100 protein-coding genes and 1 riboswitch (1 of these 101 cut by a window edge) are annotated in these 115,343 nt (G+C 72.3%); of the genes, 37 read left to right on the forward strand and 63 right to left on the reverse strand.

Annotated elements, in window-relative coordinates; translation table 11 throughout:
• Positions 1–32 precede the first annotated feature (32 nt).
• Positions 33–1,073 (reverse strand): LLM class flavin-dependent oxidoreductase, encoded by a 1,041-nt coding sequence (locus tag C6361_RS22565; RefSeq protein WP_107264044.1) that lies wholly within the window; start codon positions 1,071–1,073, stop codon positions 33–35.
• 220 nt (positions 1,074–1,293) lie between these two features.
• Between C6361_RS22565 and C6361_RS22570 the strand changes: the two genes are divergently transcribed.
• The 4 genes from C6361_RS22570 (at position 1,294) to C6361_RS22585 (ending at position 6,137) form a co-directional block, all read left to right on the forward strand.
• Positions 1,294–1,737 (forward strand): cellulose binding domain-containing protein, encoded by a 444-nt coding sequence (locus tag C6361_RS22570; RefSeq protein ID WP_107268919.1) that lies wholly within the window; start codon positions 1,294–1,296, stop codon positions 1,735–1,737.
• A gap of 230 nt (positions 1,738–1,967) precedes the next feature.
• Entirely contained in the window at positions 1,968–3,440 is a 1,473-nt protein-coding gene (locus tag C6361_RS22575) for a hypothetical protein (RefSeq protein WP_199853050.1), read from the forward strand.
• Positions 3,437–4,669 (forward strand): hypothetical protein, encoded by a 1,233-nt coding sequence (locus C6361_RS22580; RefSeq protein ID WP_107268920.1) that lies wholly within the window; start codon positions 3,437–3,439, stop codon positions 4,667–4,669. Before C6361_RS22575 ends, C6361_RS22580 begins: the two co-directional genes overlap by 4 nt.
• A 202-nt stretch (positions 4,670–4,871) precedes the next feature.
• Positions 4,872–6,137 carry a hypothetical protein gene (locus C6361_RS22585; protein WP_107268921.1) on the forward strand — a complete coding sequence of 422 codons (1,266 nt, stop codon included), beginning with the start codon at positions 4,872–4,874 and terminating at the stop codon, positions 6,135–6,137.
• Between the two features lie 92 nt (positions 6,138–6,229).
• Here C6361_RS22585 and C6361_RS22590 read toward each other — a convergent pair whose 3' ends face one another.
• From C6361_RS22590 to C6361_RS22630, 9 genes are all read right to left on the reverse strand, one after another.
• Entirely contained in the window at positions 6,230–8,740 is a 2,511-nt protein-coding gene (locus C6361_RS22590; RefSeq protein WP_199853051.1) for an NPCBM/NEW2 domain-containing protein, read from the reverse strand.
• 230 nt (positions 8,741–8,970) lie between these two features.
• A complete protein-coding gene (locus C6361_RS22595; protein WP_107268922.1) occupies positions 8,971–10,095 on the reverse strand; it encodes a DUF5685 family protein in 1,125 nt (374 codons plus the stop codon).
• A gap of 62 nt (positions 10,096–10,157) precedes the next feature.
• Positions 10,158–11,336, reverse strand: coding sequence for a low temperature requirement protein A (locus C6361_RS22600; protein WP_107268923.1), 1,179 nt, complete (start codon positions 11,334–11,336; stop codon positions 10,158–10,160).
• 154 nt (positions 11,337–11,490) lie between these two features.
• Positions 11,491–12,078, reverse strand: coding sequence for a gluconokinase (locus tag C6361_RS22605; protein WP_107268924.1), 588 nt, complete (start codon positions 12,076–12,078; stop codon positions 11,491–11,493).
• On the reverse strand, positions 12,068–13,297 hold the full coding sequence (gene manD, locus C6361_RS22610) for a D-mannonate dehydratase ManD (protein ID WP_107259001.1): 1,230 nt from the start codon (positions 13,295–13,297) through the stop codon (positions 12,068–12,070). The genes C6361_RS22605 and manD overlap by 11 nt, the downstream gene beginning before the upstream one ends.
• 55 nt (positions 13,298–13,352) lie before the next feature.
• Positions 13,353–14,501, reverse strand: coding sequence for a galactonate dehydratase (gene dgoD / locus C6361_RS22615; RefSeq protein WP_107268925.1), 1,149 nt, complete (start codon positions 14,499–14,501; stop codon positions 13,353–13,355).
• An 11-nt stretch (positions 14,502–14,512) separates the two neighbouring features.
• On the reverse strand, positions 14,513–15,337 hold the full coding sequence (locus C6361_RS22620; RefSeq protein WP_107259003.1) for a carbohydrate ABC transporter permease: 825 nt from the start codon (positions 15,335–15,337) through the stop codon (positions 14,513–14,515).
• Positions 15,337–16,263 (reverse strand): carbohydrate ABC transporter permease, encoded by a 927-nt coding sequence (locus tag C6361_RS22625; protein ID WP_199853052.1) that lies wholly within the window; start codon positions 16,261–16,263, stop codon positions 15,337–15,339. Before C6361_RS22625 ends, C6361_RS22620 begins: the two co-directional genes overlap by 1 nt.
• 70 nt (positions 16,264–16,333) lie before the next feature.
• A complete protein-coding gene (locus C6361_RS22630) occupies positions 16,334–17,584 on the reverse strand; it encodes a sugar ABC transporter substrate-binding protein (RefSeq protein ID WP_199853053.1) in 1,251 nt (416 codons plus the stop codon).
• A 177-nt stretch (positions 17,585–17,761) separates the two neighbouring features.
• Between C6361_RS22630 and C6361_RS22635 the strand changes: the two genes are divergently transcribed.
• Positions 17,762–18,517, forward strand: a complete 756-nt coding sequence (locus tag C6361_RS22635) for a FadR/GntR family transcriptional regulator (protein WP_234358960.1) — start codon at positions 17,762–17,764, stop codon at positions 18,515–18,517.
• A gap of 159 nt (positions 18,518–18,676) precedes the next feature.
• Entirely contained in the window at positions 18,677–19,801 is a 1,125-nt protein-coding gene (locus C6361_RS22640; RefSeq protein ID WP_107268926.1) for a 5-methyltetrahydropteroyltriglutamate--homocysteine S-methyltransferase, read from the forward strand.
• Between the two features lie 34 nt (positions 19,802–19,835).
• Here the strand turns inward: C6361_RS22640 and C6361_RS22645 are convergent, their stop codons facing one another.
• On the reverse strand, positions 19,836–20,348 hold the full coding sequence (locus tag C6361_RS22645) for a VOC family protein (protein ID WP_159079428.1): 513 nt from the start codon (positions 20,346–20,348) through the stop codon (positions 19,836–19,838).
• Between the two features lie 197 nt (positions 20,349–20,545).
• Positions 20,546–20,614, forward strand: a riboswitch (guanidine-III (ykkC-III) riboswitch).
• Between the two features lie 15 nt (positions 20,615–20,629).
• On the opposite strand from C6361_RS22645, the gene C6361_RS22650 reads away from it, so the two are divergent.
• Together C6361_RS22650 and C6361_RS22655 are read left to right on the forward strand one after the other, a co-directional pair.
• Positions 20,630–20,944, forward strand: coding sequence for a multidrug efflux SMR transporter (locus C6361_RS22650; protein WP_107268928.1), 315 nt, complete (start codon positions 20,630–20,632; stop codon positions 20,942–20,944).
• A 115-nt stretch (positions 20,945–21,059) separates the two neighbouring features.
• Entirely contained in the window at positions 21,060–22,190 is a 1,131-nt protein-coding gene (locus C6361_RS22655; RefSeq protein WP_107268929.1) for a magnesium and cobalt transport protein CorA, read from the forward strand.
• A gap of 52 nt (positions 22,191–22,242) precedes the next feature.
• Here C6361_RS22655 and corA read toward each other — a convergent pair whose 3' ends face one another.
• The 4 genes from corA to C6361_RS22675 all read right to left on the reverse strand — a co-directional run bounded on the left by corA (position 22,243) and on the right by C6361_RS22675 (position 26,000).
• Positions 22,243–23,403, reverse strand: coding sequence for a magnesium/cobalt transporter CorA (corA, locus tag C6361_RS22660; RefSeq protein WP_107268930.1), 1,161 nt, complete (start codon positions 23,401–23,403; stop codon positions 22,243–22,245).
• 296 nt (positions 23,404–23,699) lie between these two features.
• Complete coding sequence (locus C6361_RS22665; protein WP_107264048.1) at positions 23,700–23,975, reverse strand: ubiquitin-like small modifier protein 1; 276 nt, start codon at positions 23,973–23,975, stop codon at positions 23,700–23,702.
• Between the two features lie 5 nt (positions 23,976–23,980).
• Positions 23,981–25,066, reverse strand: coding sequence for a glycosyl hydrolase (locus tag C6361_RS22670; RefSeq protein ID WP_107268931.1), 1,086 nt, complete (start codon positions 25,064–25,066; stop codon positions 23,981–23,983).
• A 106-nt stretch (positions 25,067–25,172) separates the two neighbouring features.
• Positions 25,173–26,000, reverse strand: a complete 828-nt coding sequence (locus C6361_RS22675; protein WP_107268932.1) for an isocitrate lyase/phosphoenolpyruvate mutase family protein — start codon at positions 25,998–26,000, stop codon at positions 25,173–25,175.
• A gap of 133 nt (positions 26,001–26,133) precedes the next feature.
• Here C6361_RS22675 and C6361_RS22680 point away from each other — a divergent pair, with 133 nt between their 5' ends.
• The 3 genes from C6361_RS22680 (at position 26,134) to C6361_RS22690 (ending at position 30,178) form a co-directional block, all read left to right on the forward strand.
• Positions 26,134–27,726: a glycosyltransferase 87 family protein gene (locus tag C6361_RS22680; RefSeq protein ID WP_107268933.1), complete on the forward strand. Its 1,593-nt coding sequence runs from the start codon at positions 26,134–26,136 to the stop codon at positions 27,724–27,726.
• A 244-nt stretch (positions 27,727–27,970) separates the two neighbouring features.
• Positions 27,971–29,746, forward strand: coding sequence for a sulfatase (locus tag C6361_RS22685; protein WP_107268934.1), 1,776 nt, complete (start codon positions 27,971–27,973; stop codon positions 29,744–29,746).
• Between the two features lie 57 nt (positions 29,747–29,803).
• Positions 29,804–30,178, forward strand: coding sequence for a VOC family protein (locus C6361_RS22690; protein WP_107259015.1), 375 nt, complete (start codon positions 29,804–29,806; stop codon positions 30,176–30,178).
• 812 nt (positions 30,179–30,990) lie between these two features.
• Here the strand turns inward: C6361_RS22690 and tyrS are convergent.
• The gene (gene tyrS, locus C6361_RS22695; RefSeq protein ID WP_107268935.1) at positions 30,991–32,292 is read right to left on the reverse strand and encodes a tyrosine--tRNA ligase; all 1,302 of its coding nucleotides are present in this window, start codon (positions 32,290–32,292) and stop codon (positions 30,991–30,993) included.
• A 162-nt stretch (positions 32,293–32,454) separates the two neighbouring features.
• Between tyrS and C6361_RS22700 the strand changes: the two genes are divergently transcribed.
• Positions 32,455–34,659, forward strand: a complete 2,205-nt coding sequence (locus C6361_RS22700; protein ID WP_369930339.1) for an alpha-galactosidase — start codon at positions 32,455–32,457, stop codon at positions 34,657–34,659.
• 48 nt (positions 34,660–34,707) lie between these two features.
• Here C6361_RS22700 and C6361_RS22705 read toward each other — a convergent pair whose 3' ends face one another.
• Positions 34,708–35,385 (reverse strand): response regulator transcription factor, encoded by a 678-nt coding sequence (locus tag C6361_RS22705; RefSeq protein WP_107262725.1) that lies wholly within the window; start codon positions 35,383–35,385, stop codon positions 34,708–34,710.
• Positions 35,382–36,674 carry a sensor histidine kinase gene (locus C6361_RS22710; protein WP_107268936.1) on the reverse strand — a complete coding sequence of 431 codons (1,293 nt, stop codon included), beginning with the start codon at positions 36,672–36,674 and terminating at the stop codon, positions 35,382–35,384. The genes C6361_RS22705 and C6361_RS22710 overlap by 4 nt, the downstream gene beginning before the upstream one ends.
• A 167-nt stretch (positions 36,675–36,841) precedes the next feature.
• Between C6361_RS22710 and C6361_RS22715 the strand changes: the two genes are divergently transcribed.
• The 3 genes from C6361_RS22715 (at position 36,842) to C6361_RS22725 (ending at position 41,339) form a co-directional block, all read left to right on the forward strand.
• On the forward strand, positions 36,842–37,603 hold the full coding sequence (locus C6361_RS22715; RefSeq protein ID WP_107271121.1) for an ABC transporter ATP-binding protein: 762 nt from the start codon (positions 36,842–36,844) through the stop codon (positions 37,601–37,603).
• Positions 37,597–40,080: an ABC transporter permease gene (locus C6361_RS22720; RefSeq protein ID WP_107268937.1), complete on the forward strand. Its 2,484-nt coding sequence runs from the start codon at positions 37,597–37,599 to the stop codon at positions 40,078–40,080. The genes C6361_RS22715 and C6361_RS22720 overlap by 7 nt, the downstream gene beginning before the upstream one ends.
• Positions 40,081–40,385: 305 nt before the next feature.
• Positions 40,386–41,339: a sulfite exporter TauE/SafE family protein gene (locus C6361_RS22725; protein ID WP_107268938.1), complete on the forward strand. Its 954-nt coding sequence runs from the start codon at positions 40,386–40,388 to the stop codon at positions 41,337–41,339.
• Between the two features lie 81 nt (positions 41,340–41,420).
• On the opposite strand, the gene C6361_RS22730 is transcribed toward C6361_RS22725, so the two are convergent.
• From C6361_RS22730 to C6361_RS22750, 5 genes are all read right to left on the reverse strand, one after another.
• The gene (locus C6361_RS22730; RefSeq protein WP_107262729.1) at positions 41,421–42,128 is read right to left on the reverse strand and encodes an FKBP-type peptidyl-prolyl cis-trans isomerase; all 708 of its coding nucleotides are present in this window, start codon (positions 42,126–42,128) and stop codon (positions 41,421–41,423) included.
• 234 nt (positions 42,129–42,362) lie between these two features.
• Positions 42,363–43,745, reverse strand: a complete 1,383-nt coding sequence (locus C6361_RS22735) for a GH1 family beta-glucosidase (protein WP_107268939.1) — start codon at positions 43,743–43,745, stop codon at positions 42,363–42,365.
• Between the two features lie 95 nt (positions 43,746–43,840).
• Complete coding sequence (locus tag C6361_RS22740) at positions 43,841–44,680, reverse strand: carbohydrate ABC transporter permease (protein ID WP_107262731.1); 840 nt, start codon at positions 44,678–44,680, stop codon at positions 43,841–43,843.
• Positions 44,673–45,662 carry a carbohydrate ABC transporter permease gene (locus C6361_RS22745; RefSeq protein ID WP_107268940.1) on the reverse strand — a complete coding sequence of 330 codons (990 nt, stop codon included), beginning with the start codon at positions 45,660–45,662 and terminating at the stop codon, positions 44,673–44,675. Before C6361_RS22745 ends, C6361_RS22740 begins: the two co-directional genes overlap by 8 nt.
• A 70-nt stretch (positions 45,663–45,732) precedes the next feature.
• Positions 45,733–47,034 (reverse strand): ABC transporter substrate-binding protein, encoded by a 1,302-nt coding sequence (locus C6361_RS22750; RefSeq protein WP_199853054.1) that lies wholly within the window; start codon positions 47,032–47,034, stop codon positions 45,733–45,735.
• 249 nt (positions 47,035–47,283) lie between these two features.
• Between C6361_RS22750 and C6361_RS22755 the strand changes: the two genes are divergently transcribed.
• On the forward strand, positions 47,284–48,486 hold the full coding sequence (locus C6361_RS22755; RefSeq protein ID WP_107262734.1) for an ROK family transcriptional regulator: 1,203 nt from the start codon (positions 47,284–47,286) through the stop codon (positions 48,484–48,486).
• 352 nt (positions 48,487–48,838) lie between these two features.
• Positions 48,839–51,079 (forward strand): discoidin domain-containing protein, encoded by a 2,241-nt coding sequence (locus C6361_RS22760; RefSeq protein WP_107262735.1) that lies wholly within the window; start codon positions 48,839–48,841, stop codon positions 51,077–51,079.
• Positions 51,080–51,223: 144 nt separating this feature from the next.
• On the opposite strand, the gene C6361_RS22765 is transcribed toward C6361_RS22760, so the two are convergent.
• From C6361_RS22765 to C6361_RS22775, 3 genes are read right to left on the reverse strand one after another with little or no spacing between them, the layout of a single operon-like run.
• Entirely contained in the window at positions 51,224–51,862 is a 639-nt protein-coding gene (locus tag C6361_RS22765; RefSeq protein WP_107262736.1) for a DNA-3-methyladenine glycosylase, read from the reverse strand.
• A gap of 12 nt (positions 51,863–51,874) precedes the next feature.
• Positions 51,875–52,639, reverse strand: a complete 765-nt coding sequence (locus tag C6361_RS22770; RefSeq protein ID WP_107268942.1) for a hypothetical protein — start codon at positions 52,637–52,639, stop codon at positions 51,875–51,877.
• On the reverse strand, positions 52,636–53,100 hold the full coding sequence (locus C6361_RS22775; protein WP_107262738.1) for a MarR family winged helix-turn-helix transcriptional regulator: 465 nt from the start codon (positions 53,098–53,100) through the stop codon (positions 52,636–52,638). The genes C6361_RS22770 and C6361_RS22775 overlap by 4 nt, the downstream gene beginning before the upstream one ends.
• A gap of 285 nt (positions 53,101–53,385) precedes the next feature.
• On the opposite strand from C6361_RS22775, the gene C6361_RS22780 reads away from it, so the two are divergent.
• A complete protein-coding gene (locus C6361_RS22780; protein WP_159079429.1) occupies positions 53,386–53,913 on the forward strand; it encodes a hypothetical protein in 528 nt (175 codons plus the stop codon).
• Positions 53,914–54,082: 169 nt separating this feature from the next.
• Here C6361_RS22780 and C6361_RS22785 read toward each other — a convergent pair whose 3' ends face one another.
• The 23 genes from C6361_RS22785 to C6361_RS22895 all read right to left on the reverse strand — a co-directional run bounded on the left by C6361_RS22785 (position 54,083) and on the right by C6361_RS22895 (position 78,478).
• Positions 54,083–54,820: a hypothetical protein gene (locus C6361_RS22785; RefSeq protein ID WP_107268944.1), complete on the reverse strand. Its 738-nt coding sequence runs from the start codon at positions 54,818–54,820 to the stop codon at positions 54,083–54,085.
• Positions 54,821–54,932: 112 nt separating this feature from the next.
• Positions 54,933–56,084 carry an epoxide hydrolase family protein gene (locus C6361_RS22790; protein WP_234358961.1) on the reverse strand — a complete coding sequence of 384 codons (1,152 nt, stop codon included), beginning with the start codon at positions 56,082–56,084 and terminating at the stop codon, positions 54,933–54,935.
• 230 nt (positions 56,085–56,314) lie between these two features.
• Positions 56,315–56,809, reverse strand: a complete 495-nt coding sequence (locus tag C6361_RS22795) for a PH domain-containing protein (protein WP_107262742.1) — start codon at positions 56,807–56,809, stop codon at positions 56,315–56,317.
• A gap of 132 nt (positions 56,810–56,941) precedes the next feature.
• Positions 56,942–58,408, reverse strand: a complete 1,467-nt coding sequence (gene argH / locus C6361_RS22800; protein ID WP_107264437.1) for an argininosuccinate lyase — start codon at positions 58,406–58,408, stop codon at positions 56,942–56,944.
• Positions 58,409–58,484: 76 nt separating this feature from the next.
• Positions 58,485–59,696, reverse strand: coding sequence for an argininosuccinate synthase (locus tag C6361_RS22805; protein ID WP_107268946.1), 1,212 nt, complete (start codon positions 59,694–59,696; stop codon positions 58,485–58,487).
• Positions 59,693–60,208: an arginine repressor gene (locus C6361_RS22810; RefSeq protein WP_107262744.1), complete on the reverse strand. Its 516-nt coding sequence runs from the start codon at positions 60,206–60,208 to the stop codon at positions 59,693–59,695. Before C6361_RS22810 ends, C6361_RS22805 begins: the two co-directional genes overlap by 4 nt.
• Complete coding sequence (gene argF, locus C6361_RS22815; protein WP_107268947.1) at positions 60,205–61,224, reverse strand: ornithine carbamoyltransferase; 1,020 nt, start codon at positions 61,222–61,224, stop codon at positions 60,205–60,207. Before argF ends, C6361_RS22810 begins: the two co-directional genes overlap by 4 nt.
• Positions 61,224–62,450: an acetylornithine transaminase gene (locus C6361_RS22820; protein ID WP_107268948.1), complete on the reverse strand. Its 1,227-nt coding sequence runs from the start codon at positions 62,448–62,450 to the stop codon at positions 61,224–61,226. The genes argF and C6361_RS22820 overlap by 1 nt, the downstream gene beginning before the upstream one ends.
• Positions 62,447–63,352: an acetylglutamate kinase gene (gene argB, locus C6361_RS22825; protein WP_107271123.1), complete on the reverse strand. Its 906-nt coding sequence runs from the start codon at positions 63,350–63,352 to the stop codon at positions 62,447–62,449. The genes C6361_RS22820 and argB overlap by 4 nt, the downstream gene beginning before the upstream one ends.
• Positions 63,353–63,375: 23 nt before the next feature.
• Complete coding sequence (argJ, locus tag C6361_RS22830; protein WP_107268949.1) at positions 63,376–64,566, reverse strand: bifunctional glutamate N-acetyltransferase/amino-acid acetyltransferase ArgJ; 1,191 nt, start codon at positions 64,564–64,566, stop codon at positions 63,376–63,378.
• Positions 64,567–64,618: 52 nt separating this feature from the next.
• Positions 64,619–65,626, reverse strand: coding sequence for an N-acetyl-gamma-glutamyl-phosphate reductase (gene argC, locus C6361_RS22835; protein WP_107268950.1), 1,008 nt, complete (start codon positions 65,624–65,626; stop codon positions 64,619–64,621).
• A gap of 186 nt (positions 65,627–65,812) precedes the next feature.
• Positions 65,813–66,193, reverse strand: coding sequence for a hypothetical protein (locus tag C6361_RS22840; RefSeq protein ID WP_159079430.1), 381 nt, complete (start codon positions 66,191–66,193; stop codon positions 65,813–65,815).
• 69 nt (positions 66,194–66,262) lie between these two features.
• A complete protein-coding gene (locus tag C6361_RS22845) occupies positions 66,263–67,474 on the reverse strand; it encodes an MFS transporter (RefSeq protein WP_107268952.1) in 1,212 nt (403 codons plus the stop codon).
• A 70-nt stretch (positions 67,475–67,544) separates the two neighbouring features.
• Positions 67,545–68,966, reverse strand: a complete 1,422-nt coding sequence (locus C6361_RS22850; protein ID WP_107268953.1) for a hypothetical protein — start codon at positions 68,964–68,966, stop codon at positions 67,545–67,547.
• The gene (locus C6361_RS39035; RefSeq protein ID WP_159079431.1) at positions 68,963–70,045 is read right to left on the reverse strand and encodes an ABC transporter substrate-binding protein; all 1,083 of its coding nucleotides are present in this window, start codon (positions 70,043–70,045) and stop codon (positions 68,963–68,965) included. Before C6361_RS39035 ends, C6361_RS22850 begins: the two co-directional genes overlap by 4 nt.
• A 216-nt stretch (positions 70,046–70,261) precedes the next feature.
• Positions 70,262–72,838: a phenylalanine--tRNA ligase subunit beta gene (gene pheT, locus C6361_RS22860; RefSeq protein ID WP_107268955.1), complete on the reverse strand. Its 2,577-nt coding sequence runs from the start codon at positions 72,836–72,838 to the stop codon at positions 70,262–70,264.
• 59 nt (positions 72,839–72,897) lie between these two features.
• A complete protein-coding gene (locus C6361_RS22865; RefSeq protein ID WP_107268956.1) occupies positions 72,898–73,959 on the reverse strand; it encodes a phenylalanine--tRNA ligase subunit alpha in 1,062 nt (353 codons plus the stop codon).
• 426 nt (positions 73,960–74,385) lie between these two features.
• On the reverse strand, positions 74,386–75,270 hold the full coding sequence (locus C6361_RS22870) for an RNA methyltransferase (RefSeq protein WP_107268957.1): 885 nt from the start codon (positions 75,268–75,270) through the stop codon (positions 74,386–74,388).
• A gap of 31 nt (positions 75,271–75,301) precedes the next feature.
• Positions 75,302–75,694 (reverse strand): 50S ribosomal protein L20, encoded by a 393-nt coding sequence (gene rplT, locus C6361_RS22875; RefSeq protein WP_107262757.1) that lies wholly within the window; start codon positions 75,692–75,694, stop codon positions 75,302–75,304.
• A gap of 32 nt (positions 75,695–75,726) precedes the next feature.
• Positions 75,727–75,921, reverse strand: a complete 195-nt coding sequence (gene rpmI / locus C6361_RS22880) for a 50S ribosomal protein L35 (RefSeq protein ID WP_101366674.1) — start codon at positions 75,919–75,921, stop codon at positions 75,727–75,729.
• Positions 75,922–75,941: 20 nt separating this feature from the next.
• The gene (gene infC / locus C6361_RS22885) at positions 75,942–76,574 is read right to left on the reverse strand and encodes a translation initiation factor IF-3 (RefSeq protein ID WP_107262758.1); all 633 of its coding nucleotides are present in this window, start codon (positions 76,572–76,574) and stop codon (positions 75,942–75,944) included.
• A 342-nt stretch (positions 76,575–76,916) separates the two neighbouring features.
• Complete coding sequence (locus C6361_RS22890; protein ID WP_234359647.1) at positions 76,917–77,465, reverse strand: PH domain-containing protein; 549 nt, start codon at positions 77,463–77,465, stop codon at positions 76,917–76,919.
• A gap of 86 nt (positions 77,466–77,551) precedes the next feature.
• The gene (locus C6361_RS22895; protein ID WP_107264439.1) at positions 77,552–78,478 is read right to left on the reverse strand and encodes a DMT family transporter; all 927 of its coding nucleotides are present in this window, start codon (positions 78,476–78,478) and stop codon (positions 77,552–77,554) included.
• Between the two features lie 221 nt (positions 78,479–78,699).
• On the opposite strand from C6361_RS22895, the gene C6361_RS22900 reads away from it, so the two are divergent.
• The gene (locus C6361_RS22900) at positions 78,700–79,113 is read left to right on the forward strand and encodes a YchJ family protein (RefSeq protein ID WP_107268958.1); all 414 of its coding nucleotides are present in this window, start codon (positions 78,700–78,702) and stop codon (positions 79,111–79,113) included.
• Between the two features lie 30 nt (positions 79,114–79,143).
• Here C6361_RS22900 and C6361_RS22905 read toward each other — a convergent pair whose 3' ends face one another.
• Positions 79,144–79,599, reverse strand: a complete 456-nt coding sequence (locus C6361_RS22905) for a MerR family transcriptional regulator (RefSeq protein ID WP_107268959.1) — start codon at positions 79,597–79,599, stop codon at positions 79,144–79,146.
• On the reverse strand, positions 79,592–79,963 hold the full coding sequence (locus tag C6361_RS22910; RefSeq protein ID WP_107268960.1) for a hypothetical protein: 372 nt from the start codon (positions 79,961–79,963) through the stop codon (positions 79,592–79,594). The genes C6361_RS22905 and C6361_RS22910 overlap by 8 nt, the downstream gene beginning before the upstream one ends.
• A 96-nt stretch (positions 79,964–80,059) precedes the next feature.
• Between C6361_RS22910 and C6361_RS22915 the strand changes: the two genes are divergently transcribed.
• The 12 genes from C6361_RS22915 to C6361_RS22970 all read left to right on the forward strand — a co-directional run bounded on the left by C6361_RS22915 (position 80,060) and on the right by C6361_RS22970 (position 93,389).
• Entirely contained in the window at positions 80,060–81,151 is a 1,092-nt protein-coding gene (locus C6361_RS22915; RefSeq protein WP_107268961.1) for a DUF4037 domain-containing protein, read from the forward strand.
• 7 nt (positions 81,152–81,158) lie between these two features.
• A complete protein-coding gene (locus tag C6361_RS39270) occupies positions 81,159–81,302 on the forward strand; it encodes a pentapeptide repeat-containing protein (RefSeq protein WP_107268962.1) in 144 nt (47 codons plus the stop codon).
• A 97-nt stretch (positions 81,303–81,399) separates the two neighbouring features.
• The gene (locus C6361_RS22925; protein WP_107268963.1) at positions 81,400–81,897 is read left to right on the forward strand and encodes a hypothetical protein; all 498 of its coding nucleotides are present in this window, start codon (positions 81,400–81,402) and stop codon (positions 81,895–81,897) included.
• 210 nt (positions 81,898–82,107) lie between these two features.
• Entirely contained in the window at positions 82,108–85,194 is a 3,087-nt protein-coding gene (locus C6361_RS22930; protein ID WP_159079432.1) for an EAL domain-containing protein, read from the forward strand.
• A 169-nt stretch (positions 85,195–85,363) separates the two neighbouring features.
• Complete coding sequence (locus tag C6361_RS22935) at positions 85,364–86,440, forward strand: polysaccharide deacetylase family protein (protein ID WP_107268965.1); 1,077 nt, start codon at positions 85,364–85,366, stop codon at positions 86,438–86,440.
• Between the two features lie 372 nt (positions 86,441–86,812).
• Positions 86,813–87,262 carry a helix-turn-helix domain-containing protein gene (locus tag C6361_RS22940; protein ID WP_107262766.1) on the forward strand — a complete coding sequence of 150 codons (450 nt, stop codon included), beginning with the start codon at positions 86,813–86,815 and terminating at the stop codon, positions 87,260–87,262.
• 51 nt (positions 87,263–87,313) lie between these two features.
• Positions 87,314–87,817 carry a hypothetical protein gene (locus C6361_RS22945; RefSeq protein WP_159079433.1) on the forward strand — a complete coding sequence of 168 codons (504 nt, stop codon included), beginning with the start codon at positions 87,314–87,316 and terminating at the stop codon, positions 87,815–87,817.
• Positions 87,818–87,828: 11 nt separating this feature from the next.
• Positions 87,829–89,076, forward strand: a complete 1,248-nt coding sequence (locus C6361_RS22950) for an MAB_1171c family putative transporter (protein WP_107268967.1) — start codon at positions 87,829–87,831, stop codon at positions 89,074–89,076.
• Between the two features lie 8 nt (positions 89,077–89,084).
• Positions 89,085–89,954 (forward strand): oxygenase MpaB family protein, encoded by an 870-nt coding sequence (locus C6361_RS22955; RefSeq protein WP_107268968.1) that lies wholly within the window; start codon positions 89,085–89,087, stop codon positions 89,952–89,954.
• A 63-nt stretch (positions 89,955–90,017) separates the two neighbouring features.
• Positions 90,018–90,785: a glyoxalase gene (locus tag C6361_RS22960; RefSeq protein ID WP_107268969.1), complete on the forward strand. Its 768-nt coding sequence runs from the start codon at positions 90,018–90,020 to the stop codon at positions 90,783–90,785.
• Between the two features lie 60 nt (positions 90,786–90,845).
• A complete protein-coding gene (locus C6361_RS22965) occupies positions 90,846–92,426 on the forward strand; it encodes a PQQ-binding-like beta-propeller repeat protein (protein WP_107268970.1) in 1,581 nt (526 codons plus the stop codon).
• 150 nt (positions 92,427–92,576) lie between these two features.
• A complete protein-coding gene (locus C6361_RS22970) occupies positions 92,577–93,389 on the forward strand; it encodes an SAM-dependent methyltransferase (RefSeq protein ID WP_304598501.1) in 813 nt (270 codons plus the stop codon).
• Positions 93,390–93,575: 186 nt separating this feature from the next.
• On the opposite strand, the gene C6361_RS22975 is transcribed toward C6361_RS22970, so the two are convergent.
• The 5 genes from C6361_RS22975 to C6361_RS37130 form a co-directional block, all read right to left on the reverse strand.
• Positions 93,576–94,775: a hypothetical protein gene (locus C6361_RS22975; RefSeq protein WP_159079434.1), complete on the reverse strand. Its 1,200-nt coding sequence runs from the start codon at positions 94,773–94,775 to the stop codon at positions 93,576–93,578.
• A gap of 297 nt (positions 94,776–95,072) precedes the next feature.
• Positions 95,073–96,773 (reverse strand): ABC-F family ATP-binding cassette domain-containing protein, encoded by a 1,701-nt coding sequence (locus tag C6361_RS22980; protein WP_234358962.1) that lies wholly within the window; start codon positions 96,771–96,773, stop codon positions 95,073–95,075.
• A 553-nt stretch (positions 96,774–97,326) separates the two neighbouring features.
• Positions 97,327–97,581, reverse strand: a complete 255-nt coding sequence (locus C6361_RS37120) for a hypothetical protein (RefSeq protein ID WP_159079435.1) — start codon at positions 97,579–97,581, stop codon at positions 97,327–97,329.
• A gap of 246 nt (positions 97,582–97,827) precedes the next feature.
• Positions 97,828–97,983 (reverse strand): hypothetical protein, encoded by a 156-nt coding sequence (locus C6361_RS37125; RefSeq protein WP_159079436.1) that lies wholly within the window; start codon positions 97,981–97,983, stop codon positions 97,828–97,830.
• Positions 97,980–98,219 (reverse strand): hypothetical protein, encoded by a 240-nt coding sequence (locus C6361_RS37130; protein WP_159079437.1) that lies wholly within the window; start codon positions 98,217–98,219, stop codon positions 97,980–97,982. Before C6361_RS37130 ends, C6361_RS37125 begins: the two co-directional genes overlap by 4 nt.
• 195 nt (positions 98,220–98,414) lie before the next feature.
• On the opposite strand from C6361_RS37130, the gene C6361_RS22985 reads away from it, so the two are divergent.
• The 3 genes from C6361_RS22985 (at position 98,415) to C6361_RS22995 (ending at position 103,373) form a co-directional block, all read left to right on the forward strand.
• Positions 98,415–99,209 carry a hypothetical protein gene (locus tag C6361_RS22985; RefSeq protein WP_107268973.1) on the forward strand — a complete coding sequence of 265 codons (795 nt, stop codon included), beginning with the start codon at positions 98,415–98,417 and terminating at the stop codon, positions 99,207–99,209.
• On the forward strand, positions 99,206–99,571 hold the full coding sequence (locus tag C6361_RS22990) for a GntR family transcriptional regulator (protein ID WP_107262783.1): 366 nt from the start codon (positions 99,206–99,208) through the stop codon (positions 99,569–99,571). Before C6361_RS22985 ends, C6361_RS22990 begins: the two co-directional genes overlap by 4 nt.
• 319 nt (positions 99,572–99,890) lie before the next feature.
• Positions 99,891–103,373: a phosphatidylinositol-specific phospholipase C domain-containing protein gene (locus C6361_RS22995; RefSeq protein ID WP_107268974.1), complete on the forward strand. Its 3,483-nt coding sequence runs from the start codon at positions 99,891–99,893 to the stop codon at positions 103,371–103,373.
• Positions 103,374–103,464: 91 nt separating this feature from the next.
• Here C6361_RS22995 and C6361_RS23000 read toward each other — a convergent pair whose 3' ends face one another.
• Positions 103,465–106,344 carry an AAA family ATPase gene (locus tag C6361_RS23000; protein ID WP_107268975.1) on the reverse strand — a complete coding sequence of 960 codons (2,880 nt, stop codon included), beginning with the start codon at positions 106,342–106,344 and terminating at the stop codon, positions 103,465–103,467.
• A gap of 742 nt (positions 106,345–107,086) precedes the next feature.
• Between C6361_RS23000 and C6361_RS23005 the strand changes: the two genes are divergently transcribed.
• A complete protein-coding gene (locus tag C6361_RS23005; protein WP_159079438.1) occupies positions 107,087–108,325 on the forward strand; it encodes a hypothetical protein in 1,239 nt (412 codons plus the stop codon).
• A gap of 50 nt (positions 108,326–108,375) precedes the next feature.
• Positions 108,376–108,552 carry a hypothetical protein gene (locus C6361_RS37135; RefSeq protein WP_159079439.1) on the forward strand — a complete coding sequence of 59 codons (177 nt, stop codon included), beginning with the start codon at positions 108,376–108,378 and terminating at the stop codon, positions 108,550–108,552.
• A 517-nt stretch (positions 108,553–109,069) separates the two neighbouring features.
• Here C6361_RS37135 and C6361_RS23010 read toward each other — a convergent pair.
• The 3 genes from C6361_RS23010 to C6361_RS23020 all read right to left on the reverse strand — a co-directional run bounded on the left by C6361_RS23010 (position 109,070) and on the right by C6361_RS23020 (position 111,322).
• Complete coding sequence (locus tag C6361_RS23010; RefSeq protein WP_107268977.1) at positions 109,070–109,804, reverse strand: class I SAM-dependent methyltransferase; 735 nt, start codon at positions 109,802–109,804, stop codon at positions 109,070–109,072.
• A 287-nt stretch (positions 109,805–110,091) separates the two neighbouring features.
• Positions 110,092–110,511, reverse strand: coding sequence for a VOC family protein (locus C6361_RS23015; protein ID WP_107268978.1), 420 nt, complete (start codon positions 110,509–110,511; stop codon positions 110,092–110,094).
• Between the two features lie 19 nt (positions 110,512–110,530).
• On the reverse strand, positions 110,531–111,322 hold the full coding sequence (locus C6361_RS23020; protein WP_107268979.1) for a MerR family transcriptional regulator: 792 nt from the start codon (positions 111,320–111,322) through the stop codon (positions 110,531–110,533).
• Between the two features lie 303 nt (positions 111,323–111,625).
• Here C6361_RS23020 and C6361_RS23025 point away from each other — a divergent pair, with 303 nt between their 5' ends.
• Positions 111,626–113,266 carry a helix-turn-helix domain-containing protein gene (locus tag C6361_RS23025; RefSeq protein WP_107268980.1) on the forward strand — a complete coding sequence of 547 codons (1,641 nt, stop codon included), beginning with the start codon at positions 111,626–111,628 and terminating at the stop codon, positions 113,264–113,266.
• A 370-nt stretch (positions 113,267–113,636) separates the two neighbouring features.
• On the opposite strand, the gene hisG is transcribed toward C6361_RS23025, so the two are convergent.
• The 3 genes from hisG to C6361_RS23040 form a co-directional block, all read right to left on the reverse strand.
• Complete coding sequence (gene hisG / locus C6361_RS23030; protein ID WP_107268981.1) at positions 113,637–114,482, reverse strand: ATP phosphoribosyltransferase; 846 nt, start codon at positions 114,480–114,482, stop codon at positions 113,637–113,639.
• An 84-nt stretch (positions 114,483–114,566) separates the two neighbouring features.
• Complete coding sequence (locus C6361_RS23035; protein ID WP_234359648.1) at positions 114,567–114,848, reverse strand: phosphoribosyl-ATP diphosphatase; 282 nt, start codon at positions 114,846–114,848, stop codon at positions 114,567–114,569.
• Positions 114,849–114,911: 63 nt separating this feature from the next.
• On the reverse strand, positions 114,912–115,343 hold the end of the coding sequence (locus C6361_RS23040; protein ID WP_107268982.1) for a GerMN domain-containing protein. It continues 714 nt past the right edge of the window; the window shows 432 of its 1,146 coding nt (coding positions 715–1,146); its start codon lies beyond the right edge, outside the window; its stop codon occupies positions 114,912–114,914.

Raw genomic sequence — 115,343 nt, forward strand, 5'->3', positions numbered from 1 at the left:
GTCGCCAAGAATCATGCTGACCGTTCCGCCGGCTAGCTCTGCTCGGCGAGGAGTTGCCGGACCCGGGGGATCACCCCGGTGGCGTACCGCTCGATGGTCTCCATCATCCGCTCGTGCGGCAGCGTGCCGGCCGAGTACTTCAGGTCGAAACGCTGCACGCCGAGGACCCGTACCGTCCGGGCGATCTTGCGGGCCACGGTCTCGACCGAGCCGACGTGCCAGGCACCGTTGGCGATGTCGGCGTCGAAGCGGCTCCGGGTCATCGGCGGCCAGCCGCGCTCGGCGCCGATCCGGTTGAACAGCACCCGGACGTGCGGCCAGAGCAGGTCGGCCGCCTCCTGGTCGGTCTCGCCGACGAAGCCGGGCGCGTGCACCGCCACCGGCAGCGGCTCCCTGCCGAACTCGGCGAGCGCCCGGTGGTAGAGCTGCACGTACGGGGCGAACCGGGCCGGCTCGCCGCCGATCACGGCCAGCACCAGCGGAAAGCCGTACCGGGCGGCGCGGACCACCGACTCCGGGCTGCCGCCGACACCGATCCTGGTGCGGATCCGACCCGACTCCGTCTTCGGATAGACGTGCTGCTTCGTCAGCGACGCCCGTACCGTTCCCTCCCAGGTGACCGCGTCCTCGGTGAGCAGCTGCGACATCAGCTCGGTCTTCTCCTCGAAGAGCCGGTCGTAGTCGGTCAGGTCGTAACCGAAGAGCGGGAACGACTCGATGAACGAGCCACGGCCCAGGGTGATCTCCGCCCGGCCCCGGGCCAGCGCGTCGAGGGTGGCGAAGCGCTCGTAGACGCGTACCGGGTCGTCGGAACTGAGCACGGTGACCGCGGTGCCGAGCCGGATCCGCTCGGTCCGGGCGGCGATCGCCGCGAGCACGATCTCGGGCGCCGAGACCGCGTAGTCGTCCCGGTGGTGCTCGCCGAGTCCGAAGCCGTCGACGCCGAGCCGGTCGGCCAGCACGGCCTCCTCGACCACGTTCCGGATCACCTGGGCGTACGGCACCGGGTTGCCCTCGGCGTCGGCGGTCACGTCGCCGAAGCTGTCCAGACCGAATTCCACGGCCGTCGCCATCTCGTCCTCCAACGCCTCACGCCGGTCGTACCCCTGGGCCCGGCTCTTCGGGCGGTGTAACGGCGCTGCCCAGGGCGGCATTCCCGCCCGGGCGGGTGCGAAACGCCGCCGGACGGCGGGTCGAATGCCCTCGTCACGCGCTGTACCCGATTGGTTGCTCGAACCTGTCGATGTCGCTAACGTACCCTGAGCGTTCTTCGCCTTTTCCCGAAGGAGAGCCATGCAGCCGTGGCGCAGGTTCGTCGGTACCCTCCTGGCCGCGACTGGGACGGTCGCTCTCGCCTTCGCCGGTCCAGCCGCCGCGGCGCCGCGCGCGTCGGCCGATCTCGCCGCCATCGCCTGCCGCTCCGAATACCAGCTCAGCAACGTGTGGCAGGGCGGCTTCACCGGGTCGGTGAAGGTCACGAACACCGGCACCCAGCCGATCGAGGACTGGCGGCTCTCGTTCGACCTGGCGCCCACCACCGCCCGCATCACCCAGGCCTGGAACGGCCTGCTCATCTCGTTCTACGCTCCGGTCCGGATCAACGCCCCGCGTTGGGCCGAGGATCTGGCTCCCGGTCAGGCCCACGAGATCGGGTTCTCCGGAGAGTTCGTCGGAGAACAGTCCGCCGTCTGGATCTCCAACGTCAAACTGAACGACACCCCCTGTAGTTACACCTGAACCGGCGCCCGTCCCGGCCGACCGAGGCCCGTCCCCGGCCGACCGCGCCCGGGGCCGGCGGATCGCCGTCGGCGGGTAATGGTGTCGCCCACGCGTCGTCGATCCGGGTACGGTGACCCGGCCGGCCGCGGGACTCAGGTACGACTTCCGGAACCCGCCTCTGCAGCGATGATTCGCAGTTCGTGCCCTCATTCCCCGGCCGGCTTCCGCCACCCCCGACGGAGGTCGCCGTGCTGTCGCTGCCGGACCGGGTCGCGTGCGAGGACGTGGTCATGTTCGTCAACGCGGCGGTCACCTCGACCGGGCAGCACGAGTTCCGCTCCGGCGCCGCCGAGCAGCGGATGTCGCTGGCGTTCCTGCACGACTACGTGCTCGGCAACTACCGCGACCTCTACGCCGCGACCCTGGCGCTGGACGTCAACGACTTCAACGCCGCGCTGGTGGTGACGAACCTGCTCCGCACCGCCCGGGACGCCGACCCGGCCCGGCGGGCCGTGGAGGGACGGCTGATCGCCGCCCGGCTGCGGCTGCTGCCGCCGCAGCGGGCGTACCGGGTCTTCCGGGAGCTGCGCCGGCTGGGCGTGAACAACCGGCGTACCCGGGCCATCGTCCGGGACTGGCTGGCGGCCCGGCCCGATCCGGCGTTCGACGCCGTCAAGTACCGGCGTGGACTCGCCGTCGCCGCCCGGCACGCGCACCTGGCGCTGCCGGGGGAGCTGGGTACGGTGCTCTTCGACTGGCGCCGCCCGAAGCGGTACGACACGCCGCTGCTGGAGACCTGGCGCCGGGCGCACTACGAGCAGCGGGCCCTGTACGGGCTGCCCTACACCGCCGCCGAGGGGCTGGCCGCGCTGCACGGCATCGACCGGGCCCGGTTCCTGACCAACATCGCCCCGAAGCTGACCGGTGCCGAGCGGCTCCGGTTGCAGTCCTCGGCCCGCCGGCTCGGCGTGGCGGCGGTCGGGATGGAGCTGTCCCGGGCCCCGCTGACCCGGCTCGCCGGGTACGTCCTGTCGCTGCCCCTGGCCGAGCGGGTCGAGCGGCGCACCGAGCTGACCGACGCGCTGCGGGCCGCCGCCCGCCGGGCCGCGGGCCGGCAGGCCGGTAGCTGGGGCCGGGTGGTGGCGGTGCTGGACGACAGCTACTCGTCGTCCGGCTCGCGGGTCAAGCGCCGCCGTCCGCTGGCGGTGGCGCTGGCCACCCACTTCCTGCTCGGCGCGCTCGCCGCCGACTACACCGGGCTCTGGCTGCACCACCGGGACGACCCGCTGCTGGTCCGGGCGGTCGGGCCGACCGGGCTGGGGGAGCGGCTGCTGGACGGGTTGGCGCACCGGCCGGACCGGCTGGTGGTGGTCTCGGACGGCTGGGACAACGCGCCCCCCGGGCTGGCGGCGGAGGTGCTGCGGGTCTGGCGCATCCGGCTCGACCCGGAGCGGCGGACCTCCGTCGTGCACCTGAACCCGGTGTACGACAGCGACACCTTCGACGTGCGCCGGCTCGCGCCCGGGGTGGCGACCGTCGGGGTACGCGACGCCGAGGACGCCGCCGCGCTGGTCGAGCTCGCCCGCTTCGCCACCGGTACGGCGAGCTTCGCCGAGCTGCGCCGGCATCTCGACGACCGGGTCGACCGGTTCCTCGCCGGGTCGCCGCCGCACCCGGAGAGCCGCGACGACCACAGTGGACCGGAAGGGGGCGACGGATGAGCCCGGCGCGGCACGCCGGTGGTGGTGCCGGGGTGGACCCGTCGGGTGCGCACGAGCTGCGGCTGACCGGCCTGTACGCCGGCCCGGACCAGGTCTGGGGTGCCGTCCGGCTGCAACCGCTGCTGCGTACCGAGCCCCTCACCGACCTGCGGCTGCACCCCCGGCTCTACGACCCGGACGAGTTGTCGGTCGTCGGCGTGGGCCCGCGCACCGGGTACGTCGCCTACATCCCGCACGCCTTCGTGGCGACCTGGACCGGGGACGGCAGCCCGGCCGCCGCGTACGGCACCCAGTTGGTCGACCCGGCGACCGGTGGTCCGCCCCGGGGCATCGGGTTGCACTTCCACCGCCGGATGGCCCGCCGGGAGGAGAAGCGCCGGCTGCGCTTCCTGCCGCTGCACCTGGCCCTGGAGGGCTTCCTCGGGTTGCAGTTCGGCGGGCCGCCGATCGCCTGGCAGGAGTGGACCCGTCGGGCCGTCAGCCGTGGTCTCTCGCCCCGGGCCGAGGCCGCGTACGCCGGCACCGAGATCCCCGGCCTCGCCGACGCGCTGCGGATCTTCGAGATCCACCCGGGCCAGTGCGGCATGCTGCTGCACGTCGCGGACGCGCTCGCCGCCGCCCTGGTGGTGCCGCACCCCGAGGACTACCGCGCGCTGCACCCGACGCTGCTGGGCGACCTCTACGGCGAGCTGGTGCACCAGTACGCCCAGCTCTACCCGGCGGTACCCGAGTTCCCGGCCCGGATCGACGAGTCCCGGGTGTACGGCCTGGCCGACCTCCGCGCCGAGGTGGCGCGGGGCCGGGCCGGTTGGGCGGAACCGCAGCACCTGACGGTCGACGGGCTCTTCGGCGGGGAGCAGCGCACGGTCGAGTCGGTGTACCGGCTGGGTCGGTTCACGCTGTCCCGCTTCCTGCCGCCGTTCCACCCGGACCGGGAGAACCATGTCGGCGAGACCATCACCGACGCCGACGGGCGGCTGGCGTACCTGAAGACCTTCCGGCTCTCCGCCGCGCAGGCCCGCCGGGGGCACCTGCTCGGCCGGCTCGCCGCGCACGACTGGGAGCTGGACGCCACCGCCGCCGCGCTCGGCACCGACCGGGCCGGCCTGACCCTCCGCCTCGACCGGGCCGGCTTCGGCCACCTGCTGCGTCCGGAGATCCTGGACGCCTGCCGTGCCCAGGCGCGGACCTCCGCCGGCCGCGCCGGCCGAACCCGGCCCCGGCCCTGACGACCACGCCGGACACGTCGCCCCGGCCCTGACGGCCGCGCCCGGCACGTCGCCCCGGCGCGGACGGTGGCCGCCGGAGACGTCGCCCGGGCGGTGACGGCCGGGATCGGTGCCATTCGTTGATTCCCGTCCGGGTGCGTGATCTGATGCCCGGACGCGAAGAAGCTTCGATATTTCGATCAGACGTTCTTGGGGGTCGGAGATGTTCGGGTTCCGTCGACCCGCTGCCGCCGCGGCGCTGGCGTTCACCCTCGCCGCCACCGGCACGCTGTCGGGCATCGTCACCGCACCGGGTACGGCCGGCGCGGCGCTGCCGACGGCCGCCGTCGCGATCGGGGACAGTTTCGTCAGCGGCGAGGGCGCCGGCGGCTACCAGCCGGTGGTGGACGCCAACGGCAGCCCGCAGGGCTTCCCCGGCTGGTCCGCGCCGAACAGCAACGCCTTCTTCTGCCACCGGTCGGCGAACGCCTCGCTGCACCAGGCGAACCTGCCCGGCATCTCGGCCCGGTTCAACCTCGCCTGCTCCGGCGGCCAGCCGTACGACATCGTCAACGCCTCCGCCGGGCGGGCCAAGGGGCGTACGGTGGCGGCCCAGCTCGACCAGCTCCGGGCGGTGGCGCAGACCCACGACATCGACCTGGTGCTGCTCGGGCTCGGCTCCAACAACAGCTCCTTCACCTTCGGCGACGTCGCCTCCGACTGCGCCAACCGGTTCATCGCGGACGCCTGGACCGGCTGGTGGGAGTTCTGGGCGTACCTCGGCGGTCCGGTCGAGCAGGCGCCGTGTGCCGGCGAGGACCTCGGCACCCCGGCCGAGTTCGCGGCGGCGACCGCCGAGACCACCAACGCGGTCCGGCAACTGCTGGCCACCCTGGACCAGGTCGACGCCGACGGGCAGCACCGGATCGTCTTCCAGGACTACACCAACCCGCTGCCGTTCGAGCTGGAGTCGCGCTTCCACGAGGAGGACAACCGCGACGACACCCGGGACAAGTTCCGGGCGCTCGGCGCCGAGCGGTACGCGGCCGGCTGCCCGGTGCACCGGGCGAGTCTGGCCGCCGGGCACCTCTTCTCCACCGGCCTCGGCACGCTGGTCCAGTCGGTGCACGGCACCATGCGGGCCGAGTTCCCCGGCGACGACCTGGTCTACCTGAACGTGCAGCGGGCCTTCGACGGCGCCCGGCTCTGCGAGACCGGGTCCAGCCCGACCGGCGCGCTCGCCACCCCGATCCGGTTGCAGGACGGCCCGACCGGGATCCCGGTGACCAGCCTCTCCGGCCACGACAAGATCGCCATCCAGCGGATCGCGAACGCCTGCGTCACGTACTTCCAGACCTGTCAGGAGTCCTGGCACCCGAACGCGGCCGGACACGCGGTGCTCGGGCAGTGCCTCGCCGGTGCGGCGGCCACCCCGAACCGGGCCGTCGCCTGCGTCCGCTCCGGCAGCGGTGCGATCACCGTGAGCTGAGGCGCCGGCCGCCCGTCCAGCGGGTCGAGTCCGCACCGGTGCCGGGACCCCGGTGCGGACTCGACCTCCGGACAACTACTCCGGGTACTCCGCTACTCCGGGTACTCCGCCCGGACGTTGTCCACGTGCACCTGACCGCCACCGTTGAGGAAGATCCAGACCGCCCGTACCTGGGAGAGGTCCAGGCTCGCCCCGGCCGGGCAGCTCAGGTCGTCGATCTCCTCGGTGATCGTCCGACTGGCGAACGGATTGGTCCAGCTCCACAGTCCACCCTGGCACCAGGCCCAGTCCGGGCCGACCTGTACGGCGAACTCGCCGACCGTCCCGACCTCGTCGGCCCGTACGTCGAAGCGCAGCCGCGCCGCCCCGGTCAGGTCCAGCGGCTCGGCGAAGGTACGCCCGAACCAGTTCCCGTCCTTCGGCGTCGCGACGGTCAGCCCGTGTTCGCCCTCGGTACGGAAGGTACGGGTCTGCGCGACGGTGCCCCCGGAGCCCGGGTTGGCGACGGTGAAGTCCTCGGTGCCGGACTCGAACGAGAAGATGGTCCGCTCGGTCGGCAGCACCGGGTCGTCCGGCCCGGCGGAGCCGCAGGTCAGGATCGGCGCGGCCCAGTCGGCGTGTGCCTGGCCGGTGGCGTCGCCGGTGGCGACCAGACGCAGCCCGGAGGCGCCGGTCAGGTCGGCGGTCAGGGTGACCGGGGCGGCCCCCGGACTGACCGGTCCACTGCTGGCCACCACCCGGTCGTCGGCGTGGACGGTGAAGGTGACCGGCGCGGTGGCGGGTGCCTCGTCGTCGATTCCGACGTCGGTGACCAGGTGGGTGCAACCGGCGACCAGATAGAAGAGTTCGCTGGGGGCGGTGGTGCCGATGCCCCGGTTGTAGACCCGTCCGCCGATGGTGATCAGGTTGCCGTCGCCGCCGGCACCTCCGCCGTTGCTCTGGTCGGCCTCGACCGGACCGAGGGCGTTGCCGGAGTGCAGCGGCGCGATGGTGCTCAGGTGGCGCCGGCCGTCCCCGGGTGGGGTGAAGACCACCCCGATGATCTCGCTGGTGGTGCTGGCCGGCCGCTGCCGTGCGCCCCACCGGTACGTGGTGGTGACGGTGATCGGATATCGCCCCGCGGGCGTCTCCTCGGGGATCTGGAGTGCCCAGGTGGTCTCGAAGGAGGCGTCGGTGCCCAGTCGCCGTCGTGCGGGGTCGCTCATCTCGGCGGCCCGCCAGCCCTCGGGGGTGGAGACCGTGACGCGCACGTCGCGCAGCGCGCCCACGCCCCGGTTGGTGACCGTACTGACCAGGAGGTTCTCGCCGAGCGCGCCGGGGAGCAGGTTGTCGACCGTCGCCCCGAGGGCGACCTGGGGCGGGACCGCCGCCGGGTCGGCCAGCGGTCGGACCCGGTAGACCACGGTGCCGTGCGCCGGTACGCCGGCCGAGATGGTGGACCTCGCCTGGCTGACCCGGCCGGTCCAGACGTCCTGCAACCGGTACGCGCCCGCCCGGCGCAGCCCGGTCTCCCGGACCGGCACGCTCACCGTGGCCAGCGAGTCCGTCGAGTTGTAGAGCGCGATCGCCCGGTCGCCGTTCGCCAGCGGCTTGTCCAGGACCATCAGCCCGTCCCGGTCGGAGACGACGGCGCCCTGCACCCCGAGCCGGTCCTGGTCGATCGCGATGATCTCCCGGTTGCCGAGGATCGCCAGCGTCTCCGGGGTGGCCTTGCGCAGGTCGGTGCCGATCAGCAGCGGTGCGGCCATCATCGCCCACATGCTCATGTGGGTGCGGTACTCGGTGCCGGTCATCCCGCCGTTGCCGATCTCCAGCATGTCCGGGTCGTTCCAGTTGCCCGGCCCGGCGTACGGCGCCAGTGGCGCGTTCTGCGCGATGATCGAGCGGACGCTGGACCAGTTGTCGCTGATGTCCCCGGTGGTCCGCCACAGGTCGCCGACCTCGGCCGCCCAGGTCCACGGCTGGGACTGGCCCCATTCGCAGATCGCGTAGACGATCGGACGGCCGGTGGCGTCCAGCGCGTCGCGCATCGCGGTGTACCGCCGGACGAAGTCCTGCTGCGACCCGTCGGACTGGTTGTTGCAGTTGTCGTACTTCAGGTAGTCGACGCCCCAGTCGGCCCAGGTCCGGGCGTCGATCTCCTCGTGCCCGAGGCTGCCCGGGTAGCCGGCGCAGGTGGCGGTGCCGGCGTCGCCGTAGATGCCCAGTTTGAGGCCCTTGCCGTGCACGTAGTCGGCGACTCCGGAGATCCCGCTCGGGAACTTGACCGGGTCCGGCACCAGCCGGCCGTCCGGGCCACGTTCGCGCAGCGACCAGCAGTCGTCGATGTTGACGTACTCGTAGCCGGCGGCGGCGAGCCCGGAGGAGACGAGTACGTCCGCGGTCTCCTTGATCAGGGTCTCGCTGACGTCGCAGCCGAAGGCGTTCCAGTTGTTGAAGCCCATCGGCGGGGTGGGGGCGAGCGTCTCCGGCTGGGGGGCCGGGGCGGCGACCGGGCGTTCCGGTGCCGGCGCGGCGGGTGCGGCCACGGCCGGCGTCGCGCTGAGCAGGGACGGGATCAGGACCAGGACGGCCAGGGTCCGGGACTTGGCTGTGTGCGTCACCGACACCTCCTTCGGCGGCGACCGCGGTCGTCCGCGATCGGGTCGGCACAGTGGTGTGGACTCCACGGCTCGCCCGGCGGCGGTGTCGACCGGGCCGACGGCCGTCGGTACGCGCGACTCATCGGGGCCACGCACCGTGATGGATCCACAACGCGGCAAACGGTAAGCGCTTTCCTTGACATCCGTCAATATCTGGCCGAGCGGCCCGGTGGATGCCCGAGGCGCCGGCGTCAGGAGCAGTCGCAGCAACTACAGCAGTCGCAGTCGCAGTGCCGGGTGCACCAGCAGCGGTCGTCCCACGATTTGCGCCGGCGCTTGCCCCAGCGCGGCTGCCACAGCCCGCAGGTGCAGGTGGTCAGGATGCAGGCGCCGCCGACCACCAGCGGGGCGCCGCAGCCGTCCGGTCGCGGCTGCGCGGCCCCGTCCGGATGGCCCGCCGGCTGACCGGACCGGCCGTGCCCGGCGAGCGGCACCGCCGGACCGTCGTCCGCCGCACCGGCCAGCGCGAACGTCCGGTCGATCGCGTCGGAGACCTCGCGGTCGAGCAGCGCCCGGACCAGCCTCGGGTCCCGCAGCTCCAGGTCGGCCAGGGCCAGCCGCAGGCCGTGGTGCGCGTCCTCGCAGAGCCGGCGAGCCTGGGCCAGGTCGGTGCCGCTGGCCCGCAACGGGTTGAACGCGCCCCGGACGGCGTCGTCGGCGTGGTCCTCGACGGCGTCCAGCAGGTGGGCGATCCGGCCGAAGTACCGGCCGATCTCGGCCAGCCCGGCGGCGTTGCCCGGCCGGCCGGCCAGCGTCGCCGTGTGCGCGAAGGCGGCCGCCACGGCGGTCTCCGTCGGCTCGGTGGCGACCAGCACCGACATGCCCGGGACGACCGTCGACTCCAACTCGGACTGCCGGGCCACCGCGGCGAGCAGCACGCCGGTGTCGAAGCCGACCGCGTCGCCGGTCCGGGCGCCGGCCTCGGCCCACCGGTCGGCCAGCCGGCCGGCGACCCCGGCGAGGGCGGGGACCCGCAGCGCGCCGTCCCGGTCGGCGACGTGGTCCCGGGTCTTGCCGGCGGCGAGGACCAGCGAGACGGCGGCGGCCAGCCGGGCGCCGGGGTCGGTCGAGGGGAGCACCTGGGCGGGCTGGAAGCCGCGCAGTGCGCAGGGCGCCGCCGGACGGTACCGGGCCGGGGCGGCGCGCTGTGCCTCCAGGAGTACGGAGATCAGCAGGCCGTCGTAGTTCGTGGCCAGCCGGGCCCGGTGTCCGTGCTCGTCCCGGAGGGTCAGGCAGAGCCCGCAGAGGTGGCCGAGCCAGGCGGCGTGCAGCTTCCCGCACATCCGGTGCCGGCACGGCCGTACGATCCCGAACACGGCGCCTCCCACGATCGTTCGACTGCTGCGGCAGCGTAGCGACCCGGCGCACCCCCGCCGGCTCAGGACCGGGTGCGGCGGCGACCCGGCCAGTGCCAGTCGGTCGACCGGGCGGCGTCGGAGAGGGCCACCCCGAGCAGGACCGTGCCGGTGAAGGCGGCCACCGCGACCGGGGTCAGCGGCAGGAACGCCGGTGCCGTGCCGACCAGCACCACCAGCCAGACCAGCCGGGACCAGGAGAACTTGCCGAACAGCTCGTACTCGAAGACGGTGCGGCCGATCAGGAAGAGGGCGGGTCCGCCGACGATGACGCCGACCAGGCCGAGCCCGGCCCGGGTGCGGGACTGGCTGACGAGCTGTTCGAAGCCGGCTGCGGTGCAGACGATGCCGGCCACCATCAGCAGGTGGGTGTACGGCGCCCACCGGGTGGCCCGGCGCGGCCCACTGTCGATCGCCGTCTGCAGGAGCGCTCCGGCCCGGTGGACGTAGATCTGCCAGAGCAGCAGCATGGTGACGAACGCCAGCAGCAGCATCCCCATCCGTTGCGGGTTGAGCCCGTGCTGGCCACTGATCAGCAGCGGCACCAGGATGATGTCGCCGAGCGTCAGGATGACGAACTGCTGGTACCGCTCGCCGAGGTGCTCGCTCGCCTTGTCGTACTGGGACAGCGGGACCCGGCCCAGCCACGGTGTCGGGTACCGCAGCGCGGCGCTGACGTAGTCGATCACCAGGGCGATGCCCCAGAGCAGCAGGCGGGTCGAGGCGGGTAGGAAGGCGCCGGCCAGCCAGAGCGCACCGGAGAGCACGAACCAGCAGAGGAACCGGGCCGCCCGGATCTGGGCCTGGTGGCCGCGGAGCACGGCTATCAGCACGAATCCGCGTACCACGTGGATGGCGACGTACATCCCGGCGAAGAGCCAGCCGAGCCCCGCGAACGCCTGCGGGAGGCTCGCCGTCATCACGATGCTGCCCAGCATCGCCCAGGCGACGATGACCTGGATCTTGGGCTCGTCCGGGTTGTAGAAGTCGGTGAGCAGCGCGGTGATCGACCAGACCCACCAGACCGCCATCAGCAGTACCAGTACCTGTGCGGCGGCGAGCCAGGTCACCTCCTCGGCCAACCGCATCGAGAGCAGGGCGAGCGCCGCGACGTAGACCACGTCGAGCAGCAGTTCCAGCAGGGTCGCCCGCTTCGGTGCCGCGGGGTGGCGCAGCAGCCTGCGCGTCTCGTCGCTCGCCATTGAGCCGCCGTCCCACTCCCTGCCGTCCTCGACCGCCGCCTTCTCCTGTCACTAGGCGAACGATCGAGGGGCGGGTAGGACGTAACCCGGCCGGCGCGGGAAGCGGTCACCCGGCCGGCCGGTCACGGCGGACCGGGCGCGGTGTCCCGGTTGCTCAGCGGCCCGGCTGGGCGGCCCGGCGACGGGGCAGGTCGAGACCCTCGACCGCGGCCTCGACCAGCTCCTGCGGGGTCGCGGCGACGTCGAGGGTGAGGATCCGCTCGTCCGGCCCGGGGCGTTCCAGCGTGGCGATCTGCGAGTCGAGCAGGCTGGCCGGCATGTAGTGCCCGGCCCGCCGCGATATCCGCTCCCGGATCACCTCCGCCGACCCGTCGAGGAAGACGAAGTCGACGCTCGGCGGCCCCTGCCGGAGTACGTCCCGGTAGGAGCGTCGCAGCGCCGAGCAGGCCAGCACCGTGGAGACCCCCTCGGCGGCGCGTTCGGCCATCCAGCCGGCGAGCTCGCGCAGCCAGGGCCAGCGGTGCGCGTCGGCGAGCGGCACCCCGGCGCGCATCAGCTCCACGTTGGACTCCGGATGGAACTCGTCCGCCTCGGCGAAGGTCAGCCCGGTGACCGTGCTGATTCCCACGGCCACGGTGGTCTTGCCCGACCCGGAGACCCCCATCACCACCACGTGCCGGGTGGTGGACCGGTCCGGCCCGTCGCCGCCGAGCGACGGGCCGGGGCGGCCGTCACCAGTCATGGACGGTGCCGTCCTTGAGCCGGTTGAACGGCAGGTACGCCGGCTGGTACGGGAAGCGGGCCGCCGCCTCCTCGTCGAGTTCCACCCCCAGGCCGGGCTGCTCGCCGGGGTGCAGGTAGCCGTCGGTGAAGGTGAACGACTGCCGGAACACCTCGTCGGTCAGCGGGCCGTGCCGCATGTACTCCTGGATCCCGAAGTTGTGGATCGCCAGGTCCAGGTGGAGCGCGGCGGCCATCCCGACCGGGGAGATGTCGGTCGGCCCGTGGATCCCGGACTTGATCTGGTACTGCGCGGCGAAGTCGAGCAGCTTGCGCATCGCGGTGATCCCGCCGGTGTGCGTGACGGCGGAGCGGACGTAGTCGATGAGCTGCTCGCGGATCAGCGTCTGGTAGTCCCAGACCGTGTTGAAGACCTCGCCGATCGCCAGCGGGGTGGTGGTGTGCTGCCGGACCAGCCGCAGCGCCTCCTGGTTCTCCGCCGGGGTGCAGTCCTCCAGCCAGAACAGGTCGTACGGCTCCAGCGCCTTGCCCAGCTTGGCGGCCTGGATCGGGGTCATCCGGTGGTGGCCGTCGTGCAGCAGCGGCAGCTCCGGGCCGAACTCGGCCCGGACCGCCTCGAAGACCGTCGGCAGGTGCCGCAGGTAGGCCCGGGTGTCCCAGTCCTCCTCGACCGGCAGCGCGGTGCGCTGCGCCGGCTCGTAGTCGTAGCGCTTGCCGTCCACACTGGTCTGGGCGGCGACGCCGTAGACCGCCTCGATGCCGGGGACCGAGGTCTGCACCCGGATCGACCGGAAGCCGAGTTCCAGGTGGTGCCGGATCGAGTCGAACAGCTCCGGGATGTCCCGCCCGGAGGCGTGCCCGTACGCCATGATCCCGGTCCGGGACGCCCCGCCGAGGAGCTGGTAGAGCGGCATCCCGGCGGCCTTCGCCTTGATGTCCCAGAGCGCCACGTCGACGGCGGCGATCGCGGCCATCGTCACCGGCCCGCGCCGCCAGTACGCCGACCGGTAGAGGAACTGCCAGGTGTCCTCGATCCGGTGCGGGTCCCGCCCGATCAGCAGCGGTACGACGTGGTCGGCCAGGTAGGAGGCGACGGAGAGTTCCCGGCCGTTGAGGGTGCCGTCGCCGAGCCCGGTGATCCCCTCGTCAGTGGTGATCTTGAGTGTGACGAAGTTGCGGTCCGGGCTGGAGACGATCACGTCCGCGGCGACGATCTTCACGACATGCCTTTCTGCGCTGGGGTGGTGGGGCGGAGCGGCGCGCCGAGGGGTCGGCTCACCACTCCGCGAAGGAGCCGTCGGGATGCCGCCAGACGGGACCGCGCCAGCTGTGCCCGCGCTGGTCCGCCCGGCGTACCGCATTCTCGTCGATCTGGATGCCGAGGCCGGGACCGGTCAGCCGGGCGATGTACCCGTCGGCGAAGCCGAACGGCGCCCGGTCCACCAGGTAGTCGAGCACCTCGGCGTCGGCGTTGTAGTGGATCCCGATGCTCTGCTCCTGGATCAGGTAGTTCGGGGTCGCGAAGCCGACCTGGAGGCAGGCGGCCAGCGCGATCGGTCCGAGCGGGCAGTGCGGCGCGAGCTGTACGTCGTACACCTCGGCCAGTGCCGCGATCTTACGGACCTCGGTGATCCCGCCCGCGTGCGACAGGTCCGGCTGGGCGACCGCGATGCCGGCCTGGAGCGCCGGCAGGAACTCCTGCCGGCTGTAGAGCCGCTCACCGGTGGAGACCGGCGTACTGGTCGACCGGACGAACTCGCCGAGCAGGTGCGAGTTCTCCGGTACGACCGGCTCCTCCAGGAAGAACGGCCGGAACGGCTCCAGCAGCGGGGCGACCCGACGGGCGTTGGCCAGGGTGAACCGGCCGTGGAAGTCGACGGCGACGTCCCGGTGCTCGCCGAGCACCTCCCGGGCGGCGGCGACCCGCCGGACCACCCCGTCGAGTTCGGCCACCGAGGCGACCGGGCTCATCCGACCGGAGGCGTTCATCTTCACCGCGGTCAGCCCCGCCGCCACCTGCGCGGCGATGTGCTCGGCGACCTCGCCGGGGTCGTCGCCGCCGACCCAGCCGTACACCCGGATCTTTTCCCGGACCGGGCCGCCGAGCAACTGGTGCACCGGGGCGTCGAAGTGCTTGCCGGCGATGTCCCAGAGCGCCTGGTCGAGCCCGGAGACGGCGCTGGCCAGGATCGGCCCGCCCCGGTAGAACGACCCCTTCGTCATCACCTGCCAGTGGTCCTCGATCCGCAGCGCGTCCTGGCCGACGAGCAGCTCGCTGAGCTGCGCAACGGCGGTGCGTACCGTCTCGGACCGGCCCTCGCAGGTCGCCTCGCCCCAGCCGACGGTGCCGTCCGAGGTCTCGATCCGGACGAACAGCCACCGGGGTGGGACGAGGAAGCTCTCCACCCGTTCGATCTTTGTCACGGTCTCCGCCCTCAGCCCTTGGTGGCCCCGGCGGTGAGGCCGGAGACGACGTACTTCTGCACGAAGAGCGCGATCAGCATGATCGGCAGGGTGACCACCGTGGACGCGGCCATCAGGCCGCCCCAGTCGATGCTCGCGTAGCCGACGAAGTCGAAGATCGCCACCGGCAGGGTCTTGGTGTCGGCGCCGGAGAGCACCAGGGCGAACATGAAGTTGTTCCAGGAGAAGATGAAGGACAGGATGCCGGCGGTCGCGATGCCCGGCGCGGAGAGCGGCAGGGTGATCCGCCGGAACGCACCGATCGGGGTGAGTCCGTCCACCTGCGCCGACTCCTCCAACTCCAGCGGCAGGCCGTCGAAGAAGCCCATCAGGATGTAGACGACCAGCGGCAGCGACACGAACATGTGGCTGAGGATCAGCACGGTGAAGCCGCCGACCAGCTTCAGGTTGGAGAAGACGTAATACCAGGGCACCAGCAGCGAGACGCCGGGGATCACCCGGGCCATCAGCACCACCAGCGCCGACTTCTTCATGTTGAACCGGCTCATCGAATAGGCCGCCGGCACGCCGAGGATCAGCGACAGCACGGTGGCGGCGAAGGCCACCCAGAGGCTGTTGCCGATGAACTGGAGGTAGTTCGCCTGGTCGAGGACCTTGGTGTAGTTGTCCAGCACCGGCGTGAACGCGAACGCCTTGCCGGAGTCGTAGATGTCGACGTTGGTCTTGAACGAGGCGGCGACCATCCAGAGCAGCGGGGCGATCAGCGAGACCACCACCACGGCCAGGGCGACCGCCCGGAAGACCTGGTACGGGGTACGACGCTTGCGGCGGGCCATCACTGTGCGCCCTTCTTGCGGCGGGACGTCAACGCCCACATCGAACCGATGATGATCAGGAAGAAGATGATGAGTACGGTCGACGAGATGCCGTACTCGTTGTAGTCGAAGCTCAGCCCGTACGCGTACACGTTCAGCGTCTCGACCTCGTGGAACGAGCCGCCGCCGCGCCCCTTGGTGGCGTACAGGATGTCGAAGGTCTTCAGCGCGTCGATGCCGCGCAGCAGGATCGCCACGATCACCGTCGGCATCAGCAGCGGCAGCGTGACGTGCCGGAACCGCTGCCAGGCGCTCGCCCCGTCCACCCGGGCGGCCTCGTCCGGCTCGTTCGACAGCGAGGTGAGCCCGGCCAGCAGGATCAGCACCACCATCGGGGTCCACTGCCAGATGTCGATGAAGATGGTCGTCGGCAGCGCGCTGTGCTGGCCGGCCAGCCAGGGTTGCGGGCCGATCCCGACCCAGCCGAGGATCTGGTTGGCCATCCCGATGTTCGGGTCGAAGATGAGCCGCCACATCATGCCGACCGCGACCGGGGTGGCGACCAGCGGCAGCAGGATCGCGACCCGGACCCACCGCTCGCCCCGGAACGGCCGCCACAACAGCAGCGCGACCGCCATGCCGAGGACGATCTCGAAGAGCAGCGCCACCCCGGTGAAGCCGACCGTACGCAGCACGGCGGGCCAGAACCGGTCGGTGTCGGAGAGCACCTCGAGGTAGTTCGCGAAGCCGATGAACTCGGACTCGGCCCGGACCGAGCCCTCGGCGTCGGTCAGGCTGAGATAGATCGTCCAGGCCAGCGGAAAGATGATCAACGCACCGACGAACGTCATGGCCGGTGCCGCGAAGAGCCACTTGCGGTTGTTGTTCGCCCAGCGGGTCCAGCCGGTCAGTTCGCCGGACGGCTGGGGGGATGCCAGAGATGCCATGGGGTGGTCTTTCCGGGTCGGCGGATCCAGCGGCGGGGTGACGGATCGCTCCGTCACCCCGCGCGATGGCCTACTTCTCGTCGTCGAGGAGCTTCTGGAACGCCTCGTTCGCCGTCGCGGCCGAGCCGGCCACGTCCTTGCCGGTGATCGCGTCGACGATCGGCTGGCCGACGATCTCGCGGGACTCGGCGACCTTCACGACCAGCGGGCGGTCGTGGCCGACGCCGTTCTCGGTGCTGACCTTGATGGCCTCGGCGAGGTCCTGCGGGTAGGTGGCGATGCCCTCCGGGTTGGCCCAGACCGAGGTACGGGCCCCGGGCACGCCGCCCTTCTGCTGCGCCAGCGTCTGGTCCTTGCCGGCCGCCCACTGGATGAACTTCCAGGCGTTGGCCTGGTTCTCCGAGCCCTCGTTGACGCCGAGCGCCCAGGACGGGATGTTGTACGGCTTCGAGCCGGCCGGGCCGGCCGGGAACGGCGCGAACCCGACGCTGTCGGAGACCTTGGACTTGGCCGGGTCGGTGGCGTTCTTGTAGAGCGAGTTCGCCTCGGTGTAGAAGGCCGCCTTGCCCTGGGTGAAGATCGCCATCGCCTCGGACCAGCTCATGTCGGTGCTGATGTTCTCCGGGCCGTGCTCACGGAGCAGCCCGCCGTAGTACGCGTACGCCTGCTTGGCCTGCTCGGTGTTGACGCTGGCCTTGCCGCTGCCGTCGACGAAGTCGCCGCCGAAGCTGAACAGGAAGCTGGAGAACTGGGTGACCGCGGCGGCCTTGCCGGTCCGGGCCACGAAGCCGGCGGTGCCGGGGTTGTCGGCCTCGACCTTGGCGGCCATGGTCTTCAGCTCGTCGAGGGTCTTCGGCGGTGCGCTGAAGCCCGACTTCTGGAGCAGGTCCTTGCGGTAGTAGAGGACCTCCTGCTCGGTGATGATCGGGATGCCGACCAGCTTCTCCTCGTAGGTGGTGGCCTGCACCGGCGGGCCCTGGAAGTCGGCGAAGTCGAACGCCGAGTCCTCCTTGGCCCGGTCGGTCAGGTCGGTCAGGTAGCCGTTCTTGGCGAAGAGCTTCCCCTCCTGGAGGGGCCGGTACATCATCACGTCGATGTCGCTGGAGCCGGCGTTCAACTTGACGTTGTACTGGTCGGAGAGCTGGTCCTCGCCGAGCTGCGTGACCTCGACCTTCAGGCCGCTCTGCTGCTCGAACTCCGGCAGTGCCTTCTTTATGTTTTCTGTCCAGACGTGGTTCACCAGGGTGACGCGCAGCGTGTCCGACCCGCCGCTGTCATCGCCGCCGCCTCCGCAGGCGGACAGGCCGAGGGCAGCCACCACGGCCAGAGATGTTCCGATTACCGAGCGACGTAACACGTCCATCTCCCCTTCCCTCGCGACGCCCCGCCGTTGGGACGCCGCCCGCGGACTCCTACGTCCGCCTAATGCCGGATGCTAGGCCGATAAACCTGACTTAAGCAAGACCAGGTCACTCACTGATAGGCTTTATTTATGGCCATGCCGTCACCTGAGGTCGCGTCTGTCCGGCTCGACCCCGGCGAATCCGGGCTGCACGCCCGGCTGCTCGACCAGTTGGGCACGGCCGTCTGCGCCGGCCAGCTCCCGCCGGGCTCCGTGCTCTACATCGACGACCTCGTCGAGCAGTACGCCGTCTCCCGCTCGGTGGTCCGGGAGGTGCTGCGGGTGCTCTCCTCGATGGGGCTGGTCGAGTCCCGCCGCCGGGTCGGCACCCTGATCCGGGCCGCCGGCGACTGGAACGTCTTCGACCCCCAGGTGATCCGCTGGCGACTCGCCTCCACCGGCCGGATCGCCCAGCTCCGCTCGATCACCGAGCTGCGTACCGCCGTCGAGCCGCAGGCCGCCTCGCTCGCCGCGCTGCGGGCCACCCCGCAGGAGGCGAGCGAGCTGGTCGGGCTCGCCGCGAAGATGTGGGCGGCGGGCAAGGCCGGCGACGAGGCGGAGTTCCTCCGGCTCGACATCGAGTTCCACCGGCAGGTGCTGGTCGACTCCGGCAACGAGATGTTCGTCAAGCTGCACGAGCTGGTCGCCGAGGTGCTGGCCGGCCGCCACCACTACGACCTGATGCCGCACTATCCGCACGAGGAGGCGCTGCAACTGCACGCCGACGTCGCCCAGGCGATCCAGCGGCACGACGGCGAGCGGGCCAAGACCGCGATGGTGCGGATCATGGAGCAGGCCATGAAGGAGATGAGCGCCATCTGGGCGCAGACCGGTCCCGAACCGGCCTCCTGACGTCGTTTCCGGCCGGCGGAGAGACCCGGCCGGCGGTACGGTCTCTAGATCATCAATGCCGGCGCGGCGGACTATGGTTGGCCGGATCGCGCCGTCGCGGTACGTGGCGCCGGCGTGTGCCGACCGAGCGCCCGCGTACCAGGAACAGAGGGGACCACCATGGACACACCATCCCGCCCGCCGTTCCGCGCCGACCACGTCGGCAGCCTGCTGCGACCCGCGCGGCTGCTGACCGCCCGGGCCGACCGGGCCGCCGGGCGGATCTCCGCCGAGGAGCTGCGCGCCGTCGAGGACGACGCGATCCGCGAGGTGGTACGCCTACAGGAGAGCATCGGGCTGCGTACCGCCACCGACGGCGAATTCCGGCGTACCTCCTGGCACATGGACTTCATCTACCAGCTCGGCGGGATCGACCCGGCCGACGAGAAACTGACCGTCGAGTTCTTCAACGCCGCCGGAAAGCTGGAGTTCCAGTCGGCGGCGCTGCGGGTGCACGACCGGGTGAAGCTGACCGACACCATCTTCGGCGACGCCTTCACCTTCCTCAAGCAGCAGGTCACGACGGGTACGCCGAAGCTGACCATCCCGTCGCCGAGCATGGTGCACTACCGGGGTGGCCGGGCCGCCATCGACACCGCCGTCTATCCCGACCTGGACCAGTTCTGGGCCGACCTCAGCGCCGCCTACGCCGAGCAGGTGCGCCGGCTCGCCGACCTCGGCTGCAGCTACCTCCAGTTCGACGACACCAGCCTGGCCTACCTGAACGACCCCCGGCAGCGGGAGATGGTGGCCGCGCAGGGCGGCGACCCGGAGCACCAGCACGAGCGCTACATCCGGCAGATCAACGCCTCGCTGGCCGGCCGGCCGGCGGGCCTCTCGGTCACCACCCACATGTGCCGGGGCAACTTCCGGTCCTCCTGGGCCGCCGAGGGCGGCTACGACTTCGTCGCCGAGGCGCTCTTCAGCCAGCTCGACGTCGACGGCTTCTTCCTGGAGTACGACGACGAGCGCTCCGGCGACTTCGCGCCGCTGCGGTTCGTCCCGCCGGGCAAGAAGGTGGTGCTCGGCCTGGTCACCACCAAGCGGGGTGAGCTGGAGAGCAAGGACGCGCTCAAGCGCCGGATCGACGAGGCGGCCCGCTATGTGCCGCTGGAGCAGCTCTGCCTCTCGCCGCAGTGCGGCTTCTCCTCCACTGTGGAGGGGAACGCGCTGACCCAGGAGGAGCAGGTGGCGAAGCTGCGGCTGATCGTGGAGACCGCCCAGGAGGTCTGGGGCGACAACTGAGCCCCGGCTCAGCACCGCCCGGCCGGGCCGCTGGTCAGTCCGGCCGGGCGAACCCGCCCCTCGGGGCGATGATCTCCAGGTTGGTGCCGTCCGGGTCGTTGAAGTACGCCACCTCGGTGCCGGCCGCGTCGGGCGGCGACACCTCCTCGGTGGTGAACGTGTAGGCCGGGCCGAGGAAGTCGAGCCCGGCCGCCCGCATCCGGTCGTAGACCGCCGGCAGGTCGTCCACCTCGAAACAGAGGTGCATCGAGCCGGGGCGGTTCGCCGCCACCTCGGCCGGTACGCCCGCCGGCTCCTCGAACTGGATCAGGTCGATGCCGAGGTTGCGCAGCCGGAAGGTGGCGTACCGCAGTCTGGTCCGGAGCAGTCCCTGGGAGCGGGCGAACCCGGCGCCGTGCATGCCCTCGTCCCGGACCACCGGATCGAGCCCGGTGAGCGCCCGGTAGAACGCGACCGAGCGGTCCAGGTCGGAGACGGATATCCCGACGTGCGCGGCGGTGTCGAGCCCGATCGACACGGCCGACGGATCGGGTACGGCGTTGGCCATCGTGCCTCCTCCCGACGTACCGGTGGGCCGGGCTAGCTCTTCCCGGCCCTCGCAGACACAAACCGGGCCGGGCTCGGGGGGCCCGGCCGGTACGCCGAGCGCCCGCGCACGCCGGCCGGCGCCCACCTGAGCAGTTCCGACCCCCGGTGACATCCCGCACAAACGGGGCTGCCGGCGCTCTAGATCGTTATCCTTGGGGTGACGCCGCACCGCGGCGATCCCGGACGAGTTGCGCGTCGTACCCGGCCTGCCAAGACGACCGCCATCGAGGTGAGTTCGTCTTGGCCTGGATCGTGTTGATCATCTCTGGAATGCTGGAAACGGTCTGGGCGATCGCGCTGGAGCGCAGCGCCGGCTTCAGCCGTCCGCTCCCCACCGGCATCTTCGCCGCCGCCCTCGTGCTGAGCATGGTCGGCCTCGGCTACGCGCTGCGCAGCATTCCGGTCGGCACCGGCTACGTGGTCTGGGTGGGCATCGGCGCCGTCGGCACCGCGCTGGTCGGCATGATCGCGCTCGGCGAGTCGGCGAGCCTGCCCCGGCTGCTCTGCCTACTGCTCGTCGTGGCCGGCGTGGTGGGGCTGAAGGTCTTCCACTGAGCCGGCGGGCCGGTTGACCCACGACGGCACCGGCCGGGGGAGACCCGGGACCGGCCGGGTGGTCGGCGGGTGGTTCGATGCACCCCAGCGACCGCGCGGGAAGGGGCATCCGGGGATGACGGGGTACGAACGGGATGCGGCCTCGGCCGGTACCCGGACCAGGTGGGTGGCGCCGGTCCGCCGGGCGATCGCCCGGATGCTCAACCCCGAGGGCCTCTCCTCCGGGTACGTCCCCGCGCAGCGCGGCCCGGAGACCGACCGGATCGTGGACTGCGCGGCGTACCTCGACGGTCGCCGGCTGCCGGGCCCGCCCGACTACCGCGCGGCCCTGGCGGCGGCGCGCAAGGGGCGCGGGTTCGTCTGGCTGGGGCTGCACGATCCGGACGAGGCGGACTTCGCGCCGATCGCCCGGACGTTCGGCCTCGACGACCTGGTCGCCGGGCACGCGCTCAACCGGGAGCACCGGCCGGCGGTGGAGCGCTACGACCAGGTGACGGTGATCGTGCTGCGCACCAGCCGGTACGTCGAGCACACCGAACTGACCGAGACCTCCGAGGTGGTCGAGACCGGCGCGGTGACCGTGTTCGTCGGCCCCCGCTTCGTGCTCACCGTCCGGCACGGCGCACCCGGGGCGCTCCGCCCGGTCCGGGCCGACCTGGAGGCCCGGCCCACCCTGCTGGCCCTCGGCCCCTGGGCGGTCGCGTACGCGGTCTGCGACCATCTCGTCGACTCGTACGTCCAGGTGGCCACCGCCGTGGAGGCCGACATCGACGCGGTGGAGGAGCAGGTCTTCGCCTCCCGCACCGCCCGGGACCGGATCGCGCACATCTACCAGCTCAAGCGGGAGCTGATGGAGTTCAAGCGGGCGGTGGCGCCGTTGCAGCGACCGTTCGCCGCGCTGCTCGACGACCGGGAGCTGCCCCGGCCCGTGGTGCGCTACTTCCGGGACGTGCACGGCGTGCTGTCCCGGACGGTGGAGCGGGTGACCGCCTACGACGACCTGCTGAACTCGATCCTCCAGGCCCGGCTGGCCCAGGTCTCGGTGGACCAGAACAACGACATGCGCAAGATCGCCGCGTGGGCGGCGATCTTCGCGGTGCAGACCTTCATCGCCGGCATCTACGGGATGAACTTCGAGTTCATCCCCGGGGTGAAGGCGGCGCAGGGCTTCTGGGTGGTGCTGCTGGTGATGCTGGTCCTGGCGGTGTTGATGCACCGCGGCTTCCGGCGCAACAACTGGCTCTGAGCGCGGGACCGGGGCGGCCGGTGGCGGGCCGCCCGGGGACGGTCGCGGCGGGTCAGAGCCAGTCGCGGCGCTTGAAGATCACGTAGAGCGTGCTGCAGACCACCAGCATCAGGAAGATCGCGAACGGGTAGCCGAAGACCCAGTGCAGCTCGGGCATGTAGTCGAAGTTCATCCCGTACACCGTGCCGATCAGGGTCGGCGCGAAGAGGATCGCGGCCCAGGCGGAGATCTTCTTGATCTCCTCGTTCTGCGTGTAGCTGGCCACGGTCAGGTTCTTGACCTCCTCGTTCTGCGACTGCGACACCAGGGTGGCGTTCAGCGCCAGGATGTCCGCCAGGATCTGCCGGAACTCGTTCACCCGCTCCGAGGCGGTGGTGGCGTGGTCGGCGACGTCACCCAGAAGGCGCCGCAGCTCCTCGTCGGTGCCGTACTTCTCGAAGCCGGCGGTGAGCCCCTGGAGGATGTCCAGCAGCGGCCGGGTGGCCCGCTGGAACTCGATCACCTCACGGGAGAGTTCGTAGATCCGCCGGCTCACCCGGGGATCGCCCCGGAAGACCTCGGTCTCGATCTCGTCGATGTCGTTCTGCAAGCCGCCGACCACCGGGGCGTACCCGTCGACGACGCTGTCCAGGATCGCGTACAGCACCGCCTCCGGGCCGCGCCGCAGCAGGTCGGGGTCGTCCTCCATCCGGCGACGTACGGCGTTCAGGTCGGGTGCCTGGCCGTGCCGTACGGTCAGCACGAAGTTGGCCCCGACGAAGACGTGCACCTCGCCGAAGTCGACCTCCTCGACCTCGTCGAGATAGCGGGCGGCCCGGAGCACCACGAAGAGCGTGTCGCCGTACCGTTCGAGCTTGGGCCGCTGGTGCGCGACGATGGCGTCCTCGACGGCCAGCTCGTGCAGCCCGAACTCCTCCGCCACGGTGAGCAGTTGCCCCTCGGTCGGCCGGTACAGGCCGATCCACGCCATCGTCCCGGGATGTTCCCGCAGCCGCCGGCAGGTCTCGGCGAGGTTGGGCGGACCCTCGATCCGCTGACCGTCCCGGTAGATCGCGGAGGTGACCACACTCTCCTCCGCCGGAGGCGCCTCGTTGCCCTCCTCGGCCGCCCGCGGATCCATCGACAGCTCCGGTGGCGACTGCGGATACCGGTCCTGCGAGCGGCGCAGGGCCCGCTTCGCGGGTCGGAGGGCGCGCGAACGCCAGTCGGACATGGGCAGCCTCCAGAACGAAGACGTCGAGCGACACGTGCGGGGACCCCGCGAGCAGTGGATCGCACAACCGGTCGACGGCCCGCCCCGGGCCGCCGTCCCATCCCACGCCTGCCCCCGGCCGAGGACGACAAATCGCCGGCCAACAGCACGGAAACGTTGACCAACCCCCACGGTAGGCGGCGCCGCGACCCTTCGCACCCCGAGTCGCGGACAACGCCGGCCGGGCCCGGGACGGCCGCCGGCCGCGAGGCGTCTCCTGAGTTGCCCGGCCGCAGGGCGTCTGCGGCGCTGCCGGGTCAGCCTCCGGCGACGGAGGGGATGACCCGGATCTCCGCGTCGTCGGGTACCGCCGTGTCGAGGCCACCGGTCTGCCGGCAGTCCTCGCCGTCGACGTAGACGTTGACGTATCGACGCAACTGGCCCTGCTCGTCCCGGATCCGCCGGATCAGCCGGGGCCACTGCGCGGCCACCTCGTCGAGCACGGCTCGGAGGGTGCCCGCCGTGGCGACGTCGAGCCGGCCGGCGCCGGCCGTCTCGCCGCGCAGGGCGGCGGGCACGATGACGGTGACCATCCGGCTCACACCTCCGCGGCCCGGACGCAGAGCACGTCGGGCAGGTGCGCGGCGACCAGCGACCACGAGTCCCCCTCGTCGCGGCTGGCGTAGACCTCGCCGGAGCGGGTGCCGAAATAGACGCCGGCCGGGTCGGCGTCGTCGACACACATCGCGTCGCGCAGCACGGCCGGATAGAAGGGGCCGGTCGGCAGCCCGTCGGTCAGCGGCTGCCAGGTGTCACCGGCGTCGGTGGAGCGGAAGACCCGGCAGCGCCGGTCGACCGGGAAACGCTCCCGGTCCGCGACCAGCGGGAAGGTGTAGATGGTGCCGCCCCGGCGCGGATGGGCGACGATCGGGAACCCGAAGTCGCCGGGCAGCCCGTCGGCGATCGACTGCCAGCTCAGCCCACCGTCGGTGGAGCGGTAGACGCCGTGGTGGTTCTGCGCGTAGAGCCGCTCGGGGTCGGCCGCGTCCCGGGCGACCTTGTGCACGCACTGCCCGAACTCGGGCCACTCGTCCGGCATGAAGTAGGCCCGGATGCCGGTGTTCTGCGGACGCCAGCTCGCACCCGCGTCGGCGGTGCGGTAGACGCCGCCGGTCGACATGGCGACCAGGATCTGCGCCGGGTCGGCCGGGTGCGGCAGCACCGTGTGGATCGCCTGACCCCCGAACCCGGCATCCCACTGGGTGCGGTGCGGGTGGTCCCAGAGCGGGCGCACCAGCTCGTAGGAGATGCCGCCGTCGACCGACCGGAACAGCGCCGAGGGCTGGGTGCCGGCGTAGACCACGCCCGGCTCGTCGGCCGCACCGGGGGTGAGCTGCCAGACCCGCTCCAGGCTGGACCCGGTGCCGTCCGGGAAGGCGACGGGTGGCTCCGCCGGCTCCTGCCAGGACGCGCCCAGGTCGTCGCTGGTCGCGACGCTCGGGCCGAAGTGCGAACTCGTCACCCCGGCGAGCAGCCGGGGGGTGGGCCGCCGTTTGTCGACCGCGACCGAGTAGACCCCGGTCATCGGGAAGTGCGCCCCGCTGACCTGCCAACTCCTGCGGCCGTCGTCGCTGGTGGCCAGGAAGAGGCCCTTGGCGGTGCCGATTGCCAGCAAGGTTGTCATGGTCAGCTCTCCGATCGGACGTACGCCGTTGGGGTCCGCACGGGAGTATGCCGAGCAGCACCGACAGAACAGCAGTCCAGACGGCGTGGCGCGGGTCGGCGGGCGGCTACGGCATCAGCCTGTTCACCTCGGAGTAGCTGAGCACCTCCGTGCCGAAGTCGAAGCTGCCGACCGCACGGATCTCGCGGGCTGCCGCCACGAGGGCGGTCATCGCCACCCGGGCCAGGGTCGAGCCGACGCTGACCCGGCGTACGCCGCAGTCGGCGAGCATCGCGACCGTCACCCCGGACGACCCGGCCAGCGCGTTGACCGGCTTCTCCACCGCCGTGCAGACCGACCGGACGGCGTCCAGATCCGGCAGCCCCGGTGCGTAGAGCACGTCCGCGCCGGCAGCGGCGTAGGCCCGGAGCCGGCGGACGGTGTCGGGCAGGTCGGCCCGGCCGTAGAGGAAGTTCTCCGCCCGGGCGGTCAGGGTGAACGGGAACGGCAGGCTCCGGGCCGCCGCCACCGCCGCCTCGACCCGACGGACCGCCTCGTCCAGCGGGCGGATCGGCTCGGCGGGGTCGCCGGTGGCGTCCTCGATCGACCCGCCGACCGCGCCCGCCTCGGCGGCGAGCCGGATCGTCTCGGCCACCTCGGCCGGACTGTCGCCGAATCCGCTCTCCAGATCCGCCGCCACCGGCAGCGCAGTGGCCGCCGCGATCACCCGGACGTTCTGCAACGTCTCCGCCCGGCTGACCAGGTTGGCGCCGTCGGGCCGGCCGAGCGCGAAGGCCAGCCCGGCGCTGGTGGTGGCGAGCGCGGGGAAACCGAGCTGGGCGAGTACCCGGGCACTGCCCGCGTCCCACGGATTGGGGAGTACGAAGGTCGGCCCCTCGTGCAGCCGGCGGAAGGTGACCGCCCGGCGGTGCTGGTCGGCGACGTCCAGAGTCATCCGATCATCCTCCCCGGCGGCAGCCCACGTACGCCACCGCCGCCGCCCGACTGCCGTACCGGCTCGGTCACCGCAAGGTCTCCGTACGGCATCGGTCGATCTCCCGCCGGCCCCGGCTGTCTAGACTCCTGCAATGGGCAGTCGCCGGGGGACGATCACGCTCTGGGGAGTCTTCGCCGTCATCGCGGCGGTCTCGTCGGTCCTGGTGCTCCGCCGACCCGAGTGGGAACGCCTCTCGGACCTGCACATCTACTACGGCGCCATCCGGCACCTGCACGCCGGCCAGCCGCTCTACGAATTCGTCGCCGCCAACGGCGGACCGTTCACGTACCCGCCCTTCGCCGCCCTGGTCCTCTCGCCGATCGGCGTGCTGCCCGAGGGTGTCCTGCAACTGTCCTGGCTGGTCCTGACCTGCGCCGCGATCGCCGCCATCGCGATCGCGGCGGGTGGCGCCGTCGCCTCGGAACGGCAGCGGCGCCCGCTGGTGGTCGCGGCCGTCGCCTGCGCGCTGATGCTCTCCGCCCCGGCCCAGAGCAACCTGCGGTTCGGCCAGGTCAGTGTCTTCATCGTGCTGCTGGCCCTGGTCGACGGGATGGGGCTGACCCCGGCCCGGTACCGGGGCGTACTCGTCGGGATCGCCGCCGCCGTCAAGCTGACCCCGCTGCTGTTCGTGGTCTTCTTCCTGGTCTCCCGCCGCTGGCGCGACGCCGGCCGGGCGGTCGTCGCCTTCCTGGCCTGCGGCCTGGTCGGCGCGGTCGTGCTGCCGGCCGACAGCTGGACCTTCTGGACCGGCACCTTCCTCAACACCTCCCGGGTCGGCAACCTCGCCTCGCTCGGCAACCAGTCCGTGCACGGCATGCTGCTGCGGGTCGGCGTCGAGGGCGGGACCTTTCCGCTGCTCTGGGCCGGCCTGGTCCTGGTGGTCTGCGGCACGGCGCTGCTGCGGGCGCGCCAGCTCGAACTCTCCGGCCGGTCGGCACACGCGGCCGTACTGGTCGGCTGCGCCACCGTGGCGGCCTCGCCGGTCTCCTGGACCCACCACCAGATCTGGCCGGTGCTGGCCGCGATGTTCCTGGTCGGGACGTACGGGGTGGCCCGCCGGGTGGCCGGGGTCGCGGTGCTGGGCGTGATGGTGCTGTCGCTGGGCGCGCTGCTCAGTCCGGTCTCGATGACCCCGGGACTCCAGTTCCTCCTGGAGAACTCCCGATCCCTGGCCACCGTCACGCTCTGCCTGGCCGGGTTCGGCGGGGTCACGGTCGCCGCCGTCGCCGCCGGTCGGCGTACCGGCACGGCGCGCGGCTGGTTGCGGGTGGGCACCGCCGCGGTGGCCACGGTCGCCTTCTTCGCCGTACAGCCGCTGCCGGCGGGGGCCGATCCGACGTTCAAGGCGTACTCGATGTCGGACGTGCACAACCCGCGGTACTTCTTCGTCTGCCGCAGCGCCGCCGAGTGCGCCGCGTTCGGTGCGGGTGTGCCGATCACCTTCGGGGTCACCGCCGAGAAGACCAAGGTACGCGTCAACGGGGTCGTCGACGCCACCGTGGCCCGGCTGGAATACCAGTCCGCGCCCGGCGGTGCTCCCCGGACGATTCCGCTGCTGGAGGTCTATCCGGGGCAGCGGCTCTTCTCGTTCCGTTCGGCCAACCTCTCGCACGGCCGGTTGACCGCCTATGGCGCGGACGGCAGCCCGATCGCCGCGTACAGCGAGGAACTCGCCGTCGGGTGACCGCACGGTCCCGGCCGGTGAGTGCGGCACCGACCCGACAACCGGCGGCCGGGCCGGGGTAGCCCGGGATGTTAACGTGGCGCCCGGATCACGACGGCGGCACGGGGACCTGGCCGGTCACCGCCTCGACCGTCGCCGGCCGGCCAGACGGTGCCGGCGCCACCGACCACGTGCGGGTGCGCGCGGATCGGTTACCCCAGTGGCGGGCGGGCGTCACCAGGCTTCACGGGAAAGGGCCTCTGGATTGTCGGTCTTCACGCGCCGTCGTCGAACCCCGACCGACGCACCGCCGGAACCGCCGGACGGTGCCGCCTCGAACGGTGCGACCCCGGACGGTGACGCCGTCGGCACGGACGGCGGGACCGACGTGCCGGACACCTCCGACGGCGGGACCGACGCCGGCACACCCGCCCGGAAGCGTGGCTGGCCGCGGACCGTGGCGGCTCGGCTGGCCAGCATCCTGGCCCTGCTGCTGGTCGTCTTCGCCATGCTCGCGCCGAACCAGCTCACCCTCTACACGCCGGGGGCGTTCCTGCGGCTGCCGCTGGAAGCCCTGGTGGTGGTGGCGCTGGTGCTGCTCCTGCCGGGCTGGGGACGCCGGATCGTGGCGGTACCGGTCGGGATCGCCCTCGGGCTGCTGGCCATCGTGAAGGTCATCGACATGGGTTTCTTCGCGGTGCTGGCCCGGCCGTTCAACCCGGTCTTCGACTGGATCTCGTTCGAGGCCGGCACGGACTACGTCGAGGAGTCGTACGGCCGGACCGGCGCCGTCGTCGCGGTGGTCGCCGCCGGGTTGCTCGCGGTCGGCCTGCTCGTGCTGATGACGCTGTCGGTGCTCCGGCTGACCCGGCTGGCGGTCCGGCACCGCCGCGCGACGACGCACATCGTCGCGGCCCTGGGGGCCACCTGTGTCGTCGGTGCGGTGCTCGGCGTGCAGATCGTCCCGGAGGTACCGGTCAGCACGCTCAGCTACGACCGGGCACTCCAGGTACGGGCGGCCCTGCGCGACCAGGAGGTCTTCGCGGCCGAGGCCCGGGTCGACGCGTTCGGTGACACCCCCGGTGACCAGCTGCTGACCGGGTTGCGGGGCAAGGACGTGGTCGTCGCCTTCGTCGAGAGCTACGGTCGCTCGGCGGTCGAGGATCCGGCCTTCGCCCCGGAGATCGGTGCCACCCTCGACACCGGCTACACCCGACTGCGGACCGCCGGGTACGCGGCGCGCAGCGGCTGGCTCACCTCGCCGACCGCCGGCGGCGGAAGCTGGCTGGCCCACGCCACGCTGCTCTCCGGGCTCTGGATCGACAACCAGCAGCGCTACACCCATCTCGTCGCCACCGACCGGATGACCCTGAACCGGGCCTTCCAGCGGGCCGACTGGCGGACCGTCGGAGTGATGCCGGGGATCACCCAGACCTGGCCGGAGGGAACGTTCTTCGGCTACGACGAGGTGCACGCCTCGAAGGAACTCGGCTACCGGGGCCCGCAGTTCAGTTGGGCCCAGATGCCGGACCAGTACACGCTCTCCGTTTTCGAGCAGCGCGAACACTCCACGCCGGACCATCCGCCGGTGATGGCGACGATCCCGCTGGTGTCCAGCCACGCGCCGTGGGCACCGATCCCGGAACTGATCGGCTGGGACCAGCTCGGCGACGGATCGATCTTCGGGCCGATGGCGGAGGCGGGCGAGTCGCCGGACGACGTCTGGCGGGACACCGGCAAGGTACGCACCCAGTACCGCCGGGCCGTCGAGTACTCGCTGAACACCGTCGTCTCCTACCTGGAGCGGTACGGCGACGAGGACCTGGTCTTCGTCTTCCTCGGCGACCACCAGCCGACCCCGCTGGTGACCGGCGAGAACGCCAGTCACGACGTTCCGATCACCATCGTCGCCAAGGACCCGGCGACGTTGGAGAGGATCGCCGGCTGGAACTGGCAGGAGGGGCTGAAGCCCGGTCCGGAGACTCCGGTCTGGCGGATGAGCGACTTCCGGGACCGGTTCCTCGCCGCGTTCGGGTCGTAGTCCCGGCAGCGCGGCAGCGACCCCAAGACCCTGACCAACGTTCGGAGGTTCCACACCATGATCGAGGGCACCGGTCTGACCGTGACCACCGTCAACCTGAGCGCACCGGATCCGAGGGCTCTGGCCCGTTTCTACCAGCGCCTCCTCGGCTGGGAGATCACCGAGGAGGCGCCGGACTGGGTGCTGATGCGTGACCCGGCCGGGGGAGTGGGGCTGGCCTTCCAGACCGAGGCGGCGTACCGCCGGCCGAGCTGGCCGGCCCGTCCCGGCGACCAGCAGATGATGATGCACCTGGAGATCCGGGTCGACGACCTGGAACGCGCCGCCGCACACGCCGTGGCCTGTGGCGCCACCCGGGCCGACTTCCAGCCCCAGGAGGACGTCCTCGTGCACCTCGACCCGGCCGGCCACCCCTTCTGCCTCTACCTCTGACAGTGAGGATGTAGGAGCGGGTCACCCGGCCGGTCTGACTCAGCCTCTGACTGACCTTGGGTGTCTTCTAGGGGATTCGTCGGTCTGCCCGGGTGACCCGTTCCTGCACTCACCGACCGGGCGCGAGTACCCCGAAGGGCCTTTCCGCTCGACTTGCATGTGTTAAGCACGCCGCCAGCGTTCGTCCTGAGCCAGGATCAAACTCTCCAACAAAAACCATCGAAAAATTTGCAACCCGGCAACAATAAAAACACTTGCTGCCAAACAAACAAACCATTTGGCACTGGCTTATCAAGCACCCTGTTGAGTTCTCAAAGAACAACCACACACCAGACAACCAGCCACAAAGACCAGCCACCCGGGGCTATCCGCACCCGCCGTTTCCGCCAGGCACTCGTAATACGTTAGCTGACCGCTTTCGCACCGTCAAACCGAATGAATTCGGTTCGACAACCGCTTCATGTCGATCTAGCTGTCCCTCGATCAGGGCACGAACCTCTCGGCTGTGCTGATCGAGGAGTCCGGCAGTCCGGCCGCTCGCGGAGTCACCCACACGCTCGCCCGGCTCACTGCCCGATCGTTCACTCTACCCGGTCAGGTCCGCAACTCCAAATCGCCCGTTCCGGCGCATCGGTGTCGCCCCGCCCGCCAGGTCGTCGGGGTGGTGAACCACCCGCTGACCTGGTCTCACACCCCCCGGGTCCGGCCTGCTGCGCGTTTCGCGCCGTTCGTCCGTTCCCCCGGTGGGCAGAGAGAAAATTACGCGTCTGGAGGGTGCAACGTCAAATCCGCGGAGGGCATTCCCGGTCACATCATCGACCGGACACCAACTCCACCCCGGCGAAGGTCCGCTTGCCCCGGCGCAGCACCAGGAAGCGGCCGTGCAGCAGCGCCTCCGCCGGCACCGTGGCCTCGACGTCGGTCACCCGCTCGTTGTTGACGTAGGCGCCGCCCTCGGTGATCGCCCGCCGGGCCTCGTTGAGGCTGCCCACCAGTCCCGTCTCGCGGAGCAGCACCGCCACCGACGGCAGACTCTGCACCGCTACCAGGCCGGTCTCGGCCAGCGCCGCCCGGAGGGTCTCGGCGGAAAGCTCGTCAAGGGTACCCCGGCCGAAGAGCGCCTGGCTGGCCGCGACCGCCTGCCGGGCCTCCTCGGCCCCGTGCACCAACGCGGTCAGCTCCTCGGCGAGCGCCCGCTGGGCGACCCGGGCCGCCGGCCGCTCCGCCGTCGCCTTCTCCAACTCCTCGATCTCGGAATGCGAGCGGAAGCTGAAGTACCGGAGGTACTGCGCCACGTCCCGGTCGTCGGTGTTGACCCAGAACTGGTAGAAGGCGTACGGGCTGGTCATCGTCGGGTCGAGCCAGATCGCCCCGCCCTCGGTCTTGCCGAACTTCGTACCGTCGGCCTTGGTGACCAGCGGGGTGACGAAGGCGTGCACCGGCCCGGCACCACGGCGCCGCACGTAGTCGACACCCGCGGTGATGTTGCCCCACTGGTCGGAACCGCCGAACTGCAACGTGCAGCCGTACCGCCGGTGCAGCTCGAAGAAGTCGTTGGCCTGGAGGAGCTGGTAGCTGAACTCGGTGTAGCTGATCCCGCTCTCCAGCCGGGCCTTGACCACCTCGCGGGCCAGCATCCGGTTGATCGGGAAGTGCTTGCCGACGTCACGGAGGAACTCCGCCACCGACATCTCGCCGGTCCAGTCCAGGTTGTTGACCGGATGGGCGGCGTTGTCGCCCACGTACGACATGAAGGGCGCGAGCTGCCTGCGGATCCGCTCCACCCAGCTCGCCACCACCTCCGGGCTGTTCAGCGTCCGCTCGCCCCGCTCGTTGGGGTCGCCGATCAGGCCGGTCGCCCCGCCGACCAGCAGCAGCGGGCGGTGCCCGGCGAGTTGCAGCCGGCGGGCCGTCAGCACCTGCAACAGGTTGCCGATGTGCAGGCTCGGCGCCGTGGGGTCGAACCCGACATAGAACGTCACCGGAGCGGAGCCGAAGTGCTCCGCCAGCTCGGCGGGATCGGTCGAGTCGAAGAGGAGTCCCCGCCACCGCAGGTCGTCGAGCGGAGACTCCCAGCCGGCAGGCGCGGCGGGGGGAAGGCTGCTATCGGTCACGGTGCAGATTGTCCACCATGCCGGCCGCCGGCCCGTACCCGGTTTGCGGTCCGGCGGCGGCGCCCGGCGGGACGGGAGGCCGTTGACGGGACGGGACGGCCGAAGGGACGCTACCCGGGCCAGGGCGTGACAAATCCTTCGATCCCGCGGAGGCGTACCCCCGTGACCGTGCCGAGTCAGACCCGCCAGCCGGCGTCGAGCCCCGCCACCGACGGCCGCCTGGTGCACCTGCGCCGGGCCGGAGTCAGCCTGCTGCTGGACGCCACCGACCCGGGGGTGCCGGCGGTGCTGCACTGGGGCGCCGACCTCGGGCCGCTCACCGAGCCGGAACTCGCCGGCCTCGGCACCGCGCTCCGCCGGCCGGCCCGGCCCGGGACCCCGGAGGGCCGGCCGGTGGGCATCCTGCCCGAGCACACGTACGCCTGGTTCGGGCTGCCCGGGCTCTCCGGGCACCGCGCCGGCCGCGACTGGTCGCCACGGTTCCGCCGCACCGACCTGCGGGTGCGCGACGAGCCGGGCGGAACCGGCGGAGAGCCGGCCGGGACGACCGCGGCGATCGTGGTGAGCGCCACCGACGACGCCGCGCGCCTCGACCTGGTCATCGAGGTCGAACTCGACCCGGCCGGACTGCTCCGGCTCCGCGCCGAGCTGACGAACCCGGCCGACGCCGACACCTACCAGCTGGCCGGGCTGCTGCTCGGACTGCCGGTGCCGCCGCAGGCGGACGAGCTGCTCGACCTGACCGGGCGGTGGTGCCGGGAACGCAGCCCGCAGCGGAGCCCGTTCACCGTCGGCACCCGGTCCCGGGAGAGCCGCCGGGGCAAGCCGGGCCTGGACGCCTCGCTGCTGATGGTGGCCGGTACGGCCGGCTTCGGCTTCCGGACCGGCGAGGTCTGGGGGGTACACCTCGGCTGGAGCGGCAACCACCGGCTGCACGCCGAACGGACCCCGGACGGCGAGGCGCTGCTCGCCGCCGGTGAGCTGCTGCTGCCCGGCGAGATCGCGCTGGCGCCGGGCGAGCGCTACCGGACGCCCTGGCTCTACGCCTCGTACGGGCGAGGGCTGGACGAGATGTCCGCCCGGTACCACGCACACCTGCGCCGAACGGGCCGGGCGGGGCGGCGACCGCGCCCCGTGGTGGTGAACACCTGGGAGGCGGTCTACTTCGACCACGACCTCGACCGGCTCACCGCGCTGGCCGACGCCGCCGCCGAGGTCGGCGCGGAGCGGTTCGTCCTGGACGACGGCTGGTTCCTGGGCCGGCGCGACGACCGGGCCGGGCTCGGCGACTGGTACGTCGACCCGGCCGTCTGGCCCGACGGCCTGCATCCGCTGGTCGCACACGTACGCGGGCTGGGGCTGGAGTTCGGGCTCTGGGTCGAGCCGGAGATGGTCAACCCCGACTCGGAACTGGCCCGGGCCCACCCCGAGTGGATCCTCGGCACCGGCGGGCGGCTGCCCCGGTCGGCCCGCTGGCAGCAGGTGCTCGACCTGACCCACCCGGAGGCGTACGAGTACCTGCTCGGGCGGCTCGACGCGCTGGTCCGGGAGTACGACATCGACTATCTGAAATGGGACCACAACCGGGACCTGCTCGACGCCGGCCACCAGCCGTCGGGGCGGCCCGGGGTGCACGGGCAGACCCTGGCGACCTACCGGCTCCTCGACACGCTGCGGGAACGGCATCGCCGGCTGGAGATCGAGTCGTGTTCCTCCGGCGGCGGCCGGGTCGACCTGGGCATCCTGGAACGGACCGACCGGATCTGGGGCAGCGACTGCATCGACGCCCTGGAACGGCAGTCGATCCAGCGCTGGACCCAGCTCCTGCTGCCGCCGGAACTGATCGGCTCGCACGTCGGCTCCGGCCGGGCGCACACCACCGGCCGTACCCACGATCTCGGCTTCCGGGCCGGTACCGCCTTCTTCGGCAGCTTCGGCATCGAGTGGGACCTGACCGCCGCCACCGGCGAGCAGCGGCAGGAACTGGCCTGGTGGGTGACGCTCTACAAGCGGCACCGCGCGCTGGTGCACGGCGGGGCGGTGGTCCGGGTCGACCATCCCGACCCGGCGCTCTGGGTGCACGGGGTGGTGGCACCGGACCGGTTCGAGGCGATCATGGCGATCGTCGCCGTGGCGACCGGGACCACGGTGAATCCCGGACCGGTACGCCTGCCCGGCCTCGATCCGGACCGCCGCTACCTGGTCCGGGCCGTCGCGCCGCCCGAGGCCGCGCGGAGCCTGCCGGCGCCGCCGGCCTGGACCACCGACGGGGTACGGCTGACCGGGCGCAGCCTCGGCAACGCCGGCCTACAGGCTCCGCCGCTGCACCCGGAGCAGCTCCTGCTGCTGCACCTGGACGGCCGGTGACCCGCTTCGCCCGACGGCCGGCTGCGGTGCAGGGGCGGCCCGGGGCGGTCAGCGATCGGGGACCGTGACCAGGCCCGTCTGGTAGGCGACGATGACGAGTTGGGCGCGGTCCCGGGCGTGCAGCTTGCCGAGCAGCCGGCCGACGTGCGTCTTCACCGTGGCCGGACTGAGCCGCAGATGACCCGCGATCTCCGGATTGGACAGGCCGCGTCCGATCAGGGTCAACACCTCCCGCTCCCGGTCGGTCACCCCGGTCAGCTCCCGGGCCACCGGCCGGTCCGGTTCGGGCAACCGGGCGAACTCGGCGATCAGTCGACGGGTCACGCTCGGGGCGAGCAGCCCCTCACCGGCGGCGACCACCCGGATCGCCGTCAGCAGGTCCTCCGGCGGGGCGTCCTTGAGCAGGAAGCCGCTCGCGCCGGCCCGGATCGCCGCGTAGACGTACTCGTCGAGGTCGAAGGTGGTGAGGATCAGCACCCGGACCTGACCGGCGGCGGGTGAGGCACTGATCCGCCGGGTCGCCTCGATGCCGTCCAGCTCCGGCATCCGGACGTCCATCAGCACCACGTCCGGGCGCTCCCGCTCGGCCAGCTCGACCGCGGCGGCGCCGGTGCCGGCCTCGCCGACCACGGTCAGCCCCGGCGTCGTCTCGATCAGCACCCGGAAGCTGCCCCGGAGCAGCGCCTGGTCGTCGGCGATCAGCACCCGGATCGGCTCGCCGGTCACCGCTCCCCTCCGGCCGACCCACCCACCGGACCCGCCTCGACCGCCGCGGGCGGCGCGTCGGCCAGCGGGGGCACGTCGGCCGGCGGGGTCGGGCGCTCGGCGGGTCGGTACGGCAGCCGCGCCGAAACCCGGAAACCGCCCTCGGCGGTCGGCCCGGCCTCGAAGGTACCGACGTAGAGGTGGACCCGCTCACGCATGCCGATCAGACCCTGCCCCTTCGGATCCGCCGCCCGGACCGGTCGACCCGGCTCGTTGGTCACGTCGACCCGCAACTCGCCGTCGGCACCGGTCACCTCGATCCGGCACCGTACCGGCCCCGCGTGCTTGACCACGTTGGTCAGCGCCTCCTGCACGATCCGGTATCCCGAGCGGCCGACGTCCTCCGGCGGCTCCGCCCCGGCGGGCAGCTCCAGCACCAGCTCCGCGACGATCCCGGCCGCCGTCGCCCGGTCCAGCAGGCCCGGCAGGTCGGCCAGGCCCGGCGCGGGAGCGAACTCGACCGCGGCACCCGGTGCGCCGCTGCGCAGCACGCCGAGGGTACGGCGCAGCTCCGCCAGCGCACTGCGGCTGGTCGCCTCGATGTCCCGCAGCGCGTCCCGAACCTCCTGCGGCCGGGACTCCGCCACATGGTTGGCGATCGCCGCCTTCACCGTGATCACGCTCATGCTGTGCGCCACGATGTCGTGCAGCTCGCGGCTGATCCGCAGCCGCTCGTCGACCGTCGCCTGCCGGGCCAGCTCCGCCGCCGACCGGGAGGTGTACGCGCGCCGCTCGCGTACCGCCCGGCCGAGGATCCAGGTCGCGATCAGGAGCAGCGCCATGAAGCCGAGCCCGGTGATCGCCTCGTCCCAGTCCGAGGTCTTCGGAAGGACCGCGATCACGGCACCGGCCAGCACCAGCAGCAGGGCCGGCACCGAGCGGCGCAGCTCGGTGACCAGCGCCACCTGGTAGAGCGCGAAGGCGACCGCGATGACGACGGAGATCGAGGCGTAGATCGGCACCACCTCGACCAGTACCGCACTGAACGCGCTGATCGTCACCACCGCCAGCACCGGTACGGGCCAGCGGCGGCGTACCGCGATCGGCGCCGTGATGACGACCATGAAGAGCAGGGAGAGCCAGACCGGCTCCCGGACCAGCGGATCGGGGTACCCGGTCGCCGCGGGCGGGTCGGCGGCGGCGTACCCGCAGATCACCGCCAGGCCGAGCGCCGCCAGCACGTCCAGGGCGATCAGGTCGACCCGGCGCAACCGGCGGGTCAGCAGCGGACGCGGCTGGACGGCACTCATCCGTCGACGGTAGCGGCCCGGCCACCCGGCCGCGTCCACCCGGAGCGGGTCATCCTCCGGGCTGACCCGACCGGCGTCGCCCCGGCCGGGATAGCCCGCAGGGCCGGGCCGGAAGTGACGGCTCCGCTCCGATGTGCCGGGGCCGCCGATGGCCGATCTTCGAGGGCATGACGCGACGACAGGAAACACCGGAGCTGACCGCCGCCGTACGGCTGCGGGAGGTCGTCCGGGCGTACGGCAGCGGAGTCCGGCGGGTGGCCGCGCTGGACGGGGTGACGGTCGACTTCGACCGGGGCACCTTCACCGCCGTGATGGGTCCGTCCGGCTCCGGCAAGTCGACCCTGCTGCACTGCGCCGCCGGGCTCGACCGGCCGACCGGCGGCACGGTCACCATCGACGGCACCGACCTCGGCACCCTCGGCGAGACCGCGCTGACCCTGCTGCGCCGGGCCCGGGTCGGGTTCGTCTTCCAGTCGTACAACCTGGTGCCGGCGCTGACCGCGGCGCAGAACGTGGCGCTGCCGCTGCGACTGGCCGGCCGCCGGCCCGACCCGGCCGAACTGGACGCGACGCTGGCCGAGGTCGGCCTGGCCGGACGGGGCCGGCACACCCCGGACGAACTCTCCGGCGGCGAGCAGCAGCGGGTGGCGATCGCCCGGGCCCTGATCAGCCGGCCGGCGGTGCTCTTCGCCGACGAGCCGACCGGGGCGCTGGACACCCGGACCTCCCGGGACATCCTGCGGCTGCTGCGCGGCCTCGTCGACCAGCACCGGCAGACGGTGGTGATGGTGACGCACGACCCGGTGGCCGCCGCCTACGCCGACCGGGTCGTGCTGCTCGCCGACGGCCGGGTGGTGGACGAACTCGGCGGCGACCTGGCGGCGGAGACCATCGCGGCCCGGATGACCAGGTTGGAGCCGGCATGCTGAGCTTCGCCGCGCTGCGCGCCCGGTGGACCGGGCTGCTCGGCCCGTTCGTCGCACTCTGCCTCGGCGTGGCGCTGATGTCGGCGACCGCGCTGATCCTGGTCTCCGCGCAACCCCGGGTGCCCGACCGGTACGCCGGGGCGGAGGTGCTGGTCGCGGCGCCTCCCGTCGAGGCGGTGTCGGGCACCTTTCCGGAGCGCCGCCCGTGGTCGCCGGAGCGGACCGCCGAACTGACCGGGCGGCTCGCCGCGCTGCACGGGGTCACGGCGGCGGTACCGGACCGGTCGTTCTACGCCCAGGCGGTGCTCGACGGCCGGCCGGTCGGTGAGCCCGCGCTCGGCGACCCGCAGGGGCACGGCTGGTCGAGTGCCGCGCTGGCGCCGTACCGGCTGGTGGCGGGGAGCCCGCCCGGCCGGCCGGACGAGGTGGTGCTGGACCGCGCGCTCGGGCTCGCCCCGGGCAGCCCGGTCACCCTGCTGACCGCGACCGGGCCGGCCGGGTACACCGTCGCGGGCACCGTGGACGGGCCCGGCTTCTACCTCGCCGACCCGGTCGCCGCACCGCTGTCCCGGGGCGTCCGGCTGATCGGCCTGGTACTCGCGGACGACGCCGACCCGGCGGCGATACGGGCGGCGGCCGAGGCGGTCGTCGGCCGGGACGGCACCGTGCTGACCGGCGCCGACCGGGCGCAGGTCGAACCGCCCCGGGACGCGCGGACCCGCTGGATCGGCATGCAGGTGCTGACCGCGATGACGGCGCTGGCCGGATTCGTCTCGATCTTCGTCGTCGCCTCCACCTTCGCCTTCGGGGTCGCCCAGCGGCGTCGGGAGTTCGGGCTGCTGCGTACCGTCGGCGCCACCCCGGGGCAGCTCCGCCGGCTGATGTACGCCGAGGCGCTGGCGGTCGGTGCCGTCGGGGCGGCCGTGGGGGCGGTGCTGGGTACCGCCTGCGCGCCGGCCTTCGGCGCCCTGCTGGTCGACGCCGGTTTCCAGCCCGCCGGGTTCCGGGTGCGGATCGAGCCCTGGCCGCCGGCCGCCGCCTACCTGGTGGGGCTGGTCGTCGCCCTGCTCGGGGTCTGGTCGGCGTCCCGCCGGGCCGGTCGGGTACGGCCGCTGGAGGCGCTGCGGGAGGCGGTGGTGGACCGGCGACCGATGTCCCGGTCCCGGTGGATCGGCGGGATCGTCGTCACCGCGCTGGGGCTGCTGCTGACCGTACTGCTGGCCGGGGCGGGCCCGGACGAGATCGTGAACTACGCCCTGTACGCCTCGATGGCGCTGACCGGTGGGCTGACCCTGCTCGCCCCGGTACTGGTGCCGCCGCTGACGTACGCGCTCACCTGGCCGCTGGGACGGCTGCGGGGTGCGACCGGGATGCTGGTGCGGCGCAACGCGCTGACGGCGGTGCGGCGTACCGCGTCGACGTCGGCGCCGATGCTGCTCACGGTCGGGTTCACGGTGCTGATCGCCGGTTCGGTGGCGACCTCGACCGGCGCGTACGCCAGCCGGGACGCGGGGGCGATCCGGGCCGGTTCGGTGCTCGTCCCGGACGGCACGCCCGGACTGTCGGACGCGGCGGTGGCCACCGTTGCCGGCACGGCGCTGCTGCCCAGCACCGTCTACGCCGACCCGCCCGGCGGTACGGCGACCGGTGCCGGTGAGCCGTTGGCCGCCGCCGGGGTGGACCCGGTCGGGTTCGCCCGGGTGAACGGGCGGCTCAGCGTCGTCTCCGGGGACTTCGCGGCCTTCCGGGGGCCGGAGACCGCGGTGGTGACCGCCGGGCTCGCCGAGCGGTTCGGCTGGTCGGCGGGGGGCGGCGCGACGCTCGGCTATCCGGACGGCAGCAGCGGGCCGGTCCGGGTGGCGGCGGTGGTCGCCGACGGCTCCATTCCGGCGCAGTTGCTGCTGGCCCGGGAGGTGGTCCGGGCGCACGATCCGTCGGCGCTCACCGAGGCGGTCTTCACCACGGCGGCGACCGGCCCCGACGACGGCGGAGCGGACCGTCGGGCCGTACTCGGGGCCCGGCTGGTCGGTGTCGCGGAGTACGCGGCGGAGCGGGACGCGGCCGAGGACCGGCTGGTCTGGCTGGCCACGCTGATCCTGATCGGGGTCTCGGCCGGCTACACCGCGATCGCGCTGGCGAACACGCTGCTGATGGCGACCGCGCACCGGGCCCGGGAGCTGCTGCTGTTGCTCCGGGCCGGCGCCACCGTCCGGCAGGTGCTCGGCACGGTGGCCGCCGAGTCGGGGTTGGTGCTGGCGATCGGCACCGCGCTCGGCCTGCTGGTGCCGGCGGTCGCGTTGCTGGCGATCCGCTCGGCGCTGAGCGAGCAGCTCGGGGTACCGGTCGGACTGGTCGTGCCCGGGTGGACGATCGGGTCGGTGGTGGCCGGGTGTGTGGTGCTGGCGCTGGCCGCCAGCGTGCTGCCGGCCCGGCTGATCCTGCGGGCCGGTCCGGGCGGCGCCGGGCCCCGGGTGGAGTGACTGGGGGAACCGGTCGGACGACCGTGGCCGCGCCGCTCGGTGCCGCCACGGTCGTCCGGCACGGCGAAGGTCGGGCTGGAGTGCGAGCCGAGCCGGGTATCGGGGTTGACTAGCCGGACCACCGGGTCAACAATCCCTATGGGTTAGATGGGGAATAAGCGCAACGCCGCGTGGTCCGCCCCAGCCCGTACCCGCTCCTGGTACGGACCCGTCGTCCGAACTGTCGGCGCTGGCTCCGGCCGGAACGCCCCGGCCGTCAGCTCGGTCAGGCATCCCCTCGACCACCTTTCCGGGAAGGAACGCCCGTGCGAAAACTTCTGCTCCTCGCCCTGGTAGGGCTCGGTGCGCAGCTCGTCGACGGCAGTCTCGGCATGGCGTACGGCGTCACCTCCACCACCCTGCTGCTGGCGATCGGCACCAACCCGGCGGCCGCGTCCGCCACCGTGCACCTGGCCGAGATCGGCACCACCCTCGCCTCCGGCGCCGCGCACTGGCGGTTCGGCAACGTCGACTGGAAGGTGGTCGCCAAGATCGGCATACCGGGTGCGGTCGGCGCCTTCGCCGGCGCCACCTTCCTGTCCAGCCTCTCCACCGAGGTCGCCGCGCCGATCATGGCGCTGCTGCTGCTCACCCTCGGGATCTACATCCTGGTCCGGTTCACCGCGGCCGGCATCCCCCGGGACCGCCTCGGCCAGCCGCTGCGCAAGCGGTTCCTCGCCCCGCTCGGCCTGCTCGCCGGCTTCGTCGACTCGACCGGTGGCGGCGGCTGGGGACCGGTCGGCACCCCGGCGATCCTGGCCAGCGGCCGGATGGCGCCCCGCAAGGTGATCGGCTCGATCGACACCAGCGAGTTCCTGGTCGCGGTCGCCGCGAGCCTCGGTTTCCTGGTCGGCCTGGGCAGCGAGAACGTCAACTTCGCCTGGGTCCTCGCGCTGCTGCTCGGCGGCGTGGTCGCCGCGCCGATCGCCGCCTGGCTGGTCCGGCACATCCCGCCCCGGATCCTCGGCTCGGCGGTGGGTGGCGTGATCATCGTGACCAATGCCCGGACCCTGCTGCGCAGCGACTGGATCGACGCGCCGGACGGCGTGCGGTACTCCGTCTACGCGGCGATCTACCTGATCTGGGCGCTCGCGCTGGCGTACTCGATCCGGCAGTACCGGGCGCACCGGGACGAGGAGACCGTCGAGGCGATCGACACCGTGGCGCCGGCCGCCGAGGCCGAGCCCAGCGAGAAGAGTTCCACGCCCACTCCGGCCTGAGCCGCGGGGCGCACCCGACGGACACGGCGGCCGTGACCTTCCTGGTCACGGCCGCCGTCGTAGGTCTGCTGCCCGGACGGGCTACTGCGCCGCCAGGACGTCCACCACGAACCGGAGCGGGCCGGCCGGGGCACCGCCGGTCGGGTTGTCGCCGTAGGCGAGGTCCGTCGGAATGTCGATCTGCACCCGGCTGCCGACCTTGACCCCCACCAGCCCCTGGTCCATGCCGGGAATCATGCCGCCGACCTGGAGCGGGACCGGCTGGCCCTGCCTCCACGAGGAGTCGAACTCCTGACCCGTGGCGTAGTAGACACCGACGTAGTTGGCCGTGATCGTCTGCCCGTTCTGCACCGCAGGGCCGGTGCCCTCGATCAGCGGAGTGACGGTGAGCTTGGTCAACTCGCCCTTGCCGGCCTCGACGGTGGGTCGCTCCGCCAGCCGGGGATCCAGGTCGGCCGGCGGCCGGGACGGCGCCCCGGGGCTCTCCGGCGGGGCGGTCGGCTCCGGCGGGGCGGTCGGCTCGGCGGCCGGCGGGGTGGTCGCACTCGCCACCGGTGCGGCCGACGAGCGGGGCGCGTCCTCCATCACCTGCGGCAGCACGACGACGGCGGCGACGCCCAGCCCGGCCAGGAGGATTCCGACGGTCCCGCCGGCCACCCGCTGCACACGGGCCCGGTTCGCGGCGGCCTGGGCCGCGGCCGCCTCCGCGGCGGCCCGGCGCTCCTGCTTGGTCGGACGCCGCTGGCTCGTCGGCCCCGGCTGCTCGGGGGTCTGGACCGGATCGCTCATCTGATCTTGCACTCCTCGGGGGGAAATGGAGCAGGGCGGGACGCCGTCGGCCCGTCGAACGGCTCCGCACACCGTACCCGCGTCGATGCTGCCGACGTCGGCTCGGTCCCGCGGGACCGGCCGGTACCCACGGAGACAGCCGACCACCTCGGGTCAGATGTCTTGGATGTCCGTTCTGGCAGTGGCGGTGCCGGAGCTGGCCGTGCCGTCACCGCCGTTCGGCGTCGGCCAAGGTCAGCCCACCGGGGAGGGGTTCTCCGGCTGCGCGCGCCCGTCCAGCCGCTGGTGGTCCCGGATGATGTCGGCGTAGCGCAGCCCGCTCGCCTTCATCGTCCGGCGCTGGGTGGCGTAGTCGACGTGCACCAGGCCGAACCGCTTGTCGTAGCCGTACGCCCACTCGAAGTTGTCCAGCAGCGACCAGTAGAAGTAGCCCTCCACCGGTACCCCCCGGGCGACCGCCGCCGCGACGGCCTGGACGTGCTCCTCCAGGTACGCCGTCCGCTCCTTGTCCTCGATGCCACCCTCGGCGGTGACGCTGTCCGGCCAGGCCGAACCGCTCTCGGTGACCAGGATCCGGGCCGGGGCGTACCGCTCGGTCACCGAGACCAGCAGCTCCTCCAGCCCGGTCGGGTACGCCTCCCAGCCCATCGCGGTCTGCGTCGAGCCGGGTACCGGGATCTGCCGGGCGTGCGGCACCGGGCCGTCCGGGTCGTCGACGATGACCTGCCGGAAGTAGTAGTTCAACCCGAGGAACTCGGTCGGGGTGGCGATGCACTCCAGGTCGCCGGGGCGGACCGGCGGCTCGACGCCGTAGACCTCCAGCATGTCGGTCGGGTAGCCCCGCCCGTAAAGCGGGTCCAGCCACCACCGGTTGACGTGCCCGTCGGCCCGGACCGCCGCCGCCACGTCCTCCGGCCGGTCGCTGCCCGGCTCGCACGGGCTCGGGTTGAGCACGATGCCGACCGAGGCCGGCCGGCTCGCCGCCGCCCGCACCGCCGCCGTGGCGAGGCCGTGCCCGAGCAGCGTGTGGTGCGAGGCGGCGACCGCCCGGGTGAGGTCCTGCTCGCCCGGGGCCATCCGGCCCTCCAGGTGCCCGATCCAGGAGACGCAGAGCGGCTCGTTCACCGTCACCCAGTCGGTGACCCGGTCGCCGAGCGCGCCGGCCACCACCGAGGCGTAGTCGGCGAACGCCTCGGCGGTGGCCCGCGCCGGCCAGCCACCCCGGTCCTGGAGCGCCTGCGGCAGGTCCCAGTGGTAGAGCGTGACCAGCGGCCGGATCTCGGCCGCCAGCAGCGCGTCGACCAGCCGGTCGTAGAAGGCCAGCCCGGCCGGGTTGACCCGGCCGGTGCCGTCCGGCATCACCCGGGGCCAGGCCACCGAGAAGCGGTACGCGTCGACGCCGAGCCGCCGCATCAGGGCCACGTCCTCCGGCCAGCGGTGGTAGTGGTCGCACGCCTCGTCGCCGGTGTCGCCGTTGTCGACGTTGCCGGGCACCCGGCTCCAGGTGTCCCAGATGGACGGGCTGCGGCCGTCCACACCGACAGCCCCCTCGATCTGGTACGCCGCGGTGGCGACGCCCCAGGTGAAGTTCGGTGGCAGCTTGGACAGATCCGGCATCGGTCGACTCTCCTTTGGATGGTTCAGAGCCTGCTGACCGCGCGGGTCTCGGTCCGGGTCGGACGGTGGCTCGACGGGCAGGACGGACAGGCGGGCTACTTGACCGCTCCGGCGGTCAGCCCGGCGACGAAGTAGCGTTGCAGGGCGAGGAAGCCGATCACCACCGGGATGCTCACCACCACCGAGGCGGCCATCGCCTGGTTCCAGTAGACGTTGTACTGGGTGGCGTAGCCCTGGAGCCCGACGGCGAGGGTACGACTGTTCTCGTCGGTCATCACCGAGGCGAAGAGCACCTCCCCCCAGGCGGTCATGAAGGCGTAGACGGTGACCGCGACGATCCCGGGCACCGCCGTCGGGAGGATCACCTGGAAGAGCGTGCGCAGCGGTCCGGCCCCGTCGACCTGGGCCGCCTCGTCGAGCCCGCGCGGGATCGAGTCGAAGTAGCCGACCAGCATCCAGATGGAGAACGGCAGCGAGAAGGTGAGATAGGTGATGGTCAGCCCGAGCCGGCTGGCGTACAGCTCGATCCCGGTGACGTTGCCCAGGTTGACGTAGATGAGGAAGAGCGGCAGCAGGAAGAGGATGCCGGGGAACATCTGCGTCGAGAGGACCGTGACCGAGAAGAGCTGCCGGCCGCGGAACCGGTAGCGGCTGATCGCGAAGGCGGCGAAGATGGCGATCGCCACCGAGATCACCGCGGCCGAGCTGGCCACCAGCAGGCTGTTCACCAGATAGCGGCCGAGCGGCACCGTCTGCCACATGTCCACGAAGGGCTGGAAGGTGACCCGGCTGGGCAGCCAGGTGAAGGCGCCCTGCACGTCGCGCAGCGGCTTGAGCCCGGAGCTGACCATCACGTACAGCGGGGCGAGGACGAAGAGGGTCAGCAGGCTGAGCACGATGCGGCGGGCCCAGCGTTCGCCGGTTGACTCACGCATGCTCTCTCCTGCGGTTGGTGACGAGCAGGTAGACGGCGGTGACGACGAGCAGGAAGAGCAGCAGCGCCACCGACATCGCCGACCCGAGGCCGAAGTTCCAGGTGACGAAGGAACTCTGGTAGATGTGGATCGAGATCAGGTCGGCCTGCCTCGGCGCGGAGCCGCCGAAGAGCACGTACGGGGTGTTGAAGTCGTTGAAGGTCCAGAGGAAGAGGACCAGCAGCAGCACCTGGTTGACCGGCCGGAGCATCGGCAGGGTGACGTCGCGCAGCCGCCGCCAGAAGTTCGCGCCGTCGATCGCGGACGCCTCGTAGAGTTCCGGCGGCACGTTCTGCAACCCGGCCATCAGGCAGAGGAAGGCGAACGGCCAGGACTTCCAGACCGAGACGATCAGCAGGGCGACGAAGCTGTTCTCCCCGATCAGCCAGAACGGCGGGTTCGCCCCGTCGATCAGGCCGAGCTGGTCGAGGGCGTGGTTCACCAGGCCGGTGTCCCGCTGGAACATGAAGGTCCAGGTGATCACGGCGGTGTAGACCGGCAGCGCGTACGGGGTGAGGAAGAGGGTGCGCAACAGCGCCCGGCCCTTGAACGGCCGTTGCAGGAAGACCGCGGCGGCCAGCCCGAGCATCCAGGAGAAGCCCACCGAGAGCGTGGTGTAGAGCGCGGTGACCCAGAACGAGTGCAGCAGGTCCTTACCGGTCGCGGAGCCGAAGTCGAAGGTGACCCGGTAGTTCTCGAAGCCGGTGAAGGGTGCGGTGGACCAGTCCCGGATGTGGAACTGGGTCAGTTCGAGCAGGCTCATCCAGACCCCGACGAGCATCGGGACCACGTGGATGCCGAGTTCGAGCAGGGCGGCCGGGACGAGCAGCAGGTACGGCAGGTACGTCCGCCGTACGGTGCGGCGCCCGCGCGGGCGCGGCGGGCCGTCCTGCGCTGGTCGCCCGGCGGGCCGTACGGGGCCGGGCGCGGTGGTGGTGGCCATCGGATCCTCTCAGGGTGGACCGTGGAGGGGGCGGCGGTCCCCCTCCACGGTCAACCGTCGGCGTCGCGGCTCAGCTGCCCATCTTCTGTTGCGCTACGCCGAGCTTCTCCTTCACCTGCGCCTCGGTGACGGCCTTGCCGCCCGCCGCGTCGGCGAAGAGTTCCTTCATGGCGGTACCGACCAGGGTCTCGAACTGGCTCTCCTCCGGCACCTGCGGCAGCGGTGCGGCGGTGGAGCCGAGCACCTCGCCCAGCACCTTCTGCTCCGGCGCCTGGAACGCCGGGTCGGCGCTGGCCGGCTTGACCGACGGCAGCGAGCCGTAGGTCTTGTTGAGGATCACCTGCTCCGCGTCGCTGGTCATGAACTTGACGAACTGGAGCGCACCCTCGCGGTTCTCGGTGTGCTTGAAGACCGCGATGTTGATGCCGGCCACCATGCTGTTGACCTTCTTGCCGCCGGGCGGCGGGGTGGCCGGGAACGGCACCGGGGCGATCCCCCACTCGTCCGGGCTCATCCCCTGTGCCTTGAGGTTCGACCCCGCGGCCTGCCAGAGCAGCATCGCCGCCTTGCGGTTGGCGAAGTCGGCGACGGACTGGTTCTGGGCGTACTCGGCGTTGCTCGGGTTGACGATCTTGTCAACCGCCATCAGGTCGATGTACCGCTTGACCGCCGCGACGTTCTGCGGGGTGTCGAAGGTCGGCTTGCCGGCGGAGTCGAACCACTCGCCGCCCCACTGCTGGCCGAAGGTGAAGGCGTGGTGGGAGTTCTCCGACGGGTTGGCGCCCTCCACGGCCAGGCCCCACTGGCCGGACTTGGTGAGCTTCTTGCCGGTCTCGACCAGCTCCTCCCAGGTGGCGGGCGGGGTGGTGATGCCGGCGTCGGTGAACATCTTCTTGTTGTAGTAGAGCGCGTACGCCAGGCTGTAGAGCGGCACGGCGGCCGGCGGCTTGCCGGGGGCGCCGGCGGCGGCCAGCGCGGCCGGCACGAAGCGGTCCTTGCCGCCCACCTCGCCCAGGGTCGCGTCGTCGAACGGGATCAGCGCGTTGGTGGCCTGCAACGAGGCCGACCAGGTGTTGCCGATGTTCACCACGTCCGGGCCCTTGCCCGAGGTGGCGGCGGCGAGCAGTCGGTTGAGCAGGTCCGACCAGGGCACGACCTCGAGGTTGACCTTGATGCCGGTCTGCTGCTCGAACTTGTCCAGCTCCGGCTGGAGGGTCTGCTTGTCGAACTCGATGCTGGCGCCCTGGTTGCTGGCCCAGTAGGTGAGCGTCTTCGCGGCGCCCTCGGACGAGCCGCCGGAGTCGCCGCAGGCGGCGAGGGAGGCGGTCGTCAGCAGCGCCGCGACGGCCATAGCGAGGTGTCGTCTGGACACGACTTGCCCTTCTACGTCGGCCGGCGGCCTCGTCGGCCCGTCGGCGGGTGGCGCCGGAGCGGGGGCCGTGGGCGGCCGGGGTGGTGGGGCGGTACGGGCACGATCACCGTCGGCGGGGGGATGGAGCGAGCCACCGAAGGGGGTTCCATCAAGGCTTAATTTACGCGGTTATTAAAGTGTCTGGTGGCTCGCCCGTCAAGGACGAGCCGTACAGTGACTCCCGGTGACCCGGGTTTATCGAGGTGGTGGGTGGACCTGGAACGGACGACGAACCGGATCGTGCGACAGCGCAACCGGTCCGCCCTGCTGTCGAAGTTGTTCCTCGAGGGTCCGCTGACCCGGCAGGATCTCGCCCGCTCCACCGGGTTGAGCCAGCCCGCCGTCAGCAACGTGGTCGGCGACCTGATCGGGGCCGGTTTGGTGGTCGAGGCCGGCGCCGTGGAGTCCGACGGCGGCCGCCCCAGCATGATGCTCCGGGTCGCCCCCCGGTACGCCCTGGTCGCCGGGGTCGACGTCGGCGAGACCCGGATCCGGGTCGAACTCTTCGACCTGGCGATGACGATGCTGGCCAGCGCCGACTACCCGCTCGACGCGGCCGGGCCCGAACCGGCCGCCGTGGTCCGGCACATCCTGGCCGGGCTGGACGCCGTCACCACGCAGGCCGGGGCGACCCGCTCGGAGATCCTCGGCGTCGGCATCGGCGTCTCCGGCGTGGTGGTGCAGGGCGGCGAGGCGATCGTGCACGCCCAGACCCTCGGCTGGCACGGCGTACCGCTGGAGCGGCTGATCCGCGCCGAGGTCGACCTGCCGGTGCACGTCGACAACGGCGCGAAGACGCTGGGCCAGGCCGAGATGTGGTTCGGGGCCGGCCGGGGCAGCCGGCACGCCGTCTTCGCGCTGGTCGGCTCCGGGGTCGGCGCGGCGGTGGTGACCAACGGGGTGATGTACCGGGGCGTCTCCAGCAGCGCCGGCGAGTGGGGGCACACCACCCTGGTCTACGACGGCCGCGCCTGCCGGTGCGGCGCCCGGGGCTGCCTGGAGGCGTACGTCGGGGCGGAGGGGATCATCGACCGTTACCGGGAGGCCCGGCGCGGCCACGCCGTACCCGGTGCCGACGAGGAGTCCCAGTTGGGTGCCCTGATCGAGGCGGCGGACCGGTCCGCGACCGCCCGCCGGGTGCTGACCGAGACGGCCGGCTACCTCGGCGCCGGGGTGGCGAACCTGATCAACCTGTTCAACCCGGAACGGGTGGTGCTGGGCGGCTGGGCCGGGGTGGCGCTCGGCGCCCACCTGCTGCCGGCGATCCGCGAGGCGGCGGCGGGGCAGGCGCTGCACCAGCCGTACGAGCAGGCCACCATCGAGCTGGGTCAGCTCGGGATCGACGCGGTGGCGCTCGGCGCCGCCACCCTGCCGGTCGCCCGGCTGCTCGCCGCAGGTGGCCTGCGCAACTGACCGGCGCGTTCGGCACCGCCTCCGTTCCATCGATCAACCCTTGATGCGTGTTCCGGCATTCGGGATAAATTACGTTGTAATAAATTGATGTCTTGACGGCGGCGGAACCCGAGCGCAACACTCGTGATCCTGCGAGAGCGCTCTCTACCGTCCACACCCGACCGGTCGACGCCGCCCGCCGTCGGTCGTTTCCGCAGGTCGGCACCGACCTCTCGGGCTACCCCACCGCACCCCCGCGCAGCAGGCCGACCGCAGCACACCCGCGGTCGGCACCACACACCGCCACTGGCCCGCCGCTCCGGACCCCGAGGAGCGGCCGGCGCCAGACACCTCCGCACGGACAGGCAGGGTCATGATTTTTCATCGTTTTCCTCCCCGAGGGCATCCCGGCGGCCGCCGCCGACCGCGCCGGCTGGCCGGCGTACTCGCGGCCACGCTGCTGCTCGCCCTGACCCCGTTCGCCGGCCCCGCCCCGGCGGCGAGCGCCGCACCGGCGCTGATCTCGCAGGGCAGGCCGGCGACGGCCTCGTCCAGCGAGGGCGGCGCCTTCACCGCGTCGGCCGCCGTGGACGGGAACACCGGCACCCGCTGGTCCAGCGCGTTCAGCGATCCACAGTGGATCCAGGTCGACCTCGGCGCGAGCGCCACGATCAGCCAGGTCGTGCTGCGCTGGGAGGCGGCCTACGGCCGGGCGTTCCAGATCCAGGTCTCCGAGAACGCCAGTAGCTGGAACACCGTCTACACGACCAGCACCGGCACCGGCGGCACCCAGACGCTGAACGTCACCGGCACCGGCAGGTACGTCCGGATGTACGGCACCGCCCGGGCCACCGGATACGGGTACTCGCTCTGGGAGTTCCAGGTCATCGGCGAGTTCGGCGGCGGTGGCCCCGGCCCCGGCGATCCCCCGGTCGAACCGACCGACCCGCGCAACCCGAACCTCGGGCCGAACACCTTCGTCTTCGACCCGTCGACGCCGACCTCCACCATCCAGGGCCGGCTGAACTCGCTCTTCACCGAGCAGGAGACGGCGCAGTTCGCCCCCCGGCGGTACGCGGTGCTGTTCAAGCCCGGCACCTACACCGCCGACGTCAACCTCGGCTTCTTCACCCAGGTCGCCGGGCTCGGCATGTCACCGGACGACGTCAACCTGAACGGGCACGTCCGGGTCGAGGCGTTCTGGATGGGCGGCAACGCCACCCAGAACTTCTGGCGGTCGGCCGAGAACCTCTCGGTCACCCTGCCCGCCGGCACCATCGTCGAACGCTGGGCGGTCTCCCAGGCGGCGCCGTACCGGCGGATGCACCTGCGCGGCGCCGGCAACCAGATCCAGTTGTGGAACGGCGGCGACGGCTGGTCCAGCGGCGGGCTGATGGCCGACACCAAGATCGACGGTACGGTCGTCTCCGGCTCGCAGCAGCAGTGGTACTCCCGCAACAGCGAGTTCGGCAGCTGGAACGGCTCGGTCTGGAACATGGTCTTCACCGGGGTCGCCGGTGCGCCGGCACCGCACTTCCCGAACCCGTCGCACACGGTGGTCGCGCAGACCCCGGTGGTCCGGGAGAAGCCGTTCCTCTACGTCGACGGCACCGGCGAGTACCGGGTCTTCGTGCCGGCGCTGCGCAGCAACAGCCAGGGCACGAGCTGGTACAACAAGACCCCGGCCGGCTCGTCGATCTCGCTGAGCCAGTTCTTCGTCGTCCGGCCCGGCACCAGCGCGGCGACCATCAACGCCGCACTCGCCCAGGGCAAGAACCTGCTCTTCACCCCGGGCCTCTACCGGACCACCGAGACGATCCGGGTGACCCGGCCGGACACCGTGGTGCTCGGGCTCGGCCTGGCCACCATCGAGCCGCAGAACGGCGTCACCGCGATGACCGTGGCCGACGTTGACGGCGTCAAGGTCGCCGGCATCATGTTCGAGGCCGGCGCGACGAACTCGTCGGTGCTGATGGAGGTCGGCCCGGCCGGCTCCTCGGCCAGCCACGCCGGCAACCCGACCTCGCTGCACGACGTCTTCTTCCGGATCGGCGGCGCGGTACCCGGCAAGGCCACCACCAGCCTGCGGATCAACAGCCACAACGTGATCGGCGACCACATGTGGCTGTGGCGGGCCGACCACGGTGACCCCGGCACGTACGGCTGGAACATCAACACCGCCGACACCGGGCTGGTGGTGAACGGCAACAACGTCACCATGTACGGCCTCTTCGTCGAGCACTACCAGAAGACCGAGGTGATCTGGAACGGCAACGGCGGCCGGACGTACTTCTTCCAGAACGAGAAGCCGTACGACCCGCCGAACCAGGCGGCGTTCATGAACGGGTCCACCCGGGGCTATCCGGCGTACAAGGTGGCCGACTCGGTGACCAGTCACGAGGCGTGGGGCCTGGGCAGCTACTGCTACTTCAACGTGAACCCGGCGGTGGTCAACGAGCGCTCCTTCGAGGTGCCGGTCACCTCGGGGGTCCGGTTCCACAACATGGTGACGGTCTCGCTCGGCGGGGTCGGCACGATCAACCGGATCATCAACAACTCCGGCGGTACCGCCAACACCGCCAACCAGGTGCAGTACCTGAACAACTTCCCGTAGGCCGGCACCCGGCACAACGGCACCGGGCACCACGGCACCCGGCACCACGGCACCTGGCACCACGGCGGCTGGCTCCGGCGGACGCGTCCGGCGGGGCCAGCCGTCGGCCGGTACCCGCCGCAGCTCCGGGCTTGCGGGGGACGGCTACGGTCGACGGCCGGCCGGTCGGTCGGGGCTACGCCGGCGTGGCACGTGCCGGCGGTAGTCGCTGACCGTCGGGTCGCCGTCGATCCAGAACCGCCACGGGACGTCGTGCGCCCCGGTGACGCCGACCCGGGGACCGGCGGCGATCGCCTCCGGCGGCAGCGGCGCGGCCGGCGGGCGGAGGCGTACCGGACCGTCGCCGAGCAGGTAGCGGCCGTAGACGGCCCGGTCCAGGCCGAGCGCCGCGCAGAGCCGGGCGGGTCCGCGGGCCAGGTCCACGTCCCGGCGTACGGCGGTGCGCCGGCTCCGGGCGATCTCCAGCCCGTCGACCACCTCGCCGGCCCGGAGCAGTACCGCCGACGCCTCTCCGTCCGGCCCGGTCACCACGTTCACGCACCAGTGCATCCCGTAGGTGAAGTACGCGTAGGCGTGCCCGGCCGGCCCGAACATCACCGCGTTACGCGGGGTACGCCCACGGTGCGCGTGCGACGCCGGGTCTCCGCCGCTGCCGGCGTACGCCTCCACCTCGGTGAGCCGGACGGTGACGCCGCCCGCCGAGAGGGTGGCACCGAGCAGCCCGCGCGCCGCCGGCACCACCGGTCCGGCCAGCAGTGCGGCGAAGTCGTCGACCGACGTCATCCGGCAAGGACATCACGGGCGACCGGTCGGGCTCCGGGCGGGGTCCCCGGCTCCGGCGCGGCTCCCCGGGCGTACCACCCCGGAACGGCTCTCCGAAGCCGGTGCGCCGGCATTGCCGGGCGGCTCGGCGCTGAGGTGTCGGCGGGACAGCGCGACGAAGCCGTCGGCGTCGTCGACGTAGACCCGCAGCTCGTGTACGGGTTCACCGGTGCCCTTCGGCACCGGGAGTACGGTCGGCTCGCGCAGCAGGATGTCGACGGTGGTCTGGCTGGAGACCCCGATGTTGAGCACGGTCCGGGTGTCGGTCCGCTCCACCTGCACGGTGCGGCCGGATGACAGCGAGCGGTGCCGCTTGCGTACCGTCTCGATCGCCGTCCAGGGCAGCGCGAGGTCGATCGAGATGCCGTTGCGGAGCCGAATCCCCTCCGCAGCCACCAGGTGCGGGTGGACCCGCAGGCTGGCCAGCAGCCCGATCATCCAGAACACCCCGTAGACGCCGAGGGTGGCGGCGATGATCCGGGCGACCTTCCAGGGCAGGATCAGGTCGAGCACGGGGATCTCGATCGCGGAGACCACGATGAAGACGATCAGCAGCGGTGTGACGACGCCGGCGTACCCGAAGGAGACCGTGCCCGCCGGGCCGGTCGGCCGGCGCAGGATCCAGCGGAACAGGCTGCGCCACATGCCCAGCTCGTAGACGGTGGCCCGGCGCAGCAGCGACCAGACCGTCGTCAGTGCCTTCGGGAACTCCCTCCGGGTCGTGCGTCGCTGGGTCATCCGTCGCCTCCTGGGGATTGCTGCGCCAGGCCGATCCCGCGCAGCCGGGTGAGGATCTCGCCCAGCCCGGCGGTGAAGCAGTCGAACCGCTCCGCCGGCATCTCCCCGAACAGCAGGTGGGCGAACTCCTGCTGGCCGTGCTCCATCGCCTCGACCGTCTGCCGACCCCGCTCGGTGAAGGTGACCAGGGTGGCCCGCCGGTCGGTCGGGTGCGGCTGCCGGCTGACGAACCCGGTCGCCTCCAGGCCGTCGACCAGGCCGGTGACGGTGCGGGCGCTCACCCTGAGCGCGGCGGCAAGGTCGCGCTGGGTCATCGGGCCGTGCCGGCGCAGCTCCCAGAGCAGGTGCGTACGCGAGACGGTCAGCCCCTCCCGGGCCAGGCTCCGGGTCATGTCGTCGTTGATCAACACAACCAGTTCGAGGACCTGGTCCAGCGCCGCAATGTGTTTGTCGCCAATCATGTGCCTACCACACCGTGAGTCATGCTCACTAGTTTGCCACAGCGCCGGTACGAGCGTCACCCCCGGTCCGGCCGCCCGGCTGATGATTCATGACGCTCAATTGCTCACTCGCTCGGGATCTCGACGCACGGCCTTGCAGGTTGCGAAAGGCGACGCAAAGGTAACTTTCAGTCGCCGAATTGGAGGACCCATCATGTATGTCACCGCGGCAGGGCTCGCCGGGATGGCGTTGGGTTTCATCGCCGGCCTGTGTACCTACCGAACCTCCCGCCGCTGGTGCGCGGGGTGCGGCGGGAGCCTGAGCTGCCCGGCCTGTGCCAGTGCCGGCGTACGCCGCAACACCCCGGCCCGGCGGTTCCGGTGAACGCCATCCCGTCCGCGTCACCGAACGTGCCTCCCGGCACCGTGCTCGACATCGCCACGGAGGACTGGCGGTACGGCAGTCACCCGCTCCGCCTCATGGTCGAGTTCGTCCGCCTCGACCTGTCGACGTACTACGACAACCAGTGGGTCTGGATCAGCGGCCAGCGGCTGGCCAGCGACGGCACTCCGCTCGGTCACCTGGACGCCCTGGTCAGGGTCTCGGCGCTGCCCTGCCCGGACAACGGCCACGGTGGCTCGGACCTCCCCGGCGGCGCCGACGGCCGTGCCGCCGCCCGGAACGGCTCGACGGGCCGGACCGCACCCCGGCAACGGACCGGAGCGGAGCGCGACCGGCGATCGAGCCGCGCCGGCCGCCCCTCGGCGCAGCGCGGCGAGCCGCGCTGGGATCAGACCGAGGGCGGGCCCCGCGACAGCCCCGGCGGTCCCTAGCCGCGCCGGCACGACCCGGAACGATCAACGACGGACCCGGTGCGATCAACGACGGACCCGGTGTGATTGACAGCGGATTCGGGGTGATCGACGACGGATTCGGGGTGATTCGGGAGGTCCGGCCACGCTACGTCGTAGTGCACGGGCCGGCGCCGACTCCCGGACCGGTTCAACCCTCTGCGGCGAGCACCACCGAGTCGTGGTGCGCCAGGACGCCCCGGGCGGCGGCGAGCGCCGTCTCCGCCTCCGGCGTCGTCGCACCGGCCAGCTCGACCAGGGTACGAAGGTGCTGGTCGACCGCGTCGGCGAGCCGGCGCCACCGGACCGGACGGCCGGTACCGGGGTCCAGCACCGAGCCCGAGTCACGAGAGCGCAGCGTCTCGTCGAGCGCGGCGTGCAGCGCGCGTACCGCCCGGTCGAGGGTCTCGACCGCACCCTCCGGGGCGGTGTACCGGGGCGCTTGGTCGAGGACCATCCGGAGCACCGTCACCAGGTCGTCGGCGTGCCCCGACACCCAGCGCCGGACCCGGTGGATCCGGCCCAGCTCGGGCCAGCGCTTCCGGGCCGCCTGCCGGCTGCTGCCGGTCGCCTCGCCCAGGTCGGCGAGGCTGGCACCGAGCCAGACCGCGTCCGAGGCGTCCTCGGCGGCACAGCCGGCGGCCACCTCGGCGAGCAGCGCCTGCGCGGCCTGTCCGGCCCGGACCCGGCGCAGGTACACCGCCCGGCGGATCCGCTCGTCGTCGACGTCACCCGGCTTCGTCCCCGCCTCGACGGCGGCGAACGACGGATGTTCGGCCAGCAGCCCGGTGAGTCGGCGACTGAACTCCTCGACAAGGCCGACGAACTGGTCGTACTCCCCCTCGGAGAGCTGGTCGAACCGCCCTGCCGGCCGGTGTACCCGGTACATCGCACCACTCCTGACAACCTGAGGTTTACAGCGGTGACGGTATCACTGTAAACCTCAGGTTCACAACGTCAGACCTGCCTCACGTCCGGTGCCGCCCGACCGGCGGAGGTCCTCAGCGCTCGTCCAGCGCCCCCAGGAAGAACCGGCGCAACTCGTCGGCGAGCAGGTCCGGCTCCTCGTGCGGCATGAAATGGCCCCCGACACCCGGCTCGGTCCACTGCCGCAGATCCGGGCAGGCCCGCTCGGCGAGTTGGCGGGGAAACCCGGCCAGCGCCGGTTCCGCGCTCAGGGTGACCGCGACCGGCACCGTGATGTCCGGCCGGGGCGGGTTGCGCGGATAGTCGAGGTACTGCCGGAACGACGAACCGATCGCCTCGGTCACCCAGTACAACGTGATCACCGTGAGCAGGGTGTCCCGGTCGAACCGGCTGGCCAGGTCGCCGTGGCAGTCGCTCCAGTCCCGGTACTTGTCGACCAGCCAGGCCGCCAGCCCGGCCGGCGAATCGACCAGCGCCGCCGCCACGGTGTCCGGCCGGGTGGCCATGATGGCGCTGTAGCCGCCGTCGGTCTCGTCGTAGCGCTCCTCTGCCTCGATGAAGGCCCGCTCGGCGGGATCGAGGGGTCGGGCGTCGAAACTGGCCGGAAAGGGTGGATGGATCAGGTGTACCCCGACGACCTGGTCGGGGTACGTCGCGCCGAGCCAGCCGGCCACCGCCCCGCCGATGTCACCGCCGAAGACGCCGTACCGGTGGTGGCCGAGCACCTCGGTCATCAGCCGGTGCAGGATCCCGGCCATCGCCGGCCGGGTGAGCGGCTCCGCCGGCAGCTCGGAGTAGAGGAAGCCGGGCATCGACGGCACCACCACGTCGAAGGCGGTGGCCGGATCACCGCCGTACCGGCCGGGGTCGGTCAGCCGGTCCGCCAGTGGCAGCAGCTCCACGAAGCTGCTCGGCCAGCCGTGGTTCAGCAGCAGCGGCGGCGGCACCGGGGCACCGGCCGGGCGGCGACCGGGGATCCGCAGGAAATGCAGCCGCCGACCGTCGATTTCGGTCAGAAACTGCGGGTACGCGTTCAGCGCGGCCTCCCGGGCCCGCCAGTCGTACCCGTCGGCCCAGTGGCCGACCAGGTCACGCAGGTAGTCGGGATCGGTGCCGGCCTGCCAGGGCCGCTCGCCGCTGCGCCCGGTGAACCGGGTACGGCGCAGCCGGGTGCGCAGGTCGTCGAGGACCGGATCGGGAATCTCGATCCGGAAAGGGGAGATCATCAGAAGTCCTCCGGGCGGAGGGCGTCGGCTCCCCGACCGGTGTGGCGCGGAACGCGCCGAGGTCAGCGGAGACGGATGGCCGGAGAGGACGCCCGAACGGAACGGTCGCACTGCATCGGGCCCACCTCCTCTCGGCGCTGACCGGGAGATCGTTCCAGCCACCCGGCGGGCTCGCAACCCGATTGCCGCGCCCAACCCGATTGCCGCGCCGCCGTCCCGCGCCCGCGCGCTCAGGCGCTGGACCGGGTCCGCCCGCGACGCTGCTGCCAGAGCTGGACGATCTCCTCAAACTCCTCGAAGAACCTGCCCGGTCCGGAGAAGGCCCGCTCGTCGAGGAAGAAGAGCGTCCAGCGCCGCCGCTGGTGCTGGTGGTCGTAGACCGCCACCACGTAGCGGGAGGTGACGTCGAACGGGCCGACCCGGGTCACTCCCCGGTTGTCGTGCAGGTGGAAGTCGCGGATGTCGGACCAGCCGTACCGCCGGTCGCCGAGGAATCCCCGCCGGAGTATCCCGTCCCGGTCGACCACCGTCCCCATCCGGGACACCCGCAGGCTCACCCCGAGCAGCAGGCCCAGGGTCCCGAGCAGGATCACCGCCGACAGCCAGCCGGGCAGGCCGGTGAAGAGCGCGGCGTACCCGACCGGCAGCATGACGGCGACGGTCAGGACGACGAAGTAGCCGACCATGGCTCTCGGCATGCCGTAGGTCGCCGGCAGCGGCCTCAAGCCACTCACCACCCATACAACGTCCGTAGTCCCGACGAGCTGTCCGGAACGAAGGTTATCGACGTTCGAGGTGCCGCGCCATGCGCCGGACGGAGATAATCGCCCGCCGGGCGGAGCGGCGGGCGATCTCGGTCAGCTGTTCGGGATGACCTGCTCCGTCGACCACTGCCGCCAGCCGTCGAGCTGGTCGGAGGCGGCGACGAGCTGGTCGGAGACCGGTCCCGGGCCGGTCGAACCGGGCGTGGTCCGGGCGGCCAGCGCGGACCGGACCGAGAGCACGTCCCGAACCCCGGGGTCGAGATGCTCGCTGACCAGCCGCAGGTCGTCGTCGGAGACCTCGTCCAGCTCACAGTCGCGGGCCACGCAGAGCGCCACCAGCCGGCCGGTCACCTCGTGCGCCTCCCGGAACGGTACGCCCTTGCGGACCAGCCAGTCGGCGACCTCGGTGGCCAGCGAGAAGCCGACCGGGGCGGCGGCGGCGAGCCGGTCCACCCGGACGGTCATCGTGGAGACCATCCCGGCCAGCGCCGGCAGCACCAGGTCGAGGGTGTCGATCGCGTCGAACGCCGGCTCCTTGTCCTCCTGCATGTCCCGGTCGTACGCCATCGGCAGCCCCTTGAGCATGGTCAGTACGGTGACCAGCCCACCGATCAGCCGGCCGGACTTGCCCCGGGCCAGCTCGGCGACGTCGGCGTTCTTCTTCTGCGGCATGATCGACGAACCGGTGGCGAAGGAGTCGTCCAGCTCCACCCAGCCGAACTCCTGCGAGGTCCACATCACCACCTCCTCGCCGAGCCGGGACAGGTGCACCCCGAGCAGCGCGGTGACGAAGAGGAACTCGGCCACGAAGTCCCGGTCGGCGACCGCGTCCATCGAGTTGGCGAACGAGGTCCGGAAGCCCAACTCCTTCGAGACCGCCACCGGGTCGAGCGGCAGCCCGGAGCCGGCCAGCGCGCCCGCGCCGAGCGGACTGACCGCCGCCCGGTGGTCCCAGTCACGCAGCCGCGCCAGGTCGCGCAGCAGCGGCTGGACGTGCGCGAGCAGCCAGTGCCCGAAGGTGACCGGCTGCGCGTGCTGCACGTGGGTCATCCCCGGCGCCGGGGTCTCCAGGTTGCGGGCCGCCTGCTCCACCAGCGCGTCGGCCAGCCCGACGATCCGGGCGGCCAGCCCCCGGGCATGATCGCGCAGATAGAGCCGCAGGTCGGTGGCGACCTGGTCGTTGCGGGACCGGCCGGCCCGGAGCTTGCCGCCGAGCGTGCCGAGGCGTTCCAGCAGGCCGCGTTCGAGTGCGGTGTGCACGTCCTCGTCCTCGACGGTGGGCCGGAAGGTGCCGGTGCGCACCGCCGCCTCCAGGTCGTCCAGCGCGGCCAGCATCCGGCCCAGCTCGTCCGGGTCGAGCAGGCCGGCGGCGGCCAGCACCCGGGCGTGCGCCCGGGAGCCGGCCAGGTCGTACGGGGCGAGCCGCCAGTCGAACTGGACGCTGACCGAGAGCCGGGCCAACGCCTCGGCCGGGCCACCGGCGAACCGGCCACCCCAGAGGCTCGTACGGTTGGTTCCGGCGCTGTTCTCAGTCAGGCTCTTGTCGTCCACGCCGACCATCATTGCTGAGCTTGCCTTTCGCTCGCGACTGCGGGGCTCACTCGCTTCGCTCCCTCACTCCTCGCGCTCGCAGCCGTCACTTCCCGGAGCCGCCCAGCCGGGCGTCCCGGGCCGCCGCCATCTTGCTCGGCAGGCCCCACAGCTGCACGAAGCCCTTGGCCAGGGACTGGTCGAAGGTGTCACCGGTGTCGTAGGTGGCCAGACCGAAGTCGTAGAGGCTCGCCTCAGAGCGCCGGCCGGTCACCACGGCCCGCCCGCCGTGCAGGGCCAACCGGACCTCGCCGGAGACGTGCTTCTGGGTGTCGTCGATGAAGGCGTCCAGCGCGTTCTTCAGCGGCGAGAACCAGAGACCGTCGTAGACCAGCTCGCCCCAGCGCTGGTCCACGCCCTTCTTGAACCGGGCCACGTCCCGCTCCACGGTGACGTTCTCCAGCTCCTGGTGGGCGGTGATCAGCGCGATCGCGCCCGGCGCCTCGTACACCTCGCGGCTCTTGATGCCGACCAGCCGGTCCTCGACCATGTCGAGCCGGCCCACCCCCTGGGCGCCGGCCCGCCGGTTCAGCTCCAGGATCGCCTGGTACGGGGTGACCGTCTCGCCGTCGATCGCCACCGGTACCCCGGCGTCGAAGGTGATCACGACGTGGTCGGGGTCGCGCGGCTCCGCCGGGTTGGCGGTGTAGGAATAGACGTCCTCGATCGGGGCGTTCCAGATGTCCTCCAGGAACCCGGTCTCCACCGCCCGGCCCCACAGGTTCTGGTCGATCGAGTACGGCGACTTGCGGGTCACGTCGATCGGCAGCCCCTTCTCCTCGGCGTACGCGATCGCCTTGTCCCGGGTCCAGGCGTAGTCCCGGGCCGGCGCGATCACCTTGAGGTCGGGGGCGAGGGCGCCGAGGCCGGCCTCGAAGCGGACCTGGTCGTTGCCCTTGCCGGTGCAGCCGTGCGACACGATCGTGCCGCCGTAGTGCTTCGCCGCCTCGACCAGGTGCTTGACGATCAGCGGCCGGGAGAGCGCGGAGACCAGCGGATAGCGGTCCATGTAGAGCGCGTTGGCCCGCATCGCCGGGATGCAGTAGTCGGCCGCGAACTCCTCGCGGGCGTCGACCACCACCGACTCGGCGGCGCCGCAGTCCAGGGCCCGCTGGCGGATCGCCGCCATGTCCTCGCCGCCCTGCCCGACGTCGATCGCCACCGCGATCACCTCGGCGCCGGTCTGCTCGGCCAGATACGGGATGGCGACCGAGGTGTCCAGGCCCCCGGAGTACGCCAGTACGACGCGCTCGCTCATGGTGTGGTGCTCCCTTCAGCATGTTCTTCCCGGGCCGCCCAGGCGGAGAGCTTCTCCCCCAGTGCCGCGCCACCGGTGGCCTCCCGGGCCACGACGAGAATGGTGTCGTCGCCGGCGATGGTGCCGACGACCTCCGGCAGCCCCGCCCGGTCCAGCGCGCTGGCCAGGTACTGGGCGGCACCGGGTGGGGTGCGCAGCACGGCGATGTTGCCGCTCGAGTCGACCCCGTTGAGCAGTTCGCGGAGCAGCCGGACCAGCCGGGCCGGCGCCTGCTCGGCGTCCCGCAGCGGCCGCTTGCCGTCCTCCGGGATGAGGTAGACGGCCGGTCCGTCGCCACCGCGCACCTTGACCGCGCCCAGCTCGTCCAGGTCGCGGGAGAGGGTGGCCTGGGTGACCTGCACCCCGCCCGCGGCGAGCAGGTCGGCCAGCTCGGTCTGCGAGCGGATCTCCCGCTCGCGGATCAGGTCGACGATCCGGGCGTGCCGGGCGGCCCGGGTCAGCGGTCCGGTCATGCCGACTCGCCGACCACGGACGCGATGATCGAGGCCGGAGATGGTTCACCCTCCGGCTGCGCCGCCGCCGCGTCGGCGGCGGCCCGCTCCTCGGCGTGCCGGTCCAGCAGCCAGGCGAGCAGCGCCTTCTGGGCGTGCAGCCGGTTCTCCGCCTGGTCGAAGACCGCGCTGCGGGGCCCGTCGAGCACCTCGTCGGTGATCTCCTCGCCCCGGTGCGCCGGCAGGCAGTGCAGCACCACGGCCTCCGGCGCGGCGCCGGCCAGCAGGGCCTGGTCGACCTGGTACGGCTGGAAGGCGGTGAACCGGTCCCGGCCGTCGTCCTCCTGCCCCATCGAGGTCCAGGTGTCGGTGGCGACCACGTCGGCTCCGGCCACCGCCTCGACCGGGTCGCGGAGCACGAGTACCGAACCGCCGGTGCCGGCGGCGATCTCGGCGGCCCGCTCCAGCACGGCCGGGTCGGGTTCGTGGCCGGCCGGGCCGGCGACCCGGACGTGCATCCCGGCGGTCGCACCGCCGAGCAGGTACGAGTGCGCCATGTTGTTCGCCGCGTCCCCGAGGTACGCCAGGGTCCGGCCGGCGGTGCCGCCACAGTGCTCCCGGACGGTGAGCAGGTCGGCCAGGAGCTGGCAGGGGTGGAAGCCGTCGGTCAGCCCGTTCACCACCGGCACCGTCGCGCCCTCGGCGAGCTGGGCGATCCGGTCGTCACCGAAGGTACGCAGCACGATGGCGGCGACGTACCGGGACAGCACCCGGGCCGCGTCGGCCACCGACTCGCCCCGGCCGAAGTGCGTGACCTGGGTGTCCACCACGATCGGGTGGCCGCCCAGCTCGGCGATGCCGACGTCGAAGGAGAGCCGGGTACGCAGGCTGGGCTTGTCGAAGAGCACCGCCACCGCCCGGGGGCCGGCGAGCGGGCGCACGCCGTAGCGATCCGCCTTCATCTGGGCGGCGAGGTCCAGCACCGCCGACTGCTCGGCCGGGGAGAGGTCGTCGTCGCGCAGGAAGTGCCGGGGCATCAGTGTCCACCCCCGGTCCCGTCGGCGGCGGTCGGGACCGCCGTCTCCTGCGGCGCCGGGGTCGCCGCGTCCAGGGCCGCCGGCAGGGCGGCCAGGAAGGCGTCGGCCTGGTCCAGGCCGAGGATCAGCGGCGGGGCCAGCCGGATCGTCGCCGGCTGCACCGGGTTGGTGAGGAAGCCGGCGTCCCGCAGCACCCCGGCGGTCGCGGCGGCGGCCGGCGCCCGTAGCACGATCCCGAGCAGCAGCCCGGCGCCGCGCACCTGCGCCACCAGTGGATGGTTCAGCGCCTCCACCCCGCGCCGGAGCCGCTCGCCGACCCGCTTCACGTGGTCGAGCAGCCCCTCGTTGGCGATGGTGGAGATGACGGCGAGCGCGGCGGCGCAGCTCACCGGGTTGCCGCCGAAGGTGGTGCCGTGCAGGCCCGGCCGGAGCAGCTCGGCGGCCCTGCCGAAGGCCAGGCAGGCGCCGATCGGCAGTCCGCCGCCGAGCCCCTTGGCCAGGGTCACCAGGTCCGGCTCGATGCCGTCGGCCTGGTGCGCGAACCAGTGCCCGGTACGCCCGATGCCGGTCTGCACCTCGTCCAGCGCCAGCAACGTACCGTGCTCGGCGGTGATCCGCCGAGCCTCGGCGATGTAGCCGGGCGGCGGTACGACGACGCCGTTCTCGCCCTGGATCGGTTCCAGGATCACCATCGCGGTCCCGTCGCTGACCGCCGCGGCCAGCGCCTCGACGTCGCCGTACGGGACGTGGGTCACCTCGCCGGGCAGCGGGCGGAACGGGTCGGCCTTGGCCGGCTGGCCGGTGAGCGCCAGCGCGCCCATGGTGCGGCCGTGGAAGCCGCCCTCGGTGGCGACCACGTGGGTCCGCCCGGTGAGCCGGGACAGCTTGAACGCGGCCTCGTTCGCCTCCGCGCCGGAGTTGGCGAAGAAGACCCGACCGGCCCGGCCGGCGAGCGCCAGCAGCAGTTCGGCGAGCGCCACCGGCGGCTCGGCGACGAAGAGGTTGGAGACGTGCCCGAGGGTGGCGACCTGCCGGGAGACCGCCTCGACCACCGCCGGGTGGGCGTGCCCGAGCGCGTTCACCGCGATGCCGCCGACCAGGTCGACGTACTCCCGGCCGGCCTCGTCGACCACGACCGCGCCGCTGCCGCGGACCAGCGCGAGCTGCGGGGTGCCGTAGTTGTCCATCATGGACTGCGTCCAGCGGTCGACCAGCGTCGTCGTCATGGCGTGACCGCCCCGGGCTCGGGTACCACCATCGTGCCGAATCCTTCCGACGTGAAAACTTCCAGCAGGGTCGAGTGCGCCACCCGCCCGTCCACCACGTGCGCCGCCGGCACCCCGCCGCTGACCGCCCGCAGGCAGGCCTCCATCTTCGGCACCATCCCCGACTCCAGCCTCGGCAGCAGCTCGGCGAGCTGACCGGTGGTGATCTCCGAGACCAGGCTGTCGGTGTCCGGCCAGTCGGCGTAGAGCCCGGGTACGTCGGTGAGCACCACCAGCTTGCGGGCCTTCAGCGCGACGGCCAGCGCGGCGGCGGCGGTGTCGGCGTTGAGGTTGTGCAGCACGCCGTCGGCGTCCGGCGCGACGGTGGAGATCACCGGGATCCGGCCGGCCGAGATCAGGTCGGCGACCGCCGAGGCGTTCACCTCGTCCACGTCACCGACCTGGCCGATGTCGACCGGTTCGCCGTCCACGTACGCCGGTCGGCGTACCGCGGTGAAGAGCTGGGCGTCCTCGCCGGAGAGGCCGACCGCGTACGGCCCGTACTCGTTGATCAGCCCGACCAGTTCCCGGCCGACCTGGCCGACCAGCACCATCCGGACCACGTCCATCGCCTCGGGCGTGGTCACCCGCAGCCCGCCCTTGAACTCGCTGGTGATGCCGAGCCGGCGCAGCATGGCGGAGATCTGCGGCCCACCGCCGTGCACCACCACCGGCTTCAGCCCGGCGTAGCGCAGGAAGACCATGTCGGCGGCGAACGCCCGCTGCAACTCCGGCTCGATCATGGCGTTGCCGCCGTACTTGACCACCACGGTCGAGCCGGAGAAGCGGGCCAGCCAGGGCAGCGCCTCGATGAGGGTGGCGGCCTTCCGCTGCGCCTCGGTCAGGTCGCGGGTCAGCATCATGGCCGCACCCGCGTTCCGCGCGCTCACGTCGAGTACGCCGAGTTCTCGTGCACGTATGCGTGCGACAGGTCGTTGGTCCAGATGGTCGCCTCGGCCGGGCCGGCGTGCAGGTCGATCCGGATGGTCACCTGCCGGCCGGAGAGGTCGACCTTGCTCCGGTCCTCGGCGGCGGCGCCGGACCGGCAGACCCAGATGCCATTGACTGCCACGTCGATACCGTCCGGTTCGAAGGCGGCGGCCGTGGTGCCGACGGCGGCGAGGATCCGGCCCCAGTTCGGGTCGTTGCCGAAGAGCGCGGTCTTGACCAGGTTGTTCCGGGCGACCGCGCGGCCGACCTCGACCGCGTCGTCCTCGCTGGCCGCTCCGACCACCTCGATCGCGACCTCCTTGCTGGCCCCCTCGGCGTCGGCCACCAGTTGCCGGGCCAGGTCGTGACAGGCCGCGGTGACCGCAGCGGTCAGCTCGGCCTGGCTCGGCGCGATCCCGGAGGCGCCGCTGGCCAGCAGCAGTACGGTGTCGTTGGTGGAGAGGCAGCCGTCCGAGTCGACCCGCTCGAAGCTGACCCGGCAGGCTTCCCGGAGCGCCTCGTCGAGCACGGCCGGCCCGGCGATGGCGTCGGTGGTGACCACGCAGAGCATGGTGGCCATGGCGGGCGCGAGCATGCCGGCGCCCTTGGCCATCCCGCCGACCGTCCAGCCGGCACCGGCGACCACGGTCGTCTTCGGCCGGGTGTCGGTGGTCATGATCGCCTCGGCCGCCGCCGCCCCGCCGTCGGCGGCCAGCCCGGCCACCGCCGCGTCCACGGCGGGCAGCAGGCGCTGCATCGGCAGCCGCTCGCCGATCAGCCCGGTCGAGCAGACCGCGATCTCGCCGGCGCCGACCGCCGTTGCGCCGTCGGTGGCTCCGGAGAGCGCGGCGGCGGAGAGCGCGGCAGCGGCGTGTTCGGCGGTGGCGTGGGTGTCCTGGAAGCCGGGTGCCCCGGTGCAGGCGTTGGCGCCGCCGGAGTTGAGCACCACGGCCCGGAGCAGTCCGGTCGTGAGGACCTGCTGGCTCCAGAGCACCGGTGCCGCCTTGATCCGGTTGGCGGTGAAGACCCCGGCCGCCGCCGCGTCCGGCCCGTCGTTGACCACCAGCGCGACGTCCCGGGCGTCGGTGGACTTGAGTCCGGCCGCCACGCCGGCCGCCCGGAATCCCCGGGGCGCGGTGACGCTCATGCCAACCCTCCCTCGTTGTCGCGTGCTTCCCCGACCTCTGATCTCCGGTGTCTCACGGCGCGACCCCGTGCGTGGAGAGGCCGGTGGTCTCCGGCAACCCGAGCATCAGGTTGGCGCACTGCACCGCCTGGCCGGCGGCGCCCTTGCCGAGGTTGTCGATGGCGCTGACCACGATCAGCCGACCGGAGTCGACGTCGACGGTCGCCTGGAGGTGGCAGGAGTTGCCGCCCAGCGTGGCGGCGGTGTGCGGCCACTGCCCCTCGGGCAGGAGGTGCACGAACGGCGCGTCCGCGTACGCCTGCGCCAGCACCTCGCGCGGGTCGGCCGGGGTGTCGCCGACGGGCAGCGCGGTGACGGTGGCCAGGATGCCGCGCGGCATCGGGGCCAGTACCGGGGTGAAGGAGAGTCCGGTCGCCCCGCTGGCCTGCTTGATCTCCGGCACGTGCTGGTGCGCGCCGACCTTGTAGGGCGAGAGGTCGCCCATCACCTCGCTGCCGAGCAGGTGCGCCTTGGCGGACCGGCCGGCTCCGGAGGTGCCGGAGGCGGCGACCACCACCACGTCGTGCGGGGCGGCCACCCCGGCGGCGAGCAGCGGAGCGAGGGCGAGGATGGTGGCCACCGCGTAGCAGCCGGTGGCGGCGACCCGGGTGGCGGCGGCGATCGCCGCCCGCTGGCCGGGCAACTCCGGCAGGCCGTAGGTCCAGGCGCCGGCGTGGGCGCCGCCGTAGTAGCGGGTCCAGGCGGCGGCGTCGGTGAGCCGGTGGTCGGCACCGAGGTCGACCAGGCGGACGTCGTCGGGCAGGGCCGCGGCCAGCGCCGCCGACTCGCCGTGCGGCAGGGCCAGGAAGACCAGGTCCGCGTCGGCGAGCACCGCCGGTTCGGTCCGGCCGAACATCAGGTCGAGGCCGGTGAGTTGCGGGTGTACGGCGGCGACCGGCTGGCCGGCCTGGCTGTGCGCGGTGGCGGCGACGAGGTCGAGTTCGGGGTGCCCGGCGATCAGCCGGAGCAGTTCGCCGCCCGCGTAGCCACTGGCACCGGCGACCGCGACTCGAATTCCCATGCCCACCTCCGCATTTCTATGCAGAAGTACGCTAACAGCCTCCCCGCCAGACTGCAAGTCTATGCGAAGGACTGAATGATCTTTCGAGCGTTGGGGTAAGGCTCGGCGACGACCCGACCGCATCCCCATCGACGAGCGTCAGCACACCGCCCGCCAGCCTCGGCGCCGGCCGGGCCGGGCCGGACCTCAGTCGCAGATCTCGTCGAACTCCTGCCGGACCTTCTCGAACGCGGTGTCGAACTCGGCGAGCTTCGGCCCGAGCGTGGCGGCCGGCTCCCTGGAGTCGATCTTGGCGGCCTCGATGGTGTCGGCCAGGCGCTGGATCGCGCCTCGGACGTCACCGTCCGCCGACTCCGCCACCTTCGCCAACTCGGGCCGCATGGCTTCGATCTGGGCGGCCCGGACCTCCGCCGCCGAGCCGCGCAGGCCGTGGAACTGACCGAGCACGCCCCGGGCGTCGTCACAGGCCTGCGGCGAGGTGTTCACCCCCGCCCCGCGACAGCCACCGGCAAGCAACAGAACCAGCAGCACGCCGTACCCGAGCGCGCGCCGTCGACGACTCTCCACCCCGTACCTCCGAAGTCGTGTGCGAGGCAGATCCTTCAGCATCCTTCGCGCAATGTCCATTCGTCGATGTCACGGGCGGTGGTCGGCGGAACGCAGCACGCCCATCCGGTCCGTCGGCTCCGGCCGCAGCCCTCGGAGCTGCCAGATCGCCAGCAGCACCAGCCCGACGCCGACCCCGGCCCACACCCCCGCCGCGAAGGGGGTGGAGCGCCACTCGGTCAGGATTCCGAGCGCGGGGCGGGCGACCGCGATGCCGATCCCGGCCAGGCTGGCCACCACCCCGAAGACCAGGGCGCGGACCCGGCGCGAGGTGACCTCGTTGGTGAGTACCTCCAGCACGGTCATGCCGAGCGCGTAGCCGAAGCCCATCACCGGCAGGAACAGGAACGGGCCGAGCCACTCCGCCTGGCTGACCGCGACCAGGGTGGCGAGGACGAGCAGGAACGACACGGTCAGCGCGAGCCGGCGACGGGACACCGGGACGTATCCGGCCAGCAGGCCGCCGAGCACCGAGGCGGCGGCGAAGGCCGCGTACATCCAGCCGGTGACCTGGGCGGAGAGCCCCAGTTCCAGGGCCAGCGGCTGAAACAGGATCCGGGCGCTCCAGCCGAAGAGCAACAGCAACACCCCCAACCACACGGCCCGGCGCAGCCGGGCGTCGGCCGCCGCGGCCCGGATGTCGGCGAAGACCCCGGACAGCGAGCTGGCGACCCGGGATCCGGAGATCTCCGGCAGGGTCAGTGCGAGCAGGAACGCCAGCGCGGCCAGGCCGGCGGTGACGGTGAACGGCAGCGTCGGCTCCGTCTGGTAGAGGTAGCCGGCGGCGAGCAGCGAGAGGAGTACCGAGCCGCTGCCGACCGCCCGGATCAACCCGAAGGCCCGGGCCGGGCTGATCTCCAACTCGTCCTGGAGGCAGAGTTCGTAGAGGTAGGCGCTGGCCGCCCCGGAGGTGAGCGCCCAGAGTACGGCCCAGAGCACCCAGGCGGCGAAGAGCATCTGCACGGTACGGACCTGCGAGATCGCCGCGAACGTCAGCACCGCGCCCCCGGCCAGGGTCAGGTACGCCCGGCGGCGCCCGATCCGGTCCGCGAGGACACCCACCGGGAACTCGCAGGCGACCGAGACGATCCGGAACACCCCGTCGGCCAGTACCGCGGTCGCCAGCGGAAAGCCGCGGTCGAGCAGGTAGATCAGCCAGATCGGGAACCAGAACTGGACCTCCAGCAGGAAGTGGGTGACCGTGAAGGTCCGGATCGCCCGGCTGCGCAGCGCCTGCCTCATCCGACCGGCGCGCCTTCCCAAGTGAAGGCCCCGGCGGCGAGTGCCCCGGCGGCGGGTGCTCCGGTGGAACTCATGCGCCGCGGTCCCGCCGGAAGAAGAGGTACACGATCACCAGCAGCGCGGAGACCACCCCCGAGGTGACCAGGATCGCGTCCGCCGGTTGCGAGGCGACCCAGGCGACCAGGGAGGAGCGGCCGAGGTCGTAGACGGCCATCTCCGGGTCGCTGGCGATCGACCGGCCGAACTCGGTCACCGCGAGCGCCGTACCGAGGATCGAGGTCATCGCGATGCCGAGCAGGATCAGGTCGGTGAACATCGCGGACCGGGCCGTACGCCGGGCGGCGAGTTCGGCCAGCCGCCGGCCACAAAGATCGATCTTGAAGAGTACGGGCTGCTCCAGGAGTTTCTCGTAGTCCCAGAAGTCGAGGATCGCGTCCATCTCGACCCGTACCGCCCGCTTGAGGTATTTCGACAGGTCCTGCCGCTCCATGATGATCAGCTCGGCCCGCTGACTCAGCCCGGTCAGTTCCCCCTTGAGCTGCTCCAACTCCCAGCGGGAGCCGGCGGCGGCCGAGTCGGCGAGGATCTTCGACAGCCGGGCGTCGATCCGCTCCAGCACCCCGTAGAAGACCTGGGCGTAGCGCAGCGCCTCCCACTGGTCCCGGAACGGGTCACCGGGGAGCATCCGGGCACCCGCACCGGTCCGGTCCAGGAAGAGGTAGTTCAGCCAACGGACCAGATGGTCGAGGTCGCCGTCGAGGAGCCGGTCCGCCGGGGGTCGCTGGTCGTCGGCGATGACGACGTCCTTGACCCAGTGCCGGGTCATCTCCTCGGCCCCTGGCGCGGACGGGTCGACCACCAGACTCCGGGTCACCCAGAGCGTCTCACCGAACTCCGCCGTCACCGGGTCGTCGGCCGGGGTCGCCGAACGCAGTACCTCCTCGTCCCGGTCCGCCTCGCGCAGCAGCGCGAGCACCGGGTCGAGGTACCGCCGGACGATCTCCCGGGCGGTCTGCTCGCCCAACTCCACCGCCCGGGCCTGCAACCCGTCGAGCCGGGCCGGCAGCGGGCCGGTCTGCCCGGCCAGCCACGGGTCCACCTCGGCCAGCATCTCCAGCAGCATCAGCCCGTGGTCGTAGAGCCGGAAGCTGATCTCCACCGTCCCCGCCCAGAGCGGGTCACCGGGCCGCTCGGTCAGGTGCTCGGGGCGGAGCCGACCGGTCAGCACGTGCAGGGTCCGCTCCGCCGCGTGTTCGCTGATGCTGCGATAGAGGTTGAGCGAACTGCGCGGCCGGGTGTGCTTGAGCGCCACCACCGGCGGCGATTCGGCGACATCCGCCCGGACCCGCGCCGCCAGCCGGGGCAGCAGGGTGTCGAGGGCCGGCTGCCGCTCGGCCCAGAACCGCGCGTGCGCCGCCGGATCCCGCAGCGCCGCTCCGGGTACGGCGTAGAAGTCGACGACCACCGGGGCGAGGATCCGCAGCTGGGTCACCGGCCCACCGTTCCCAGCCGCAGTGCCCGGGCGTCGACGTGCAGTACCCGCCCCTGCGCCGGGCCGTTGGTCAGTTTCACCTCGACCAGGATCGGCCCGGGGCTCGGGCCGGCCCGGGCGACGAACTCCGCCGGCCAGTCGAGCACCCGGGCCCGGGTGCCCTGCGGGGCGAGCAGCACCAGGTTGCCGCGCTCGTCGAGCAGCTCCACGAGTCCGGTGCCGCCGACCGGGTCGAGGGTGACCTCCCGTTGCGCGGACGGGTTGAGGTCGGCGACGATCTCCGCGTACTCCTCGCTGCCGCGCAGCTCCGCGAGCACCCGGTTGAACTCCCGCATCACGGTGGCCGCCTCGGCGCTGTCGACCATCATGAAATAGAGCCCCTCGACGGAGTGCACCAGCGGGTCGTCGCCCTGGAGGTGACCGAAGTCGCCGACGTCACCGGCGAACGCGGGGTCGGTCAGCGCCGCCCGCCCGGGCAGCAGCCCCTCGGCGAGCAGGTCGATGCGGCCGGCGTCCAGCGCCCGGAAACCCTCCAGTGTGGACGGGAACTCCACGAAGTCACCGACCGCGGACTCCAGCTCGTCCCAGTAGTCGTACCCGGTGATGCCGCCGACCCGCAGCGCGCCCAGCTCGGCGGCGGACGAGACCTTCGGCTGACCGGCCCGGCGGTTGTAGAAGAGCACGTACTCGAAGTCGACGAGCGGGTCCGACAGCAGCAGGTCGGACCGCCGGGACGCGCTGCCGACCAGCGGAAACATCCCGACGGTGGCACCGGAGCGGACCTGCTCCTCGGCCAGCGACCAGGAGGTGTACCTGATCTCGGGACGGTAGCCGGAGCGGTTCAGCACCTCCACCACCAGCTCGGCGACCGGGCCACCCTCGGGCAGCTCCGGGCCGACGAACGGGGCCCAGGCGCCGCTGGAGACGAGGACCGGCCGGGCCGGCGAGGTCGGCGACGGGCGGAGCCCGGCCACCACGTACGCCCCGGCTCCGGCCACCACCAACAGCAGGGCGAGCACCGGTCCCCAGATCCGGAGCGGCTTGAGCAGGACGGACCACCTGGTCGGGTTCGGCGTCACGAGCGATCTTCCTATCCGGACAGTGACGCCCGGTACGAGCACGGCACGGCGTACCCCCGAGACGTCATCCGCAGGACCGTAGGGTACAAGATCCGCGAAACCGGACGGGGTCACCGCAGCACGCCCGGTCCCCCGACGCCGCCGCCGCGAACGGGTGTGGCCGCCGCGCCGGAGCGCGACGGCCACGATCGACCATGCCTTGTGGACGGGCCGGGGTCAGGCGCCCCGGAGCACCGCCCCGAACCGGCGGGCCGCCTCGGCCACCGCCGCGTCCCGGGCGGCCACCGCCTCCTCGCCGGTCAGCGTCCGGTCCGGCGCCCGGAACACCAGCTTGTACGCCAGCGACCGCCGCCCCTGCCCCAACTGCTCCGAGGAGTAGACGTCGAAGAGCCGGACCGACTCCAGCAGCTCCCCGGCACCCTCGGCCAGCGCCCGACCCACCTCGTCGGCCGGCACCTCGGCGTCGAGCACCAGCGCCACGTCGATCAGCGCGGGCGGATAGCCGGAGATCCGCGGCGCCGGTACCACCGGGGCGGGCGGCAGCGCGTCCAGGTCGAGTTCGAGGGCGCTGGTCCGGGGCGGCAGGTCCAGCTCGGCCAGTACCGCCGGATGCAGTTCCCCGGCGTGCCCGACGAGCACGTCGTCGACCCGGAACTCGGCGCACCGGCCGGGGTGCCAGGGCGCGTACCCGGCCTGCCGGACCACCACCCGGTCGCCGGCGATCCCGGCGGCGGCCAGCACGCTCCGGCCCGCCTGCACGGCGTCCGCCCAGCCGGCCGGGCGTCCGGCGCCCCACCAGCCGGCCGGCTCGACCTCGCCGGCCAGCACCGCGGCGACCCGCCACGGCTGGTCCGGCAGCACGGCGTCGGCGGCCCGGAACTCCTCGTCGCTCGGCCGGTGCTCCACCCCCATCGCGGGCGGCGGACCGGTCCGGGGCCGGGGCAGGAAGACCATCCCGATCTCGTAGAGCGCCACGTCGCGGTGGCCCCGGCCGAGGTTGCGCCGCAGGGCGCCGAGCAGGGTGCCGAGCAGCATGGTTCGCATCAGCGGTTCGGTGTCGGCCAGCGGGTTGGCCAGCCGCACCGCCGCGCGACGCGGGTCGTCGGCGGGCAGGCCGAGCCGGTCGGCCAGCTCGACGGAGACGAACGGCGGGGAGAGCACCTCGACGAAGCCGCTCTCGGCGAGGGTACGGCTCACCGAGCGGCGCCGCCGCTGCTCCGGGGTCAGTCCCCGGCCGGGCGGGGCGACCGGCAGCACCGACGGTACGTGCTCGTAGCCGTCCAGCCGGATCACCTCCTCGACCAGGTCCGCCGGGTCGGTGAGGTCCGGCCGCCAGCTCGGCGGGGTCACCACCAGGGTCTCCGGCCCGCTGGCGTGCCGCCCACCGTGGCCGTTGCCGGCGCCGGCCCGCCCGTCGCCGACCGTCACCGCGCAGCCGACCCGCTCCAGCAGCGCCACCGTGCGGGCCGGCTCGTACGGCACCCCGGCGCGCCGGGCCGGCAGGTCCACGTCGATCACGATCCGGTTCGGCGCCCGGACATGGTCGACGTCGAGCACCTCGGCACCGGCGGTGCCGCCCCCGTACCTGGTGAGCAGCTCGACCGCCCGCTCCAGGGCGACCAGCGGCAGCGCCGGGTCGACGCCCCGCTCCCAGCGCTTGGCGGCCTCGCTGAACAGCCGGTGCCGGCGGGCCGTCCGACCGACCACCACCGGGTCCCAGTGCGCCGCCTCGAAGAGCACGTCGACGGTGCTGTCGGCGACCTCGCTGGTCTCGCCGCCCATCACCGCGGCGAGCGAGATGGGCACCCCGCCGTCGCCGGCCACCGATCCGGGCAGGCCGGCGTCGCAGATCACCAGGTCCTCCGGGTCGAGCGCCCGGTCGACCCCGTCCAGCGTGGTCAGCCGCTCCCCCGGCACCGCCCGGCGGACCACCAGCTCGCCCCGGAGCGCGCCCAGGTCGAAGGCGTGCATCGGTTGGCCCAGCTCCAGCATCAGATAGTTGGTGATGTCCACCGGCAGCGAGATGGTCCGGATGCCGGCGTGGGTCAGCCGCTGCCGCATCCACTTTGGTGACTCGGCGGCCGGGTCGATCCCCCGGACCACCCGGGCGGCGAACCGGTCGCAGCCGACGGTGTCGACCACCCGGACCGGGTACGCCGGCTGTGCAGTCCCACCCGTCGCGGGGGCCAGCCCCGGGTCCCGGAACGGTACGTCGAAGGCATGCGCCAGCTCCCGGGCCAGGCCGCGTACGGACATCGCGTACCCCCGGTCCGGGGTGATCTCGACCTCGACGACCACGTCGTCGAGCCCGACCACCGGCCGCGCGTCGTCACCGGGCTTGGCCGGCACGTCCTCAGGCAGCACCAGGATGCCCGCGTGGTCGTCGCCGATGCCCAGCTCCCGTACCGAGCAGATCATCCCGTTGGAGTTGCGCCCGTACGTCTTGCGGGCCCCGATCGCGAACCCACCGGGGAGTACCCCGCCGGGCAGGATCACCACGACCCGGTCGCCGACGGCGAAGTTCGTCGCCCCGCAGACGATCTCCTGCGGCTCGCCGGTGCCGTTCGCGGCGCCGACGTCGACCCGGCAGAACCGGATCGGCTTCTTGAACCCGGTCAGCTCCTCGATCTCCAGCACCTCGCCGACCACCAGCGAGCCGGTGACGGTGCTCCGGAGGTCCACGATGGACTCGACCTCGATGCCGAGGTTGACCAGCGCCTGGTCCAGCTCCTCGGCGCTCAGCTCGGCGGGCAGGTCGACGTGCTCGCGCAGCCAGGAAACAGGAATTCGCATCTCTCAGACCACCGCATCCGTCGCGTCGTCGGGCCGCATCACGTCGTTCGTCATCCCGATCACACCTCCACCCCGAACGCGCGGGTGAACCGTACGTCGCCCTCGGCCATGTCCCGCATGTCGCCGATGCCGTGCCGGAACATCAGCGTCCGCTCGATGCCCATCCCGAAGGCGAATCCGGAGTAGACGTCCGGGTCGATGCCGCAGGCCCGCAGTACCCGGGGGTTGACCATGCCGCAGCCGCCCCACTCGACCCAGCGCGGGCCGTCGCGGTGCTGGGCGAACCAGACGTCGAACTCGCCGCTCGGCTCGGTGAACGGGAAGTAGTGCGGGCGCCACCGGGTCCGCGCCTCGGCCCCGAACATCGCCTTGGCCAGGTGGTCCAGGGTGCCGCGCAGGTGCGCCATGGTGATTCCCTCGTCCACCACCAGCCCCTCGACCTGGTGGAAGACCGGGCTGTGCGTGGCGTCCAGCTCGTCGGTGCGGTAGACCCGGCCGGGGCAGACGACGTAGATCGGGGGTTTGCGGGCCAGCATGGTCCGGGCCTGCACCGGCGAGGTGTGTGTGCGCAGCACCATCCCCGGCGTGTCCAGGTAGAAGGTGTCCATGGTGCCCCGGGCCGGGTGGTCCGGCGGGATGTTCAGCGCGTCGAAGTTGGTCCACTCCAGCTCGACCTCGGGGCCCTCGGCGATCTCGTAGCCCATCCCGACGAAAAGGTCGCCGATCCGCTCGGAGAGCGTGCTGATCGGGTGCCGGGCGCCGCGCGGCCGCCGGTCGTAGGGGAGGGTGACGTCCACCCGCTCCTCGGCGAGGATCCGCTCGGCCTGGGCCGCCTGGACGATCGCCAGTCGCTGCGCGTAGGCGGACTCGATCGACCGGCGGGCCTCGTTGACCCGCTTGCCGGCGTCGGACTTGGCGGCCGGCGGCAACGCGCCGATCTCCCGGCGGGCCAGCGAGACCGGCGCCCGGTCACCGAGGTGCGCCCGGCGCAGTTCGGCCAGGGCCTCCGGCTCGGTGGCGGCGTCGAACGCGGCCGTCGCGTCGGCCACCGCCGCCGCCAGCGCCTCCGGGTCGAGCAGGGCGACCTGCTTCGGGTCGTACGGGTCGTTGCGATACGTCATGGCGTGCGGCTACTCCCTCTGCGTAGCGGGCGGTGGTCCCGCTGCCTCCACCTCGAATGTCCCGTGGCGCCGCGCGAGATGCCCGCGCACCGGCGACGCCGTGGACAGGTCGGTGAACCTCGGTCGACCTCCCCGTGCGGTCCGTCGTGGCCCGAAGTGCGGCTCGGGAGCGACGGCGCCGTGCTGAACAGGTCGGAAGGTTCGGTGGGCGGCCCTTGCGGGCGGCCCACAGAGTCTACGGACGGGCGGCTGGGCCGCAGCCCGCCGGTGGGAGGGTACGCAGGGAGGAGAAGAGGTCAGCCCTGCCGCCCGCCGGCACCGGCGGGCTGGCTAAACGAGTGGCGTCGCGCGTCGCGGACGCAGCACTGCGCGGACTCGGTCATCAGGTCGACAACTCCCTGGTCGGTTCTGCTGCCCCGGGGTCCATTATGCGCTCTCCGGCGCGCCGTGCGGGGCCCCGGGCCGCAGGGCTCTGGCCGAAGCGTACAGGCAGACCGCGGCGGCGGCAGCCAGGTTGAGGCTCTCGGCCCGGCCGTGCAGCGGCACGCGTACCCGGGCGTCGGCGGCGTCGGCCAGCTCCGCCGGCAGGCCGTGCGCCTCGGAGCCGAAGAGCCAGGCGGTCGGCCGGGCCAGCCCACCGGCGTCGGCGAGGTCGTCCAGGTCCGTCTCGCCGTAGCCGGAGGCGGCCAGCACGGTCAGCCCGGCCGCCCGCAGCTCGGCGACCACGTCGGCCGGGTCGGGCGCCCGGACCACGTCGAGGTGGAAGAGGCTGCCGGCCGACGACCGCACGCACTTGCCGTTGTACGGGTCGACCGCTTCTCCGGCGAAGACCACCGCACCGGCCCCGGCGGCGTCGGCGGTGCGCAGCACCGTACCGGCGTTGCCCGGGTCACGAATCTCGGCCAGCGCGGCGACCAGTCGGGGGCGGCGGGCGAGGGCGGTGTCGATCGACACGTCGAGCCGGGCACAGACCGCGACGATCCCCTGCGGGGCGACCGTCTCGGTCAGCGCCGCGAGCGCCGCCTCGGTCACCGGGGAGACCGGCACTCCGGCCCGGGCGGCGGTGCCGGCGAGGTCGGCGTACCGGTCGAGCCCGGCCGGGGTACCGAATAGTTCGATCACCACGCCCGGCGCGGTCAGCGCCTCCCGGACCGCCTGCGGGCCCTCGGCCAGGAACCGGCCGGTGGTGTCCCGCTCCCGGCGCCGGTGCAGCCGCCGGGCCGCGACGATCCTCGGGGTACGCGGGGTGAAGAGCGCCTGCTCCGCTCCCCGGACATGGTCGAGGCGTCCCACCTGCGGGTTTACCGACATGCGGGACGCCTCGATCGGGTGTCGCGGGTGGTCAGGCAGCCTGGGCCGACGCGCCACCGGTGCCCTCGGCCGCCACGGCGGCGCGGGCGACCTCGACGATGGCCGCGAAGGCCGTCGGGTCGTTGACGGCGAGGTCGGCCAGGATCTTGCGGTCGACCTCGACGCCGGACAGCTTCAGCCCCTGGATGAGCCGGTTGTAGGTCATCCCGTTGGCGCGGGCCGCCGCGTTGATCCGGGTGATCCAGAGCTGCCGGAAGTCGCCCTTGCGGTCACGCCGGTCCCGGTAGGCGTACTGCATCGAGTGCAGCACCTGCTCCTTGGCCTTGCGGTAGAGCCGGGACCGCTGGCCACGGTAGCCGCTGGCGGTCTCCAGCAGCGTACGGCGCTTCTTCTGGGCGTTCACTGACCGCTTGACGCGTGCCATCTCAACTACTCCTTCAGGTCAAGAGGCGCGCGTCAGCGGGCCAGCAACTTCTTGATTCGCTTGAAATCGGCCTTGGCCACCTCGACGGTGCCGGTGAGCCGGCGGGTCCGGGTGGAGGACTTCTTCTCCAGGTTGTGGCGGAGGCCGGCCTGCTGGGCAACGATCTTGCCCTTGCCGGTCACCTTGACCCGCTTGCCCATCCCGGTGTGGCTCTTCATCTTCGGCATCTTGGTGCGTCTCTCCCCTGTTACTCGCCGGTCGTCCCGGCGGGTTCGGCCTCGGCGGGCGATGCCCCGGCGGCCGGCGGTGCCTCGACGGCACTGGCTGCCTCCCGCTCGCGCGCGGAGCCCGTCCTGGCCGCCGTGGCGGCCGTGGCGGACGCCTTGACGGCCCGGTGCGGAGCCAGGACCATGATCATGTTACGGCCGTCCTGCTTCGGAGCGGCCTCGACGTATCCGAGTTCCGAGATCTCGGACTCGAGTCGGCGCAGGAGCCGGTAACCCAGCTCCGGTCGGCTCTGCTCGCGACCGCGGAACATGATCGTCACCTTGACCTTGTCGCCCGCCTTGAGGAACCGCACCACGTGACCCTTCTTGGTCTCGTAGTCGTGCGGATCGATCTTCGGACGGAGCTTCATCTCCTTGATGACGGTCTGTTGCTGGTTACGCCTGGCTTCGCGCGCCTTGAGTGCGGACTCGTACTTGTATTTGCCGAAGTCCATGAGCTTGCACACCGGCGGGCGCGCCATGGGCGCAACCTCGACCAGGTCCAGGTCGACGTCCGCGGCCAGCTGGAGGGCGCGCTCCAGTGGGACAATGCCCACCTGCTCGCCCTCAGGGCCGACCAGTCGGACCTCACGTGCCCGGATCTGCTCGTTCACGCGTGGCTCGACGCTGATGGGGCCTCCTCGTGGTGATCCTCACCGGCCGCGCGTCAGCGGTGGCCGGCCTAACGTCTTCGACCAGAAGCAGAAAGGCCCCGGCACATGCCAGGGCCTGCTCGACCGGCCTGTGGCGATCGACGATCGCGCACCCGGATCGGCAAAACCGAACCGGTGACCGGACCCGGCCACCGGATGATGGTGACTCGGGTGGGAGCAGGCGCTCCGCTTCTCGACTGTCTGTGGATGAACCCAGACAGTGGTCGACTCGTAAAGACTAGCAGGTCAGCCCGGAGGACGCCAAAACGGGCACGCCGGGGACGGCGGGTGCGCGACGGAAGATCAGTCCGTCGCCCGCTGCCCCTGGACGACCTCGGATTCCGGCTCCGGCTGTCCCGGGCGTGGCTGCTGGTGTGCGGCGTCCGGCCCTGGCTGCTGGTGCGCGGCGTGCAGGGCGCGCAGCGCGCGTACCCCGTCGACCGCCAGCTCCCGGTCCACCGCCTGTAGGGCCAGCACCGGGATCAGCTCGTCGTCGTGCAGCTCCAGGCTGGCCCAGGCCGAACCCCGGTCGAAGCGCACCGCCCGGACCACGGCCCAGGGCAGGTCGTAGCCGCCGAAGACGTTGCGCACCCGGACCCCCCGGGCGTCCGCCTCCACCCGCGGGCGGGTGAAGAGCAGCACCACGAAAGCGCCGAGTACGCCCAGCCCGGTCATGGCGAGCTGGTCACCCCGCTGGAAGGTGGCCGCCCCGGACCCGGTCGAGCCGTGCAGGCCGATGCTGAGCAGGGCGAACATCACCACCAGCGCGGGAGCGAGGACCCAGCAGACCACCCGGATGCGTCGCGGACGCACGGAGACGGTGTCGGGATCACGGGCGACGGCGGGCTCGATCACGCTGTCCAGTCTGCCACCCGGCGTCCGACCGGCCACCGCCAGCCCGGACGATCCGACGGAGCCGGACCGGGCCGTGGCCGGCGTCAGGTGGCCGCCGGGGCACCCCGGGCCGCCCGACCGGAGACGAGCACCGCGAGCAGGGTCAGCACCGCCCCGACCAGCACCGCCAGGCTGGCACCGGGTCCACCCGGCCGCAGGTCGAGCAGGAGCGCCCCGCCCAGCTGCCCGGCGACCAGGGCCAGCCCGGTACGGAGTAGTCCCATCGACCGGATCCCGACCAGCAGCGCGATGGTGATGGTGACCCCGAGCGGCCCGCCGACGTACAGGTACCACTCGTCGGGCCAGCCGGTGGCGCCGAGCTGGGCCAGCGCGCCGGTCAGCGCCGCCACCGGCAGCATCGCCGCGCTGCTCACCGCGAAGTTGACCGCCGTGGCGGCGGCCGGGTTGGCGACCATGGAGATCCGGCCGTTCAGCGCACCCTGGACGGCGACCAGCACCCCGCAGACGACGCCGAGCAGCACCAGCCCGACCGCCAGGTCGCCGACCGGCCGACCGAACTGGGCCAGCGCCACCGCCGCGATCCCGAGCAGCGCACCCGCCACCCGGGACCGGGTCAGCCCCAGCCGGCCCGCCGGGGCCAGCCGGGTCCGGTCGACGGCGAGCCCGCCGCCGCTGTTCCCGGCCACCTGGGCGATGGTGTAGACCGCCACCCCGAGCACCGGCACGATGTACGTCGCCGCGACGATGAAGAACGCCCCGCACAGCCCACCCAGGTACGTCCACCAGGGCAGCCGGGTCCGGCGCAGCACCGCGAGGCCGGACCGCATCGACGGCAGTACGAGCAGGCCGAGCAGGACCAGCGCCACTCCCCCGGTGTTGTTGACCAGCGCACCGATGATCGGATGACCGGTCCGCTCACCCATCTCGGCGTTGGCCAGGCTCTGTGCGGCCGACCCCACCCCGGCGAGCACGGTCAGCCCGATCGCGGCCCAGCCCGGCAGTACCTTCACCAGCGACACACCCCGTCCACCCGACCCCGCCCGGCGCTACCGTCGACGGCCGGACGACCGTCGACCGGTCGGGCGGCACGGAACGGCCGGCCCACAGGGTCGCGGCCAAGCCTCACAGCGGAGGACCGCCGGTGTCTGTGATCCGGATCGCTCGTCCGGCGTGACCTCGGCGGCAGCGCGGTCGCCGGCCGGACCCGCGGCCGGGCGGCGACAATCATCCGATGGCGAAACGCAAGGCCCGCCGGGCCGACGGTGCGCGGTCCGGGCGGCCGTGCCCGTGTGGCTCTCCGGCGACGTACGAGCAGTGCTGCGGCGCCCTGCACGAGGGGACCATGGTCGCGGCGACCGCCGAGGCGCTGATGCGGTCGCGGTTCAGCGCGTACGCGGTCGGCGACGCCGGCTACCTGCTTCGGACCTGGCACCCGCGGACCCGACCGGCCCGGCTGGCGCTGGACCCGGAGCTTCGCTGGACCCGGCTCGACATCCTCGACACCGACCGGGGCGGCCTGCTCGACAGCACCGGCATCGTCGAGTTCCGGGCGCACTACCGGCAATCGGGCCGCCCCGGTGAGCTGCACGAGCGCAGCCGCTTCGGTCGCGAGGACGGCCAGTGGCGCTATCTTGACGCCGAGTAGCGGACCGGCGCGCTTACCGGAGGTCGGCGATCATGTGCCCGGCTGCCCCCGCCAGGAACCGCCCGCGCCGGCCCGCCCGGAGGAGGGCAGTGGACACTCCGGAGTCTCGGCGCACTCGACCAGGTCGGCGCAGCCGGCCGCCAGCGCCTCGCGCAGGGTCGCCGCGACGGCGGTCAGCTCGGCGATCCGCCGCTCCACCTCGGTGAGCTTCGCCCGGGCGCGGTCCGCAAGCACCCGATCCGCCCCACCGGGCACCCCCGGAGCGCGGACGTCGAGCAGCTCGGCCACCTCGGCGAGGCTGAACCCGAGCCGCTGTGCCGTCTTGATCGCCCGGAGCAGGGTCACCGTCTCCGCCGGATAGCTGCGGTGCCCGCCGAGGGTACGCGCGGGTTCGGCGAGCAGCCCGCGCCGCTCGTAGTACCGCAGGGTCTGCTGGTTGACCCCGGCCGCCGCGGCGAGCTGACCGGGTCGCAGCCCCTCAGGCACGGTGCCCGCCGTCCGGCCCCACCCGGGCGGCCAGTGCGTCGAGCACCGCCACCTGCCCGGCCGGCACCCCGACGTCCCAGCACAGCCGGCCGCCGGCCACGTCGAGCCGGAACGTGAAGAAGGAACAGCAGCCGGACTCCCGCATCATCAGGTCGGCCACCCGGGACGCCACCTGCGGGGTCGGGGTCAACTCCAGCCGGAGCCGGTCGGGTTCGACCCGGCGCACCGAGCGGACGGCCGTGCCGAGTAGCCGGTCGAACTCGGCGAGTCGGGCCGGCTGCTCCGCCGTCGGCAGGGTGCAGGCCGCCGGCACCCAGCCGGACGGGACAGCGGGTACGTCCGCGACACCTCGTACGTCTGCCATACCTCGACGGTAAGCCGGTACCCCGGTACCGGATGCAAGCGTGGGCGCCGGAAATTCGCTCGCCGGTCCGGAACCGCCGGCCGTACGGTCGACCGGATGTGGGGACCCTTCACGCCGGGACTGCGACTGTGCCGGCTCCTCTACACCGAGGCGGTACGTCCACTGCTCGCCGAGGCGTACCCGGAGCTGCGCTACGCGGCGGCCCGGCTCGGCCAGGGGTCGGAGGTGCTCGGCTTCGACACCGAGCGCTCGGTCGACCACGACTGGGGTCCCCGGCTCACCCTCTTCCTCGCCCCCGACGACCTCGACCGGTACGGCGGGCGGATCACCTCGTTGCTGGCCGAGCGGCTGCCGAAGCGGGTCGGCGGCTGGCCGACACACTTCGTCCCGGTCGCCGGCCGGTCCCGGGTGCCGGCCGAAACCGACGGGCCGGTGGCGCACCTGGTGCAGCTCACCGAGCTGGGCGTCTGGTGTGACGGGCAACTGGGCTTCGATCCCCGGCAGGGGGTGCGGACCTTCGACTGGCTGGCCACCCCGACGCAACTGCTGGCCGAGGTGACCGGCGGGGCCGTCTTCTTCGACGGCCCCGGCGAGCTGACCGCGCTGCGGGAGCGCCTGCGCTGGTATCCGGACGACGTCTGGCGCTACCTGCTGGCCTGCCAGTGGGCCCGGATCGACCAGGAGGAGCCGTTCGTCGGGCGGGCCGCCGAGGCCGGGTCGGAGGTGGGCAGCCGGGTGCTGGCGGCCCGGCTGGTCCGGGACGTGATGCGGCTCTGCCTGCTGCTCGGCCGGCGGTATCCGCCGTACGGCAAGTGGCTGGGCAGCGCCTTCGCCGCCCTGCCCGAGGCGTCGGCGGTCGCCGCCGCGCTGGACGGGGCGCTGACCGGGGACGCCGTGGCCCGGCAGGCGGCGCTCTGCACCGCCTACGAGGCGGCCGGGGCGTGGCAGAACCGGCTCGGCCTGGCCGAACCGGTGGAGGCGACCCGGCGGCTCTTCCACGACCGGCCGTACCCGGTCATCGGCGCCAACCGGTTCGCGGCCGCCCTGCTGGCCGGGATCACCGACCCCGAGGTCGCCGCGCTGCCTGTGCTCGGCGGCATCGACCAGTTCGTGGACAACACTCCCGTGCTGTGCCAGCCGGAGCTGACCAGGGCGCTGACCGCCGCCGCCTGGCAGCGGGACCGCTGACGCGACGGTGTCGGGAGCGACGGTGTCGGGAGCGACGGTGTCGGGAGCGACGGTGTCGGGAGCGACGGTGTCGGGAGCGACGGTGTCGGGAGCGACGGTGTCGGGAGCGACGGTGTCGGGAGCGACGGTGTCGGGAGCGCCGACGCGGTGACCGGCTCGACGGGGACGGGGACCGGGACCGGCGGTGCGTCCCGACGGGGCCGGCGGTGCACCCCACGGGCGGCAGAGGTTGGGTAGCCTGCCTCGGCATGACCACCGTGGTGATCCGCCCACCGCGCGACGCTTCCGGCCGTACCGTCGTCGCTCGTCGAGGTCTCGGGCTCGCCGGCCTCGTCGGGCTGGCGGCGCTCGGCTCGGGCTGCGCCGGTGGGGAGCCGGCCGGCACGGCGGGCACCTCGCCGCCGGCCACGCCCGCGACAACCGCCGCCCCGGCCCCGACCGCGACCCCGACGGACGGCTGCCCGGTCGACGCGGCGACCCTCTTCGCCGCGCTCAAGGCCAACGGCGAGCTGTACGGCGCGGTCGACACGGAGATCAGCGGCCTCCGCGACCTGGCCTGCCTGCGGGGGTACGCGACCGGGACGACGATCGTGCCGCCGGAGCGGGTCGACCCGGCCTTCGTCCTCTTCCGGTACGACCGCGACAGTGCGACGTGGCGGGCGCTCGTCGCCGGTACCGACGCGATCTGCACCGACCTGGTCCCGGCCGACGTCATTCCCCGGTTGCCGGGCTGCCTCGGCTCCTGATTGTCGGGGCGGCCGGCCGGGGCGGGTCGGTTCGTGACCTCGGGACGATAAATTCGCGCGTATCGACGGCTCCGAACATGATCCGGTAGGCTCCTCGACGGTTATCTGAAATTTTCCGGAAGTTGATCGGAAAAACTGCCGGAAAGCCACCTTTCCACCGGACTCGGCCCGGTCCCCGCCCAGCTGCGGCGGCGACTGGTGCAGGAGGTGATGGCCGTGGTCGATGGCCCCACCATCGGCGTACTCACCATGTCTGTCGGTTGCGACTATTTCGGCAGCATTCTCGGCGGAATCGCGCGGACGACCGCCCTGGCGGGTGGCCGGATGATCGCCATTCAGACCCTCGGCGCCGGCACATTCGACTTCGACCCGCCCGAACCTCCGGACTTTCCGCACCTGGTGGCCTGGGATCACGTCTCCGCGTTCGTGGTGATCCTGAACTCGGCGTCGCCGGGATACCTGACCTCGATCCAACGCGCCGGCAAACCGGTCATCATGATCAGTGACTCGATGCCCGGCGTCTCCTGTCCGGTCGTGCTCCCGGACAACCGTCGCGGGGTACGCGAGGCGGTCCTGCACCTGGTCGAACACGGCCACCGGGAGATCGCTTTCGCCGGATATCTCGAACTGCGAGATCTGCGCGAGCGCTACGAGGCATATCGCGACGCCCTGCTGGAGTGCGGAATAACCCCCCGTACCGATCTGCATTTCGACACCGGGGACAACCGGGAGAGCGGCGGCGAACGCGCCGGCCGGGCGATGCTCGCCGCCGGCCTGCCGTCGACGGCGGTGGTCGCCGGAAACGACCTGAACGCGATCGGCCTGCTCCGCACCTTCCTGGCCGCCGGCGTGGAGGTGCCGCGCCAGCAGGCGGTGGTCGGTTTCGACGACATGGAGGGGGTCGTCTACTTCACCCCGAGCCTCTCCACGGTGCGGCAGAGCTTCGAGGCCCTGGGTCGGATCGCCGCCGAACTCGCCCTGCGGGCCGCGCACGGGGAGGAGATCGAGGCCCGGACCTACTCCGTACCCACGTCGTTCCAGGCACGCGAGTCGTGCGGCTGCGCCGACCCGCTGGCGCCCGGGATCCTGGCGGCGGAGCCGGACGCCGAACCGTCGACCGCCGAACACCTGGTCGCCCGACTGGTCGCGGCACTGCCGGACCAGGTCGACCCGCCCCGCCGGGCCACCATCGCCCGGGCCGGCACGCTGGTCGCCGACGCTCTCGCCGCGGCCGCCGACGACGCACCGGGGCCGGATCTGCCCGACCTGCGTCAGGCCCTGGTCGGCCTACAGACGCTGAGCCAGCGGCATCCGGAGGGCGTGGTCCGGATGATGGACTCCATCCGGCGGTACGGGCTGGGCCTGGCCGGCCGGATCGGTCCGCACGACCCGGCCGGCGCCGAACGGGTTCGGGCCGGTACCGAGGAGATCGTGGTCGCGCTGGCGCAGAGCCGGTCCCGGACACACCGGATCGAGGAGAACGAGTTCCAGACCACCCTCAAGACGCTCTACACGGTGAGCAAGAACCTGCTGCGCAGCCACGAGAAGGACCCCCGCGCGCTGGCCTGGATCCAGGACACCAACGCCCGGGGCGGCTGCCTCGGGCTCTGGTCGGCCACCCCGGTCGGGGCCGACGGCACCGAACGGACCCTGGACCTGGTCACCATGTTCGAACGGGACCGTGGGCCGGTGCCGATGCCGGTCGGGCCGGTGCCGCCCCGGTCGTTCCCGCCGGCCGAACTGGTCGACCTCGCGGACCTGGACGCCGACCAGATGGTCTACGTGGCGCCGTTGCAGATCGGCGCCAGCGACTGGGGAATGCTCGCCGTCGTCGGTCCGATCGAGGCGGAGGTGGCCAGCGGCCGGGAGATGATGAACCAGTGGGCGGCCCTGCTGACCATCGCCCTCGACCACGACGCGGTGCTGAAGTCCCTGCGTGAGCAGGAGGACCTGCTCCGGCACGCGGCGCTCTACGATCCGCTGACCGGGCTGGCCAACCGGTCCCTCTTCCTGGACCGGCTCCAGGCGGCCGTCGCCGCCCAGGCCCGGCACCCGGAACGGCACTACTCGGTGCTGCTGCTCGACCTCGACGGGTTCAAGCTGGTCAACGACAGCCTGGGACACCTGGCCGGCGACCGGCTGCTGGTCCAGGTCGCCGAGCGGATCCGGGCCAGTGCCCGGGAGGCGGAGGTCGCCGCCCGGTTCGGCGGGGACGAGTTCGCCGTACTGCTGCGGCACCGTTGTGACGGCGAGGATCCGGCAGCGGTGGCGGAGCGGATCCGGGGCGCGCTGGACGTGCCGTTCCGGCTCGGCGAGGAGGAGTTCGTCGTCTCGGCCAGCATCGGCATCTCCCGCAGCAGCACCGGCTACCAGCACGCCGAGGACGTCATCCGGGACGCCGACACCGCGATGTACTCGGCGAAGTGGCAGCGCAAGGGCTCGCACGCGGTCTTCGACGTCGCCATGCACGAGCGGGTCGTCGGGCGGCTGCGTACCGAGGCGGAGCTGCGCCGGGCACTGGAGACCGGTGGTTTCGAACTGCGCTACCAGCCGATCGTACGGCTCGGCGACGGCCGTACCCACGCGTTCGAGGCGCTGATGCGCTGGCGGCATCCCGTACGCGGACTGGTGGCACCGGCCGACTTCCTGCCGATCGCCGAGGAGAGCGGGCTGATGCCGCCGATCGGCCGCTGGGCGCTGGCCGAGGCGTGCCGGCAGCTCGCCGCCTGGCGGGCGGGCGGGTCCGCCCCCGAGGGGCTGCGGATGAGCGTCAACGTCTCCAACCGGCAGTTCTGGCACACCCGGCTGCTGGAGGACATCGAGGAGAGTCTGCGGGCGGCGGGGCTGGACCCGGCGGCCCTGATCATCGAGATCACCGAGGGCGTCATCGTGCACGACGTCCCGGCGGCCCGGACGAAGCTGGCCGCACTGCACGAACTCGGCGTACAGCTGCACATCGACGACTTCGGCACCGGCTACTCCTCGTTGCAGGCGCTGCACCACCTGACGATCGACGCCTTCAAGATCGATCGGTCCTTCGTGGCGCCGCTGGCCACCGACGGCAAGAGCCGGGAGCTGGTCCGCTCGATCGTGTCGATGGGGCTCAACCTGGGGCTGGAGTTGGTGGCCGAGGGGATCGAGACCGCCGCACAGCGGGACCAGTTGCGCCGCTACGGCTGCCACCACGGTCAGGGCTACCTCTTCGCCGGCCCGGTCAGCGGGGCGGAGGCGGAGGCGATCCTCCGTGACGGCAGCCCGGTCGGCCTCCCCCGGCTGGCGGCCCGGGCCGTCCGCTAGCGCCGTCCCCTCTGCACTCTTCGTCGGTTCCGCCCGGCGCCCGGCTGCTCGTGTCCCGATGCGGCTAGACATCGACTGCCGCCGTTGAATATATTTCGATCGAAGCTGCGAAATGTTTCAACGTCCACCACCACCGGCAGACCGCCCCGCCGCCCACCGAGGAGCCCCCATGCCCCGTCCGCGTTCCCGGCCGCGCGGCCGCCTCTACGCCGCGCTCGCCGCCACCGCCCTGGCCGTCACGGCCGGCGCCGCCGCCGTCACCGTCGCCGCGCCACCGGTCGCCGCCGCAGCCTGCAACGGCTACGTGGCGCTGACCTACGACGACGGCCCCAACACCGGCACCACCACCGCGCTGCTCAACGCGTTGCGCTCGGCCGGCGCCCGGGCCACCTTCTTCAACGTCGGCCAGCGGGCCCAGCAGAACCCCGCGTTGGTACGCGCCCAGCAGCAGGCCGGGATGTGGATCGGCAACCACAGCTGGACGCACCCGCACATGACCCAGCTCAGCACCGCGCAGATGACCTCGGAGATCAGCCAGACCCAGCAGGCCATCCAGCAGGCCACCGGGACCGCGCCGAGGCTCTTCCGGCCGCCGTACGGCGAGACCAACGCCACGCTGCGCTCGGTGCAGGCCCAGTTCGGCCTGACCGAGGTGCTCTGGAGCGTGGACTCCCAGGACTGGAACGGCGCCAGCACGGCGCAGATCGTCCAGGCCGCCGGCAACCTCACCGACGGCGGCGTCATCCTGATGCACGACGGCTACCAGACCACCATCAACGCCGTCCCGCAGATCGTGGCCAACCTGGCCAACCGCAACCTCTGCCCCGGGATGATCTCGCCGACCACCGGTCGGGCCGTCGCACCCGACGGCACCAACCCGCCCACCAACCCGCCGACGAACCCACCGACCAACCCGCCCACGAACCCCCCGACGAACCCGCCGACGCAGGGACCGGGCGGCTGCACCGCGACCGCCTCGCTGAACTCCTGGAACGGCGGCTTCGTGGCCACCGTACGGGTCACCGCCGGCTCGTCCGGCACCAACGGCTGGTCGGTAGGGGTGAACCTGCCGTCCGGCGCCACGGTCACGAACTCGTGGAACAGCCAGCGCAGCGGCAGCAGCGGCGCGGTCACCTTCACCAACGTGAGCTTCAACGGCCGGATCTCCCCCGGACAGTCGACCGAGTTCGGCTTCCAGGGCACCGGCAGCGGGACCGGGATGTCACCGACCTGCACCGCGAGCTGACTTCCGATTCAGCGGATCCGTCCGATGTGGATCCGCAGGGCAGCACCGTGGATCTGACGTCAGGCGCCCGGCCGAACCCCTGCCCCGGCCGGGCGCCCGACGTCGACCGTCGGGCTCACGGACCCGCCGCCCCCGGCGAGTGGTCCGCGGATGCCGTCCATACGACGGGCTCCGGCATGGCAGCGCACCGGATCCCGTCTCCCCCGTTGAACGACGACACCTCCCCGTGCACGCGGGTCCCAGCACATCCGCTCGGGATGCCCACCACGCGTCCGCAGCGATGATATGCACACGGCACGTGATCCCGTCAACATGCGTGCACACCTCTATGGCATGCTGTAAACCACTGGACCCAGCTGCGGAGGAGGCCAGATGGTTGAGGAGGCGGGAGAGTTCCGCAGCCCGGGGCCGCTGGCCGACCGGCTGGACCGGCTCTTCGACCGCATCCGCAAGCCCGACGGCAGCGCGTACAGCCTGCGCGAGGTGGCGGACGCGATCACCGCACAGGGCGAGTCCATCTCGCACACCTACATCGGACAGCTGCGTACCGGGAAGAAGCGCGACCCGAACCTCAGCCACCTGCGGGCGCTGGCGAAGTTCTTCGGCGTACCGGTGGAATACTTCACCAGCGACCGACTGGCGGCCGACGTCGACAAGGAACTCGACCTCGCCGCCGCATTGCAGCAGGTACGCGCCCGCACCGTCGCGCTGCGCAACTCCGTCATCCCGGAGGCACAGTCCGCCATCGATGCCCTGACCGAGTTGCTCGGGGTGATCCGCGTCCTTGAACAGGGCAGGCCGGACGCGGATGATGGCGCGTGAATGCGGGTCGCGATCTGGCGACAGCACGCCGCGCGGAGGAACGGTGGGCCCATGACGCTACGGCAGGTACGCCGGCGCTGTGAGCAACTGGCACGCGGCATCCGGGTACCGGACCCCTTCGACCTCGACACGTTCATCGGCGACTTCGGTGCCGACCGGGGACGTCCGGTCCACCTGATCGCGTTCGACCTGCCGCCCGGGGCGCCGTGCGGGCTCTGCGTCTCGACCGACGCCGCCGACTACCTGGTGGTGACCTCCGCCGCGACCGGGGTGCAGCGGGTGCACATCGCCCTGCACGAGCTGGCCCACCTGCTGCTGGAGCACCGGCTGCACCTGCTCGACGACGTACAGGGCAGTCGGCAACTCTTCCGGCACCTCGACCCGGGGGTGGTCCGGGCGATGTTCGCCAGGACCAACTACAGCAGCCAGGAGGAGCAGGAGGCCGAGACCCTCGCCTCGCTGCTCGGACAGCGGGCCGGGCTGTGGCGCCCGCCGGCACCGCGCGCCCCGAGCGACCCGGTGGTCGAACGGCTCGGCCAGTCACTGGAACACTAGGGTGTTGCCGGATGGACGGTAAGAGCGGCGTTTTCCTGTTCTGCGCGGCGGTGGCGTGGATCGCGGTGGGCTACAAGGTGGCGGCACTCGTCCGCAACCCCCGCAACCTGAACCTCTGGGTGCTCACCCTCTGCATCGCGCTGCCGGCGGCCGGTTTCACCATGGCCGTGCCGGCCGTCTACACGGCGGTGAACCGCTTCTTCGGGGTACCGAATCTCGCCTCGCTGCTGGTCTACTCCTGCATCGTCGGATACAGCGTCACCGCGCTGGTCATGCTGATGCTCTGGCACATGCCGCCGGCCGAGGCGCTGCCCCGGGCCAGGATGCTCGCCGTCTTCTACGGCCTGGTGCTGGTCGCGATGGCGGTGCTCTTCGCCAACAGCGGCGCCACCGTCGAGGCGCCGAGCGACTTCGACGACGTCTACGGCCCCCGCCCGGTCGGCGGCACGTTCCTGCTGGTCTACGTCTCCGCCTTCGCCGTCGGCCTCGGCGTCGCCGCCTGGCGCAGCCTCCAGTTCGCCAACCGGGTCGCCCGGACCGACGGCCGCCCGTGGCTGCGCCGGGGCCTGCGGCTGGTCGCGGCCGGGTCGGTCGTCGCGCTCGGCTACTGCCTGGGCAAGGGCGGGTACGTCGTCGCCGCCTGGCTCGGCACGACGCTGCCGACCCTGAGCGACCTCGGTACCCTCTGCGCCTGCCTCGGGGCGCTGGTGATCACGGTCGGCTTCACGATCCCGTCCTGGGGACCGAACCTCTCCGCCGCCGTGCAGAGGCTGGGCCGGGCCCGCACCTATCTGCGGCTCTACCCGCTCTGGCACGCCATGTACCAGGCGATGCCGGAGATCGCCCTCGACCCGCCCACGTCCCGCCGGGCCGACCTGCGGATGCTGCGTGACCTCGACTTCGCGCTCTACCGGCGGGTCATCGAGATCCGCGACGGCCGGCTCGCGCTCGCGCCGTACCTAGCACCGACCGACGGGACTCCCCCGGATGGTCGCGGTGGCAGGACCGCCGCCGCGACCCGGGAGGCGATCCGGATCCGGGACGCGCTGGCCCGGCTGCGCACGGCCAACCAGGAACAGCAGGCGGTGCCGCCGGCCGCCGCGGCGGGGCGGGGAACCCGGCCCGGGCCGGCGGGACAGCCGGACGACGACGACCTCGCCGGTGACCTGGAGTTCCTCGGCCACGTCTCGTCGGCCCTGCGCCGGCTGCCGCCGGTCCCGGCCGCGCCCGCCTCCCCCGGTACGCCGGTGAGGAGCTGACGGCACCGATGCTGCACCGGCCCGGCCGGTTCGACCGGCTACGCCAGATCCGCGCACTCGACCCGGCGCGGGACTGCCACCAGATCTATCGGACCACCGCGCTGTGGGAGTTCCCGTTCGACGTCCGGATGGGGCTGCTGCTGGCCTTCTGGCGCACCTTCGCCGTGCCGTCGATCGCCGAACTGCTGGCCGCGACCGGTGAGACCACGACCCGGACCGAGCGCCGCGCCGACGACACCGGCATCCTGATGTACACCCTGATCGAGCACGGCCTCGACCACCCGCTGGGTCGGGCGGCCACCCGACGGCTCAACCAGCTGCACCGCCGGTACGCCATCGACAACGACGACTACCTGTACGTGCTCGGCACCTTCGTCTTCGTCGGCACCCGGTGGATCGACCGGTACGGCTGGCGTCCGCTCTGCTGCCACGAGCGCGCCGCGATCTACCACTTCTACGCCGAACTGGGCCGGCGGATGCGGATCACCGCCATCCCGCCGGACCTGGAGAGCTACGCGCGCTGGTACGACGCGTTCGAGGCCGAGCGGTTCGCACCCACTCCGGCCGCCCGGCAGCTCATCACCGCCACCAAGGGGCTGCTCGCCGACCTGCCGAAGCCGCTGGTGTCGGTCGGTGGGCGGGTCGCCGACGCGCTGCTCGACCCGCCGCTGCGGGCGGCCCTCTCGGTCGCCCCGCCGCCGTGGTGGGCCCGGGCGGCACTCACCGGGGGACTCGCCGGACGCGCCGCATACCTGCGGTACGGGGCGGCACCGCGCCGGCGGCAGTACCTCGACGGCGGGCTGCGGGCGAAGACGTACCCGGACGGTTACGACATCGCCACGGTCGGCCCGGCGGAACACCCCTCCTCTCGGGCATAGGCGGATCGTGCCGGCCCGCTGGCACAATGGCCCGACCTACGGCCGGGACGGGGCGAGAGATCGATGACGACTGGTGACGAGCGGATAGTGCCGGACGAGACGACGGTGCCGCTGCTGTCCTGTGTCTCCGCGGACGAGACGCTCGCGTTCTGGCAGGCTCTCGGCTTCGAGGTGACCTGGAACCAGCGCAAGCCGTACCTGTATCTGGCGTTTCGCTGGAGCGGGTTCGAGCTGCACTACGGTGCCGCGTCGGCCGGGCTCGACCCGACGCTGGAGAACACCGGCGGCTGCCTGGTGCAGGTCGGGGCCGTCGCGCCCTACCACGCGGCGTTCGTGGCGGCGATGCGGAAGACGTACGGGAAGGTGCTCGGCAAGGGGCTGCCGAGGATCACCCGCTACCGCCCCGGCGCGTCCCGGTTCAGCATCGTGGACCCGTCCGGCAACTCGATCGTCTTCGTCCGGCGCGACGAGCCGGAGGAACTGGAGTACGGCGGCTCGAAGCGGCTGGCCGGGCTGGCGAAGGTCATCGACAACGCGCAGATCCTGCGCGAGTTCAAGACCGACGACCGGGCGGCGTTCCGGGCCCTCAACTCCGGGCTGCGCCGGCACGGCGAGACGGCCTCCGATCTCGACCGGGCCCTGGCGCTGGCCGCGCTGATCGAACTCTCGATCGCGCTGGAGGAGCCCGACCGGGTACCCGGATGGGGTGCCCGGCTGCGAGAGATCCCGTTGACCGGGCCGGAACGGGAGCAGGTGCAACGCGCGGTCGCCGACCCGGCGGTACTCGCCGGATGGCTGCCCGACGACACCTTGCCGCACGGACGGACTTGAGCCGGTCGCGCGATTGAGATATGTCTTTATGGATATGTCTCAGTCGTAAGGGGGTCTACGATGAGCGATGTTCGGCGGATCACCACCGCGTCCGCGCTGGCCGTGGCGTGCGTGGTGGCACTCGTACCCGTCATCCACGCACCACCGGCGAGCGCCCGGGGCGGCGCAGAGTGGTCCATGGGTGGCCACGACATCCGCAACACCCGGTCGAACCCGGACGAGCGCCTACTGTCCCCCGCGACGGTCGGCGGCCTGGAGGTCGCCTGGAGCGTCACCACCGACGGCGACGTCTCGGCCACCCCCGCCGTGGTCGACGGCGCCGTCTACTTCCCGGACTGGGGCGGCACCTTCTGGAAGGTCGACGCGGCGACCGGCGAGGTGATCTGGTCCCGTTCGGTGGCCGAACTCGCCGGGGTCGCCGGCACCTTCTCCCGGACCGCCCCGGTGGTGGCCGGCGACACGGTCTACCTCGGCACCCAGGCCGGCGCCCGACTGCTGGCGATCGACACCGAGACCGGCGAACTGCGCTGGAACACCGCGATGGACACCCACCCGGACGCGATTCTCACCTCGTCGCCGGCCATCCACCGGGGCGTGCTCTACCAGGGCGTCTCCTCGCTGGAGTTCCTCAACGCCGGTGACCCGGCCTACGACTGCTGCACCTTCCGGGGCAGCCTGGTGGCGGTCAACGCGGCCACCGGAAAGATCCGGTGGAAGAGCCACACCCTGCCGGACCAGGGCGCGGGTGGCGACGTCTTCAGCGGCGCGTCGGTCTGGGGCAGCACCCCGACCATCGACCCGAGGAGCCGCACCGTCTACGTCGGCACCGGGCAGAACTACTCGATCCCGGCCTCGGCGCGGGAGTGCCAGGAAGCCGGCGGCACGCCGCAGGAGTGCCTGCCGGCCTGGAACGCCAAGGACTCGATCGTCGCGATGGACATGGCGACGGGGAAGATCAAGTGGTCGACCGGACCACCCCGGTTCGACGAATGGAATCTCGCCTGCATACCCGGGTTCCCGCCGAACAACTGCCCCAACCCGGGCCCGGACCACGACACCAGCGACGGCACCCACCTCTTCACCATCCCCGGCCCGAACGGGCGACCCCGCAAGGCGGTGGGGGCCGGGCAGAAGAGCGGCGAGTTCTGGATGCTCGACGCGCTGACCGGGGAGATCATCTGGAGCGCCTCGGTCGGCCCGGGTTCGGTGCTCGGCGGCATCGAGTGGGGCACCGCCAACGACGGCAAGCGGATCTTCTTCGCGGAGACCAACTACGACCGGGAGCCGTACCAGCTGCCCGACGGGCAGACCATCGACTACAGCTCGTTCGGCGCGCTGGACGTGGCGACCGGGGAGATCCTCTGGCAGGTACCGGAACCACACGGCGGCCTGGCGGTCGGCCCGGCGACGACGGCGAACGGCGTCGTCTACTACGGCTCGCTGAACGGCTACATGTACGCCCTCGACGCCGACGACGGCGAGGTGCTCTGGGAGTACCAGGGCGCGGGGGCGTCGAACGCCGGCCCGGCCATCGTCGACGGCAGGCTCTACTGGGGCAACGGGTACCAGCGGCTCGGCGCCGCCAGCACCACCTTCTACTCCTTCCGGCTGCCGGGCACCACCACGGGTACGGGTTCGTGACCGGTACCGACCGCTGATCCGGAGCCAGGATCCGCCCCGTGCGGCAGGAGATGCCGCACGGGGCGGGTCCGGCCGTCTCTGCCCGGTCGATCTCCCCGGCTATCCTGGTGCCGATCCGACAGCGTCGTCCCTCACCCGAAAGTTGCGGATGTGACAGAGACTTCGGCCACGACCGGCGAGCAGCAGGCAATCTCCAAGATGGACACCACCGTCCCGCAGACAGCCCGGATCTGGAACTATCTGTTGGGCGGCAAGGACAACTTCGCCGCCGACCGCGCGGTCGGTGACGAGATCATCCAGGCCCTTCCGCAACTCGCCGAGAGCGCACGGCTGTCCCGGGCGTACCTGGTCCGCGCGGTGCGGTACCTCGTCGCCGAGGCCGGCGTGCGCCAGTTCCTCGACATCGGGACCGGGCTGCCCACCGCCGACAACACCCACCAGGTCGCCCAGTCGATCGCGCCGGACGCCCGGATCGTCTACGTCGACAACGACGCCCTCGTACTCGTGCACGCCCGGGCCCTGCTCGCCAGCAGCCCGGAGGGCGCCACCGACTACGTCGACGCCGACCTGCGGGACACCGGGACGATTCTGCGCGAGGCGGCCAGGACCCTCGACCTGACCAAGCCGGTGGCGCTGTTCCTGATGGGGATCCTCGGGCACGTCGAGAGCGACGACGAAGCGAAGTCGATAATCGACGGCATCATGGCTGCGCTGCCCTCCGGCAGCTACCTCGCGATGTACGACGGCAGCGACACCAGCGAGGCGAACACCGAGGCCGTACGGATCTGGAACATCTCGGCGAACCCGAGATACCACCTGCGGAGCCCCGAACGGATCGCCCGCCTCTTCGAGGGCCTCGAACTGGTCGAGCCCGGCGTGGTGTCGGTGAACGAGTGGAGGCCGGATCCCGACACCCCGACCCACATCATCGACCAGTACTGCGCCGTCGGACGCAAGCCGTAGCGCGATCGCCGGGCAGGACCGCGGCGACGAGGCGACGACGCGCCAGGCCGACGGGGCGGCGGGTCAACAGGCCGACGTCGGCAGCCCGGTGGCCGGCGGGGAGCCGTCCACCCGGTGGTGCGGAGGACCACGAGGGTCCTCCGCACCGGTCCGCCCGATGGCGGGTGTCCTGCCCTGGCGTAGCCGTCAGCGGGGCCAGGCGCAGTGGATGTGCGTGGCGTGGTCCGCGTCGTCCCCCGGCCCCAGCACCTCGGTGGCGCCATAGGCGCGGCACGCGTCCTTGAACGCCTGGTTGAACGGGTTGGTGCTGGTGACCCGGGTGCCGTTGATCGTGTCGACGTCGAACGCCTTGCCGGCGTAGTGCCGGGAGTTCGCGCCGTGCCGGCTACCCGCGATCGCGGTCACCCGGAAGTTGAAACCGTTCGACAGATGCAGGCTGAGTATCCCCCGCAGCATGTCGAGGTCGAGGTTCACACTGGTCCGGCCGACATGGCTGAAGTCGCTGGTACTGGCCGGCAACCCGGCCGCGGTGTCCACGATGTTCTGCCGCGCCGTCGATGCCGGATCGGACTGCCCGCCCACGTGGAAGGTGAGCAGGTCGATCGCCGGGATGTCCCGGATCGCCGCCGCCGGGTTGTACGCCGGCAGACCCGTACTGAACACTCCCGACCCCAGCGAGACCGACAGGGTGGGGGTACCCAGGCCGTAGCACGGAGACAGATAACGCTGCCCGGCCGGCAACGCGAAGCACCCGCCCCACGGTGTCCCGTTCAACGTCTGGAGCGCCAGATCGAAGCCGATCTCCAACTGGCGACCACCGTCGTAGATGCGACCGTCGATCAGTACCGCCCCGAGGCTGTAGCCGTAGTAGGACGAGGAGAAGGCGAAGGGCGCGGCGGCGGCGACGACCGAGCCGTTGTACCTGGCACCGCTGGTCCGCTCGATCAGGTACGCCTGGCCCGCACCCGCGAGGTAGAAATTGCAGACGATCTCCGCCAGGTAGTCGACCCGGGCCAGGGCGGTGCCGTTCAGGGTCACCTGCCGGCTGATGTACGGCACGCAGGTCGGAGGATCGTCCTGGGCGTCGGCGACCATGCGCGGGGCAGGGCCGGCCTTCGGCTTTCCGAGGGTGATCCCGCTGCCGGAGCCGCTCGCCGCGGAGGCCACGGAACGCCGGCCAGCGGGCCGGATGGCGGCGGTCGGTGCCACCCCGGAGACGCCGGGCGCGACCACCGCCGACCGGGCCGGCAAACCCGGTGCGGCGTCGTCTCCGGAGACACCGGCGTACGCCGGCCCGGCGTACCCGAGCGCCCCGGCCAGCGCCAGAGCCAGGGCCAGAGCCAGGGCCGGCGCCCCGCTCCTTCGCCAACCTCGGCGTGACCTCACCGGTTCCGGTCCGGCCCGGTGGCTCGTGCCGGCCGCGTTGACCCGGGCGTCCCCCTCGAACGCCCGACCCGTCCGCGTCGGGGCGGCCGCCACCGCTCCCGTTGCCGACGACGTTCTCCGTACCCTGCCAATCCGCTTCATGCTTCCTCCGTGTCCGAGGTACGTGTGCGGGCCAGGCTCGCAGTCCGGACTGGAGGGCAACTGGAGGTCGATTGAACGTGCCGGTCAGCGATCGGGGTCGGGGCGCGGGCGTCCCGGCCGGGGCGTCCCGGCCGGGGCGGGTCGGGTCGGGGCGGGTCACGACGGTTCGCTGGTGTTGGTGCCGAGTGGCAGCGTCGGCCAGGCCGCGAGGTCGTGCAGCATCCGACGGTCGTGGGTGGCGACGACGACGGCGGCCGGGGTCTCCAGCAGGGCGGCGGTCAGCTCGTCGACCAGGGGCGCCGACAGGTGGTTGGTGGGTTCGTCGAGGATCAGCAGATCGGGTCGCCCGGCGAGCCGCAGCGCGAGGTTCAACCGGCGTTGCTGGCCCTGGGACATCCGGCCGACCGGGGTACGCAGGGCCGCCCGGTCGAGCAGGTTGGTCGCGGTCAGCGCCAGGTGATCCCGGTCGGGCAGTTGTCCCCGGGACCGGAGTTGGCCGACGTGCTGGTCGTACAGCTCGTGGGCGAGCGCGTTCGGCGGCCAGGCCGGCACCTCCTGCCCGAGGTACGCCACCCGGGCCCGCGCGAGGTGGCGGACCTCGCCGGACGACGGTTCGAGAGCCTTGGCCAGTACCGCGAGCAGTGTCGACTTGCCCGCCCCGTTCGGCCCGGTCACCAGCAGCCGGTCCCCGCCGTCCAGGGTGAGCGTGACACCCTGGCGCAGCCGCCCGGCCACGGTGACGTCGTGACAGCGCAGCAGCGGCGTCCCGGGGCGGGTGGGAAGGTCAGGCCAACGCAGGCGCAGCGGCGGCTCGGGCACGGTGAGCTGGTGGGCGTCCAGGTCCTCCTGCCGACGCCGGAGCGCCTGGACGACTCCCGGGGCCCGAGACTGGCGCTGGTGTTTGCCGTGCCCCTTCTCCGGACGCCAGCCGGTACTGAGGCGCTGCCGCGCCTCGCTCACCGCGTCGGCCAGTCGCTGGTGTTCGGCCCGTTGAGCCTCGTAGTCCCGCTCCCAGCGCTCGCGCTCGCGCCGACGCCCCTGCTGCCAACCTGGGTAGCCGCCGGCGAAGAGCCTCGGTCGGCCGTCGTCGCTCGGGTCGAGGTCCAGGAACTCCACGGCCACGTCGTCGAGCAGGGCACGGTCGTGCGTGACCACCACCACCCCGCCCGGATGCTGGCGCAGCCGTACGGTGAGAAACGCCAGACTGTCGGCGTCGAGATGGTTGGTCGGCTCGTCCAGCAACAGCAGGTCGTACCGCGCCCCCAGCAGGCAGGCCAGGCGTACCCGGTAGCGCTGCCCGACCGAGAGCGTCGACAGCGGGCGGTCCCGGTCGGTGCAGGCGTCGAGCCCGGCCAACGCCACGTCGACGCGCCGCTCCGCGTCCCAGGCATCCAGCCGGGTGGCCGCGTCGAGTGCGGCGGCGTACGCCGAGTCGGCGCCCTCCCTCCCCTCGGCCAGCGCCGTCGCCGCGTCGTCCAGGGCCCGCAGGGCGCGCTGGGACTCCCGCATGGCGCCGAGCACGAGGGTGCCGACCGTCTCCCCGTCGCGCGCCTCCAGCGACTGCCGGGCGACACCGATCGTGCCGATCCGCTCCACCGTGCCCTGGTCGGGCGAGATCATCCCGGTCAGCACGTGCAGCAACGTCGTCTTGCCCCGCCCGTTCTCGCCGACGATGGCGAGACGGGAGCGGGCGGAGACGGTCACGCTCACGTCGGAGAGTACGACCCGTCCGCCGAGTACGACCCGTACGCCGTCGGTGCGGATGTGCGCCCGGTCACCGGCCGGCAACCGGCCACCCCAGGCGAAATCGGACGGGATGGTCGAATCTGATGATGAGTGCAGGTCAAGATTGTTCACTGTCTGCTCTTCGGCTCGTCGTGGAGCCGGGCAGCACGAAGACGCCGCCCGGCAGGAACGCCAGGACGGCGGAACAGAGCTAGCTCACAGTCGCGTCAACCCTGCCGCCGTCAGCGGCGGGACCAGGGCCTCATCGCGGCGATGCTGGAATGCATGCCGACAACCATAGCGAACCAGATCGGTCACGGCCTACCTTGCCTGCTCGGCTGGAGGCGGAGGCGGGCACTGCGGCGGCCGGGTCGGCCACGACGATGGCGACATCGAGGTTGGCCCCGGATCGAACCGGCCGTCGGCCGGTGGGTGCGCCGGTAGTAGGTGGCGGCCCGGTCCAGTTCGGGCGCCGAGATGTCCAGCAGGCACATGAGCCGGTTCAGGGTGCCGTCGACGACGTGTGCCGGGTTTTCGTACCCGTCCTTGGCCAAGTTGTGCAGCTCGCCAAGGGTGCCAGCATCGGGCATACCGACCGGGGTACCAACAGATCGCCTGACATCGTCCCGAGCCCGCAGGATCCCCCGGGCTTACCTGTTCAGTCCTGCGGCTTCGACGGTGAGGGTCAGGCTTCGATCACCACTCTCATCAAGATCATGCCGGCCAGCCCGAGCGCGGCGGAGACGAGCGCGGCGACGAGCAGGCGACGGCCGAGCACGGGTTGGTTGCCGACCAGGTAGGTGGAGACGCCGAAGGCGCCACCGACGACACTCAACGCCATCGGAATCAGCGTCGTAGGCGTGACGTCGCCCGAAAAGATCAAGAATCCGGAGACAACGGCGAAGAAGATCGCTGCGTTCGCGAGGGCGTTACGGAACAACCGGAAGGAACTCTCTCGCAGTGCCGCGACCTCTTGCTGATACCTCTCGCGCGGGCCCTGTCCTGGCCTGGAGGCTCGTCGCCATACGTTAGGCTGCGGTCGCCCCGGGCTCATGTCAGGCACGATAGCAACGCCAGGCATTGCCGGTAGTCCTGGTCGGCCGGAGACCGTCACCGGGAAACGCACCGCCGCTTATTCCCGCATCGTGTGGCGTGGCTGCGCCCCGCTGAGCGAGCCTTGGCGGTCTCACCACGGGCCCCGATCGTCCTGGAGCCGCCCGGGGAGACCGGCGAGGCGTTCGGCGGCCTCGGCAAATCGGGTACGCGACACGTTCGGCGAGCCGACCCGGCCGATGCTCGCCACGTCACCGCCGCCGCCGATCTCGCCCGGGAGCTGCGTCAACGCGCTGCCGAGCAGTCGCTCGACGTACTGGCCAGACTGAGGGCCTCCGCGCCGCAGCGGCGCGCCTGGCGCAGCTCCGGATGCACCGAGCCCTCTCCGGCCCGGTCGAGCAGCACGGCCGCCGCCGCGACTATCAGGTACGCCTCGCGCAGTTCGCCGCAGACCCGTTCCGCAGCCCACGCCGCAGCTTCCGCACCCGCCGGTGCGTCTGTCGTCGCCGCTTCCGGCACTGTCACGCCGATCTCCTTCCGTAAGGGGCCTGCTGCTGGGCTCCGTCAATTCGGCCAGGACCCCTCGATGCGTCCGACGCCACCGCTGCGCTGTCCTGCGAGCCGGCATGGCAGGCAGCTAGCGCCCACCCCAGGCTTGACATTGTCGCACTCTTTGACTCAAGCTTCTGAGACAAGACTTGCGACGTACGGAGGTGGGGCATGCGACAGCCAGAGCAGACGGATCCGCAGCGGTGGCTGGCCGGCGTGTGGTTGGAGCGGCACGGCCTGGCCGACGTCGAGCCGACCCCGCTGCTTGCGGCGCGGCTGGCGGTGCGGCGGCGGGTCAGGGTCGCCGACAGCCTGCTACTGGCCGCGTTCATCGTCGGCGCGGCACTCACCCACGTGTCGGCGCTGCCGAGCGACGTCACCTCCTCCTGGCTGCCGACGCTGGTGCTGGTGGCGTTGGTGGTCGGCTTGCTGGTGGCGCAGTGGCTGCTCGGCTGGTGGGTGCGGCACGTCGACCGGCGGGCCGGCGCGCGACTGGCCCGGCGGGTCGCCCACCCGGTCCAGCTCGGCTGGTCGGCGGTGCTGGGTCGGTCGTACGCCGTCTTCACGGTCGCCAGCTTCACCGCCGCCCTACTGCTCGCGGTGAGCGTGCTGGCGGTTCCCGATCCTGGCCTGCGGCGCGGGGCGACCGTCGTCCTGATCGGTCTCACCGGCGCCGCCGTCGGCATCGTGTTGCAACTGCGCAACGTGCTGGCGAGCCCGGCCGTGGCCGACGACGAGGCATCGCTCACCGCCGACGTCATCATGCGGGTCGAGGACGCCCGCGCCCTCGTCACGCCCAGCCTGGTCTGGACGCTGCCGGCCATTTTCCTGTACGGAGAATCGTTCGGCTGGTGGAACGTCGCCTCGATCGGACTCGTGGTGGTGGGCGCCATCGCGTACTGCCTGATCCACTTCCGGAGCACGGGTGTCGGGACGGCGGCCCGGCGTGCCATGGTCACCGGATGATCGTCATCGACGCGGGCTCGCCGACTCCGCCGTACGAACAGCTCCGGGCCCAGCTCGCGAGGCAGATCCAGGATCGCACGCTCGCCGTCGGTACGAGACTGCCGACGATCCGGCGGCTCGCGGCCGATCTCAGCCTCGCCGTGAACACCGTCGGTCGGGCCTACCGGGAGTTGGAAGAGGCCGGGCTGATCGAAACCCGTGGCCGGGCCGGTTCGTTCGTCTCGGCGGCCGGCGAGCAGACCCTCGAACAGGCCCGCCGCGCCGCCCACGACTACGCGGCGGTCATCACCAGGATTGGTATCGATCCCGCCGAGGCGGTCCGGATCGTCGAGGCGGCACTCGGCCGGGTCGCGACCCCCTGAGTCAGTCGAGCCCAGCGGCGACCGCAGCGCTCGTACGTGCCACGGCGGGCACGAGCGGTCGAGGTGACGGGTCCGGGGGCGGGTCGACGTACGCGCCCGCAGACCGTCGTCATCTGACAGATGTCTCGGCACCTCCGGTGCATCGACACTTCGAGCACGACCGCCCGGCAGCGCGCCGGGCGCGAACGCTCACGCACGGAGGCGCACCTTGCAGGCACATCCTCGAACCGGCCCACCAATATCCTCGGGGAGGCGCAGATCGGCTCGGAGGCTGTCTGTCCCGTTCCTGGTCCTGACCCTGGTCGCGACCGCAGCGGTCGTGTTGACACCGACCGCCCCGGCATACGCCAACGGCTACTACAACGACATCGAATCCGCGTCGGAGGCCAACCGGAACTGGATGTCCCGGGTACCGGACGACGCCAGCCTGGCCGACCTGTCGGTCCCCGGCACCCACGACACCCTCGCGCTCTGCGGCCATTCGGCAAGCGGGAACGGCGACGACTGCGAGTTCATCTCCACCAGCGTCACCCAGACGCAGGAGCGCCTCGGCTACAGCGCGGAAACGCTGGCCGTCCAACTGGAGGCGGGGATCCGGTCGATCGACATCCGGGTCCGGGTGGACAAGGGCGACGCCGGCCTGGCCTTCACCGTCCATCATGGCGTCTACTACCAGTACGCCAACTTCACCGACGTACTGACGAAGATCGAGACCTTCCTCGACGCCAACCCCGACGAGACGATCCTGCTGAACCTGAAGGCGGAGTGCACGGGCTCGGGCACGACACAGTGCTCCGACGCTGACGGGTACGGCAGCACCCTATGGCGGAGGAACGTCTTCGACTCGTATCTCACCGGGCACTACTACACCGGCGACGGTGAGGAAACGCGTCAGGGCAAGTCCTGGCGGGACCTGTTCTGGGCGGATTCGGTCCACGAAAGCCGGAAGGCGACGACGCCGACCCTCGGCGACGTACGCGGAAAGATCGTCCTGCTCGGGTTCCGCGGACCGCACGGTGGCATCTACGACGGCTACGGGATCGGCCAGCTCTACCCGGCCGGCGGCTCCTTCGACGACAACAAGTACGTCCAGGACCAGTACAACGTTCCCACGATCACCGACATCAACGACAAGTGGGAGACCGTCCGGGCTCATCTCCGGAAGACCAACGGAGTGTGGGACGCCAACCGGGGCGAGCAGAGCAGCCACAACCACGAGCCCGGCTCGCTGTACCTGAACTTCACCAGCGGCACGGGTGGCACCTCGGCCCATCCCACCACCATCGCCGGTGGCACCCCGACCGCTACCGGAGTCAACCAGTTCCTGCTCCAGTGCCTGCACGGCAGCGAAGACCGCTGCCCGGAGTTCTATCCCGGCCGGTCCGGCAACTTCGGCGGGCGGTCCACGATGGACCGGCTCGGCATCGTGATGATGGACTTCCCCGGCGGCGGCCTGATCGACGAGATCGTCAGCAGGAATCCGACCGGCTCGTCGGTCTTTCCCAACCTCGGTGCCGGCGCCCCGACGGAGCTGCACCTCGGCGGGGACGACGGCGGCAGCCGGCCGGCGGTGCCCGGCGACCACGCGCAGTGCCGCCCGGACGGGATGACCCCGACCGCCGGCACCAACACCCCGTACTGCGACGTCTACCAGGGTGACGGCCGAGAGTGGCTCGGCCAGGGCCGCGAACGGCGGGTGATCGGCTACTTCAACGGCACCCGTACCGGTGCCGACGGCAAACCGCGCTATCTGGCCAACAACATACCGTGGTCCAGGCTGACCCACATCAACTACGCCTTCGCCTGGATCGAGGGGAACCGGATCTCGGTCGGTGCGGACGGTCCGGACAACCCGGCCACCGGGATGACCTGGGACGGGCCCGGTACCGAGATGGACGAGAGCCTGCCGTACCGGGGCCACTTCAACCTGCTGAGCACGTACAAGGACCTGCATCCCCGGGTGAAGACGCTGATCTCGGTGGGTGGCTGGGCGGAGAGCCGCGGCTTCTACCCGATGACCACTAACGCCGACGGCACCACCAACCAGGCCGGAATCAACACGTTCGCGGACTCGGTGGTCGACTTCCTCCGCCGGTACGACTTCGACGGGGTCGACATCGACTTCGAGTATCCGACCGTGCTGGACGACACCGGGAACCCGAACGACTGGGCCGTCGCCCAACCGCGCCGGAAGGGACTGCCGGCGGCGTACACCGCGCTGATGAGGACGCTGCGGGAGCGGCTGGACCGGGCCGCGGCGGCGGACGGCGAGTACTACCTGCTGACCTCCGCCTCGTCGGCCTCCGGCTACCTGGTGCGTGGCATGGAGAACCACAAGGCGCTGCGCTACCAGGACTACACCAACCTGATGGCCTACGACTATCACGGGTCGTGGAACGACGTGGTCGGCCCGAACGCCGCGCTCTACGACGACGGCAAGGACCCGGAGCTGGCCGAGCTGTACAACACCCCGGAGTACCAGAAGATCGGCTACTTCAACACCGACTGGGCGTTCCACTACCTTCGCGGCGCGATGCAGGCCGGACGGATCAACATCGGGATTCCGTACTACACCCGGGGCTGGCGCGACGTCACCGGCGGCGAGAACGGCATGTGGGGGAAGTCGGTCGGTGCGGACTGCCAACCCGGGACCGGCCTGGTCCGGCCCTGCGGCAACGGCGCGGTCGGGGTCGACAACATCTGGCACGACCTCTCCGCCGAGGGCGAGGAGGTCGGCGCGGGGGTCAACCCGATGTGGCACGCCAAGAACCTGGAGCGCGACGTCACGCCCCGCTACACCAGGGCGGTCGGTCTGAGCCCGGAGACCGACCCCGACGACCGGCGTACCGGCACCTACGACCGGCACTGGGACGAGGTGACCCGCACCGCCTGGCTGTGGAACTCGGAGAAGCGCACCTTCCTGTCCATCCAGGACATGCAGGGTCTCGACCAGATCATCGACTACGTCGACCGCAGCGGCGCGGGCGGCGTGATGATGTGGGAACTCTCCGGCGACTACGACTGCCCGGACGAGGCTGACACCAGCGCCAGGAACCCGTGCGTGATGGGCTACACCCTGACCAACCGGCTGCACGAACGGCTGCAGGATTTCGACGCGTACGACAACAGCCGCGGCGCCGGCAGCTCCGCGCAGCGCCCCGGCTCGGCGATCGACGTCACCGTCGACCTCGTGCAGTACCCGACCGAGACGGCGAAACTCTGGCCGTTGACGCCGACGGTCCGGATCACCAACAACACCGGGGTGACGATCGGTGGTGGCAAGGAGAACGTCGTTTCCTTCGACCTGCCGACCTCCACGCCCGCGCTGATCAAGGACGGCGACTGGCAGACCGGCGAGCAGGGCGGCCGGTGGAAGGTCCAGGCCGGGCACACCGGGCCGAACGCCCGGACCGGACTCGCCGGTGACTTCCACCGGGTGAGCCTGGCGCTGGACTACTGCCAGATCATCCCGGCCGGCAAGAGCCTGGACGTGCCGATCGTCTACTACATTCCGGCCACCGGACCGGTGAACACCACGGTCAAGCTCGGTGCCACGACGTACGCCCCGGTGACCGAGCACAACCGGGGGGCCGGAAGGGTGAACCCGCCGGCCGGCGGCTGCTCGGCACCGGCCTGGGACGCGGCCAGGGTGTACGACCCGGCGACGCAGTCGGTGGAGAACGTCACCGTGAAGTACAACGGCAACGTCTGGCGGGCCAAGTGGTGGACCCAGGGCAACGCGCCCGGCACCGGGTCCGGCCCGGACCACGAGCCCTGGAAGCTGGTCGGTCCGGCCAGCTGACCGGTACCGGTCGAGAGGGGGCGTCCGGTCGAGAGGGGCGTCCGTCCGGGGCCGACCCGGGCGGGCGCTCCACCTCGGCACGCCGGCGGGGTCAGTGGTCCGCGGCGACCCCGTCCGGCTCCGCGCTGAACGCGGCACGGGCGATCTCCACCCGGCTCCGCATGCCGAGCTTCGCCAGGATCCGCGAGATGTGCGTCTGGGTCGTCCGCCGGGTCAGGAACATGCTCTGCGCGATGTCCGGCGTCGAGCGGCCGGCCGCGACCAGCAGCGCCACCTTCCGTTCGGTCGGGGTCAGCGCCTCCCAGCCGTGCCCGGCACGTTTGACCCGGGCACCCCGTACGCCGCGCCGGACCCCGTACGCCCGCAGCCGCGCCCCGGCCCGGCGGATGTCCCAGGCCGCACCGAACCCGCCGTACAGCTCGATCGCCTCGTCCAGCACGGCGCGTGCCTCGGCCGTCTCGCCGCACCGCGCGAGGACGACGCCGAGATCCTCCAGCGCTCCGGCGAGGTCCACGGGCGCTCCGGCGCCCCGGTAGTGGTCCACCGCCGAGCGCAGCGGTACCGGATCGCCGTCGTGCAACCCCCGGCACCAGTCGGCGGCCGCGGCGGCCCGGGCCGGCACCTGCTCCGCCGCCGCCTCGGCCAGGCAGGCCCGCACGGCGGTCTCCGCAGCCGACCGGTCGTCCACGGCCAGGGCGAGCCGGACGAGTCCGGGCAGCCACTGGTGGGTCAGCGTCATCTCGCCGGGCCGGCGTTCGAGGAAGTCGCCGAGCAGGGCCAGGGCCAGCGGCCGGTCTCCGTCCTGTTCGGCGGCGAGCGACCGCCCGACCCGGAGGAAGTCGGTGTTCTCCCGGTCGGCGACGGTGACGACGGGGCGGTCGGACACCGCCCGGAGGTGCGCGGCGGCTTCGGCCCGCTCGTCCCGGCGGGCGGCGACGACCGCGGCCACGCCGTGCCACAGCCACCCCGGCCCGCCCTCCCGCAGCCCCCGGTACGTCGACGCCGAGCCGTTCTGCTCGACCGCGTGAAGTTCCGCCAGCGCGTCGTCCCAGCGCCCCAGCCAGTACATCAGCACGCCGGCGGTGACTCCGGAGGTGGTGTCGTCGGCCCGGCCCGCCCGGTGCAGGAACTCCCGCACCTCCCGCAGCGCACCCTCGGCGTCGGTCCACCGGCTGAGGTTCTGTAGCGAGAAGATCCGTCCGTGCAGCGCGAACGCGCGCAGGTCCACGTGGTCGGCGGTGGTGCCGAGGGTTTCGATCGCCCGGTCCACGCAGTCCAGTGCGAGCCGATGCTGCCGCCGTACGGAGTGGCTGGTCCACATGTCGGTCAGCGCGTACGCCGCCGCGAACGCGTCCCCCGCCGCCTCGCTGATCTCCAGCGCGTTCCGGGCGGTGACGTCCGCCGCGGCCAGGTCTCCGCGGCCGGCTCGCTGGAACATCGCCAGCGAGGCGAGTAGCCGGGCACGCCAGACGTCGGGCAGGTCGACGGCATTGAGGGCCCGGCGCAGGGCGGCGGCCGCCGCGTCGTTGTGCCCACCGCTGAACAACGCGCGGGCGAGCACCCAGCAGAGGTGGCCACGGTCGGCCGGTTCCACGACGACCGCCAGCGCCTGTCGGGCGCGTACCGTCGCCTCCTCGTGCTGGCCCGTGCCGAGCAGGACCCGGGCCAGGGTCATCCCCAGCACCGCCCGCTCGCGGTCGTCGGTCGGGTCGTGGTCGAGTTCCCGGCGCAGCAGTTCGGCCGCAAGCTGCGGCGTCCGGCCCGCCAGCAGCGGGCCTGCCTCGGTCAGCCAGCGCCGCGCCCACCGGTCGCCGACCACACCGGAGGCCAGCAGGTGCGCGGCGACCCGCTGCGGCTCGACGCTGGCGGCCTCCAACGCCCGGGCCGCGTCGAGGTGAACTGCCGCCCGCAGCGCCGCCGGCATGCTGTCGTGCAGGGCCTGCCGGATCAGCGGGTGCCGGAAACGCATCCGCGGCCCGGCGTCGACCAGGATTCCGGCCGCCACCGCCTCGTTCAGGTGGCCGGAGAAGTCGATTGCCGGCCGACCCAGCAGTACCGCGAGTTCGGTGACCGCGAACTCCCCACCGAGCAGGGTCGCCACCCGCAGCAGGTCGACGGTCTCGGCCGGGACGTAGCTCAGCCGGCTGTCCAGCGCCGCGGCCAGCGACCTCGGCACGGTGGCGGAGGCCGGGTCGCGCACCTCGGCCTGCACGCCGACGTCCACCATCTCCTCGCGGACCAGCGACTCGGCCAGCTCGCGCAGGTACAGCGGGTTGCCCATCGCCTGAGCAGCCAGCCCGACCAGCCCGGCCCCGGGTGGCGCCCCCAGCAGGCCGGTGAGCAGGTCGAGCACCGCGCCCTGGTCCAGCGGACCGAGCGAGATCCGGAGCGCGTCCCGGTCACTGGCCACGGGTCGCAGCCGCTGCACGGCCGGCCGGTGGGAGCCGGGACGATAGGAGAGAACCAGCAGCAACGGCAGATGGACGGCCGCCGAGGCCAGCCTGCGGCAGGCGTCGAGGGAGGCGTCGTCGGCCCACTGGACGTCGTCCACGATCAGCACCGTCGGGCCGGTGCTGCACAGCTCGTCGACGAGGGCGACGACCATCTCGACGGCTGTCGCGTACGTGGCGTCGGCAAGGTCGAGGGCGGGACGCCTGGCGCTCAGGAACGCCGCGATCTCGGCGCGGCGGGGATCGGACGAGCGCGTCCCGATTTCGAGGCAGTCGCAGAGCACGCCGAGTGGCGGCGGGTGGACCAACTGGTCGGCGACGCCCCGCAACACCTGGTAGCCCAGGTCGGTGGCGATCCCCGCGCCGACCGCCACCAGCGACGACTTGCCGATGCCGGGCTCGCCCTCGATCCAGACCACCCCACCGGTACCGGTGTGCAGGCTCGCTACGGCCTCGCGCAACATCGCGGTCTCGGCCACACGCCCGGCCCAGAGCGCTCCGGGTTCGGCGGAAAGCGGCATGGCTCCTCGAATATTACAGTGAAGTCCGCCTATCGAGGGTCCCGGATGGACGCAACCGTCGGGTCGGGCAGGTCCGGCCGGACGAGCCAGGTCGCGCCGGCCGTGCGCCGACCCGGTGCGGAGGGGGCGTCCTTCCCTCCGCACCGGGTTCCGCCCGCGTCAGCCGGCGGCGCCGGTGGGCCGCCGCCGTTGACTGGCAGCGCGGATGGCATTTCTCCCGAAACCACATCCGGCGCCGTGGAGACCGGATCCGGTTCGACGGCCCGGCAACGCGCCGGCCGGGTGGCTGAGGTCCAACCGCTCCCGGGTGGTCGTCGGATCGACGCGGGCCGCCGACCGAGACAGTTGCCGAAAAATCTCGGTAATCTGGCCCCGTCGATATGCCGTACCACTATTAATACCCATCGAACGCGCGGGACACAAGACCTGGCTGCCCTGCTTGATGACAGGTTGCAAACTCCCGGAACATGACCGGAAGTTCCGGAGAAGCGATGTGCCCGCACGACCTGGGCGCCCGGCGAGGGCCTACCGCTGTCGTCGGGCGGGGGTGCCGCCCGACCCGCCCACGGGCGACCGCCGCCGGCAGGCATCATTGCCACCCATCCTTTGACTGTGGTAAATATGATCGACAATTCGGAAGCCAGTGGGCGTCGATGTCCATTCTGGTCGACCATCCGGTCGATGCCGGCGTTCACGCCCTGGGGGCGTCCGCTGCCCCGGGGTGATCACGGGGAGGACTCCAATGGGTTCGAGAAAACACGTCTTCAGGCGGCTGGCGCTCGCGGTGTCGTTCGGCATGCTTGCCGCCACCGGCGGCGTCGCGGCTTCCGGCCCGGTCGCGGCGGCACCGGCCCCCGGGGACCAGTCCGCACAGGTGGAGCTGGTGGCGCAGCTTCACCAACTGACCGCCAGCAAGGGCCTGCGCGGGTTCGCCGGCTCGGCACTCGACGCGGACGGCCGGACGGTCCGGCTGTACTGGGCCGGCGACCAACCGTCCGCGCTGCGATCCTTCGCGTCCCGGCTCCGGAGCGGGGTCAGGCTGTCGGTCATCAGCGTCCCCTACGACCAGGAGGAGATCGTCGCTCGCGCCCGAGCCCTGATCAAGGCGGCGAAGCTGCGGGGCATCCCGATCGGGGCGGTCTCCAGCACCTCGGACCTGCGTGGCCTGCACGCGGACGTGGAACCGTCGGCGACCGCGGAACAGCGCGCGGAACTGCGCCGGCTCGGGGCCACCGAGATCTCCGAAGCGGGTGCGATGGTGCCGTTGGCGAGATATTCCGACAGTGCGCCGTTCTGGGGTGGGGCGGTGATCGAGCGTCCCGGGGCGGTCTCCGGGAGTTTCGCGCACTGCTCCACCGGCTTCGCCGCGCGCACATCCTCCGGAACGGTCGGCATGCTGACCGCCGAGCACTGCGGCGCGAACCGCGACTGGACGACCCCCACCGTGCTCGGGCTCTCCTCGGTGCCGGTCGGACACTCCAACGCCGGACACGCCACCACCGACTCGATGCTCATCACCGGCCGCACCTACTCCGCGTTCCTGTACCGGGGCGACTGGTCGTCCGGGACCGGCCGGCAGGTCACGAGTCGCTCGGGCCCGTCGATCGACCAGAAGGTGTGCGCCGGTGGTGGGATGTCCGGTGAGGTGTGCAACGCGACGGTGCACCGGATCAACGTGATCGGCCCGAACGGTGCCGGGCCGGGTTACTTCGCGCGTACCTCGTCGTCGAGCGTTCCGCTCGCGGGACAGGGCGACAGCGGAGGTCCCGGGTTCGCCGTCGCGGTCTCGAACGGCAACATCACCGCGCTCGGCATCGTCAGCTCGGCGTACCTGACGGACAGGGCCACGAGCTGCCCCGGCGGCACCTCCAACCCTTGGAACAACTCCGTACCGGCGCGTGAGTGCTTCTACAACGTCCACTTCATCAACCTGACCGCGATCGAGGCCGCGCTCGGCGTGTCGGTGATGACCAGCCCGTGACCGCCAGGGCGTTCGTCGTCGTACTACATCAGCCGCGCGACCGGAGATGGATGCGGCTGATCGCTGAACCGTACGTCGACAGCGTCGCCGAGGGCCTCTCCATGCCGCCCCGGGTCGTGGTGCGGCTCAGGCCCGACGTCTCGGCCGAGCAGGCCGACGAGATCGCGGACGCGTTCCGGGCTCACCTCGACGGCGAGCCGGTCACTGTCGAGACCCGGCCCACCTGACGCCGCCCGGGCAACCGCCGCATGCGGTGCCCGGGCGGATCGCGGTTCTGCGCCGCACCGTGCGCAGCAGGGGTGACGGATACGCGTCCCTGCTGGCGCTCGACCGCCTGCTCGCCGCCCCGGCCGGTCGGCCGCCCGCAAGCGGCTGACCCGGGCCGAGCAGGCGCTCGGGCATTCGGTGCTGCATGCGCCGGACGCCCGGCACGACCTCTGGCTCACCGTCCGCGCCCTCGAAACCTGGCGGAGCGGCACCCCCTCGACCAACCCGCGTGAGGCGGCAGGCTCCCGTTCCGCCTGGTGGTTGGTCTAGTGGGTCATCCATCCCGAGGCAGGAGGAGCCACGGAGCCCGCCTCACCCGCAGCCGGCGCGCGTTGTCGGTGGCGACCGCCCAGGTCGAGCGGGCGCCGCCGGACGCGAGGTCAACAATGCGAGGCCGCCGACCAGGGATCCGCCACCGCCACGCTGCGGTGAGCACCGCCCGCGACGGGTACGACGGATCCCCGGTCGACGCTGGGCCTAGCCTCGGCGGTAGACGGAGACGTGGCTGCCGCTCTCCGCGCCGAACGGCCGACGGTGCCAGTCGGCGTACCGCTCGGCGAGCCGGAGACCGGCCCGCTCCGCCATCTGGTCGATCTGCTCGGGCCAGGCATACCGCATGCCGAACGGCTTGAGGTGCACACCCTGACCATCGAACCTGATCGTCTGCCGGACGAACGTCTGCGCGTCCCGGTCGAACCGGTGCAACCGGATCGTCGCCGACTCCTCCGTCACGTCCCACACCTGGACCTGCTGCTCGGTCCGGTCCATGTCGGCCGGGTCCGGGACGTACGTCTCGATCACGAACGCGCCGCCCGGTGCCAGCACCCGCGCGACGTTGCGGAAGCAGTCCTCCTGCCGCCCGGCGTCGACCAGGTTGAACAGCGTGTTGTAGACCAGATAGGCCAGGGTGAACGGCCCGTCGACCGGTACGTCCGCCATGTCACCGATGACGACCGGAAGCTGCTCGCCACCGGGCTTGGCACGCAACTGTGCCACCATCTCCTCGGACGCCTCGACGCCCTCGACGGCGAGGCCGCGGGCGGCCAGCGGAAGTGCGACCCGGCCGGTGCCGATCGCGAGTTCCAGCACCGGACCGCCATCGGCGAGCCCTTCGAGGAAGTCCACCGCCGGACCCGGGTCCGGGTTGGTGCCCTTGTCGTAGCCGGCGGCCCAGAGCCGGCCGAAGAGGCCGGGATCGTCGAGAAGGGACATCACGCGCCCTCCTCGTGCGGGGCCGGCCGAGAAACCGGGGATACTGCCGTCGGGCGCGCCCTACCGGCGCCCGCCGCTGTGCTGGTCGTGAAGTCCGACGTACTCATGAAGCCTCATATCCTGGGGGTAGACGACACCTGCTCGCTGACGGGACATCGGCGCTCGTGGCATGGCCGTCTCCTCTCGACTGGCTTCGGCTCGGCTTCGGCTCGGCTTCCGGTCGGCCGGCAACGGTCAGGACATCAGAGGCCGACTCGCTCCGGCAACCGGTTTACCGCCCCGGCCTGCTAACGTCCGGGCAGACCGGGCGGCGCGGCGGCCGGGCCGAGCAGGTCCCACAGGTTGCCGGCGATGTCCCGGAACACCGCCACCCGGCCGTACGGCTCGGTCCTCGGCGGGCGTACGAACTCGACGTCGGCCGCTGTCATCCGGCCGTACGCGGCGTCGAAGTCGTCGACTCGGAGGAAGAAGCCGACCCGGCCGGCCACCTGAGCGCCGACCACGGCAGTCTGCGGCTCGCCGTCGGCGCGGGCGAGCAGGATGCCGGTCTCGGCGCCCGGTGGCCGGACCACGACCCACCGTTTCGGGCGACCGTCGTTGGTCAGCGACGGCGAGTCCTCGACCAGGTCGAAGCCGAGCACGCCGGTGAAGAACTCGATCGCCGGGTCGTACTCCGCCACCACGATGGTCACCAGGTCGATCCGCATCAGGCGGAGCCTAGCCGGGCTACGGAGCCTGCCCGGTCCGCCCTGCGGCACGTACCCGGTCGAGGTAGTCGACAAGGGCGCGCATCTGGTCGACCGGCCACGGGAGGTTCCGGCCGAGTTCCCCGCTCTGCTCGTCCCACATCCGCCGGGCCGCCGCCCGGGTCCGCTCGCCGTCGGCTCCGGGCGGGTGGAACCGGCCGGCCAGCGCGTCCCAGCGGGCGACCAGGGTCCGTACCGCCGGGTCGTCGGTCGGGGTGCCGTCGCGTACGTGCCGGAGCAGTTCGGTGACGAGTTCCGCCCATTCCGTCCGGGCCGCCTCGACTCCGTCCGGGCCGATCGCCGCCCGCCGCCGCGCCAGTTGCTCCCGCTCTTCGGTGCTGAACGAGGTTTCGAACACAGAGATCATCTCCAGGGTCGTCAGGAACTGCTCCGGGCCGGGCATCGACGCCGCGTCGATCTGGTCGAGCAGCCCCTGTAGCCGCTCGGTGAGCTGGCCGAGCCGGGCCGCCTGTGCCGCCAGTCCCCGCAGTTGGGCGGCCAGCAGCTCGCGCATCCCGGCCAGGTCGTCCGCCGCCCCGGCCAGCGCGACCGCGACCTCCTCCAGGGACAGCCCGAGCCCGCGCAGCGCGCGTACCCGGTAGAGCCGGCGCAGGTCACCCTCGGTGTACCGGCGGTGGCCCGAACTGGTGCGCTCGGCGGCCCGCAACAGGCCGATCTCGTCGTAGTGGTGCAGGGTGCGGACGGTGGTCCCGGTGGCCCGGGCCAGCTCACCGATGCTCCACCGACGTCCGGCGTCGTCTCTCCCGGTCACGTCCGGAACGCTACGACCTCCCGCGACGTCAGGTGCAACCGCGAAACAGCACCGTCCCGGAGCGGACCGCAGCCGGACCGCAGCCGGGCCGGAGAGCGGATCGGCCTCCGCCGACGTCCCGGTACGCTGGCTCCGCCCACCGGCTCGACCGGCCTTCCGGCCAGCGCCGTCGCGGCGGGTGGCGACCGGCCGGGCGTCGCGGTCGGGGCGACGGACCGGTACCGGAGCGGCACCGGACTTCGCCGCCCCGGGGGGAGTACGGATTCGCCGCCCCGGAAGGACGTACCGAGGAGTCAGCACCCGATGAGCCGGGAACCAGGGGACGTGGCCGCGCCGAGCCGTGCTGACGATCTGCTGACCCTCGCCCGCCTATCCGTCGGGCGGGACGCGGTGCGGGCGATCCTGGACTGGCTCGGGCGGCGTACCGGTGGAGCAGCCCTGCTGGTCGGAGCCGATCGGAGGGTACTCGCCGGAGCGGCCGACCGGCTCGGACCCGGCACCCCGCTGTCCCGGGTCGTCGGCGCCGCCGTCGCGGACCTGTCCCGGCGCGGGTCGAACGCCGCAGTGGTCGACACCGCCGGGCCGGCCCGGGTGCACCTGCTGCGGCTGGCCGGCGGCGACCCGGACCGGTCCGCCGCCGCGCTGGTTGCCCGGGCCGAGGAACAGCTCGGGTACCTCGTGGTGGTCGCCGCCCCCGAGCGGCAGCTCGGCGAACTCCTCGCCGACGCCGCGCGGACGCTGTCGCTCTGCTGGCGGATCGAGGAGGCGGACCGGGCCCGCCGGCGGATCGCGGCCGCCGACGCGCACGGCCGGGAGGCGGTGCTGCACCTGTTGATGGTCGGCGACGTGCCGCCCGCCCGGCGGATCGCCTCGGCGCTGCGGCCGCAGCTGCCCGAGGCACTCCGGGTCTGTGTGATCGAGTGTGTCGGCCGGCAGCGGTACGAGGTCGCCGCCGAGATCGACCGGTCGCTGGCCGGCCGGGCCTGGATCGTGCCCTGTCCGGTTCGCTCGAACCATCTCATCGCGCTCGTCCCGGCCGAGCCGTCCGGCGGCGACGCCCCGGCACCGAGCCGGGAGACCGCCCAGCAGGGTGCCGGACGGGCCGATCCGGCGGACCGGCTCGGGCGGCTGATCACCGCCCGGGCCCGGCAGTGCCGGGTCGGGATGAGCGAGCCGGTCGGGTTGCCGGAGACCGCCAGCGGGTACGAGCAGGCCTTCCACGCGCTGGCGGTGGCCCGGGCCACGACCGGGTACGCCCGGTTCGACCGGCAGCGCGAGCTGGCGCCGCTCACCGGCCCGGACGGGTACGCCTGGGCCGAGCGGCTGCTGCGACCCTGCCTCGGCCACACGCCGGCCCGGCGGGCCGACCCGGGGGCGGCGGAGTTGCTCGGCACGCTCAACTCGTGGCTCGCCTTCGACAGTGCGGCCAGCCGACACCTCAAGATCCACCGGAACACCCTGGCCGGCCGGCTGCGACTGCTCAACGCGCTGCTCGGACTGGATCTCCTCCGGGTCCGGGACCGCTCCGCCGCCTGGCTGGCGCTGCGGCTGCGCGACGCACCACGCCCGCAGGGCCCGGAAGCCGCCGTACCACGACCGCAGAGTCCGGAAGCTGGCACGCTGTCGGCCGGAGGGGTTCCGGGCGGCCGGGAGGTCACCCTCGACCACCTGCTCGCCGCCCCGGCCGTGACGGCGTGGGCCCGGACCCGGCTCGGGCCGCTGCGGCCGGCGGACCGGTCGATCGGGTTCGAGACGGTACGGGCCTGGCTGGCCGCCGACACCAGTCTCGCCGCCACCTCGGCCGCGCTCGGCATCTCCGTCTCGGCCACCCGCAAGCGGCTCTCCCGGGCCGAGCAGGCGCTCGGGCGTTCGCTGCTGCACGCGCCGGACGCCCGGCACGAACTCTGGCTCGCCGTACGCGCGCTCGAACTGGCCGAGGGCTGACCGTCGCGCGCCGACCCGCGCACGGCAGCACCAGCGCCGACACCGGCACCAGGCACCAGGCACGAGCACCGGCACCAGGCACCAGGCACGAGCACCGGCACCAGGCACCAGGCACGAGCACCGGCATCAGGCACCGACACCGGCACCGGCACCGGCACCGGCACCGGGGCTCACTGTGCACGGCGGCACCGGCACGGCGGTCGCTGTGCGGATCGCTCCCTCGCGACCGGCTGCTCGGCGTCGTACGGTCTCGCTGTCGGGGGGCCGGTGTGGGGGACGGCCACCGTCCGGTGATCCTTCGGGTTGTGCCACGAGGGCGAAGGGCAGCCGGACGGTGGCCTTGGCTCGACGGCGGCGGTCGAGCGGCCGACTACAGCCGGCAGGCGTGGATGTTGGTGACCAGGATCGCCCGGGCACCGACCTCGTACAGCTCGTCCATGATCCGGTGTACGTCCTGGCGCAGCACCATCGCCTGCACCGCCACCCAGCCCTCCCGGTGCAGCGGCGAGATGGTCGGGGACTCGATCCCCGGGGTGAGCGCGCTGGCCTTCTCCAGCAGGTCGGCCCGGACGTCGTAGGCGAGCATCACGTACCGGCGGGCGACCAGTACGCCCTGCAGGCGGCGGAACAGTTGGTCCACCTGCCCGTTGGCCGGCGCACCGGTCCGGCGCACCAGTACGGCCGAGGAGCGCAGGATCGGCTCACCGACGATCACCAGTCCGGCCTGGCGCAGCGTCGCGCCGGTGGAGACGACGTCCGCGACCACGTCGGCCACGCCGAGGCGTACGGCGTTCTCGACCGCGCCGTCGAGCCGGATCACCGTGGCGTCGAGCTGGTGCGCGGCCAGGTATCCCTCGACCACCCCGGGATAGGCGGTGGCGATGCGCCGGCCGGCGATCTCGTCGACGGTCGAGACGGTTTCCGGCCGGGCGGCGAACCGGAAGATCGAGCCGCCGAAGTCCAGGTCGAGGATCTCCTCGGCCGGGCTGGCCGAGTCGACCAGCAGGTCCCGGCCGGTGATGCCGAGGTCGAGGTCGCCGGAGCCGACGTAGGTGGCGATGTCCTTGGGGCGCAGGTAGAAGAATTCGACGTCGTTGGCGTCGTCCCGGCAGATCAGGTCGCGGTCGTCACCGCGCTGGCGGTAGCCCGCCTCGCGCAGCATCTGGGCGGCTGGTCCGGAGAGGGTGCCTTTGTTGGGTATGGCGATGCGCAGCATCGGTAGTGCTCCTCGCGGTCAGGGATCGGAATCGGGCTGACGGACGCGTCCGGTGCGGTCGACCGGAAGGGACGCGGCGGGGCACTACAGATGTCGGTAGACGTCCTTGAGTTCCAGGCCGGTGGCGAGCATCAGCACCTGCGCCTGGTAGAGCAACTGGGAGATCTCCTCGGCGGCCCGTTCCGGACCCTCGTGCTCGGCGGCCATCCACGCCTCGGCCGCCTCCTCGACGACCTTCTTGCCGATCGCGTGCACGCCGCGTTCCAGCGCGGCCACCGTCGCCGAGCCGGGGGTGCCGGCCGCGGCCTTGGCCTGTAGCTCGGCGAACAGCTCCTCGAACGTCTTCACGGAATCCGATTCTCGCAGCCGACCGGCACCGGCCCGGTCGCCGGGTCGGCCGGCGGCCCACCAGGTGGACCGCCGGCCGGTTCAGCGCACCGTCACGGTGTGGTCGTCGAGGAACTGCTCGGTCCCGTCCGCCAGCGAGATCGCGTACGCGGTCAGCGTGTACCGGCCCGGCGGCAGCGTGACGGCGACCTTCGCCTCGCCCTGGGCCGGCCCGGCGATGGAGAGCGTGACGAACTGCTCGCGTACGGTACGGGTACCGCGCTGGATCCGGAGCTGGGCGGTCGCCTCGGGCAGGATCCCGGCGATGTGCACCTGGAAGCTCCGGTTCACCGTGTCGGCGTGCTGCGGCGAGATCAACCAGACCGGGGCGAGCACCTCCGTCGCCGGGGCCCGGCGCAGCACCCCGGAGGTGTCGACCCGGCCCCAGAGCCGGTCGACCGGTGCCCCGTCCAGCCGCAGCCGCAGCCCCGAGATCCCGGGTACGGCGGTGACGGTCCAGACCAGTTGCTGCAC

The sequence above is a fragment of the Plantactinospora sp. BC1 genome, from assembly GCF_003030345.1.
In the GTDB taxonomy this organism is placed as follows: Bacteria; Actinomycetota; Actinomycetes; order Mycobacteriales; family Micromonosporaceae; genus Plantactinospora.

Coding starts and splice junctions, on each gene's coding strand:
- C6361_RS22960 (WP_107268969.1), top strand. CDS start 90,018: ATGACGACTGGTGACGAGCGGATAGTGCCGGACGAGACGACGGTGCCG.
- rpmI (WP_101366674.1), bottom strand. CDS start 75,921: ATGCCGAAGATGAAGAGCCACACCGGGATGGGCAAGCGGGTCAAGGTG.
- C6361_RS22790 (WP_234358961.1), bottom strand. CDS start 56,084: ATGATCTCCCCTTTCCGGATCGAGATTCCCGATCCGGTCCTCGACGAC.
- argF (WP_107268947.1), bottom strand. CDS start 61,224: ATGCCCCGGCACTTCCTGCGCGACGACGACCTCTCCCCGGCCGAGCAG.
- C6361_RS22645 (WP_159079428.1), bottom strand. CDS start 20,348: ATGGCCAACGCCGTACCCGATCCGTCGGCCGTGTCGATCGGGCTCGAC.
- C6361_RS22720 (WP_107268937.1), top strand. CDS start 37,597: ATGCTGAGCTTCGCCGCGCTGCGCGCCCGGTGGACCGGGCTGCTCGGC.
- C6361_RS23015 (WP_107268978.1), bottom strand. CDS start 110,511: ATGCGGATCGACCTGGTGACCATCGTGGTGGCGGAGTACGACCCGGCG.
- C6361_RS22625 (WP_199853052.1), bottom strand. CDS start 16,263: ATGGCATCTCTGGCATCCCCCCAGCCGTCCGGCGAACTGACCGGCTGG.
- C6361_RS22710 (WP_107268936.1), bottom strand. CDS start 36,674: ATGAGTGCCGTCCAGCCGCGTCCGCTGCTGACCCGCCGGTTGCGCCGG.
- C6361_RS22940 (WP_107262766.1), top strand. CDS start 86,813: ATGGTTGAGGAGGCGGGAGAGTTCCGCAGCCCGGGGCCGCTGGCCGAC.
- C6361_RS22745 (WP_107268940.1), bottom strand. CDS start 45,662: ATGGCCACCACCACCGCGCCCGGCCCCGTACGGCCCGCCGGGCGACCA.
- C6361_RS22910 (WP_107268960.1), bottom strand. CDS start 79,963: ATGGCAGACGTACGAGGTGTCGCGGACGTACCCGCTGTCCCGTCCGGC.
- C6361_RS22565 (WP_107264044.1), bottom strand. CDS start 1,073: ATGGCGACGGCCGTGGAATTCGGTCTGGACAGCTTCGGCGACGTGACC.
- C6361_RS22870 (WP_107268957.1), bottom strand. CDS start 75,270: ATGTCGGTAAACCCGCAGGTGGGACGCCTCGACCATGTCCGGGGAGCG.
- C6361_RS22760 (WP_107262735.1), top strand. CDS start 48,839: ATGATTTTTCATCGTTTTCCTCCCCGAGGGCATCCCGGCGGCCGCCGC.
- C6361_RS23010 (WP_107268977.1), bottom strand. CDS start 109,804: ATGTCCCTTCTCGACGATCCCGGCCTCTTCGGCCGGCTCTGGGCCGCC.
- C6361_RS22945 (WP_159079433.1), top strand. CDS start 87,314: ATGACGCTACGGCAGGTACGCCGGCGCTGTGAGCAACTGGCACGCGGC.
- C6361_RS22675 (WP_107268932.1), bottom strand. CDS start 26,000: ATGACTCTGGACGTCGCCGACCAGCACCGCCGGGCGGTCACCTTCCGC.
- C6361_RS22950 (WP_107268967.1), top strand. CDS start 87,829: ATGGACGGTAAGAGCGGCGTTTTCCTGTTCTGCGCGGCGGTGGCGTGG.
- C6361_RS22990 (WP_107262783.1), top strand. CDS start 99,206: ATGATCGTCATCGACGCGGGCTCGCCGACTCCGCCGTACGAACAGCTC.
- C6361_RS22730 (WP_107262729.1), bottom strand. CDS start 42,128: ATGAGCGATCCGGTCCAGACCCCCGAGCAGCCGGGGCCGACGAGCCAG.
- argH (WP_107264437.1), bottom strand. CDS start 58,408: ATGGTCGGCGTGGACGACAAGAGCCTGACTGAGAACAGCGCCGGAACC.
- corA (WP_107268930.1), bottom strand. CDS start 23,403: ATGTCCGACTGGCGTTCGCGCGCCCTCCGACCCGCGAAGCGGGCCCTG.
- C6361_RS23005 (WP_159079438.1), top strand. CDS start 107,087: ATGGGTTCGAGAAAACACGTCTTCAGGCGGCTGGCGCTCGCGGTGTCG.
- C6361_RS22985 (WP_107268973.1), top strand. CDS start 98,415: ATGCGACAGCCAGAGCAGACGGATCCGCAGCGGTGGCTGGCCGGCGTG.
- C6361_RS22915 (WP_107268961.1), top strand. CDS start 80,060: ATGTGGGGACCCTTCACGCCGGGACTGCGACTGTGCCGGCTCCTCTAC.
- argC (WP_107268950.1), bottom strand. CDS start 65,626: ATGGGAATTCGAGTCGCGGTCGCCGGTGCCAGTGGCTACGCGGGCGGC.
- C6361_RS22845 (WP_107268952.1), bottom strand. CDS start 67,474: ATGAGGCAGGCGCTGCGCAGCCGGGCGATCCGGACCTTCACGGTCACC.
- C6361_RS22605 (WP_107268924.1), bottom strand. CDS start 12,078: ATGACTGGTGACGGCCGCCCCGGCCCGTCGCTCGGCGGCGACGGGCCG.
- C6361_RS22925 (WP_107268963.1), top strand. CDS start 81,400: ATGACCACCGTGGTGATCCGCCCACCGCGCGACGCTTCCGGCCGTACC.
- C6361_RS22735 (WP_107268939.1), bottom strand. CDS start 43,745: ATGCCGGATCTGTCCAAGCTGCCACCGAACTTCACCTGGGGCGTCGCC.
- C6361_RS22900 (WP_107268958.1), top strand. CDS start 78,700: ATGGCGAAACGCAAGGCCCGCCGGGCCGACGGTGCGCGGTCCGGGCGG.
- C6361_RS22785 (WP_107268944.1), bottom strand. CDS start 54,820: ATGTACCGGGTACACCGGCCGGCAGGGCGGTTCGACCAGCTCTCCGAG.
- rplT (WP_107262757.1), bottom strand. CDS start 75,694: ATGGCACGCGTCAAGCGGTCAGTGAACGCCCAGAAGAAGCGCCGTACG.
- C6361_RS22670 (WP_107268931.1), bottom strand. CDS start 25,066: ATGACAACCTTGCTGGCAATCGGCACCGCCAAGGGCCTCTTCCTGGCC.
- C6361_RS22740 (WP_107262731.1), bottom strand. CDS start 44,680: ATGCGTGAGTCAACCGGCGAACGCTGGGCCCGCCGCATCGTGCTCAGC.
- C6361_RS22955 (WP_107268968.1), top strand. CDS start 89,085: ATGCTGCACCGGCCCGGCCGGTTCGACCGGCTACGCCAGATCCGCGCA.
- C6361_RS22600 (WP_107268923.1), bottom strand. CDS start 11,336: ATGGCGAGCGACGAGACGCGCAGGCTGCTGCGCCACCCCGCGGCACCG.
- C6361_RS23000 (WP_107268975.1), bottom strand. CDS start 106,344: ATGCCGCTTTCCGCCGAACCCGGAGCGCTCTGGGCCGGGCGTGTGGCC.
- C6361_RS22775 (WP_107262738.1), bottom strand. CDS start 53,100: ATGATTGGCGACAAACACATTGCGGCGCTGGACCAGGTCCTCGAACTG.
- C6361_RS22580 (WP_107268920.1), top strand. CDS start 3,437: ATGAGCCCGGCGCGGCACGCCGGTGGTGGTGCCGGGGTGGACCCGTCG.
- hisG (WP_107268981.1), bottom strand. CDS start 114,482: ATGCTGCGCATCGCCATACCCAACAAAGGCACCCTCTCCGGACCAGCC.
- C6361_RS22640 (WP_107268926.1), top strand. CDS start 18,677: ATGGACACACCATCCCGCCCGCCGTTCCGCGCCGACCACGTCGGCAGC.
- C6361_RS22585 (WP_107268921.1), top strand. CDS start 4,872: ATGTTCGGGTTCCGTCGACCCGCTGCCGCCGCGGCGCTGGCGTTCACC.
- C6361_RS22865 (WP_107268956.1), bottom strand. CDS start 73,959: ATGACGTATCGCAACGACCCGTACGACCCGAAGCAGGTCGCCCTGCTC.
- C6361_RS22805 (WP_107268946.1), bottom strand. CDS start 59,696: ATGAGCGAGCGCGTCGTACTGGCGTACTCCGGGGGCCTGGACACCTCG.
- C6361_RS22715 (WP_107271121.1), top strand. CDS start 36,842: ATGACGCGACGACAGGAAACACCGGAGCTGACCGCCGCCGTACGGCTG.
- argB (WP_107271123.1), bottom strand. CDS start 63,352: ATGATGCTGACCCGCGACCTGACCGAGGCGCAGCGGAAGGCCGCCACC.
- C6361_RS22635 (WP_234358960.1), top strand. CDS start 17,762: ATGCCGTCACCTGAGGTCGCGTCTGTCCGGCTCGACCCCGGCGAATCC.
- C6361_RS22820 (WP_107268948.1), bottom strand. CDS start 62,450: ATGACGACGACGCTGGTCGACCGCTGGACGCAGTCCATGATGGACAAC.
- C6361_RS22690 (WP_107259015.1), top strand. CDS start 29,804: ATGATCGAGGGCACCGGTCTGACCGTGACCACCGTCAACCTGAGCGCA.
- pheT (WP_107268955.1), bottom strand. CDS start 72,838: ATGCGAATTCCTGTTTCCTGGCTGCGCGAGCACGTCGACCTGCCCGCC.
- C6361_RS22930 (WP_159079432.1), top strand. CDS start 82,108: ATGGCCGTGGTCGATGGCCCCACCATCGGCGTACTCACCATGTCTGTC.
- C6361_RS22620 (WP_107259003.1), bottom strand. CDS start 15,337: ATGGCCCGCCGCAAGCGTCGTACCCCGTACCAGGTCTTCCGGGCGGTC.
- C6361_RS37135 (WP_159079439.1), top strand. CDS start 108,376: ATGCGGCTGATCGCTGAACCGTACGTCGACAGCGTCGCCGAGGGCCTC.
- argJ (WP_107268949.1), bottom strand. CDS start 64,566: ATGAGCGTCACCGCGCCCCGGGGATTCCGGGCGGCCGGCGTGGCGGCC.
- C6361_RS22965 (WP_107268970.1), top strand. CDS start 90,846: ATGAGCGATGTTCGGCGGATCACCACCGCGTCCGCGCTGGCCGTGGCG.
- C6361_RS22935 (WP_107268965.1), top strand. CDS start 85,364: ATGCCCCGTCCGCGTTCCCGGCCGCGCGGCCGCCTCTACGCCGCGCTC.
- C6361_RS22680 (WP_107268933.1), top strand. CDS start 26,134: ATGGGCAGTCGCCGGGGGACGATCACGCTCTGGGGAGTCTTCGCCGTC.
- C6361_RS22770 (WP_107268942.1), bottom strand. CDS start 52,639: ATGACCCAGCGACGCACGACCCGGAGGGAGTTCCCGAAGGCACTGACG.
- C6361_RS22655 (WP_107268929.1), top strand. CDS start 21,060: ATGACGGGGTACGAACGGGATGCGGCCTCGGCCGGTACCCGGACCAGG.
- C6361_RS22570 (WP_107268919.1), top strand. CDS start 1,294: ATGCAGCCGTGGCGCAGGTTCGTCGGTACCCTCCTGGCCGCGACTGGG.
- C6361_RS23025 (WP_107268980.1), top strand. CDS start 111,626: ATGAGCCGGGAACCAGGGGACGTGGCCGCGCCGAGCCGTGCTGACGAT.
- C6361_RS22810 (WP_107262744.1), bottom strand. CDS start 60,208: ATGACCGGACCGCTGACCCGGGCCGCCCGGCACGCCCGGATCGTCGAC.
- C6361_RS22665 (WP_107264048.1), bottom strand. CDS start 23,975: ATGGTCACCGTCATCGTGCCCGCCGCCCTGCGCGGCGAGACGGCCGGC.
- C6361_RS22765 (WP_107262736.1), bottom strand. CDS start 51,862: ATGACGTCGGTCGACGACTTCGCCGCACTGCTGGCCGGACCGGTGGTG.